At 72.5% G+C, this 113938-nt stretch carries 101 protein-coding genes and 3 pseudogenes (1 of these 104 cut by a window edge); 57 read left to right on the forward strand and 47 right to left on the reverse strand.

Annotated features, from left to right (window positions below):
- Both ACFYV5_RS01405 and ACFYV5_RS01410 read right to left on the reverse strand, forming a co-directional pair.
- Positions 1–231, reverse strand: partial view of an alpha/beta fold hydrolase gene (locus tag ACFYV5_RS01405; RefSeq protein ID WP_389162951.1) — the start only. The gene continues 600 nt to the left of window position 1, outside the view; 231 of the gene's 831 nt are visible here — the first part of the coding sequence; its start codon is at positions 229–231; its stop codon lies off the left edge, out of view.
- 51 nt (positions 232–282) lie between these two features.
- On the reverse strand, positions 283–1137 hold the full coding sequence (locus ACFYV5_RS01410; RefSeq protein WP_389165001.1) for a phosphotransferase enzyme family protein: 855 nt from the start codon (positions 1135–1137) through the stop codon (positions 283–285).
- 161 nt (positions 1138–1298) lie between these two features.
- Between ACFYV5_RS01410 and ACFYV5_RS01415 the strand changes: the two genes are divergently transcribed.
- The 8 genes from ACFYV5_RS01415 (at position 1299) to ACFYV5_RS01450 (ending at position 9959) form a co-directional block, all read left to right on the forward strand.
- Entirely contained in the window at positions 1299–2228 is a 930-nt protein-coding gene (locus ACFYV5_RS01415; RefSeq protein ID WP_389162954.1) for a carbohydrate ABC transporter permease, read from the forward strand.
- Positions 2225–3067: a carbohydrate ABC transporter permease gene (locus ACFYV5_RS01420; RefSeq protein ID WP_389162956.1), complete on the forward strand. Its 843-nt coding sequence runs from the start codon at positions 2225–2227 to the stop codon at positions 3065–3067. The genes ACFYV5_RS01415 and ACFYV5_RS01420 overlap by 4 nt, the downstream gene beginning before the upstream one ends.
- Before the next feature lie 11 nt (positions 3068–3078).
- Positions 3079–4407: an ABC transporter substrate-binding protein gene (locus ACFYV5_RS01425; RefSeq protein WP_389165004.1), complete on the forward strand. Its 1329-nt coding sequence runs from the start codon at positions 3079–3081 to the stop codon at positions 4405–4407.
- Positions 4408–4477: 70 nt separating this feature from the next.
- Entirely contained in the window at positions 4478–5674 is a 1197-nt protein-coding gene (gene mgt / locus ACFYV5_RS01430; RefSeq protein ID WP_389162959.1) for a macrolide-inactivating glycosyltransferase, read from the forward strand.
- A gap of 225 nt (positions 5675–5899) precedes the next feature.
- On the forward strand, positions 5900–7102 hold the full coding sequence (locus tag ACFYV5_RS01435) for a S8 family serine peptidase (RefSeq protein WP_389162962.1): 1203 nt from the start codon (positions 5900–5902) through the stop codon (positions 7100–7102).
- Between the two features lie 74 nt (positions 7103–7176).
- Complete coding sequence (locus tag ACFYV5_RS01440; protein ID WP_389162965.1) at positions 7177–7746, forward strand: DUF1697 domain-containing protein; 570 nt, start codon at positions 7177–7179, stop codon at positions 7744–7746.
- Between the two features lie 140 nt (positions 7747–7886).
- Positions 7887–9362 carry a DUF6882 domain-containing protein gene (locus tag ACFYV5_RS01445; protein ID WP_389162968.1) on the forward strand — a complete coding sequence of 492 codons (1476 nt, stop codon included), beginning with the start codon at positions 7887–7889 and terminating at the stop codon, positions 9360–9362.
- Between the two features lie 48 nt (positions 9363–9410).
- A complete protein-coding gene (locus tag ACFYV5_RS01450; RefSeq protein ID WP_389162971.1) occupies positions 9411–9959 on the forward strand; it encodes a GNAT family N-acetyltransferase in 549 nt (182 codons plus the stop codon).
- Here the strand turns inward: ACFYV5_RS01450 and ACFYV5_RS01455 are convergent.
- From ACFYV5_RS01455 to ACFYV5_RS01475, 5 genes and pseudogenes are all read right to left on the reverse strand, one after another.
- On the reverse strand, positions 9956–10471 hold the full coding sequence (locus tag ACFYV5_RS01455) for an RICIN domain-containing protein (RefSeq protein ID WP_389162974.1): 516 nt from the start codon (positions 10469–10471) through the stop codon (positions 9956–9958). The two genes, ACFYV5_RS01450 and ACFYV5_RS01455, sit on opposite strands and share 4 nt — an antisense overlap.
- A gap of 79 nt (positions 10472–10550) precedes the next feature.
- Complete coding sequence (locus tag ACFYV5_RS01460; protein ID WP_389162977.1) at positions 10551–11006, reverse strand: hypothetical protein; 456 nt, start codon at positions 11004–11006, stop codon at positions 10551–10553.
- A 186-nt stretch (positions 11007–11192) separates the two neighbouring features.
- Positions 11193–11321, reverse strand: a complete 129-nt coding sequence (locus ACFYV5_RS01465; protein ID WP_389162979.1) for a hypothetical protein — start codon at positions 11319–11321, stop codon at positions 11193–11195.
- 158 nt (positions 11322–11479) lie between these two features.
- Positions 11480–11641 (reverse strand): annotated as a pseudogene (locus ACFYV5_RS01470) (mini-circle protein); the annotation flags it as partial.
- A 3-nt stretch (positions 11642–11644) separates the two neighbouring features.
- Positions 11645–12502, reverse strand: coding sequence for an aldo/keto reductase (locus tag ACFYV5_RS01475; RefSeq protein WP_389162981.1), 858 nt, complete (start codon positions 12500–12502; stop codon positions 11645–11647).
- 103 nt (positions 12503–12605) lie between these two features.
- On the opposite strand from ACFYV5_RS01475, the gene ACFYV5_RS01480 reads away from it, so the two are divergent.
- The gene (locus tag ACFYV5_RS01480; RefSeq protein ID WP_355106530.1) at positions 12606–13229 is read left to right on the forward strand and encodes a DsbA family protein; all 624 of its coding nucleotides are present in this window, start codon (positions 12606–12608) and stop codon (positions 13227–13229) included.
- A 75-nt stretch (positions 13230–13304) separates the two neighbouring features.
- The gene (locus tag ACFYV5_RS01485) at positions 13305–13889 is read left to right on the forward strand and encodes a TIGR03086 family metal-binding protein (protein WP_355106532.1); all 585 of its coding nucleotides are present in this window, start codon (positions 13305–13307) and stop codon (positions 13887–13889) included.
- Positions 13890–14062: 173 nt separating this feature from the next.
- Here the strand turns inward: ACFYV5_RS01485 and ACFYV5_RS01490 are convergent, their stop codons facing one another.
- The 16 genes from ACFYV5_RS01490 to ACFYV5_RS01565 all read right to left on the reverse strand — a co-directional run bounded on the left by ACFYV5_RS01490 (position 14063) and on the right by ACFYV5_RS01565 (position 28475).
- Positions 14063–14950: a sirohydrochlorin chelatase gene (locus ACFYV5_RS01490; RefSeq protein WP_389162986.1), complete on the reverse strand. Its 888-nt coding sequence runs from the start codon at positions 14948–14950 to the stop codon at positions 14063–14065.
- Between the two features lie 4 nt (positions 14951–14954).
- The gene (locus ACFYV5_RS01495; protein WP_355106536.1) at positions 14955–15833 is read right to left on the reverse strand and encodes an ABC transporter permease subunit; all 879 of its coding nucleotides are present in this window, start codon (positions 15831–15833) and stop codon (positions 14955–14957) included.
- Positions 15820–16617 (reverse strand): ABC transporter ATP-binding protein, encoded by a 798-nt coding sequence (locus ACFYV5_RS01500; RefSeq protein ID WP_389162990.1) that lies wholly within the window; start codon positions 16615–16617, stop codon positions 15820–15822. The genes ACFYV5_RS01495 and ACFYV5_RS01500 overlap by 14 nt, the downstream gene beginning before the upstream one ends.
- 35 nt (positions 16618–16652) lie before the next feature.
- Positions 16653–17759 (reverse strand): aliphatic sulfonate ABC transporter substrate-binding protein, encoded by a 1107-nt coding sequence (locus ACFYV5_RS01505; RefSeq protein ID WP_389162993.1) that lies wholly within the window; start codon positions 17757–17759, stop codon positions 16653–16655.
- Positions 17760–17947: 188 nt separating this feature from the next.
- The gene (locus ACFYV5_RS01510) at positions 17948–19306 is read right to left on the reverse strand and encodes a GTP-binding protein (RefSeq protein WP_355106541.1); all 1359 of its coding nucleotides are present in this window, start codon (positions 19304–19306) and stop codon (positions 17948–17950) included.
- Between the two features lie 2 nt (positions 19307–19308).
- Positions 19309–20244 carry a sulfate adenylyltransferase subunit CysD gene (cysD, locus tag ACFYV5_RS01515; protein WP_355106543.1) on the reverse strand — a complete coding sequence of 312 codons (936 nt, stop codon included), beginning with the start codon at positions 20242–20244 and terminating at the stop codon, positions 19309–19311.
- Positions 20241–20825, reverse strand: a complete 585-nt coding sequence (gene cysC / locus ACFYV5_RS01520) for an adenylyl-sulfate kinase (protein WP_389162998.1) — start codon at positions 20823–20825, stop codon at positions 20241–20243. The genes cysD and cysC overlap by 4 nt, the downstream gene beginning before the upstream one ends.
- Positions 20807–21514: a phosphoadenylyl-sulfate reductase gene (locus ACFYV5_RS01525; RefSeq protein ID WP_355106547.1), complete on the reverse strand. Its 708-nt coding sequence runs from the start codon at positions 21512–21514 to the stop codon at positions 20807–20809. Before ACFYV5_RS01525 ends, cysC begins: the two co-directional genes overlap by 19 nt.
- Positions 21511–21690, reverse strand: a complete 180-nt coding sequence (locus tag ACFYV5_RS01530) for a hypothetical protein (RefSeq protein WP_355106549.1) — start codon at positions 21688–21690, stop codon at positions 21511–21513. Before ACFYV5_RS01530 ends, ACFYV5_RS01525 begins: the two co-directional genes overlap by 4 nt.
- Positions 21687–23384 (reverse strand): nitrite/sulfite reductase, encoded by a 1698-nt coding sequence (locus ACFYV5_RS01535; RefSeq protein ID WP_389163002.1) that lies wholly within the window; start codon positions 23382–23384, stop codon positions 21687–21689. The genes ACFYV5_RS01530 and ACFYV5_RS01535 overlap by 4 nt, the downstream gene beginning before the upstream one ends.
- Positions 23385–23510: 126 nt before the next feature.
- A complete protein-coding gene (locus ACFYV5_RS01540; protein WP_310591794.1) occupies positions 23511–23594 on the reverse strand; it encodes a putative leader peptide in 84 nt (27 codons plus the stop codon).
- Positions 23595–23737: 143 nt separating this feature from the next.
- A complete protein-coding gene (locus ACFYV5_RS01545; protein WP_389163004.1) occupies positions 23738–24304 on the reverse strand; it encodes a GNAT family N-acetyltransferase in 567 nt (188 codons plus the stop codon).
- Positions 24305–24471: 167 nt separating this feature from the next.
- Positions 24472–25503: a LacI family DNA-binding transcriptional regulator gene (locus ACFYV5_RS01550; RefSeq protein ID WP_389163007.1), complete on the reverse strand. Its 1032-nt coding sequence runs from the start codon at positions 25501–25503 to the stop codon at positions 24472–24474.
- A 24-nt stretch (positions 25504–25527) separates the two neighbouring features.
- Complete coding sequence (locus ACFYV5_RS01555) at positions 25528–26331, reverse strand: ATP-binding cassette domain-containing protein (RefSeq protein ID WP_355106557.1); 804 nt, start codon at positions 26329–26331, stop codon at positions 25528–25530.
- Positions 26328–27341, reverse strand: a complete 1014-nt coding sequence (locus tag ACFYV5_RS01560) for an ABC transporter permease (RefSeq protein ID WP_389163011.1) — start codon at positions 27339–27341, stop codon at positions 26328–26330. The genes ACFYV5_RS01555 and ACFYV5_RS01560 overlap by 4 nt, the downstream gene beginning before the upstream one ends.
- A gap of 117 nt (positions 27342–27458) precedes the next feature.
- Positions 27459–28475 carry a sugar ABC transporter substrate-binding protein gene (locus tag ACFYV5_RS01565; RefSeq protein ID WP_389163013.1) on the reverse strand — a complete coding sequence of 339 codons (1017 nt, stop codon included), beginning with the start codon at positions 28473–28475 and terminating at the stop codon, positions 27459–27461.
- A gap of 139 nt (positions 28476–28614) precedes the next feature.
- Here ACFYV5_RS01565 and ACFYV5_RS01570 point away from each other — a divergent pair, with 139 nt between their 5' ends.
- Together ACFYV5_RS01570 and ACFYV5_RS01575 are read left to right on the forward strand one after the other, a co-directional pair.
- Positions 28615–30657 (forward strand): glycoside hydrolase family 32 protein, encoded by a 2043-nt coding sequence (locus tag ACFYV5_RS01570; protein WP_389163016.1) that lies wholly within the window; start codon positions 28615–28617, stop codon positions 30655–30657.
- 157 nt (positions 30658–30814) lie between these two features.
- Positions 30815–31789 carry a carbohydrate kinase gene (locus ACFYV5_RS01575; protein WP_389163019.1) on the forward strand — a complete coding sequence of 325 codons (975 nt, stop codon included), beginning with the start codon at positions 30815–30817 and terminating at the stop codon, positions 31787–31789.
- 6 nt (positions 31790–31795) lie between these two features.
- Here the strand turns inward: ACFYV5_RS01575 and ACFYV5_RS01580 are convergent, their stop codons facing one another.
- Both ACFYV5_RS01580 and ACFYV5_RS01585 read right to left on the reverse strand, forming a co-directional pair.
- The gene (locus ACFYV5_RS01580; RefSeq protein ID WP_389163022.1) at positions 31796–33109 is read right to left on the reverse strand and encodes a GAF domain-containing protein; all 1314 of its coding nucleotides are present in this window, start codon (positions 33107–33109) and stop codon (positions 31796–31798) included.
- Between the two features lie 252 nt (positions 33110–33361).
- Positions 33362–34999: an acyl-CoA dehydrogenase family protein gene (locus ACFYV5_RS01585; protein WP_389163025.1), complete on the reverse strand. Its 1638-nt coding sequence runs from the start codon at positions 34997–34999 to the stop codon at positions 33362–33364.
- A 17-nt stretch (positions 35000–35016) separates the two neighbouring features.
- On the opposite strand from ACFYV5_RS01585, the gene ACFYV5_RS01590 reads away from it, so the two are divergent.
- Together ACFYV5_RS01590 and ACFYV5_RS01595 are read left to right on the forward strand one after the other, a co-directional pair.
- Complete coding sequence (locus tag ACFYV5_RS01590; protein WP_355106571.1) at positions 35017–36132, forward strand: YihY/virulence factor BrkB family protein; 1116 nt, start codon at positions 35017–35019, stop codon at positions 36130–36132.
- Positions 36133–36164: 32 nt separating this feature from the next.
- The gene (locus ACFYV5_RS01595; protein ID WP_389163030.1) at positions 36165–36905 is read left to right on the forward strand and encodes a helix-turn-helix domain-containing protein; all 741 of its coding nucleotides are present in this window, start codon (positions 36165–36167) and stop codon (positions 36903–36905) included.
- On the opposite strand, the gene ACFYV5_RS01600 is transcribed toward ACFYV5_RS01595, so the two are convergent.
- A complete protein-coding gene (locus ACFYV5_RS01600; RefSeq protein WP_389163033.1) occupies positions 36842–37243 on the reverse strand; it encodes a VOC family protein in 402 nt (133 codons plus the stop codon). The genes ACFYV5_RS01595 and ACFYV5_RS01600 overlap by 64 nt on opposite strands.
- A gap of 197 nt (positions 37244–37440) precedes the next feature.
- Between ACFYV5_RS01600 and ACFYV5_RS01605 the strand changes: the two genes are divergently transcribed.
- Positions 37441–38556: a sulfite oxidase gene (locus ACFYV5_RS01605; RefSeq protein WP_389163036.1), complete on the forward strand. Its 1116-nt coding sequence runs from the start codon at positions 37441–37443 to the stop codon at positions 38554–38556.
- A 99-nt stretch (positions 38557–38655) separates the two neighbouring features.
- Here the strand turns inward: ACFYV5_RS01605 and argG are convergent, their stop codons facing one another.
- The gene (gene argG / locus ACFYV5_RS01610) at positions 38656–40101 is read right to left on the reverse strand and encodes an argininosuccinate synthase (RefSeq protein ID WP_355106579.1); all 1446 of its coding nucleotides are present in this window, start codon (positions 40099–40101) and stop codon (positions 38656–38658) included.
- 344 nt (positions 40102–40445) lie between these two features.
- Here argG and rsgA point away from each other — a divergent pair, with 344 nt between their 5' ends.
- From rsgA to ACFYV5_RS01625, 3 genes are all read left to right on the forward strand, one after another.
- A complete protein-coding gene (gene rsgA / locus ACFYV5_RS01615; protein WP_389163040.1) occupies positions 40446–41552 on the forward strand; it encodes a ribosome small subunit-dependent GTPase A in 1107 nt (368 codons plus the stop codon).
- A 158-nt stretch (positions 41553–41710) separates the two neighbouring features.
- Complete coding sequence (locus ACFYV5_RS01620; protein WP_389163043.1) at positions 41711–43090, forward strand: bifunctional transcriptional activator/DNA repair enzyme AdaA; 1380 nt, start codon at positions 41711–41713, stop codon at positions 43088–43090.
- 4 nt (positions 43091–43094) lie between these two features.
- On the forward strand, positions 43095–43535 hold the full coding sequence (locus tag ACFYV5_RS01625; protein ID WP_389163046.1) for a GNAT family N-acetyltransferase: 441 nt from the start codon (positions 43095–43097) through the stop codon (positions 43533–43535).
- 25 nt (positions 43536–43560) lie between these two features.
- On the opposite strand, the gene ACFYV5_RS01630 is transcribed toward ACFYV5_RS01625, so the two are convergent.
- Positions 43561–44043 carry a DUF456 domain-containing protein gene (locus ACFYV5_RS01630; RefSeq protein ID WP_355106587.1) on the reverse strand — a complete coding sequence of 161 codons (483 nt, stop codon included), beginning with the start codon at positions 44041–44043 and terminating at the stop codon, positions 43561–43563.
- 260 nt (positions 44044–44303) lie between these two features.
- Positions 44304–45287 (reverse strand): helix-turn-helix domain-containing protein, encoded by a 984-nt coding sequence (locus ACFYV5_RS01635; RefSeq protein WP_389163051.1) that lies wholly within the window; start codon positions 45285–45287, stop codon positions 44304–44306.
- A gap of 233 nt (positions 45288–45520) precedes the next feature.
- On the opposite strand from ACFYV5_RS01635, the gene ACFYV5_RS01640 reads away from it, so the two are divergent.
- The 4 genes from ACFYV5_RS01640 (at position 45521) to ACFYV5_RS01655 (ending at position 53531) form a co-directional block, all read left to right on the forward strand.
- Positions 45521–49291, forward strand: coding sequence for a S8 family serine peptidase (locus ACFYV5_RS01640; RefSeq protein ID WP_389163053.1), 3771 nt, complete (start codon positions 45521–45523; stop codon positions 49289–49291).
- Positions 49292–49398: 107 nt separating this feature from the next.
- Positions 49399–51234, forward strand: coding sequence for a protein phosphatase 2C domain-containing protein (locus tag ACFYV5_RS01645; RefSeq protein ID WP_389163056.1), 1836 nt, complete (start codon positions 49399–49401; stop codon positions 51232–51234).
- 27 nt (positions 51235–51261) lie between these two features.
- Positions 51262–53004: a pyruvate dehydrogenase gene (locus ACFYV5_RS01650; protein WP_355106595.1), complete on the forward strand. Its 1743-nt coding sequence runs from the start codon at positions 51262–51264 to the stop codon at positions 53002–53004.
- 107 nt (positions 53005–53111) lie between these two features.
- The gene (locus ACFYV5_RS01655) at positions 53112–53531 is read left to right on the forward strand and encodes an ATP-binding protein (RefSeq protein WP_355107208.1); all 420 of its coding nucleotides are present in this window, start codon (positions 53112–53114) and stop codon (positions 53529–53531) included.
- A 30-nt stretch (positions 53532–53561) separates the two neighbouring features.
- Here the strand turns inward: ACFYV5_RS01655 and ACFYV5_RS01660 are convergent, their stop codons facing one another.
- Together ACFYV5_RS01660 and ACFYV5_RS01665 are read right to left on the reverse strand one after the other, a co-directional pair.
- Positions 53562–54650 carry a DUF2637 domain-containing protein gene (locus tag ACFYV5_RS01660; RefSeq protein ID WP_389163061.1) on the reverse strand — a complete coding sequence of 363 codons (1089 nt, stop codon included), beginning with the start codon at positions 54648–54650 and terminating at the stop codon, positions 53562–53564.
- Between the two features lie 205 nt (positions 54651–54855).
- Complete coding sequence (locus tag ACFYV5_RS01665) at positions 54856–55713, reverse strand: (2Fe-2S)-binding protein (protein WP_389163064.1); 858 nt, start codon at positions 55711–55713, stop codon at positions 54856–54858.
- A gap of 182 nt (positions 55714–55895) precedes the next feature.
- On the opposite strand from ACFYV5_RS01665, the gene ACFYV5_RS01670 reads away from it, so the two are divergent.
- The gene (locus ACFYV5_RS01670) at positions 55896–56732 is read left to right on the forward strand and encodes a GntR family transcriptional regulator (protein ID WP_389163066.1); all 837 of its coding nucleotides are present in this window, start codon (positions 55896–55898) and stop codon (positions 56730–56732) included.
- 96 nt (positions 56733–56828) lie between these two features.
- Positions 56829–58484: a WD40 repeat domain-containing protein gene (locus tag ACFYV5_RS01675; protein WP_389163069.1), complete on the forward strand. Its 1656-nt coding sequence runs from the start codon at positions 56829–56831 to the stop codon at positions 58482–58484.
- A 42-nt stretch (positions 58485–58526) separates the two neighbouring features.
- Here the strand turns inward: ACFYV5_RS01675 and ACFYV5_RS01680 are convergent, their stop codons facing one another.
- A complete protein-coding gene (locus tag ACFYV5_RS01680; protein ID WP_355106605.1) occupies positions 58527–59315 on the reverse strand; it encodes a hypothetical protein in 789 nt (262 codons plus the stop codon).
- A 158-nt stretch (positions 59316–59473) separates the two neighbouring features.
- A complete protein-coding gene (locus tag ACFYV5_RS01685; RefSeq protein WP_389163073.1) occupies positions 59474–60916 on the reverse strand; it encodes a hypothetical protein in 1443 nt (480 codons plus the stop codon).
- A gap of 84 nt (positions 60917–61000) precedes the next feature.
- Between ACFYV5_RS01685 and ACFYV5_RS01690 the strand changes: the two genes are divergently transcribed.
- From ACFYV5_RS01690 to ACFYV5_RS01740, 11 genes and pseudogenes are all read left to right on the forward strand, one after another.
- Positions 61001–61993: an ABC transporter substrate-binding protein gene (locus tag ACFYV5_RS01690; RefSeq protein ID WP_389163076.1), complete on the forward strand. Its 993-nt coding sequence runs from the start codon at positions 61001–61003 to the stop codon at positions 61991–61993.
- Positions 61990–62949 carry a FecCD family ABC transporter permease gene (locus tag ACFYV5_RS01695; protein WP_389163079.1) on the forward strand — a complete coding sequence of 320 codons (960 nt, stop codon included), beginning with the start codon at positions 61990–61992 and terminating at the stop codon, positions 62947–62949. Before ACFYV5_RS01690 ends, ACFYV5_RS01695 begins: the two co-directional genes overlap by 4 nt.
- 572 nt (positions 62950–63521) lie before the next feature.
- Positions 63522–64526 (forward strand): FecCD family ABC transporter permease, encoded by a 1005-nt coding sequence (locus ACFYV5_RS01700; protein ID WP_389165007.1) that lies wholly within the window; start codon positions 63522–63524, stop codon positions 64524–64526.
- Positions 64523–65441 (forward strand): annotated as a pseudogene (locus ACFYV5_RS01705) (ABC transporter ATP-binding protein). Before ACFYV5_RS01700 ends, ACFYV5_RS01705 begins: the two are co-directional and overlap by 4 nt.
- A gap of 59 nt (positions 65442–65500) precedes the next feature.
- Positions 65501–65635, forward strand: coding sequence for a streptamidine family RiPP (amiA, locus tag ACFYV5_RS01710; protein ID WP_355107214.1), 135 nt, complete (start codon positions 65501–65503; stop codon positions 65633–65635).
- 117 nt (positions 65636–65752) lie between these two features.
- A complete protein-coding gene (locus ACFYV5_RS01715; protein WP_389163082.1) occupies positions 65753–66667 on the forward strand; it encodes a hypothetical protein in 915 nt (304 codons plus the stop codon).
- Complete coding sequence (locus tag ACFYV5_RS01720) at positions 66664–68166, forward strand: CocE/NonD family hydrolase (protein WP_389163084.1); 1503 nt, start codon at positions 66664–66666, stop codon at positions 68164–68166. Before ACFYV5_RS01715 ends, ACFYV5_RS01720 begins: the two co-directional genes overlap by 4 nt.
- Positions 68163–69536: a YcaO-like family protein gene (locus ACFYV5_RS01725; protein WP_389163087.1), complete on the forward strand. Its 1374-nt coding sequence runs from the start codon at positions 68163–68165 to the stop codon at positions 69534–69536. The genes ACFYV5_RS01720 and ACFYV5_RS01725 overlap by 4 nt, the downstream gene beginning before the upstream one ends.
- Before the next feature lie 11 nt (positions 69537–69547).
- Entirely contained in the window at positions 69548–70924 is a 1377-nt protein-coding gene (locus ACFYV5_RS01730) for a hypothetical protein (RefSeq protein ID WP_389163090.1), read from the forward strand.
- The gene (locus tag ACFYV5_RS01735; protein ID WP_389163093.1) at positions 70921–72657 is read left to right on the forward strand and encodes an ABC transporter ATP-binding protein/permease; all 1737 of its coding nucleotides are present in this window, start codon (positions 70921–70923) and stop codon (positions 72655–72657) included. Before ACFYV5_RS01730 ends, ACFYV5_RS01735 begins: the two co-directional genes overlap by 4 nt.
- A gap of 539 nt (positions 72658–73196) precedes the next feature.
- Positions 73197–74840, forward strand: a complete 1644-nt coding sequence (locus ACFYV5_RS01740; protein WP_389165011.1) for an ABC transporter ATP-binding protein — start codon at positions 73197–73199, stop codon at positions 74838–74840.
- 113 nt (positions 74841–74953) lie between these two features.
- Here the strand turns inward: ACFYV5_RS01740 and ACFYV5_RS01745 are convergent, their stop codons facing one another.
- Positions 74954–76645 (reverse strand): PucR family transcriptional regulator ligand-binding domain-containing protein, encoded by a 1692-nt coding sequence (locus ACFYV5_RS01745; RefSeq protein WP_355106621.1) that lies wholly within the window; start codon positions 76643–76645, stop codon positions 74954–74956.
- 312 nt (positions 76646–76957) lie between these two features.
- Between ACFYV5_RS01745 and ACFYV5_RS01750 the strand changes: the two genes are divergently transcribed.
- The 6 genes from ACFYV5_RS01750 (at position 76958) to ACFYV5_RS01775 (ending at position 85177) form a co-directional block, all read left to right on the forward strand.
- On the forward strand, positions 76958–77851 hold the full coding sequence (locus ACFYV5_RS01750) for a xanthine dehydrogenase family protein subunit M (RefSeq protein WP_355106623.1): 894 nt from the start codon (positions 76958–76960) through the stop codon (positions 77849–77851).
- 2 nt (positions 77852–77853) lie between these two features.
- Positions 77854–78462 (forward strand): (2Fe-2S)-binding protein, encoded by a 609-nt coding sequence (locus tag ACFYV5_RS01755; RefSeq protein WP_355106625.1) that lies wholly within the window; start codon positions 77854–77856, stop codon positions 78460–78462.
- 1 nt (position 78463) lies between these two features.
- On the forward strand, positions 78464–80863 hold the full coding sequence (locus tag ACFYV5_RS01760) for a molybdopterin cofactor-binding domain-containing protein (RefSeq protein WP_355106627.1): 2400 nt from the start codon (positions 78464–78466) through the stop codon (positions 80861–80863).
- 248 nt (positions 80864–81111) lie between these two features.
- Positions 81112–82587 carry an NCS2 family permease gene (locus ACFYV5_RS01765; RefSeq protein ID WP_389163098.1) on the forward strand — a complete coding sequence of 492 codons (1476 nt, stop codon included), beginning with the start codon at positions 81112–81114 and terminating at the stop codon, positions 82585–82587.
- Positions 82588–82629: 42 nt separating this feature from the next.
- Positions 82630–83778, forward strand: coding sequence for an XdhC/CoxI family protein (locus ACFYV5_RS01770; protein WP_355106630.1), 1149 nt, complete (start codon positions 82630–82632; stop codon positions 83776–83778).
- Between the two features lie 175 nt (positions 83779–83953).
- Positions 83954–85177, forward strand: coding sequence for a GNAT family N-acetyltransferase (locus tag ACFYV5_RS01775; protein ID WP_389165013.1), 1224 nt, complete (start codon positions 83954–83956; stop codon positions 85175–85177).
- Here ACFYV5_RS01775 and ACFYV5_RS01780 read toward each other — a convergent pair.
- Both ACFYV5_RS01780 and ACFYV5_RS01785 read right to left on the reverse strand, forming a co-directional pair.
- Positions 85174–85410 carry a hypothetical protein gene (locus tag ACFYV5_RS01780; protein WP_389163101.1) on the reverse strand — a complete coding sequence of 79 codons (237 nt, stop codon included), beginning with the start codon at positions 85408–85410 and terminating at the stop codon, positions 85174–85176. The genes ACFYV5_RS01775 and ACFYV5_RS01780 overlap by 4 nt on opposite strands.
- Before the next feature lie 117 nt (positions 85411–85527).
- A complete protein-coding gene (locus tag ACFYV5_RS01785; RefSeq protein ID WP_389163104.1) occupies positions 85528–86133 on the reverse strand; it encodes a TetR/AcrR family transcriptional regulator in 606 nt (201 codons plus the stop codon).
- A gap of 122 nt (positions 86134–86255) precedes the next feature.
- On the opposite strand from ACFYV5_RS01785, the gene ACFYV5_RS01790 reads away from it, so the two are divergent.
- The 4 genes from ACFYV5_RS01790 to ACFYV5_RS01805 all read left to right on the forward strand — a co-directional run bounded on the left by ACFYV5_RS01790 (position 86256) and on the right by ACFYV5_RS01805 (position 89571).
- Positions 86256–87410 carry an acyl-CoA dehydrogenase family protein gene (locus tag ACFYV5_RS01790; protein ID WP_389163106.1) on the forward strand — a complete coding sequence of 385 codons (1155 nt, stop codon included), beginning with the start codon at positions 86256–86258 and terminating at the stop codon, positions 87408–87410.
- 43 nt (positions 87411–87453) lie between these two features.
- Positions 87454–88215 carry an SDR family NAD(P)-dependent oxidoreductase gene (locus ACFYV5_RS01795; protein ID WP_389163109.1) on the forward strand — a complete coding sequence of 254 codons (762 nt, stop codon included), beginning with the start codon at positions 87454–87456 and terminating at the stop codon, positions 88213–88215.
- 106 nt (positions 88216–88321) lie between these two features.
- Positions 88322–89062 (forward strand): TetR/AcrR family transcriptional regulator, encoded by a 741-nt coding sequence (locus tag ACFYV5_RS01800; RefSeq protein WP_389163111.1) that lies wholly within the window; start codon positions 88322–88324, stop codon positions 89060–89062.
- A gap of 110 nt (positions 89063–89172) precedes the next feature.
- Entirely contained in the window at positions 89173–89571 is a 399-nt protein-coding gene (locus ACFYV5_RS01805) for a Zn-ribbon domain-containing OB-fold protein (RefSeq protein ID WP_389163114.1), read from the forward strand.
- Between the two features lie 87 nt (positions 89572–89658).
- On the opposite strand, the gene ACFYV5_RS01810 is transcribed toward ACFYV5_RS01805, so the two are convergent.
- From ACFYV5_RS01810 to ACFYV5_RS01820, 3 genes are read right to left on the reverse strand one after another with little or no spacing between them, the layout of a single operon-like run.
- On the reverse strand, positions 89659–90615 hold the full coding sequence (locus tag ACFYV5_RS01810; RefSeq protein ID WP_389163117.1) for an electron transfer flavoprotein subunit alpha/FixB family protein: 957 nt from the start codon (positions 90613–90615) through the stop codon (positions 89659–89661).
- A gap of 33 nt (positions 90616–90648) precedes the next feature.
- Positions 90649–91434 carry an electron transfer flavoprotein subunit beta/FixA family protein gene (locus tag ACFYV5_RS01815; RefSeq protein ID WP_355106646.1) on the reverse strand — a complete coding sequence of 262 codons (786 nt, stop codon included), beginning with the start codon at positions 91432–91434 and terminating at the stop codon, positions 90649–90651.
- Positions 91435–91462: 28 nt separating this feature from the next.
- Positions 91463–92614 (reverse strand): acyl-CoA dehydrogenase family protein, encoded by a 1152-nt coding sequence (locus tag ACFYV5_RS01820; RefSeq protein ID WP_389163120.1) that lies wholly within the window; start codon positions 92612–92614, stop codon positions 91463–91465.
- Positions 92615–92701: 87 nt separating this feature from the next.
- Between ACFYV5_RS01820 and ACFYV5_RS01825 the strand changes: the two genes are divergently transcribed.
- Both ACFYV5_RS01825 and ACFYV5_RS01830 read left to right on the forward strand, forming a co-directional pair.
- The gene (locus ACFYV5_RS01825; RefSeq protein WP_389163123.1) at positions 92702–93364 is read left to right on the forward strand and encodes a hypothetical protein; all 663 of its coding nucleotides are present in this window, start codon (positions 92702–92704) and stop codon (positions 93362–93364) included.
- Between the two features lie 86 nt (positions 93365–93450).
- The gene (locus tag ACFYV5_RS01830) at positions 93451–94317 is read left to right on the forward strand and encodes a GyrI-like domain-containing protein (RefSeq protein ID WP_389163126.1); all 867 of its coding nucleotides are present in this window, start codon (positions 93451–93453) and stop codon (positions 94315–94317) included.
- Between the two features lie 99 nt (positions 94318–94416).
- On the opposite strand, the gene ACFYV5_RS01835 is transcribed toward ACFYV5_RS01830, so the two are convergent.
- Positions 94417–95388, reverse strand: coding sequence for a helix-turn-helix domain-containing protein (locus ACFYV5_RS01835; protein ID WP_389163129.1), 972 nt, complete (start codon positions 95386–95388; stop codon positions 94417–94419).
- Positions 95389–95551: 163 nt separating this feature from the next.
- On the opposite strand from ACFYV5_RS01835, the gene ACFYV5_RS01840 reads away from it, so the two are divergent.
- The gene (locus ACFYV5_RS01840; RefSeq protein WP_389163131.1) at positions 95552–96583 is read left to right on the forward strand and encodes a saccharopine dehydrogenase family protein; all 1032 of its coding nucleotides are present in this window, start codon (positions 95552–95554) and stop codon (positions 96581–96583) included.
- Between the two features lie 61 nt (positions 96584–96644).
- On the opposite strand, the gene ACFYV5_RS01845 is transcribed toward ACFYV5_RS01840, so the two are convergent.
- From ACFYV5_RS01845 to ACFYV5_RS01855, 3 genes are all read right to left on the reverse strand, one after another.
- A complete protein-coding gene (locus ACFYV5_RS01845; RefSeq protein ID WP_389163133.1) occupies positions 96645–97133 on the reverse strand; it encodes a GNAT family N-acetyltransferase in 489 nt (162 codons plus the stop codon).
- A complete protein-coding gene (locus tag ACFYV5_RS01850) occupies positions 97130–97450 on the reverse strand; it encodes an ArsR/SmtB family transcription factor (RefSeq protein WP_389163136.1) in 321 nt (106 codons plus the stop codon). Before ACFYV5_RS01850 ends, ACFYV5_RS01845 begins: the two co-directional genes overlap by 4 nt.
- A gap of 153 nt (positions 97451–97603) precedes the next feature.
- A complete protein-coding gene (locus ACFYV5_RS01855; protein ID WP_389163140.1) occupies positions 97604–97990 on the reverse strand; it encodes a DoxX family protein in 387 nt (128 codons plus the stop codon).
- 221 nt (positions 97991–98211) lie between these two features.
- Here ACFYV5_RS01855 and sigJ point away from each other — a divergent pair, with 221 nt between their 5' ends.
- Positions 98212–99144 (forward strand): RNA polymerase sigma factor SigJ, encoded by a 933-nt coding sequence (sigJ, locus tag ACFYV5_RS01860; RefSeq protein ID WP_389163143.1) that lies wholly within the window; start codon positions 98212–98214, stop codon positions 99142–99144.
- 113 nt (positions 99145–99257) lie between these two features.
- Here sigJ and ACFYV5_RS01865 read toward each other — a convergent pair whose 3' ends face one another.
- A complete protein-coding gene (locus ACFYV5_RS01865) occupies positions 99258–99911 on the reverse strand; it encodes a hypothetical protein (RefSeq protein WP_389163145.1) in 654 nt (217 codons plus the stop codon).
- Between the two features lie 180 nt (positions 99912–100091).
- On the opposite strand from ACFYV5_RS01865, the gene ACFYV5_RS01870 reads away from it, so the two are divergent.
- Complete coding sequence (locus ACFYV5_RS01870; RefSeq protein WP_389163147.1) at positions 100092–100892, forward strand: hypothetical protein; 801 nt, start codon at positions 100092–100094, stop codon at positions 100890–100892.
- Between the two features lie 18 nt (positions 100893–100910).
- Here ACFYV5_RS01870 and ACFYV5_RS01875 read toward each other — a convergent pair whose 3' ends face one another.
- On the reverse strand, positions 100911–102299 hold the full coding sequence (locus tag ACFYV5_RS01875; protein ID WP_389163150.1) for a GH1 family beta-glucosidase: 1389 nt from the start codon (positions 102297–102299) through the stop codon (positions 100911–100913).
- A gap of 202 nt (positions 102300–102501) precedes the next feature.
- Between ACFYV5_RS01875 and ACFYV5_RS01880 the strand changes: the two genes are divergently transcribed.
- From ACFYV5_RS01880 to ACFYV5_RS01895, 4 genes and pseudogenes are all read left to right on the forward strand, one after another.
- Positions 102502–103551: an ROK family protein gene (locus ACFYV5_RS01880; protein WP_389163153.1), complete on the forward strand. Its 1050-nt coding sequence runs from the start codon at positions 102502–102504 to the stop codon at positions 103549–103551.
- 120 nt (positions 103552–103671) lie between these two features.
- Positions 103672–104910, forward strand: coding sequence for a mannose-6-phosphate isomerase, class I (gene manA, locus ACFYV5_RS01885; RefSeq protein ID WP_389163155.1), 1239 nt, complete (start codon positions 103672–103674; stop codon positions 104908–104910).
- Between the two features lie 318 nt (positions 104911–105228).
- Positions 105229–106251, forward strand: a complete 1023-nt coding sequence (locus ACFYV5_RS01890; RefSeq protein WP_389163158.1) for a glycoside hydrolase family 5 protein — start codon at positions 105229–105231, stop codon at positions 106249–106251.
- A gap of 13 nt (positions 106252–106264) precedes the next feature.
- Positions 106265–106636, forward strand: a pseudogene (locus tag ACFYV5_RS01895) (acetylxylan esterase); the annotation flags it as partial.
- A gap of 173 nt (positions 106637–106809) precedes the next feature.
- On the opposite strand, the gene ACFYV5_RS01900 reads toward ACFYV5_RS01895, so the two are convergent.
- Together ACFYV5_RS01900 and ACFYV5_RS01905 are read right to left on the reverse strand one after the other, a co-directional pair.
- The gene (locus ACFYV5_RS01900) at positions 106810–107877 is read right to left on the reverse strand and encodes a LacI family DNA-binding transcriptional regulator (protein ID WP_389163160.1); all 1068 of its coding nucleotides are present in this window, start codon (positions 107875–107877) and stop codon (positions 106810–106812) included.
- Entirely contained in the window at positions 107874–110309 is a 2436-nt protein-coding gene (locus tag ACFYV5_RS01905) for a glycoside hydrolase family 2 protein (protein WP_389163163.1), read from the reverse strand. The genes ACFYV5_RS01900 and ACFYV5_RS01905 overlap by 4 nt, the downstream gene beginning before the upstream one ends.
- A gap of 280 nt (positions 110310–110589) precedes the next feature.
- On the opposite strand from ACFYV5_RS01905, the gene ACFYV5_RS01910 reads away from it, so the two are divergent.
- From ACFYV5_RS01910 to ACFYV5_RS01920, 3 genes are all read left to right on the forward strand, one after another.
- Positions 110590–111912 carry an ABC transporter substrate-binding protein gene (locus tag ACFYV5_RS01910; RefSeq protein ID WP_389163164.1) on the forward strand — a complete coding sequence of 441 codons (1323 nt, stop codon included), beginning with the start codon at positions 110590–110592 and terminating at the stop codon, positions 111910–111912.
- Positions 111913–112031: 119 nt separating this feature from the next.
- The gene (locus ACFYV5_RS01915; RefSeq protein ID WP_389163166.1) at positions 112032–113015 is read left to right on the forward strand and encodes a carbohydrate ABC transporter permease; all 984 of its coding nucleotides are present in this window, start codon (positions 112032–112034) and stop codon (positions 113013–113015) included.
- Positions 113012–113902, forward strand: coding sequence for a carbohydrate ABC transporter permease (locus ACFYV5_RS01920; RefSeq protein WP_389163169.1), 891 nt, complete (start codon positions 113012–113014; stop codon positions 113900–113902). Before ACFYV5_RS01915 ends, ACFYV5_RS01920 begins: the two co-directional genes overlap by 4 nt.
- Positions 113903–113938 lie beyond the last annotated feature (36 nt).

Genomic DNA, 113938 nt, shown 5'->3' on the forward strand with positions numbered 1-113938 from the left:
GTCGCCCGCGTGCTTGGCCGGGTGGTACGCCTCCGCGCCGCCCTCGGGCCGGTCCGAGGCGCCGAAGCCGCGCAGGGTCGGAGCGACGCACGTGTACCCGGCGGCGGTCAGGGCCGGCACCTGGTGGCGCCACAGATGGTGGCTGTCGGGAAAGCCGTGCACCAGCAGGACGGCCGGACCCTCGCCGCCGACCTCGACGTCGAGCGTCACCTCGGACAGTTCCACACGCATCACAACACCCCGTTCTTGAGTGGGAAGGCGCGGCCCGCCCCCGACACGGTGTCAGAAGGGATACCACCGCACCTCGGGATCACCCTCCCGCAGCGATACCACCCGCCGTTCGAATTCGGCCAGCGCCTGGGGGTTCGTCGGCGCGTGCTGGGCCACCCACGCGCAGCTCGCGGTCTCCCGGGCCCCGCGCAACACCGCGCACCCGTCCCACTCCCGTACGTCCCAGCCGTACGCCTCGGTGAACGCGTCGTACGCCGCCGGGTCAAGGCCGTACCGGTCCCGGGAGAGGGCGAGCACCACCAGGTCGTGCTCGCGCAGATCGGAGGAGAAGGTCTCCAGGTCCACCAGGACCGGCCCGTCGGGGCCGACATGGACGTTACGGGGCAACGCGTCTCCGTGGATCGGCCCCGGGGGCAGGTGCGGGGTGAGCGCGGCCGCCGCCGGGGCGAAGGAGTCGCGCCGCTCACGCAGGAATGCCGCGTCGGCCGGGTCGATCGCGTCACCGGCGAGACGCAGCCACCGCTCGACCCCGCCGAGCAGATCACGGCGGGGAAGCGTGAAGCCCTCCGGCTCGGGCAGCGCATGGACGCGCCGGAGCAGCGGGGCGAGATCCCGCGGCTCGGCGGGACGGACGGCGGGGAGCCGGTGCCAGAGGGTGACCGGGTGGCCGTCGGCCAGGAGGGGCTTCGGTTCCGCCGCCCGTACGGCGGGGACTCCGCTCTCCTCCAGCCACCCGGCGAGCGCGAGCTCCCGCTCGGCGCGGGGGAGCAGCTCGGCGTCCCGGCCGACCTTCACCACCAGCTCGCCGAGCGCGAAGACCGCGTTCTCGCCCAGCGCGAGGAGCCTCGCGTCCGCCGCCGGCAGCCCCACGGCAGCCAGGATCTCCCGTGCCCGCGCCTCGTCCAGCGCCTCGTTCATCCGAATCTCCGTGTCTCACCGGTGCCTGTGCGAATCAGCCAAAGTCTCGCATCGACGCAGGTTGCCTTGACGAACCGACGGCCCGTCAGGACCATGACGGAGGCCGAGGCGGCGTGGCAAAAGGCGCATAAGGGGTCGAATCTGTGAGTGTGGCGACCGCAACGAAGCGGTCCGGCGGACCGAGGACCGCCGGCGGAAGACCTGGCCCGGGGCGGGACCACAGCGCCTGGTTCCTGGTGCTGCCCGCGCTGATCCCCATCCTGATCCTCAGCGTCGGCCCGCTGCTCTACGGCATCGCGCTCGCCTTCACCGACGCCCAGTCGGGCCGCACCCAGGCCACCCAGTGGGTCGGCACGCTCAACTTCCAGGACCTGCTGCACGACTCGCTGTTCTGGGACTCGTTCCGGATCGGCCTGCTCTGGGCCGTCGGGGTCACCGTCCCGCAGTTCCTGCTCGCCCTCGGCCTCGCGCTCCTGCTCAACCAGAATCTGCGCTTCCGCTGGCTGGCCCGGGCGCTCGCGATCATCCCCTGGGCCATGCCCGAGGTCGTCGTCGGCATCATGTGGCGGCTCGTCTACAACCCCGACGCGGGCATCCTCAACGAGACGATCCGCGATCTCGGTCTCGGCGACGGACGGGACTGGCTCACCGGGCTCGCCACCGCCCTGCCGGCCGTGATCCTCGTCGGCGTCTGGGCCGGGATGCCGCAGACCACGGTCGCCCTGCTCGCCGGTCTGCAGAACACCCCGCACGAACTCCACGAGGCCGCCGCCCTCGACGGCGCGGGCGCCTGGCGCCGCTTCCGCACCGTCACCTGGCCCGCCCTCAAACCGGTCGCCCTCGCCATCACCGCGCTCAACTTCATCTGGAACTTCAACTCCTTCGCCCTGGTCTACGTCCTGACCAACGGCGGACCGGGCGGCCGCACCCGGCTCCCCATGCTCTTCGCCTACGAAGAGGCGTTCCGCTACGGGCAGTTCGGCTACGCCGCCGCGATGGGCTGTGTCATGGTCGCCGTCATCTCCGTGCTCCTCGCCCTCTATCTCGTCGGACGGCTGAAGGGGGACCAGGACCGGTGAGCACCCTCCGTACCAGCAGACCCGCGCGGCTCGGTCAGTACCTCGCGCTCCTCGCGTATCTGCTATTCCTCAGCCTCCCGTTCCTCTGGCTGATCTCGACCGCCTTCAAGCCGGCGACCGAACTGGGCTCGCTCCACCCGACCTGGATCCCGAAGGACCCGACCCTCGCCAACTTCCGGCAGGCGTTCGACGAACAGCCGCTGCTGCAGGCCGCCGGCAACAGTCTGATCGCCGCCCTCGCGGCGGCCCTGATCGCCGTCGTCATCGCCACGCCCATGGCCTATGTGATGGCCCGCCACCGCAGCCGGCTCTCCACGGCCGCCACCGGCTGGGTGGTGATCAGCCAGGCCTTCCCGTTCGTGCTGGTGATCATCCCGCTCTTCCTCGTCCTGAAGAACCTGCACCTGATCAACAGCCTGTTCGGTCTGGTCATGGTGTACGTCGTCTGGTCGCTGCCGTTCGCGCTGTGGATGCTGGTGGGGTACGTACGGGCCGTCCCGGCCGAGCTGGAGGAGGCCGCGGCCGTCGACGGCGCCGGGAAGCTCCGTACGCTCGTCTCGGTCACCGCCCCGCTGCTCGCCCCCGGCATCGTGGCCACCGCGCTCTTCGCCTTCATCACCGCATGGAACGAGTTCTTCTTCGCGCTCGTCCTGCTCAAGACCCCGGAGAAGCAGACCTTGCCGGTCGTCCTCACCCACTTCCTCGGCGCGGAGGGCGTCGCCGATCTCGGCCCGCTCGCCGCGGCCGCGTTCCTCGCCACGATCCCCTCGCTCGTCATCTTCGCGATCATCCAGAAGCGCATCACGGGCGGGATGCTGACCGGGGCGGTGAAGTCCTGATGGACGTACGGATGTGGTGCGTACGGAGGTTCCGCGTACGGACGTTTCGCGTACGAGCGCTCACGGCGGCCACCGCCGCGCTCGCGCTGCTCCTCGGCGGATGCGCCGCGGGGGACGACGCGGACGGCGGCCCGATCCGGCTCCGCTTCCAGTCGCTGGCCTGGCAGAAGGAGTCCGTCGACGCCAACAAGGAGCTCGTGGAGGAGTGGAACGCCGCCCATCCCGACATCCAGGTCGAGTACGTCCAGGGCAGCTGGGACTCCGTCCACGACCAGCTCCTCACCTCCTTCGAGGGCGGTGAGGCGCCCGACATCATCCACGACGCCTCCGACGACCTGGCCGACTTCGCCTACGGCGGCTACCTCGCCGATCTGACGGACCTCCTCCCCGCACGTGTGAAGTCCGACATCCCGGCGCGGAGTTGGGAGACGACGACCTTCGGCGACGGGATCTACGGCGTTCCCTTCCTCCAGGAACCGCGCGTGGTCATGGCCAACAAGCGGATCCTGGAGTCCTCCGACGTCCGGATGCCGACCCCCGAGAAGCCCTGGAGCTGGGAGGAGTTCCGGCGGATCACGAAGGATCTGACGGCCACCATGGGCAAGGGCAGGTACGCGGTCGCCTGGCCGCTCAAGGAGCCGGTCTCGGTCAGCCTCAACCTGGGGCTCTCGGCCGGCGGGCAGCTCTTCCACCGGGAACCCGACGGAAGGGTGACCCTCCGCTTCACCGAGGCGGACGGGGTCGTGCCCGGCACGATCCACGACCAGGTGAACACCGACCTCAGCGCCTCGCGCTCGACCCTGGGCACCGGCGGCTCCGACGCCCTGCCCGGCTTCTTCGGCGGCAAGTACGCGATGGTGCCGCTCGGCTTCTCCTACCGCCAGCAGATCACCCAGCAGGCACCCCAGGGCTTCGAGTGGATCGTGCTGCCGGCGCCCGCGGGGAAGGACGGTCTCGCGCAGGGCGTCAGCCCGCAGACGCTCTCGATCGCCGAGGAGAGCCCGTACAAGAAGGAGGCGGCGCGGTTCCTCGACTTCTTCCTGCAGCCGGAGAACATGGTCCGTCTCGCGCGCGGCGACTGGATGCTGCCGACCGGTACCGCCGCGCTCGCGGACCCGTCCCTGCACACCGCGAAGGACGGCTGGGCGACCGGAGCCGCCGTGGCCGAGCATCTGCGCTCGGCGCCGGCCCAGTCGGTCCGTGGCTATCCGGAGTGGAAGGACAAGGTGGCCACTCCGGCGTACCAGGAGTTCTACAGCGGGGCGATCGACAGGGAGGAGCTGCGCGAACGGCTGGTGAAGGACGGCAACCTGGTCCTCGCCCGCTACCAACGGCGCTGAGGCGCGCCGGGCCCGGCCCCGGCCACCGAAACAACTGGACGAGACGTCTCGTCTCGCTTACTGTGGGCGCATGACCACCGCCGCGCGCCGCGCCCATATCGCCATGTTCTCCATCGCCGCCCACGGCCATGTGAACCCGAGCCTCGAAGTGATCCGCGAGCTCGTCGCCCGTGGACATCGCGTCAGTTACGCGATTCCCGCCTCCTTCGCCGACAAGGTCGCCGCGACCGGCGCCACCCCGGTCCTCTACAGGTCCAGCCTCCCTACCGACGACGACCCGGACGCCTGGGGCACCGAGCTGATCGACAACCTCGAACCGTTCCTCCGCGACGCCGAACAGGTCCTGCCGCAGCTGGCCGAGGCGTTCGAGGCCGACCGGCCCGACCTCGTCCTCCACGACATCACCGCCTACCCGGCTCCGGTCCTCGCACACCGGTGGGATGTCCCCGCCGTGGCACTCTGGCCGAATCTCGTTCCCTGGGAGGGATACGAGGAGGAGGTCGCCGAGCCCATGCTCGCCGAACTCAAGGCCTCCGAGCGGGGCAAGGCGTACTACGCCCGCTTCGAGAACTGGCTGGCCGAGCACGGCGTCGACACCCACCCCGACCGGCTCGTCGCCCGCCCGCGCCGGGCGATCGTGCTCATCCCCGAGGCGCTCCAGCCGCACGCCGACCGGGTCGACACGTCCGTCTTCACCTTCGTCGGCGCCTGCCAGGGGCAGCGGGCGGACCAGGGGGGCTGGCAGCGGCCGGCGGGCGCGGAGAAGGTGCTTCTGGTCTCCCTGGGCTCGGCCTTCACCAAGCAGCCGGACTTCTACAAGGCGTGCATCGGGGCCTTCGGTGATCTCCCGGGCTGGCACGTCGTGCTCCAGATCGGCGCGTTCGTCGACCCGTCGGAGCTCGGCGAGATCCCGTCCAACGTCGAAGTGCACTCCTGGGTGCCGCAGTTGGCGATCCTGAAGCAGGCGGACGCGTTCATCACCCATGCCGGGGCCGGCGGCAGCCAGGAGGGACTCGCCACCGCCACCCCGATGGTCGCGGTCCCGCAGGCCGTCGACCAGTTCGGCAACGCGGACATGCTCCAGTCCCTGGGCGTGGCCCGGCACCTGCCGATGGAGGATGCGACCGCCGAGAGCCTGCGCGAAGCCGTGTTCGCTCTCGTCGACGACCCCCAGGTGGCCCTGCGCGCCAAGGAGATCCGGGAGCGCATGGCGAACGAGGGCGGGGCGCGCCGGGCGGCGGATCTGATCGAGGCCGAACTGCCGTAGCGGCAGGCGCAGTCGAGGGCCCCCGGGGCAACCGGGGGCCTTGTGCGTGCGCCGAGTTGGGGCGAGATGACCGCTTTATTATTACGAAACCTCGTTGAATAAATCACAGGTGCATGAAGGTCTTGATTTGCACTCGTCAATGAGCAAGGGTTTCGAGGCAGCTACCGGAGAGTTTCCTTCCAGTGGCGCATCCCCCCACAAATCCTGACGAGGAGACCCCTCTTCATGGCAATACACAAGCGTGTTCGCCGGACCAAGCTCATCGCCGTCTCGACCGCGATCGCGGCCGCGGCCGGAGTGACCGTCCTCAGCAGCCCGTTCGCCGGCGCGGCCCCCACGCCCGCCCTCGGAACGGTCCACGGACTCGGCGCGGAAGGCGCCGTCGCAGGCAGCTACGTCGTCCTGCTGGACGAGAAGGCCGACAAGGGCGAGCTGGCGAAGGAGTACGGCGGCACCCTGCGCCGCAGCTACGACTCCGCCGTCAACGGCTTCTCGGTCAACGGTCTTTCGGAGACCGAGGCCAAGCGCCTCGCCGCCGACCCGGCCGTCGCCAAGGTCGTCCAGAACAAGAAGTTCTCCATCAATGCCACCCAGACCGACCCGCCGTCCTGGGGTCTGGACCGGGTCGACCAGGCCGAGACCGCCGGGGACAAGAAGTTCACCTACCCCGACAGCGCCGGCGAGGGCGTCACCGCGTACGTCATCGACACCGGAGTCCGCGTCAGCCACAAGGACTTCGGCGGCCGCGCCGCCGACGGCTTCGACGCCATCGACAACGACAACACGGCCCAGGACGGCAACGGCCACGGCACCCATGTCGCCGGCACCATCGCCGGCGAGGCCCACGGTGTCGCCAAGAAGGCCAAGATCGTCGGCGTCCGCGTCCTCGACGACAGCGGCTCCGGCACCACCGAGCAGGTCGTCGCCGGCATCGACTGGGTCACCAAGAACCACCAGGGCCCGTCCGTCGCCAACATGAGCCTCGGCGGAGGCGCCGACCCCGCCCTCGACGAGGCCGTCAAGAAGGCCATCGCCGCCGGCGTCACCTTCGGTGTCGCCGCCGGCAACGAGTCCTCCGACGCGGGCCAGGGCTCCCCCTCCCGCGTCCAGGAGGCGATCACCGTCGCCTCCTCCACCGAGGACGACCAGCAGTCGAGCTTCTCCAACTTCGGTTCGGTGGTGGACCTCTACGCCCCCGGCTCGGAGATCACCTCGGCCTGGAACGACAGCGACACCGGGACCAAGACCATCTCCGGTACGTCCATGGCGACCCCGCACGTCGTCGGCGCCGCCGCCGTGTACCTCGCGGCACACCCCGGCGCCACCCCGGACCAGATCGCCCAGGCCCTGGTCGCCGGAGCGAACACCGACAAGATCTCCAACCCCTCCGCGGGCACCGCCAACAAGCTGCTCAAGATCGTCGAGTAGCGGCTCCGCCCCAGTGACCGGCGGCCGCCGTGCCCTCCCCCACGGGGCGCGGCGGCCGCCTTATCGTGTGCGCCATGACGACGACGTACGCCGCTCTGCTGCGCGGCATCAATGTGGGCGGACACCGCAAGGTGCCGATGGCGGAGCTCCGTTCCGTCCTGGAGGACCTCGGTCTCCGGAACGTCCGGACCCATCTGCAGAGCGGGAACGCCGTCTTCACCACGGACGACGACGCGCCGGCCGAGGAGGAACTCACCACCGCCGTCGAGGACGCCATCGAGAAGCGCTTCGGCTTCCGCGTCGACTGCCTCGTCCGCGACGCGGAGTACCTCGCCGCCGTCGTCGACGCCTGCCCCTTCCCCGCCGCCGAGCTGGAGGGCAAGCAGCTCCACGTCATGTACTTCTCCGAGCCGGTCGGCCCGGAGCGGTTCGCCGCCCTCGACCAAGCCGCGTTCCTGCCCGAGGAGTTCCGGCTCGGCGACCGCGTGCTCTACCTCTACGCCCCCGAGGGCCTGGGCAGGTCCAAGCTCGGCGAGGCGCTCAACCGGCCCGCCCTCTTCAAGGGGATCGTGGTCACCTCGCGGAACTGGAACACGGTCGTCAAGCTCGCCGAGATGACCCGGGACCAGCCGGGACCGAACTAGGTCGGTCCGGTGCCGGGCGGGAACCGCGGGACGTCGCGCGGGAGTCATCAGGGCGTATGCGCCCCGGCCGCGCCGTCACAGACCGCCCCGACCCCGGGGCCGCCTCGACCACCGGCCACCCCGATCAGCGGAAAGCCTTCATGACAGCCTCCTTCAGTGACCAGCTCCTCGCCCTCGCCCGGCCGAACCTCGCCTGGGTGTGCGAACAGCTCGACCTCTTCGACGCCCTTGTGCCTGCCGGGGTGGTGTCCTTCGACCGGGACGAGCCGTCCGTCACCCGCTCGGGCATCACCCTGCGCGCGCACGTCGTCGGCACGTACGCCCTGGACGGCACCTGGATGTGGGCGTGGGCCAACGAGTCCTACCGGGACAGCGCCTTCGCGGTCCGTTCCCGGGAGCTGCGCGAGCTGGGCGAGCGTGCCGGGGTCCCGGAGCTGACCGCGCCCATGCCGGACCTCAACCACTTTCCCGACCCGCGACTGGCCGCCGACCACCTGCTGTTGATGTGCATGGGGCTCCTCGACGTCCGGGGCGGGGTGATCTGCGCCGTGAACGAACGCAGCCGGCTGTTCATGGTCGTCGACGACCCCGCCGTACCCCGGGCCGAGCCGCGCGCGGCCCGGCTCACCCGGGCGCTGCGCAACGGCGCGGGGCTGCTTCCCGGTCCCGCGCTGAAGCCGGTGAAGGGGTGGTTCGCCCGGCACGGGATCGATCCGGTGTACGGGCCCGGACGGGTGGAGGGGGTGCTCGACGGAGGCGATCGTGTCGTGGTGGCCCTGGAGGGCGAGGAGGTCACCGGTGTCGAGATCGCCGGCCCCGACGGGAGCACGCCCGGCTGCGGCACGGCCGGTGAACAGGAGCTGGAGGGGGCGCGCCTGTCCCCGGAGGCGCCGCACCGGACGTTCCCGCGGCCGCTGCTCGCCGTGGCGGCCCGGGAGATGGCCTTCTCGATTCTGCGGACGCGGGCGATGGTCCGGTACGCGGACGACCACCTCGCATTCGCCGGCCGCCCTCCGCTGTGGGACGAACAGGCCGGGGAGCTGCGGTTCCCCGGCGGGGGGCTCAAGGCACGCCGCCTCGGCTCCTACGACTCCGAGGAAGGCTGGTTCCGGTGGGCGCCGGGCACGGAGGACATCCGCGACCGGTTCCGGGAGGCGGCCGGGCTCGGCCCCGCGGACGCCGAGGACCTGCCCGAGCTGTCCGGCGAGCGGCTCGACCTGACCGCGTACGGGCCGCGGGAGGCCGTCGCGGTGGCCCTGGCCCGCACCGCGGCGAACGTGGTGGGCCAGACCTTCACCTCGCTCGGGAACCACTTCTTCACCGTCACCGACGAACGTCTCTCCGGCGCCGGGGAGATCGACCTCGACGCGGCCGTGGCGGACATCCGTAACGGCGCGAGCTGGCTCCAAGGCCTGGTGGAGCAGGAGACCCGCGACGAGACCATGCGGTCACTGGCCCAGTCGTACTTCGAGCGGCTCGGGCTGCAGGTGTGGCACTACGGGCGACCGGACTTCATCAGCGGCGTGACGGGCCTGTACGAGGTGCGGGTGTACTTCTCTCCGGACGGCACCATCACCCAGGTCACGCCCGGGATGGTGATGGGCGCGTCCATGTGACCGACGGCGGCGTGATCTTCTGTTCGGGAGAGGTCATAACATCGGGCCATGACCGATGTGCCGTCACGGGTCGAACTGTGCCCGCTCACCATCGCCGACCAGGACGAGTTCTGCGCGCTCGTGAGGGCCAGCACCGAACTCCATACGCCGTGGATGCAACTGCCCGCGACCCCGGAGGAGTTCCAGGGCTGGATGAGCCGCTTCGCCGATGGCACCAACCTCGGTTTTCTCATCCGTGTCCAGAAGACCGCGACAGCCGCCGGCATGGTCAACATCAACTCGATCATCCGGGGCCGTTACCAGGGCGCGTCCCTCGGTTATGCGGCTTTCGCCCCGTCCGCGGGGCGGGGTTACATGGCCGAGGGACTCACCCTTGCCCTGCGGTACGCCTTCGACGACCTGCGGCTCCACCGGCTGGAGGCGAACGTTCAGCCGGCGAACAAGGCGTCTTTGGCCCTGGTCCAGCGCCTGGGCTTCCGTTACGAAGGTCTGTCGCCCGCCTATCTCTATATCGACGGGGCCTGGCGCGACCACGAACGGTGGGCCATCACCGCACCACCTTCCTGGACGCCCGATCCTTCCCTTCCCGAGATCTAGGGGCGGTCCGTGATGTACCAGAGGCGGTCGACAGTCCACCACGGTTCGAGCAGGCCGATGTGGCTGTCGTCCGCGTTGCGGTCCTTGAGACCCATGGACCAGGTCTCGCCCTTCAGCCGGATCTGGTAGAGATCACCCCTGCGCTCGATGGACCATTCGCGCTTGGCGCCCGTCAGGTCGCCGCTTTCGAGGTACACGTCGCTCTTCCAGCCCAGGGTGTAGCCGCCCTGGGTCTCGTTGTTCCGCTTCGGTTCGAGGTAGCGGCCGCTGTCGGAGTTCTTGATGGTGTACACACCCTCGCTGACGCGGGTGAACTCCCAGGTGTAGTAACCACCGACCTTGTTGTAGTCCTGGCGCCATGCCTGGGCGATGTGGCGGCTTCCGTTGGCGTCGTTCGGGGTGAGCAGGCCCCCGTACAGGGCGCTGGCGATCACCTTCTTGCCGTTGGTGAGGTGACTGAGATCGCCCGGCTGGTTGGGCTGCTGCGGCTGGTCGGGGCGGGGGTTGGGCATGATCGCGCTCCTGTCGTGTCGAGATGTGTTCGGACGGAGTCGGAGCCTGTCCGGCTCCGGGACGTGCCGGCGGGGCGGGTCAGTGCACCGATGCCAGGTGGACCACGGCGCCGTAGCCGGCGCCCAGGCGCAGGGACCTCTTCGTGCCGTTGTCCGCCAAGGCCCGGTAGTCGTAGTGGCGGATGCGTCCGCCGTCGCCGGAGGTGGTGATGGCCACGTCGACTCGCTCCAGGTGCCACACGTCGTCCTTGTCCTTGTGGCCGAAGCGGATGTAGGTCGGGAAGCGGTCGAGGTCGGAGGCGTGCAGCTGCGGGTTGCGCGGGTCGTTGTCGCCGGGGTTCGAGACGTTGGCACCCTCGCCCAGGACGAAGGTCTCCGTCGTGCCCTCCGACGAGGACGGGAAGTTGTCGGCCGGCGTATCGAGGAGGAACTCCCGGCCCCCGACGCCGAGGTACACCCAGCCGTCGGTCCCCGAGTCACTTCCGGCAGCCGTCCGGACGGACGCCTCGATCGTGGTGATGTTTTCTTCGGCCATGCGCTTTTCTCCCTTCCGTTTTCCTGGTTGCCGCTTGCGCGGACATGCCTGAGTTCCACAAGAGACGAATCGGTGAACGATGGCTTACGTATGGTTCTGGGGCCGGCCGTCGAGCTTCCCGGTCCATTGCGGTCCCGGGTTTCCACCTCAGCGGTGTTGCCCTGGTCGCGTGATGACGCGGGGTTCTCAGGTGACCGGCAGGCAGCGGACGGAGACGACGCCGGGTGCCGTGGCCTGGGCGGCCCCCACGGAAGTGCCGGCAAAGACCGCTCCCAGGGCGGCGACTGTGAGCCGGCGGGTGGTGAGGAGCTGCATGGGTTTTCCCTTTCCCTTGCCTGCTGCACAGGCTTGATTCCCTCTGCGAGCAGGGGCGAAAGTGGAAAGGCGTCAACTCGCCATGTCGTCGATTTCTGGCACCCGGAGTCAGCAACCCCGGCTAGTGGCTGAGGAGTTGGCGAAACGATTCCATCGGCGTGCAGGAGGATCCAGCGCAGGTCGACGTGGAGGCCGTTGCGGAGGGTTCCCTCGGCCCGCTCGTCCAGGCCGTTCCCGGCGACCAGTTCGCGGTAGCGGGCGCTCTGTTCCGCGTATTCGTCGAGCAACCGCGTGAGCGGGAAGTCGACGGCGATTTCCAGGCCCTAGGGGACGTCGGCCAGTGCGTCCAGCAGGGCCAGGTCCGTCGCGTCCAGCCGGAGCGCGGACGCGTCCAGGTTCTCCTCCAGGTGCGCGAGCGAACCGGTGCCGGGCGTCGGCAGCAGTACGGGGGAGTGGTGCAGCAGCCACGCCAGCGCGATCTGGCCCCGGCTCGCTCCGAGCCGCCCCGCCATCTCGCCCAGCGCGGTCGCCGCCCCGCCGGTCAGCGCGCCGTCGGCCAGCGGGAACCACGGCAGGAACGCCAGACCGTGCGCCTCGCAGACCCGCAGCACCGCCGCCGACTCCCGGTCGAGGAGGTTGAAGCGGTTCTGCACCGAGACGATCGAGGACGTCAGCGCCGTCGCCCGCGTCAGCTGCTCCGCGGTCACCGAATCCAGGCCGATGTGCCGGATCTTTCCTTCGGCGCGCAGCTCGTCCAGCGCGCCGAGCTGCTCCGCCATCGGGACCCGCGGGTCGAGCCGGTGCAGCTGGTAGAGGTCGATCCGGTCCGTCCGCAGCCGCCGCAGGCTCGCCTCGCACATCGCGCGCAGCCGCTCCGGCCTGCCCTCGATGTGCCAGGCGCTGTCGCTCGTCCGCACGACCCCGCCCTTGGTCGCGATCACCAGCCCGTCCCGGTAGGGGTGCAGCGCCTCCGCGACCAGCTCCTCGGCGATGCCCGGACCGTAGTTGTCGGCGGTGTCGATCAGCGTGACGCCCCGCTCCACGGCCCGCCGCAGGACGGCGACCGCGTCCGCCCGCTCGCCGCGAGGTCCCCAGTAGCCGCGTCCGGTGAGCTGGGCCGTTCCGTAACCGAGCCGCCGTACGGGAAGGTCGCCGCCGAGCGGATACGTCTCCGAGATCATGAATGGACGCTACAACAATCGCCTCGACCGCTGAGAAGTGGCCCAGTTGACGGAGTCGTGAATGGACCGCCACCCGTCGCCGGCGGCTGGCTAGTCTCCTGCCATGACCACCGAGACGCAGCCCAGGACCGTCGTCGATTTCTACTTCGACCCCGCCTGCCCCTTCGCCTGGATCACCTCCCGCTGGATGCTGGAGGTCGAACGGCACCGCGACATCGAGCTGCGCTTCCGCGTGATGAGCCTGTACTTCCACAACGTCGGCAACGACCTGCCCGACTGGTACCGGGAACTCGTCGACAAGTCGATCGGCCCGGTGCGGGTGGCGGCCGCGGCCGCCGAGAAGCACGGCGACGCGATCCTGCGCGACCTGTACACCGCCTACGGCACCCGCATCCACCAGGAGAAGAACAAGGACTTCGACGCGGTGGTCGCCGAGTCCCTGGCCGAGCTGGGCCTCCCGGCCGAACTCGCCGAGGCCGCGCACGACGCCACGTACGACGAAGCGGTCCGCCGCAGCCACGACGCAGGCAAGGACCCCGAGGCGGACGGCTATGTCGGTACGCCGACCCTCCACATCGACGGCACGGTCTGGTTCGGACCCGTCCTGCGGGCCGTCCCGCGCGGCCCCGAGGCGGCCGAGCTCTTCGACAGCTTCCGGGTGCTCGCCGGCCACTCCGACCTGTTCGAACTCAAGCGGACCCGGACGGGCGGGCTCGACTTCGGCTGAGCCTCGCCGGGCGGTGCGCGCCGCTGTCGCGATTCTTCAAGACCGGCCGTGTCCGCGCTTCGTAGCCTCGGCGGCATGAACGCCATCCACACCCACCTCACCGTCTGTGCCGCCGAGGCCGCCCGCGTCGCCCGGGGCGTCACCGCCGACCAGCTGGCCGGTGCGTCCGTCTGCACCGGCTGGACCGTCCGCGAGCTCGTCAACCACCTCGTCCTCTACTCCTCCCACGGCCTGGAGCACCGCGCCCTGCGCACACAGCTCCCCGAGGAGACGGTCCAGCGCGACTTCACGGCCGACACCGACTGGGCGGAGCGGTACGCGGCCCAGCTCGACCGGGCGCTCGCGGCCTGGGAGAAGCCGGACGCGTGGGAGGGCGACGTGGACCTCGGCTTCGCCACCATGCCCGCGACGGCCGTCGCCTCGATGCTCCTGGAGGAACTCGCCCTGCACGGCTGGGACCTGGCCCGCTCCACCGGCCAGGACTTCACCCTGCCGGACGTGACCACGCGGTTCCTGCTCACGGTCGTCGAGGAGTCCGCGGAGATGTACCGCCAGTACGACGGCTTCGCCGACCCGGTCGACGTGCCGGAGACCGCCTCCGACCTCGAACGCGCCCTCGCCACCAGCGGCCGCGCCCCGGCCGGACGGCCACGGCCCTAGGGCGTGTTTCGAAAGTCCCGCCTGGCCCGCGGCGTCTGGCACGCCCACTCGCTGCGTTGTCGGAGTCATCCAAGTACGTCCAGTACGAGGATGATCCTCCGCCTTGCGATTGCACGCACCAGACGCCGCAGGCCCCGCCCTGCGGGCGGACGGCGCTACTTTCGAAACACGCCCTAGCCTGCCACCGCCACCCGCTGCTCGACGCGCGCCTCGTCGTACCGCTCGATCAGCAGCCGGGCCAGCTCCGGCGACGGGCCGAGGACGTCCGCGAGGACATCGGCGCCGCCCTCCGCCGCGCCCGCCGCGATGCGGTCCGGCAGCCGGCCGGGGGCGATCACGTACGGGGCCACCGCCACCCGGCGGACCCCGTCGGCGCGCAGGGCGCGGACCGCGTCCTCGGTCCGGGGAAGAGATGCGGAGGCGAACGCAGGCCGCACGGAGCACCAACCGGTGCGCCGCAGCTCCCGCGCCGTTTCTGCGATCACTGCGATCGCCTCCGGGTCCGTGGAGCCCGCCGAGGCCAGGACGACCCCGGTCGAGCGCTTCATCTCTTCGACCGCCCGGCGCCACGTGGTGGTCGCTGCTGGGGGTCCGGGGGTCGCCCCCCGGGAAGACACAGCTGCGATCACTGCGATCGCCTCCGGGTCCGTGGAGCCCGCCGAGGCCAGGACGACCCCGGTCGCGCTCTTGTCGCCGGGCCTCAGCCCGGCCTCGTACAGCCGTCGCTCCACCGCCGCGACCAGCAGCGGCGACGGACCGAGCACCTCCGCCTGGCGCACGCGCAGCGACGAAGGGGCCTGCCGCAGCACGGCCGGGATGTCGGACTTCGCGTGGAAGGCCCGGGTCAGCAGCAGCGGCAGCGCCACCACGTCCCGTACCCCCTCGGCCGCGAGCCGGCCGAGCGCCCCGGGCACCGACGGCAGGTTGAAGTCCAGGAACGCCGTCTCCACGCGCAGCCCCGGCCGCAGCGAGCGGGCACGGCGCACCAGAGCGTGCACGGTCGCCGCGTGCCGCGGATCGCGGCTGCCGTGGGCGATGACGAGGAGGACGCTGTCGTTCATGAGGTCAGCTCTTCACCAGCAGGCCGCGGCTGCGCAGCACCGCGCGCTCCAGCGGGCTGAAGATCAGCAGGTCGATGGCGATGCCGACGAGCAGGATCAGAATGATCGCCAGGAAGATCCCCGGCATGTCGATGTTGTTCCGGCCGTTCTCGAGGAGCTGGCCGAGACCCAGGCCCAGTTCGGGGGAGGACGCGATGATCTCCGCGGCCATCAGCGAACGCCACGAGAAGGCCCAGCCCTGCTTCAGGCCCGCCAGATAACCCGGCAGCGCGGCCGGCATCACGATGTGCCAGGCGCCCCTGAGACCCGTCGCGCCCAGTGTCCGGCCGGCGCGCAGGAAGAGCGGCGGGACCTGGTCGACACCGGCCACCAGACCGTTGGCGATCGAGGGGACCGCGCCCAGCAGGATCACCGTGTACATCATCTGGTCGTTGAGGCCGATCCAGAGGACGGCGGGGGCGACCCACGCCACCGACGGCAGTGACTGCAGACCGGACAGGATCGGACCGATCGCCGCGCGGACGAACTTCACCCGCGCCACCAGCAGACCCAGCGGCGTACCGATGGCGAGGGCCATCAGGAAGCCCAGCAGGGCCCGCGACACGCTCGTCCACAGGACGTCGAGGAGCGTGCCCTCCAGCCACATCGTGGACACGCTGTCCCAGACCGCGGACGGCGGCGGCAGCTTGAACTCGTCGGTGACCTGGGCCGTCACCAGCAGCTGCCAGACCACCAGCACCAGCAGCACGGCCGTGACCGGCGGCAGCACCTTCTTCAGCAGAACCTCGCGGACGGGCGTGCGGTTCACCTGCACCGCGTCGAGCGCGTCGAGACCCGCCTCCAGACCGGCCAGATCGTCGGTCTTCGTCTCAGTGCTGGCCATGACGGCGGATCTCCCCACGCAGTTCTTCGGTGATCTCGACGGACAGCTCCGCCACGGCGGCGTCCTCGATGCGGCGCGGCTGCGGGATGTCGATGGTCCACTCCCGGGCGATCCGCCCCGGCCGGGACGACAGCAGCACCACACGCTCGGCCAGCCGCACGGCCTCGCGCACGTTGTGGGTGACGAAGAGCACCGACAGCTTCGTCTCCCGCCAGATCCGGGTCAGCTCGTCGTGCAGCACGTCCCGGGTGATGGCGTCGAGCGCCGCGAACGGCTCGTCCATCAGCAGCAGATCGCTGTCCTGGGCGAGCGCCCGGGCCAGCGCCACGCGCTGGCGCATACCGCCGGACAGCTCGTGGACCCGCTTGCGGTACGAGCCGGAGAGCCGGACCAGTTCGAGGAGGCGCTCCGCCTCCGGGCGCCGCTCGGCCTTCGGCACCCCGCGCAGCCGCAGGGCCAGTTCGATGTTCTTGCCCGCGGTGAGCCACGGGAAGAGAGCGTGCTCCTGGAACATCAGGGCCGGCCGGCCGCCGGGGGTCTCGATGGACCCCGCGGACGGTCGGTCGAGCCCGGCGACCAGGTTGAGCAGGGTGGACTTGCCGCACCCGGAGGCGCCCAGGAGGGTCACGAACTCGCCCGGGGCGACATCGAGCGTGATGTCGTCGAGAACGAGCTGCTGACCGGCGGGTCCGCCGAAGGACTTCGAGACGTGCTCGATCCGGGCGGCGTGCGTCACCGCCGCGCGGTCCTCCTCGGCCTTGGCGAGCGTCGCGGTCGTGGCCATGGTCGTCACCTCCTGGGGCTGAGCTGCGGACTTGGTTACTTGGCGCCGAGACCGGCGTCGGCGACCTCGGGCCGCCCCGCGGCCTTGAGGACCTTGTTGAGCGGCTTCAGGTCGTAGATCCCGCTCAGGTCGGGCTGCTTCAGCAGGCCGGCCTTCACGGCGTGGTCCGCCTGCGCCTGGAGCGTGGCGGCCAGCGGGTCGTCGGTGAACCGGATCGACGGCCAGGCGGCGTCGATGACCTTGTCGCCGAGCGGCTTCCCGGACAGCTCCTTCAGCTGGCGGTTGGCCGAGGCCTTCGCCTTGTCCGGGTGGGCGTTGATCCACGCGTTGGTCTTCACGGAACCGCGCAGCACCGCTTCGACGACGTCCGGGTGCTCGGCGAGGAACTTCTGCGACACGATGATGTTCGTGATCACGAACTTCTTGTCGGGCCACAGGTCCGACTCGTCGAGCAGCACCTTCGCGCCCTCGGTGACCAGCTTCGAGGCGGTCGGCTCCGGCACCCAGGCACCGTCGATGGAGCCGGACGTGTAGGCGTTCGGGGTCACCTTGTTGTCCGTACGGACCACGGAGACGTCGCCCTTGCCGCTCTCGGCGTCGACCTTCCAGCCCTGCTCCGAGATCCAGTTGAGGAACGCCACGTCCTGCGTGTTGCCCAGCTGCGGGGTGGCGATCTTCTTGCCCTTGACGTCGGCCAGGCTCTTGATCTTGTCCGGGTTCACCACCAGCTTCACACCACCGGAGGCCGAACCGCCGATGATCCGCAGGTTCTTGCCCTTGGACTTGACGTACCCGTTGATCGCGGGCGAGGGGCCGATGAAGCCGATGTCGATCGAGTCGGCGTTGAGCGCCTCGATCTCGGAGGGGCCGGCGTTGAAGGTGGCGACCTCCAGCTTCGTGCCGCCCAGCTCCTTCTGGATGATGCCCTGCTCGTCGCCGACCAGGGCGGTGGCGTGCGTCAGGTTCGGGAAGTACCCGAGCCGGACCGTGTCGGCCGAGAGCTTCTCGCCCACGGCGGCCACCTTCTTCTCGTCCTTCTTGGCCTGGGAGCCGTAGCCGCAGGAGGCGAGCGCGCCGATCAGCAGCGGCAGGGCCGCGGCGGCGGCGAGGGAGCGGCGCAGGGTGGTACGGGAGGCAGGCACGGAGGTGTTCCCCTCAGGGTCTTCGAAGTCTTCTTCGTCTATGTCGTTCGTGGAGCGGGAGGGCGCCGCGTACACGGCGCACCGGCGTCAGCACGCACATCGCGCGACACCTCCGCGGCCCGCACCGAGGGCGCCGGAACCCACCCGGCCGCCCTCCTTGGCGAAGGTGGCGTAGACGTTCTGCACCATCAGAAGTCCCAGCCCTCGTCGTCGGCGGTGTCCGCGACGGCCGCCGCCTTGGCACCGGCGAAGGCCTCGCCCGCCATGCCGGCCGCGAGTGTGGTGCCGTCGGCGGGGTCGATCAGCAGGAACGAGCCGGTACGGCGGGAGTCCGCGTACGCGTCGAGCGCGAGCGGCTCGGCCGTACGGATCCTCACCCGGCCGATGTCGTTGGCGACCAGCTGCCCCGGCTCGGGGTGCTGGGAGAGGTCGTCCAGGGTCAGCCGGGACGGGATCTCCTTGACGATCGCCTTGACCGTGCGAGTGGTGTGCTTGAGCAGCACCCGCTGCCCGACGGCCAGCGGCTGGTCCGCCACGTGGCAGACCGTCGCCTCGACGTCCTGGCTGGTGGCCGGGGCGTCGCCGCTCGGGGCGAGGAGGTCGCCGCGCGAGATGTCGATGTCGTCGGCCAGCCGGATCGTCACCGACTGGGGGGCCCAGGCGATGTCGACCGACTCGCCCAGCGCGTCGATCGCCGTGATCGTGGACGTCCGGCCCGAGGGCAGGACGGTGATCTGCTCGCCGACCCGGAAGGCACCGGCCGCGATCTGACCGGCGTAACCCCGGTAGTCGGGGTGCTCGGCGGTCTGCGGACGGATCACGTACTGCACCGGGAAGCGCGCGTGGCAGGCCGTCAGGTCGTGGCTGACCGGGACGGTCTCCAGGTGCTCCAGGACGGTCGGGCCGCCGTACCAGTCCATGTTGGCGGAGGGCTCCACCACGTTGTCGCCGGCGAGCGCCGAGATCGGGATCGCGGTGATCTCCGGGACGCCGAGCTCGGACGCGTACCTCGTGAACTCCTCGGCGATCGCCGCGAAGACGGGCTCCGCGTAGTCGACGAGGTCCATCTTGTTCACGGCCAGGACCACGTGCGGCACACGCAGCAGCGCGGCGACGGCCGCGTGGCGGCGGGTCTGCTCGACCACGCCGTTACGGGCGTCGACCAGGACCACAGCCAGCTCGGCGGTCGAGGCGCCGGTCACCATGTTCCGGGTGTACTGCACGTGCCCGGGGGTGTCGGCGAGGATGAACCGGCGGCGCGGGGTCGCGAAGTAGCGGTAGGCCACGTCGATGGTGATGCCCTGCTCGCGTTCGGCGCGCAGGCCGTCGGTGAGCAGCGCCAGGTCGGGCGCCTCCTGGCCGCGCTTGAGGGACGCGGCCTCCACGGCCTCCAGCTGGTCGGTGAGAATCGACTTGGAGTCGTGCAGGAGACGGCCCACGAGGGTGGACTTGCCGTCGTCGACGGAGCCGGCCGTGGCGAAGCGCAGCAGGGTGGTCGCCGACACGTCGGCGAACTGCTCGGTCGTGCTCGTACTCGTGCTCGTCATGGCTAGAAGTACCCTTCGCGCTTGCGGTCTTCCATCGCGGCCTCGGACATCTTGTCGTCGGCGCGGGTCGCGCCCCGCTCGGTGAGGCGGGAGGCGGCGATCTCGGCGATGACGGCGTCCAGCGTGGTGGCGTCGGAGTCGACGGCGCCCGTGCAGGACATGTCACCGACGGTGCGGTAGCGGATCAGCCGCGTCTCGACCGTCTCGGTCTCCTTGGGGCCGCCCCACTCGCCGGCCGTCAGCCACATGCCGTTGCGGGCGAACACCTCGCGCTCGTGGGCGAAGTAGATCTCGGGGAGCTCGATCTTCTCCCGCTGGATGTACTGCCACACGTCCAGCTCGGTCCAGTTGGACAGCGGGAAGACGCGGACGTGCTCGCCGGGGGCGTGGCGGCCGTTGTAGAGCTGCCACAGCTCCGGGCGCTGCCGGCGCGGGTCCCACTGCGAGAACTCGTCGCGGAGCGAGAACACCCGCTCCTTGGCGCGGGCCTTCTCCTCGTCGCGCCGGCCGCCGCCGAAGACGGCGTCGAAACGGTGCTGCTGGATCGCCTCGGTCAGCGGCACCGTCTGGAGCGGGTTGCGCGTCCCGTCGGGACGCTCGCGCAGCTTCCCGGCGTCGATGTACTCCTGCACGGAGGCGACGTGCAGCCGCAGCCCGTGCTGGGCCACGACGCGGTCGCGGTACTCGAGGACCTCGGGGAAGTTGTGCCCGGTGTCGACGTGCAGCAGCGTGAACGGCACCGGCGCGGGCGCGAAAGCCTTGAGCGCCAGGTGGAGCATGACGATGGAGTCCTTGCCGCCGGAGAAGAGGATCACCGGCCGCTCGAACTCACCCGCCACCTCACGGAAGATGTGGACGGCCTCGGACTCCAGCGAGTCCAGGTGCGACAGCGCGAACGGGCTGTCCGTCGCCTCGTCGATGGTCACGGCGGTCGTCATGCGAGACCCCTCTCGGTGAGCAGCGCGTAGAGCTGGGCTGCCGACTCCTGCACGGTCTGGTTCTGGGACTCGATCCGCAGATCCGGGTTCCGCGGCTCGTCGTACGGGTCGTCGACCCCGGTGAGACCACTGATCTCGCCCGCGGCCTGCTGGGCGTACAGCCCCTTCACATCGCGCACGGAGCACACGTCCACCGGAGTGGCGACATGCACCTCGACATAGGCGGTGCCCTCGGACTGGTGGCGCTTGCGGACGGCCTCGCGGCTGTCCTCGTACGGAGCGATGACCGGGACCAGGACCTTCACGCCGTTCGAGGCGAGCAGCTCGGCGACGAAGCCGATCCGCTGCACGTTGGTGTGGCGGTCCTCGCGGGTGAAGCCGAGGCCCGCGGAGAGGAACTCGCGGATCTCGTCGCCGTCGAGCACCTCGACCCGGTGGCCCTCGCCGCGCAGCCGGCCGGCGAGTTCGTACGCGATGGTGGTCTTGCCGGCGCTCGGCAGGCCCGTGAGCCAGATGGTGGCACCGGTCACGTGATTCTCCTGGGAAGTCTCTGTGGTGGTCATCAGCCGTGCAGCCCGCATTCGGTCTTGGCCCGGCCGGCCCAGCGGCCGGCCCGGGCGTCCTCGCCGTCCGCGACGCGGCGGGTGCAGGGCGCGCAGCCGACGGAGGCGTAACCGTCCATGAGGAGCGGGTTGGTGAGGACACCGTGCTCGGCGACGTACGCGTCGACGTCGTCCTGCGTCCAGCGGGCGATCGGGGAGATCTTGACCTTCTGCCGCTTCTCGTCCCAGCCGACGACCGGGGTGTTCGCCCGGGTCGGGGACTCGTCGCGGCGCAGGCCGGTCGCCCACGCGCTGTACGCGGTCAGGCCCTCTTCGAGCGGCTTGATCTTGCGCAGCGCGCAGCACAGGTCCGGGTCGCGGTCGTGCAGCTTCGGGCCGTACTCGGCGTCCTGCTCGGCGACCGACTGGCGCGGGGTCAGGGTGATGACGTTGACGTCCATCACCGCGTCGACCGCGTCCCGGGTGCCGATCGTCTCGGGGAAGTGGTAGCCGGTGTCGAGGAAGACGACGTCGACTCCGGGCATGGCGCGCGAGGCGAGGTGGGCGACCACGGCGTCCTCCATGGAGGAGGTGACGCAGAACCGCTTGCCGAAGGTGTCGGCCGCCCACCGGAGGATCTCCAGCGCGGAGGCGTCCTCCAGGTCGCGTCCGGCCTGCTCGGCGAGCGCCTTCAGGTCGGTGGCCTCGGTGGCCTGAGTTGTCGTCATGTCTTTTCCCCTCCAGCGGAGTTGCTCGAAGTACCCGGGGCCAGGAGCCCCAGGAACTTCAACTGGAAGGCTCGACTGCATGCCCGGCATTCCCAGGCGCCGTGACCCTGCTCGTGCGGGAACAGGTCCTCGTCGCCGCAGTACGGGCAGAAGAAGGGCGCGGCACGCTCACTCATGAGAGTGCGTCCTCGGAAGCGCGCGACGCCCAGGTGGCGAAGCGCTCGCCGTCCTCGCGCTCCGCCTGGAAGCGCGTGAGGACCCGCTCGACGTAGTCCGGCAGCTCGGCCGCGGTGACCTTCAGGCCACGGACCTTGCGGCCGAAGCCCGCCTCCAGACCGAGCGCGCCGCCCAGGTGCACCTGGTAGCCCTCGACCCGGTTGCCGTCGTCGTCCAGGACCAGCTGGCCCTTGAGACCGATGTCCGCCACCTGGATACGGGCGCAGGCGTTCGGGCAGCCGTTGATGTTGATGGTGATCGGCTCGTCGAACGCGGGGATGCGGCGCTCCAGCTCGTCGATGAGCGAGGCGCCCCGCGCCTTGGTCTCGACGATCGCCAGCTTGCAGAACTCGATACCGGTGCAGGCCATCGTGCCGCGCCGGAACGGCGAGGGGTTGACCCGCAGGTCCATCGACTCGAGGGCGGAGACGAGCGACTCGACCTGCGCCTCCTCGACGTCCAGGACGATCATCTTCTGCTCGGCGGTGGTACGGACCCGGCCGGAACCGTGCGCCTCGGCGATCTCCGCGATCTTGGTGAGCGCGGTGCCGTCGACGCGGCCGACGCGCGGCGCGAAGCCGACGTAGAAGCGGCCGTCCTTCTGCTTGTGGACGCCGACGTGGTCGCGCCACTGCCCGGCGGGCTGCTCCGGGGCCGGACCGTCCGTCAGCTTGCGCTTCAGGTACTCGTCCTCCAGGACCTGGCGGAACTTCTCCGGGCCCCAGTCGGCGACGAGGAACTTCAGACGGGCGCGGGTGCGCAGCCGGCGGTAGCCGTAGTCGCGGAAGATCGAGATGACGCCCTCGTAGACGTCCGGGACCTCGTCGAGCGAGACCCAGGTGCCCAGGCGCACACCGAGCTTGGGGTTGGTGGAGAGACCGCCGCCGACCCAGACGTCAAAACCGGGCCCGTGCTCCGGGTGGTTCACGCCGACGAAGGCGATGTCGTTGATCTCGTGCGCCACGTCGAGCAGCGGCGAGCCGGAGACCGCCGACTTGAACTTACGGGGCAGGTTGGAGAAGTCCTTGTTGCCCACGATCCGGCGCTGGATCTCGTCGATGGCGGGCGTGCCGTCGATGATCTCGTCCTCGGCGATCCCGGCGACCGGTGAGCCGAGGATGACACGCGGGGTGTCACCGCAGGCCTCGGTCGTCGACAGGCCGACCGCCTCCAGGCGGTTCCAGATCTCCGGGACGTCCTCGATGCGGATCCAGTGGTACTGGACGTTCTGCCGGTCGGTGATGTCGGCGGTGCCGCGCGCGAACTCCTGCGAGATCTCGCCGATGACCCGCAGCTGCTCGGTCGTCAGCCGGCCGCCGTCGATGCGGACCCGGAGCATGAAGAACTCCGCGTCCAGCTCCTCCGGCTCCAGGACACCGGTCTTGGTCCCGTCGAGACCTTCCTTGCGCTGGGTGTAGAGCCCCCACCACCGCATACGACCACGCAGGTCGTTGGGGTCGATGGAGTCGAACCCGCGCTTGGAGTAGATCGTCTCAATGCGTGTCCGCACATTGAGACCGTCGTCATCCTTCTTGAACTGCTCATTGCCGTTCAGCGGGGTGAAGTGCCCCACGGCCCACTGACCCTCGCCACGGTGACGGCTCACCTTGCGGCGGGGCGTAGCGGGTGCGGGGTTATCCGGGGTGGCGGCCATGGCGTTTTGTCCTTCGGGACTGCGGGAGGGCGGCTCTGACCAGCACACTCGTGCGGGGGTCAGGGGATGGCGCGACGGTGCGCAGCAGGGTCGGGCAGAAGTGGGATCGCGGCGGTGCTGGTTCTCTCAGCGCGCCGGACAGATGGCGCTGGACATGCGGCCGAGGTCGACGTGCCGCCGACTCACCAAGGCAATTCCAGTTCCAGACATGACGGAAGCCTGTCACGGGACTTTGGACCCAGTCCAGCTTCGTCCGAAATGTGGACACGACCGTCCCGCATCGCGAGACGGTGTGTCGTGGGTCACGTCAAGGGGCCGAGTTCAGGGGGAGCTTCGGAGCGCCTGCGCAGGTGTCAGTGGGCGCCGGGCCACGGGCCGGGCGCCTCGGACTCCTCGACCTCCTCCACCTTGGTGTCGAAGAGCTTGAACCCGCGCCGCAGATAGTTGTCCATCGCGTGCGGCCCGTCCAGCGAACAGGTGTGGAGCCACACCCGGCGCGTCTCCTCGCGCCCGGGCCAGCGCTCGGCCAGGTCCCAGGCGCGCTGCACGCCGTACGAGAGCAGATGGCCGCCGATCCGGCGCCCCTGGAAGGCCGGGATCAGCCCGAAGTAGACGATCTCCACGACCCCGTCGTCCTGCGGGTCCAGCTCCACGTACCCGGCCGGCGTCCCCCTGTCGTACGCCACCCAGATCTCGGCCCCCGGCTTCTCGACGATCTCCTGCCACTGCTTGTACGTCAGCCCCAGCCGGTCGTTCCAGCTGATGTCGCCACCGACCGCCGTATAGAGGAAGCGGCTGAACTCGGGCGAGGGCACCTCCGCCCGCCGGATGGTGATGTCGTCGCTCTCGGGAGCGGCGGAGGGGCGGAGGTCGGAGGGTGAGGTCTGTTCGAGGGACCAGGTGGTGAGAGTGATGCGCATGCCTTCATCGCACCATGTCTCCGCACCGGACGCGGACGCGGGTTCCGGTTCGGCGCCGGGGCGCGGGGCCGCCCGGCCGGTCAGGAGCGAGGGCGGTCGGCTCGGTGAGCGGCGCCGTGGGCCGGTTGTCCGAATGGTGGACACACGGCGGTCGGCGCGCCTCCAGGTCAGTGAGAGCCGCCGCGGGCAGGCGGGAGCTCCCCGCTGCCGCGCTCGATCAGGCGCACCGGGACCGTGCGCGTCGTCGCGCGGGAGCGGTCCCCGCCGAGGCGGGCCAGGATCTGCTCCGCCGCCGCCCGGCCGACCGCCGCCGGGTCCTGGGCCACGACCGTCAGGCCGGGCTCCAGGACCGCCGCGAGCGGGAGATCGTCGAAACCGACCAGGGCCACGTCCCGGCGGCCCGCCTCCGCCAGCGCGGGCACGACCCCGAGCGAGGCGAAGTTGTTCGCCGCGAACACGGCCGTCGGCGGGTCGGCCAGGGCCAGCAGCCGCCGCACGGCGACCCCGGCGGCGTACGGGTCGTGGGCCGTGACGACCAGCGCCGGGTCGTGACCGATCCCCGCCTCCTCCAGCGCCGACCGGTAGCCGCGCTGCCGGGTCTTGCGGGTGTAGAGCGTGGCCGGCCGGTCACCGATGAAGGCGATCCGGCGGTGCCCGTGCGCGATCAGATGCGCCACACCCGCCCGCGCGCCCTCCTCGTTCGCGCTGACCACCGCGTCCGCCGCGAGCCCCGCCCCCGGCCGGTCCACGAAGACCACCGGAAGGCCGCTCTCCCGCTCACGGCGCAGAAAGCGGTGGTCGCTGCCGGCCGCCGGGACGACCAGCAGACCACTGATCCGCCGGGCCAGGAAGGTGGTGATCAGCGCGTGCTCCAGCGGCTCGCGCTCGCCCGACGACCCCATCAGGAGCGTCAGCCCCCGGTCCCGTACGACGTCCTCGACGCCGCCCGCGACCGTACCGAAGAAGGGGTTGCCCATGTCCGGCACGACCAGGCCGACCGTCGAGTCCCGGGCGCCCACCCGCATGTTGCGCGCCATGAGATTGGGACGGAAGCCCAGCTCCTCGACGACCGCGAGCACCTTCGCCCGGGTCGCCTCGGACACCGGCCCGTCCTCGTTGAGCACCCGCGACACCGTCTTCGGGGTCACACCGACCCGCGCCGCCACATCGGCCAGGGTCGGCCGTCGGGTGCTCCCCATGGTCACCGCATCTCCGTCGTCGATTCAGCGTTGCTCGGCTCCGACCGTACCGCCGTCCGTGCCCTCCACGGTCAGGGCCCCGGTCATGATCGCCACCACCTCCGCCATCGAGTGGTCCCCGGGCCGGATCTGCGCCACCCGCCGGCCCAGCCGCTGGACGTGGACGCGGTCCGCGATCTCGAAGACGTGAGGCATGTTGTGGCTGATGAGGACGACCGGCAGGCCCCGGTCCCGGACCCGCCGGATCATGTCGAGCACCTGGCCCGACTCCTTCACCCCGAGCGCGGCCGTCGGCTCGTCCATCACCACCACGTGCCGGGCCCAGGCGACCGCGCGCGCCACCGCCACCCCCTGCCGCTGGCCGCCGGAGAGCGTCTCCACGGCCTGGGTGAGGGACCGGAGCCCGATCTTCAGATCGGCCATGTGGGCGGCGGACTCCTCGCGCATCCTCTTGTTGTCGAGCATCCGGAACACCGAGCCGAGCGGCCCGCGCCGCCGGACCTCGCGGCCCAGGAACATGTTGCTCGCGATGTCGAGCGAGGCCGCGACCGCCAGATCCTGGTAGACGGTCTCGATGCCGTGCCCGCGCGCGTCCACCGGATCGCGGAACCGGACGGGCGCCCCGTCGAGCTCGATGGTGCCCTCGTCGGGCTGGAGCGCCCCGGTGAGGGCCTTGATCAGACTCGACTTGCCGGCGCCGTTGTCCCCGATGACCGCCAGCACCTCGCCGGGCATCAGATCGAAGTCGGCGCCGTCGAGCGCGGTGACCTGGCCGTACCGCTTCACCAGGCCACGGGCTTTCAGCACAGGGGTGGGCGTCGTCGTCATCGGCGGACCTTCCTGCGGGAGAACTGGTCGACGGTCACGGCGAGGATGACGAGGCCACCGGTGATCAGGGTCTGGTAGATCGAGCCGACCCCCATCAGCTGGAGCCCGTTGCGGAACACCCCGACGATCAGCGCCCCGACCAGCGTGCCGAGGATCGCGCCGCGCCCGCCGAAGAGGCTCGTGCCGCCGAGGACCACGGCCGTGATCGCGTCCAGGTTGTCGGTCTGGCCCGCCTTCGGGTCGCCGACGCCGGTCCGGGAGATCAGCAGCAGCGCGGCGATGCCGTAGATCACCCCGGCCAGGGTGTAGATGCCGAGCTGGAGGCGGGTGGTGCGGATACCGGTGAGCCGGGCGACCTCGGGGCTGTTGCCGAGTGCGTACGTGTGCTTGCCCCAGGCCGTCTGGCCGAGGAGGTACGCGAAGCAGAGGAAGGGGGCGATCGTCAGCACGGAGCCGTACGTGATGTCGGTACGGCCCAACGGGAAGGTCTCGCCCAAGCCCGTGAGGACGGCCGGAAGTTCGGTGACCGTCTGCTCCTCGGAGTAGATGTGGGTGAGCGCGAAGGCGATGTTGAGCATCCCGAGCGTCACGATGAACGGGGGCAGCTTGACAAAGGTCACGAGCGCGCCGTTCGCGAGCCCGAAGAGCGCGCAGACACCGATGCCGGCGGCGATCGCGACGAGGGGCGGGAGGGCTCCCTCGGCGGCCAGCTTGGCCATCACGATCGAGCCGAAGGCCATGACGGCGCCGCAGGACAGGTCGATGCCGGCGGTGAGGATGATCAGGGTCTGGCCGAGGGCGAGGGTGCCGACGACCATCACCTGCTGGACGACGAGGGAGAGGTTGCCGCCGGAGAGGAACTGCTCGCTCTGGAAGGTGAAGAACGCGCAGGCGACGAGCAGGGCGACGAGCGGGCCCGCGGTGGGATGGGTGAGCAGCCGGCCCGCCGTGCGGCGGGCCGCGGGCGTGCCCGGCGGCGCGGTGGTGGGCGGTGCGGTGGTGGTGGTCAACGGGACTCCTTGTGCGGGAGGACGGGGAGGGGTGGAGGGCGTCGAGGCCCGGCCCGGCGGGGGCTCGGCCCGTGGGTGGCCGGCCCGGTGTGCGAGGGGCCGGCCCCGGGGCGTGGCTCAGCCCCAGCAGTTCTCCAGGCCGTACGCCGTGTCCTTGGCCGGGACCGCCGCGGCCGGCGCGTCCGTGATGAGGGTGACGCCGGTGTCGACGTAACCGGACGCCTTCGTGCCGTCCTTGGCGTACGCGACGACCGCGTCGACGCCCTTGGCGGCCATGAGGAGCGGGTACTGCTGCGAAGTGGCCGCGATCTTCCCGGACTTGACCGCCTCGGTGCCGGTGCAGCCGCCGTCCACCGAGACGATCAGGACGTCCTTCTCGCGGCCCTTCGCCTTCAGTGCCGTGTACGCGCCCAGCGCGGCGGGCTCGTTGATCGTGTAGACGACGTTGATGTCCGGGGCCTTCTGCAGGCAGTTCTCCATGGCCGTCTGACCCTTGGCCTGGTCGCCGCCGGTGTCCTGGGAGCAGACGACGGCCGGGTCGCCCTCCTCGATCCCGTACCCCTTGAGGAAGCCGTCGTGCCGGAGCTGTCCGACGGCGACGCCGGGCGCGAGGTCGAGCGTGGCGATCCTGGCCGGCTTCCCCGCCATGGCGGCCTTGGCGTACCGGCCGATCAGCTCCCCGGCCTTGAGGTTGTCGGTGGCGAACAGCGCGTCGGCGGCGTCCTGCGGATCGGTCGGGCTGTCGAGCGCGATGACGAGGACCCCCTTCTTCCGGGCCTGCTCGATCGCGGGGACGATCGCCTTGGAGTCGTTCGGGGTGATCAGAATGCCCTTGACGCCGGACGCGACCATGTTCTCGATCGCGGTGACCTGACCCTCGTTGTCACCGTCGAACTTCCCTGCCGCTGTGGTGAGTTCGGCTCCGGCCTGCTGCGCCGCGCCCTCCGCGCCCTCCTTCATCTTCACGAAGAACGGGTTGGTGTCGGTCTTGGTGATCAGCCCGACCTTGACACGGCCGCCGCTGCCCCCGGACCCGCCGGAGCCCTGGGCTCCCTCGCCGCAGGCGGTGAGCAACAGGGACCCGGCGGCCAGGCCGGCCACGAGGGGGAGTGCGGTGCGGAAAGTGTGCTTCATGGCGCGGCTCCTCAAGGGACGCAGGGGTGTCATCGTTGACTTATGTCAACGTTGACATCGACTCGCCAGGATGATGGACTCCGCCGCGAGCAACGTCAATGCCCCTCACCCGTAACGAGTTGGCAACGGAGGCTTCCGGATGAGCCGCTGGAAAGCACCGCACCTCACCGTCATCGCGGCCCTGCTCGTCGCCGCGTCCACCCCCATCAGCGCGAACGCCGCACCACCCGCGACCCCCCGCCCCCTCGCGTCGGGACCGGTCAACCCCGGTTTCGACACCGGGGATCTCACCGGCTGGACGGTCACCGAGGGCACCGCCTTCGGCCCGGCCGCCGTCACCGCCATCGACAGCTACTGGGGAGGCCCCTTCCACCACCGGGGCAGCCACCACCTCTGGGGCCATGCCGCCGCCGGCGACGACGCCACCGGCACCCTCCGCTCCTCCTCCTTCGCCGCCCCCGCCCGGATGAGCTTCCTGGTCGGCGGCGGCTGGGACCCCGAGCGCCTCTACGTCGCCCTGGTCAGGGACAGTGACGGCCGTGTGCTCCGCAAGCAGACCGGCCCCCAGGACGAGGCGTACGTCCGGATCGTCTGGGACACCTCGGCCTGGCGGGGGCAGGGCGTCCACCTCGAGGTCGTCGACCGCAAGGCCGGCGGCTGGGGCCACCTCAACCTCGACGACGTACGCACCGGAGAGGCCGCCGTCCGGGACGACAACGGCCTCACCTTCCGTACCCTCGGCCAGGCCGGCCAGCCCACCGCCCCCACCGCTCCACGGGACTTCACCGCCGACCCGCTGCGTCCGCAGTTCCACTACACGCCCTACCAGGGCTGGATCAACGACCCCAACGGCGTGATCCAGTGGCGCGGCCGCCACCACCTCTTCAGCCAGTTCTACCCCGACGCCCCGCTGTGGGGGCCCATGCACTGGGCCCACGCCGAGGGTCCCGACGCCGTCCACTGGCGCGACCTCCCGGTCGCCCTCACCCCTCCGCCGCGCGCGACCCCCACCGACAACAGCGGCATCTTCAGCGGCAGCGCCGTCGACGACGACGGCACCCTGACCGTCGCGTACACGAAGTTCACCGACACCGCCGCCCACCCGGGCGCGGCCCCCGAGACCGTCGCGATCGCCACCAGCACCGACGGCGTGAACTTCACCCCCGGGACCGAGGTCATCACCCAGGCGCCGCCCGGCTCGTCCGCCGGGTTCCGCGACCCCAAGGTCTTCCGCGACCCGGTCGACGGCCGCTGGAAGATGGTCGTCGGATCGGGCGACGGCGGACGCGGGAAGGTGCAGCTGTACGCCTCCGACGACCTGCGCACCTGGACGTACACCGGCGTCCTCGCCGAGGGCGACGGCACGACCGGCGCGATGTGGGAGTGCCCCGACCTCTTCCCGCTCGGCGGGAAGTGGGTCCTGCTCTACTCCACCAACGAGGGCGGTCAGTCGCTCCAGCGGTACGCCGTCGGTGACTACGACGGCAGCGGCTTCCGCGCGGAGCGGCACGGCATCCTCGACGGCGGCGGCGACACCTACGCGGCGCAGAGCTACCGCGACGACGCCGGGCGACGGCTCATGACCGCCTGGATGAGCGACTGGAACGTCAAGGAGCCGACGCGGGTGAACGGTTGGGCCGGCGCGCAGTCCCTCCACCGCGAGCTGTTCCTCGCGCCCGACGGACGCCTCGGCCAACGCCCGGTCGCGGCGGCCGACTCACTGGCCGAGGGGGCGCCGGTCACGGTCACCGACAAGACGGTGACCGGCACGTGGCGACTCGGCCGCGGGGAGACGGCACGGGTCAAGGCCGTCCTCGACCTGGGGAGGACCACCGCCGACACGGTCACCCTGCGCCTCAAGGCCTCCGTCGCGGAGGCGACCGTCCTGCGCTACGAGAAGGCCGACGGCACGCTCTCGCTCGACACGACCGGCGCCGGTTACGGCACGCGCGCGACGTACCGGACCCAGGTGAAGCCGAGCCCGGACGGCACGCTGGCCCTCGACATCTTCGTCGACCGCTCGTCGGTGGAGGTGTTCACCGGGGACGGCGCGGCGCTCACCGCCCGCGTGTACCCGCGCTACCGCGAGTCCCAGGCGGTCGAATTCGCGGCGGAGGGTGGCCGGTTGCACCTCAGGAGCGCCTCGCTGACCCGGCTGGGATCCGCCGTCCTGCCCGACTGACCGCCGCCGTCGGCCGACGGGCCTGCCCGGCCGTCCCCGGCGGCCGGGCAGGCGCCACCGGCCGACCGGCCACGGGTCGACAGCCGTCGGCCGAAGGCCGCTCATGGGTCGACAGGCCCTCCGGCCCCACGGCCACCCTCACCGAAAGGTTCCCCGCATGACCGTGACCCGCCGCCCCGTGGCCGTACTCGGCGAATGCGTCGCCGACGCCTTCGTCGCCCCCGACGCCGCCGGCACCCCCGATGGCGCCGTGGGACCGGGCCTCCGGCTCGACGTGCTGCCCGGCGGCGGGCCGGCGAACACCGCCGTCGCGCTCGCCCGCCTCGGCACCCCCACCCACTTCCTGACCCGGCTCTCCGGCGACGTCTTCGGCGGCCTCTTCCGCCGCCGTCTCAGCGAGTCCGGTGTCCGCATCGACCTCTGTCCCGACGCCGCCGAGCCCAGCACCCTCGCCGTCGCCGGCCTCGGCCCCGACGGCGCGGCCGAGTACACCTTCCACGCCGAGGCCACCGCCGACTGGCAGTGGACGCGTCAGGAACTCGCGCCGGTGCGCGGGCTGGACCCCGACTGCCTGCACACCGGTTCCCTCGCGCTGGTACGGGAACCGGGCGCGGCGGCCGTGGAAGACCTGCTGGCCGAGCTGCGCCCCACGACCACGATCTCCCTCGACCCCAACGTCCGTCCCCTGCTCGTCGCCCCCGAGCGCTATCGCGCGCGGCTGCCGCGCTGGTGCGCCCTGGCCGACATCCTCCGGCTCAGCGAGGACGACCTGGCCCACCTCCACCCGGGCACGGCGCCCGAGGCGGCCTGCGACACCTGGCACCGGGCGGGCGTCCCGCTCGTGGTCGTCACCCTCGGCGCGGCCGGCGCCCTCGTCTCGTACGACGGTGTCCGCAGCGTCCTTCCCGCCCCGCACGTCGATGTCGTCGACACCGTCGGCGCGGGCGACGCCTTCACCGCAGGGCTCCTGCACGGCCTGCACGGGGCCGGTGTGCTCGGCGGCCGGCTCGACGCCCTGGACCGTCGGACCCTGGACGAGGCCGTCGCCTTCGGCACTCGGGTCGCGGCGGCCACCTGCGCGGTCCGCGGCGCCAACCCGCCGTGGGCGGAGGACCTGACGGCACGGGCGTGAGGGACGCTACTCCGTCTCCCCGCGGCCCCGTCGCGCTGCGTGGACCGCCGGGGCCGTCGAGTGGGGGAGGAGGTCGGACGGGTGGGCCGGGGCGACGACCTCGACCTCGACCTCCTCGCTGAAGCGGTACGGGCGGTGGGCGAGCACGCTCGCCAGGTTCCGGCGGATCCGGGACATCTCCGCCCGTACCGTCACCGTCCTCGTCCGGTCGCCGAACACGTCCTCCGCCAGCTCCGCCGCCGTCCTGCCGTCACGGTGCAGAGCCAGGACGTACAGCAGTTCGGCGTGGCGCGGGCTCAGCTCCAGCGTCCAGCTGCCCGCCGCCCCCGACACCGCCACGGACCAGCGGCGCGGCCGGCTCAGATCGAGGACGACCCGGCTCGCCGCGCCCGCGTCCGCGTCCGTGGCCGTCCCCCGGGTCTCCTCCCCGACCCGCAGCAGCCAGCCACCGGGCAGGGGCTCCACCGCGCACATCCCCAGCGACGGCAGCCAGACGCGCCCGGCCCGGAAGGACTTCGGCAGCGCGATCCGGTCCACCGGGGCCATCCCGGTCACCGCCGCCGTCCAGCCGTGCGTGTCCACCGCGACCGCCCGGCCGCCCACCCGGCACAGGATCGGCGCGGCCACCGAGCGCAGCCGCTCGACGGACCGCAGATGGCGCTCCCGCATCTCCGCCTCGGCGAGCTGAGCCACCGAGCGGACCAGCGCCAGGGTCGCCGGATGGAAGCTGGAGGCCGGACCGCTCACGTCCACGATCCCCAACAGCCGCTGGTCACGCGGATCGTGGACGGGAGCCGCGGCGCAGGTCCAGTTGTGGAGCGTATGGACGTAGTGCTCGGCCGAGTGGACCTGGACGGCCCGTCGCATCGCGAGCGCCGTGCCCACCGCGTTCGTACCGGTGGTGTGCTCGGTCCAGGCCGCGCCCTCCTCCAGGCAGATGCCGTTGGCCTGGCGCATCACCGCGAGGTTGCCCTGGCGCCACAGCACCCTGCCGTGCTCGTCGGTGACCACCATGATCTGCATGGAGGCGTCCGCGATCCCGGCGAGTCCGCCGCTCAGCGTGCGCATCACCTCGCCCAGCACCGTCGTGCGCCGCCGTTCCTCCAGCTCGTCCCGGCGGAGGAGCGCGCTGCTGGTGCCCTGGTCCGGGTCCAGACCGAGCCGGAACATCCGTCGCCAGGAGGCGTCGATGACCGGGCGGGGCGCGATCGGCGGCGTGCGGCCGGCCAGCATCTCCTCCCGTACCCGGTGCAGCAGCCGGGTCGCCTGGGCGGCGTCCATGGCAGCGAGCCGGTTCATGTCCAGCTGAGTGTTCTTCATCGGTCTCTCCCAGCCACCTGCGGTGCTGTATCGGTTCTGCGCTGTGCTGCGTCGATGCTGACGGTGGTGGTGCCCATCGTGCCGCCCAGGGCTCCCCGGTGAAGGGCGGTTCGGGTAATCCTGCAACCCTTTGCAACCCTGGCAGTCATCCGCCCGGTGCAGGAGGCTGGGTCACAGCGGAGGGTGGTGCCGTGTCGGCGCAGCACCACCCTCGGCTTTTCCTTGAGACCTCGGCGTTCAGCACCGCGCCCTTCAGGCCTCCACCCGCGCCCGCTCCACCACCGCCCGCAGATCCAGCGTGGTCGGCAGCGTCCCGAACACCGAGCCGCCGTCGCCGCCCAGCCGCGAGGCGCAGAACGCGTCCGCCACCTCCGCCGGCGCCCACCGCACGAGCAGTGACCCCTGCAGCACCAGCGCCATCCGCTCCACGACCCGCCGGGCCCGCCCCTCGATCCCCTCCAGATCGGCCAGCTCGGTCAGCACCCCCCGGATCGCCCTGTCGAGCCGGTGATCCGCGCCCCGTGCCGTGCCCACCTCCGTCAGGAACGCGTTCAGCGCCATCGGCTCCCTCCGCAATGCCCGCAGCACGTCCAGGGCCTGGACATTGCCGGAGCCCTCCCAGATCGAGTTGAGCGGCGACTCGCGCAGCAGCCGCGGCATCCCCGACTCCTCCACGTAGCCGTTGCCGCCCAGGCACTCCAGCGCCTCCGCCACCATCGGCGTACACCGCTTCGTCACCCAGAACTTCGCCGTCGGCACCGCGATCCGCGCGAAAGCCCGTTCCGCCTCCGTACCGGCGTCGTACGCCGCCGCCAGCCGGATCCCGAGCACCGTCGCCGCCTCCGACTCCAGCGCCAGATCGGCCAGCACATTGCGCATCAGCGGCTTGTCGATCAGCGGACCGCCGAACGCGCGACGGTGCGCGGTGTGGTGCAGGGCCTGCACCAGCGCCTGCCGCATCAGCGCCGCCGAGCCCAGCACGCAGTCCAGCCGGGTCGCCGCGACCATCTCGATGATCGTGCGGACCCCCTGGCCCTCGTCCCCCACCCGGCGCGCCCATGTCGTCCCGTCGAACTCGACCTCGGCGGAGGCGTTCGACCGGTTCCCGAGCTTGTCCTTGAGCCGCTGGATCGCGAACGCGTTGCGCGTCCCGTCCTCCAGGACCCGAGGCACCAGGAAGCAGGTCAGGCCGTCAGGCGCCTGCGCGAGGACCAGGAAGCCGTCCGACATCGGCGCCGAGCAGAACCACTTGTGCCCGGTCAGCACGTACTCGCCGGTCCCGGACACCGGGCGCGCCTCGGTCGTGTTCGTCCGTACGTCGCTGCCGCCCTGCTTCTCCGTCATCCCCATCCCGAGGAGCACGCCGGTCTTCTCGGTGGGCGGCCGCAGCCCCTCCTCGTAGATGCGCGAGGTGAGCAGCGGCTCCCAGACGGCGGCGAGCGCGGGGTCCGTCCGCAGCGCGGGCACCGCGGCATGGGTCATCGAGAGCGGGCAGCCGTGCCCGGCCTCGGTCTGCGTCGCCAGGGCGAACCCGGCCGCGCGCCGCACATGTCCACCCGGACGGCCCCACGCGTTGGTGAGCCCGCCCCCCACCGCGCGCCCCAGGAGGCGGTGCCACGCGGGATGGAACTCGACCTCGTCGATCCGGTTCCCGTACCGGTCGTGCGTCCGCAGCACGGGCGGATTCTCGTTGACGAGCCGCCCCCACCCCTGCGCCTGGGCGGAGCCGACGGACTGGCCCTGGGCCACGAGTTCCTCGCGCGCCTCCTCGTAGACCTCCGGATCCAGATGACGCTCGACGGCCTCCGCCAGGGCGCGGTCGGACGTGAAGGCGTCGTATCCGACCAGGGGCGGAGCCTGATTGGTCACTGTGTGGGTGGTGGCTGCCATGCCGATACGGTAAGGAGGTGCAGGCAGCAAACGAAACACCCGAGCGGCGGCCCGGGGGCAGACTCCACCGTGCGCGAGTCCTCTACCGCAACGTCTCCAAGCGGAAGATGGTCTGGCTGCTCCTGAAGGACACCGTCAACTCGTGCATCGAGTACCGCATCCTCGGCCTCGCCGCCGAGGCGGCGTTCTTCACCCTTCTGTCCCTGCCCCCGCTGCTGCTCGGACTGATCGCCCTCCTCGGCTACGCCGACGACTGGACCAACACCGACACCGTCGCGAGCATCCAGGAGAACATCCTCCGCGCCGCCGGAACGGTCCTCTCCGACCGCGGCGTCCGCGACATCGCCAAGCCCCTCCTCGAAGACGTCACCCAGGGCAAACGCCCCGAACTGATCTCCCTCGGCTTCGCCATCGCCCTCTGGTCGGGCTCGCGCGCCGTGAACGTCTTCATCGACACCATCACGGTGATGTACGGACTCGACGGGCACCGCGGCATCGTCAAGACCCGGCTCCTGGCCTTTCTGCTCTACCTCGTGGCGCTGGTCATCGGCGCGGTCGTCCTGCCGCTCGCCGTGGTCGGCCCGGACCGGGTGGTGGAGCTGATCCCCTGGGGCACGGAAGTCGTCGCCGTCCTCTACTGGCCGGTCGTCATCCTGCTCTCCATCGCCTTCCTGACCACGCTGTACCACGTGTCCGTCCCCGTCCGCTCCCCATGGATCGAGGACATCCCGGGCTCCCTGGTGGCCCTCGGGATGTGGGTGTTCGGCAGCTTCCTACTGCGGATCTACCTGACGAGCCAGGTCGAGGGCCCCACGATCTACGGCTCTCTCGCCGCGCCCATCGCCGTTCTGCTCTGGATCGGCATCTCGGCCTTCGCGGTGCTCGTCGGCGCGGCGGTGAACGCGGCGATCGACCGTGTCTGGCCCTCCGTCGCCACCGCCGCCGCCCGCGAGGCCTCCGACCGTGCCCGCGCCGCGCAGGCCGCCGACCTCGTCGCCCGGCTGCGCGCGGAGGCGGACGACGTGGACGAGGACGACCCGGACATGCCGTCGGAGTTCCCCGAACGCTGGTCGCGCTTCCTGCCTCCTGACGACGTCAAGTCGCGCCTGCACTCGGGCTGGGAGAAGGACTGACGACTACGCTCGACGGCGTACAGGAGGAACGCGTGTACGAGGAACATCCGGCGCGCCTGGACGGCGCCGTCGTCTGGACCCTCACGCCCGGGGCCGGGAGCGAACCGGTGCCCGTGCTGCCCGACGGCTGCATGGACCTGCTGTGGCGCGGGTGCGACGGCCGGCTGCTCGTCGCGGGCCCCGACACCGTCGCGTACGTCCCCGAGGGCGGCCCGGGCCGCTACGCCGGGATCCGCTTCGCCCCTGGTGACGCCCCCGCGCTGCTCGGCGTACCGGCGAGCGAGCTGCGCGACCGGCGGGTCGAGCTCGGGGCGCTGTGGGGCGAGGCCCGGGCGCGGCGGCTCGGCGAACGCGTCGCCGAGGCCCCCGATCCCGCCGCCGCCCTTGAGGACCTCGCCGTGCGCCGGGCCGCGGACGTCCCGCCCCCCGACCCACTGCTGCGGGCCGTCGTCCGGCGGCTTCACGCGGGCCGGCCGGTTGCCGAGACGGCCGAGCTCGCCGGGCTCGGGGCCCGGCAGCTGCACCGCCGGTCGCTGGACGCGTTCGGCTACGGGCCCAAGACCCTGGCCCGGATCCTCCGCCTCCAGCGGGCGCTCGCCCTGGTCAGGGCCGGGCTCCCGTACGCCGAGGCGGCGATCGGCGCGGGCTGCGCCGACCAGGCCCATCTGTCGCGCGAGACCCGGGCGCTGGCCGGCACGACGCTGTCCGCCTACGCCTCGGCCTGGGCGAAGAGGGAGACCCCGCAGCCGTCCGGGTCGAGCACGACGGCATAACGCTGCCCCCACACGGCGTCCCACGGCTTGAGGTGCCCGCGGTGGCCGGCCGCGACCAGCGACTCGTACGTGGCGTCCACCTCCCGCGGCGAGGCACAGCGGAACGCGAGCCCGATCCGGTCGCCGCCCTCGGGACGCGCCCAGCCGGGATCGAAGGAGCGGATGACCTCCTCGGTGTCCCACGCGATCCGCATCCCCCCGGGCAAGGCGGCTTCCACGTGCGCCGCGGTGTCGGACTCGACGGGGATCTCCAGGCCGAGCCGACGGTAGAAGGCGAGGGAGGCGGCCATGTCGGAGACGACGAGGCCGATGACGTCGAGACGTGGTGATGTGTTCATGGGGGCACGGTAGGCGGGCGGGGAAGCGCCGGTCTTGTACGAATCGGACGCGGCGCGCGGGAGAGGCCGGCGCGCGGGAGGGACCGGCGGGTGGCCGGAGTGGCCCGGACGTACGCTGGAACAGGACCGCGCCGGACGGAGGTCCGACGGCGGTCGCGATCATGCTGTCCCGACGGCTGTCCGGACGGAGGTGCGTCATGACCGCATCGGCCGTTCCTCCGGGGCCCGGTGCCACCGCCTGGGCGCCCGAGACGGTGACCACCGACCCGTACAACGCCCAGACGCCGAGGGCCGCGCTGGCCGAGCGCCTCACTCCCGCCGACGCCCTGTTCGTACGGGACCACTTCGGGGTGCCGCCGACGGCCACCGACCGCTGGCGCCTGCGCGTCGGCGGGGCGGTGGCCACGCCGCTCACTCTCGACTACGCGACGCTGCTCGCCCTGGGACACGAGGGACGCCGCGAGTTCGACGTCGTCCTGGAGTGCGCGGGCAACGGCCGCGCCCTGATGACGCCCCGCCCGCCGGGACTCCCCTGGGGCGAACGCGCGGTCGGGTGCGCCCGGTTCGCGGGCGTTCCCTTCCACCTCGTCGCCGAGCGCGCCGGAGTCGCACCGGAGACCGTCGAGTTCGTCTTCGCCGGGGCCGACACCGGCAGCGTGCACGGCCACCGGGCCGCCTTCGAACGCAGTCTCCCGCTCGCCGAGGCCCTCCACCCGGACACCCTCCTCGCCACGCATCTGAACGGCGAGCCGCTCCCGCCCGAGCACGGCGCCCCGGTGCGCCTCGTCGTCCCCGGCCGCTACGCCGTCGCCGACGTGAAGTGGCTGGTCGAGGCGAGGGCCATCACGGAGCCCTTCACGGGCGTCTTCCAGGCGGAGGAGTACGTGTACGTCGCGTCGCGGGGCATCCCCGACGGACCCGTCTCGGCGATCCGGGTCAAGTCCCTCATCACCGCCCCCGAGCCGGACGACGACCTCCGGCGCGGCACGCAGACCGTCGTCCGCGGCCGCGCGTGGTCGGGCGCCGGGCTGGCCGTGGGGCGGGTCCAGGTGCGGGCCGAGCACGAGGACGAGGAGGGGCATGACACGGCGGGGGACGGCGCGGCGTGGCACGACGCCGACCTCGAGCCGCCGACCGGACCGTACGCCTGGACCGGCTGGTCGTACCGGTGGACACCCCGGACGCCCGGCCGGTACCGGCTGCTGGCCCGGGCGACCGACGCGCGCGGCGAGACCCAGCCCCCGCGCGCGCCGTGGAACGCCCAGGGCTACGGCTGCAACCCGGTGGCGGCGGTCGACGTGGTCGTCGTCTGAGACCTCCGTGCCGACCCCACGGAAAAGGCCGGCCCGGCGCCGTGGGCGCCGAGCCGGCCTTTCCGGTGGTCCGTCCCCTCAGGGGTGCATCCGGCGACGTCAGTCCGTACCGAACTCCATCGCGGCGCGGTCCAGCAGCTCGTCGTCCTCGGCGACCTCGCCGCGGGAGGCGATGGCCTCGGCGCCGCCCTCCGGCATGCTGCCGATCAGGCCGGTCGCGGCCGCCTGGGCGGCACCGATGGAGGGGCTGCCGGTGCCGATCAGGCCCAGGCCGGCGTACTGCTCCAGCTTGGCGCGGGAGTCGGCGATGTCGAGGTTGCGCATGGTGAGCTGACCGATCCGGTCCACCGGACCGAACGCGGAGTCCTCGGTGCGCTCCATGGACAGCTTGTCCGGGTGGTAGCTGAACGCGGGGCCGGTGGTGTCGAGGATCGAGTAGTCCTCACCGCGCCGCAGCCGCAGCGTCACCTCGCCGGTGACGGCCGAGCCGACCCAGCGCTGCAGCGACTCGCGCACCATCAGCGCCTGCGGGTCCAGCCAGCGGCCCTCGTACATCAGCCGCCCGAGGCGCCGTCCCTCGTTGTGGTACTGCGCGAGGGTGTCCTCGTTGTGGATCGCGTTGACCAGACGCTCGTACGCGGCGTGCAGCAGGGCCATGCCCGGCGCCTCGTAGATGCCCCGGCTCTTGGCCTCGATGATCCGGTTCTCGATCTGGTCCGACATGCCCATGCCGTGCCGGCCGCCGATGGCGTTGGCCTCCATCACGAGGTCGACGGGCGAGGCGAACTGCTTGCCGTCGATCGTCACGGGACGGCCCTGGTCAAAGCCGATCGTCACGTCCTCGGTGGCGATCTCGACCGACGGGTCCCAGAACCGCACGCCCATGATCGGCTGCACGGTCTCCACGCCGGTGTCCAGGTGCTCCAGGGTCTTGGCCTCGTGGGTGGCGCCCCAGATGTTGGCGTCGGTGGAGTACGCCTTCTCCGTGCTGTCGCGGTAGGGCAGGTCGTGGGCGAGGAGCCACTCCGACATTTCCTTGCGGCCGCCGAGCTCGGTCACGAAGTCCGCGTCCAGCCAGGGCTTGTAGATCCGCAGGTGCGGGTTGGCGAGCAGGCCGTAGCGGTAGAACCGCTCGATGTCGTTGCCCTTGAACGTCGAGCCGTCGCCCCAGATCTGGACGTCGTCCTCGAGCATCGCCCGCACGAGGAGCGTGCCCGTGACGGCGCGGCCGAGCGGCGTGGTGTTGAAGTAGGCACGTCCGCCGGAGCGGATGTGGAACGCCCCGCAGGTGAGCGCGGCCAGGCCCTCCTCGACGAGCGCCGCGCGGCAGTCGACCAGGCGCGCGATCTCGGCGCCGTAGGTCTTCGCACGGCCGGGCACCGAGGCGATGTCGGGCTCGTCGTACTGGCCGATGTCGGCGGTGTAGGTGCACGGGACGGCACCCTTGTCGCGCATCCACGCGACCGCGACCGAGGTGTCGAGGCCGCCCGAGAAGGCGATGCCGACGCGCTCGCCGGCGGGGAGGGAGGTGAGGACCTTGGACATAGGAAGAGTATGCAGGATCGCGCATGGTCATGCAAAGTCCGGGCGGAAATTCCTTCCGGGGTGCCGCCCCACCCGGGGGCCCGCCGACACCCGCCCGGCGGCACCGTGCCACCGAGCCGGCCTTCTCCGTAAAAGAGTTGGCGTGCCGCGGGGGCCTCCCACTAATGTTGCCGCCGTTGCCGATTCGTGTGTGATCAGGAGGTGTGACCGATGGCTGTCATGACGACGGGCGCTGCCCTCATCCCGAAGTTCATCAACTCCACCTCCGTGGTCTCCGGCTGACCTTCCTTCCTTCTGCGCGCCCGTGTGCGCGTGCCGGGGCCACCCTTGTGAAGGGTCACCCCTTGTCTTTCTCCTCTCTTCAGGCTTCGGCTTCGCACGCTCTCGCTCCGTACGGCTGGGACGAGGGCTGGGAAGCCGCGTTCGCCCCGTACGCCGAGCAGGGACTGCTGCCCGGCCGTGTCCTGCGGGTCGACCGCGGTCAGTGCGATGTGGTCACCCCCGTCGGGACCGTCCGCGGTGACACCGAGTTCGTCGTTCCCCGCGACCCGCTGAAGGTCGTCTGCACGGGGGACTGGGTCGCCGTCGACGCGGCCGGAGACCCCCAGTACGTACGGACCCTGCTGCCGCGCCGCACGGCGTTCGCGCGGTCCACCTCGTCCAAGCGGTCCGAGGGGCAGATCCTCGCCGCCAACGTCGACCACGCGATCATCACCGTCTCGCTCGCCGTCGAGCTGGACCTCGGTCGGGTGGAACGCTTCCTCGCCCTCGCCTGGGAGTCCGGCGCGCAGCCGCTCGTCGTGCTCAGCAAGGCCGATCTCGTCCCCGATCCGGTCGGGCTCTCCTATCTCGTGGAGGACGTGGAGTCCGTGGCTCCCGGAGTGCAGGTGCTGCCTGTCAGTTCCCAGACCGGTGAGGGGCTCGACGTGCTCGGCGCGGTCGTGGGCGGCGGGACGAGCGTGCTGCTCGGCACCTCCGGCGCCGGGAAGTCCACGCTCGCCAACACCCTCCTCGGGGAAGAGGCGATGACGGTCCGAGCCGCTCGTGACGTGGACGGCAAGGGCCGCCACACCACGACCACGCGCAATCTGCTCGTGCTGCCCGGGGGAGGCGTCCTCATCGACACCCCCGGTCTGCGCGGCGTCGGGCTCTGGGACGCCGAGACCGGCGTCGGCCAGGTCTTCGCCGAGATCGAGCAGCTGTCCGAGGACTGCCGCTTCCAGGACTGCGCCCACGAGTCCGAACCGGGCTGTGCGGTGGCGGCGGCGGTCGAGGACGGTTCGCTGTCGGTCCGCCGGCTGGAGAGCTACCGCAAGCTCCTGCGCGAGAACCAGCGCATCGTCGCCAAGACCGACGCCCGGCTCCGCGCCGAGATCCTCAAGGACTGGAAGCGGAAGGGCGCGGAGGGCCGGGCGGCGCTGGAGGCCAAGCGCGGCGCCCGTGGGCGGTAGTCGCCGGGGGCGGAAGGCGTCGGGGCGGTAGCCAGGGCGGCCGGTCGTGAAGGCCGGTCGCCAGGGCCGGTCGTCCCGTGGCCTCGGAGGGAGCCCCGGGTCAGCGCGGCGTCCGAAAACCGCCAGCCGGGCACATGGGGCTCCCGCACACTGGATCCGTGAGCGACCAGAAGACCAGCGAGGACACCCGGTACGAGGCGGTCAGCAGCCGGGACGCCCGGTTCGACGGAGCGTTCTTCTTCGCCGTCGAGACGACCGGCATCTACTGCCGCCCCAGCTGCCCCGCCGTCACGCCCAAACGGAAGAACGTCACCTTCTTCCCCACCGCGGCCGCCGCCCAGGGCCACGGCTTCCGGGCCTGCCGCCGCTGCCGGCCCGACGCCGTGCCCGGGTCCGCCGAGTGGAACGTCCGCGCCGACATCGTCGGGCGCGCCATGCGGATGATCGGGGACGGCGTCGTCGACCGCGAGGGCGTGCCCGGGCTCGCCGGCAGGCTCGGGTACAGCGCCCGGCAGGTGCAGCGGCAGCTCACCGCCGAACTCGGCGCGGGCCCCGTCGCGCTCGCCCGCGCCCAGCGCGCCCACACCGCCCGACTGCTCCTGCAGACCACCGCGCTCCCGATCACGGAGATCGCCTTCGCCTCCGGGTTCGCCAGCGTGCGCCAGTTCAACGACACCATCCGCCGCATCTACGCCCGCACCCCCTCCGAGCTGCGCACCGAGTCCGGCACCGGTACCGGCACCGGTACCGGCTCCCGCACCGCCCTCGCCGCCGGGGTGCCGCTGCGGCTCGCCCACCGCGGCCCGTACGCCGCCCGCGAGGTCTTCCAGCTGCTCGCCGCCGAGGCCCTGCCGCATGTCGAGGAGGTACTCGGCGCACCCGGCGCCCGCACCTACCGCCGTACGCTCCGCCTCCCGTACGGCACCGGCATCGTCTCCGTCGACGAGCGCTCCGCAGGGCCCTGGCTGGAGGCCCGGATCCACCTCACCGACCTGCGCGACCTGACCACCGCCGTCCAGCGCCTGCGCCGGCTGCTCGACCTGGACGCCGATCCCTACGCGGTCGGCGAGCGCCTCGCCGCCGACCCGGAACTCGCCGCGCGGGTCGCGGCCCGCCCCGGTCTGCGGTCGCCGGGCGCCGCCGACCCCGAGGAGTTCGCGGTACGGACGCTGATCGGCGCCGAGGAGGCGGCCCGGCTGGTCACCGCCCACGGCACGCCTCTGGACAGCGCCTGCGGCACCCTCACCCACCTCTTCCCCGAGCCCGCCGCGCTCACCGCCCACCCGGTGGCCGGCCCGCTCGCGGAGGCGCTCGCCACCGGGGCCGTACGCCTCGATCCGGGCGCGGACCGCGACGAGGCGGAACGGGCCCTGCGCGCCGTCCCCGGCGTCACCGCCGCCCAGGCCGCCCTCGTCCGGATGCGCGCTCTCGGCGACCCCGACGTGGCCCCCGAGGGCGGTCCGGACGCCGAGGCATGGCGGCCCTGGCGGTCCTACGCCCTCCGGTACCTGGAGCTCGCACCCGTACCGGCAGAATGAGCCCATGATCAGCACTGACCTGCTCGGACCCGGGGACCGCGACGCCTGGGAGCGGCTCTTCCGCGCGTACATCGACTTCTACGGCCGCAGCGAGCCCGACGCGATGTACGAAAGGGCCTGGTCGGCGTTCCAGGACGGCACGCGGCTGCACGCCCGGGCCGCCCGGCTCGACGGCCGGGTCGTCGGGTTCACCCACTTCTTCGTCCACCCCAGCACCTCGGGACCGGACGTCTGCTACCTCCAGGACCTCTTCACCGACCCCGAGGCGCGTGGCAAGGGCATCGCCCGCGCCCTGATCGCCGCCGTGACGGAGTGGGCGAAGGAGCAGGGCTGCGACCGGGTCTACTGGAACACCCAGGAGTCCAACACCACCGCGCGCCGGCTCTACGACCAGGTGGCCCGCAACACCGGCTTCATCAGGTACCAGATCGACCTTCCGAGGTAGCCGCGAGCGCGGTGGTCCTCGGACGTCAGCCCCCGATCACGGCGCCGAACCACGCGCCGACGATCAGCAGGCAGGCGAAGAGCTCCACCAGGATGCTGGTGCCCGCCGCGCGCATCACCGTCCTGGTGGAGGCCCTGGCCTGGCCGTGGCCGCCCAGGCGGAGCCGCTCGGAGAGGTAGATCCCGCCGATGAAACCGGGGATCGCGCCGAGCACCGGGACCAGGAAGAAGCCCAGGAACGCGCCGACGCCGGCGTAGGTCACCATCCGCCGGGTGATGCCGACCCCACGGATCCGGCGCTGCGGCAGGTGCCACACGACCACCTGGGTGAGCAGGAGCAGCGCGGTCGAGGAGACGAGCAGGATCCAGGCGAGCCCGCTCTGCTCGTTCAGGGACCACCAGAGCATGGCGGCCCACACCAGCCACGGCCCCGGCACGCCGGGGGCCAGCACCCCGAACAGGCCGAGCAGCATCACCATCGCGACGAGCAACAGCTGCCACACACCCATCTGCCCAGCGTGCAGGACGGATGATCTCCTCGCAGGTCGCGGGGTACGGACGGGGGGCGGGCGGCGTCGTGGCGCGGGCCGCGCGGCGGCCTGGGCGGGACGCCGTATGCGGTCCGGGCCCCGGGGTCGGGGCGATGCCGTACAGGGTCCGAGCAGGGCTCGTACGCGGCGGGCATCGTCACGCGGCTCAGATTGGGCTCCTGCGCGGGCGTCGTCGCGCGGTCAGGGCGGCTGTCGTCACGCGGTACGCCCCGGGCCCGTCATCCGCGGGCGACCCACCCCTTCTCGTACGCGTGCCAGCCCAGCTGGAGCCGTGTCGTCACGCCCGTCAGCTCCATCAGGCCCTTCACCCGGCGCTGCACCGTCCGCAGGCCCAGGTCGAGCTGCTTCGCCACGCTCGCGTCCGTCATGCCCGCCAGCAGGAGCGAGAGGATCTCCAGGTCCGTCGCGTCGGGGCCCGGCACCTCCGTCTCGGTGACCTGCGCGCCCGCCCCGAGCCGCAGCGGCAGCGCGTCGCGCCAGACCGCCTCGAAGAGGCCCATCAAGGACTCCAGGAGCCCGCTCGCGTGCACCACGAGGGCCGCCGGCTCCGCGCCGCGGCCCGTCAGCGGAACCATCGCCAGGGACCGGTCCGCCACCACCAGCTTCGTGGGCACCCGGTCCACCACCCGGATCTGCTCGTCGCGGCCGAGAGCCGCCGACAGTTCGACGATGCCCGAGGGCTGCGTCATGACCTCCCGCTCCACGACCACCCGATAGCGCACGCCCCGCCCGGCCGCCAGCTCCTCCGCGTCGTTCTCCAGGCCGGTCACCGCGATCGGCTTGCCCGTCACCAGGGCGCAGACCTCCTCCGTCGCGCCCAGCTGGAGCTGGAGGAACCGGTGGGTGACGGCGCTCGCGCCGGTCACCACCTCGACGAGGTCGTGGACGGCCGGTTCCGCCGCCTCCGTGCGGTACTCCTCCGCGAGGAGCGCCGCCGCCAGCTCGGCCTGCTCCAGCTCGTGGCGCTGCTGCGTCAGCAGCGCGCCCAGGGCCACCCCCGGCGGCGCCGCGACCCACCGCCCGGTCCGCGCCGAGGACTGCGCGGCGAGCCCTTGCGACTCCAGGCGCCGCAGCGCCCGCTCGGTGTCCGTCTCGGGCAGCGCGAGCCGGTGCGCCAGGTCCGTCACCTCGGCCGCGCCCATGGCGACGAGCGCGCGATACGCGGACTCCTGCCGCTCGTCGAGACCTATCGCTCCCAGCATCGCTGCCCCACCCCTCGCCGGACGTCCCAGGACGTCCCGGACAACCCGGGACGTTCACCGGACGCATTCGTTCCGTCGGTGCCCTGGCGGGAATCGGCCACGGCGCATTCCCGCCGCGCACATCATCCCTGCACCACCCTCACCTCTGCCAATGTGGCGCCACCGCAGCACCGACAGTCTCCGGACACGGGCGCTTTCGCCTGCCCTTGCACCGGAATCAGAGGGGGAGAGCGATGCGCCCGATGTCGCGTACGGCCCTGGGAGCGGCGACCGCCGCCGTCCTGGCCGTCACCGCGGTCGCGCCGTCCACGGCCGCCGCGCCGCAGGACGACTCGACCGGCAAGCGGCCGCTGGTCGGCGGCGAGGCCCACGCCCGCGCCGGGGAACGGACCGCCACCGTCACCCTGGTCACGGGCGACCGGGTGCTGGTCACCCACGACGCGGCCGGGAACCCGGCCGCCGCCGCCCTGCCCCGCCGGGACGGGACCGTGCCCTTCGTCCAGACCCGCCGCTCGGGCCAGGACCTGTACGTCTACCCCGAGGCCGCCACCGCCGCCCTCGCCGCGGGCCGCGTCGACGAGGAACTCTTCAACGTCACCGGCCTGATCCGGCAGGGCTACGACGACGCCGCCACCACCACGCTCCCGCTCATCGCCGTCTACGGCGCCGACCTCGCCCGCTCGGCGCCGCCCGCCACCCCGCGCGGAGCCCGGCGCGGCCAGGTCCTCAAGGCCGTCGACGGCGTCGCCCTCAAGGCCGACAAGCAGCAGGCCGCCACCTTCTGGGCCGACGTCGACACCCCCGCCGCCCGGTCCGCGTCCGGCCTGAAGAAGCTCTGGCTCGACCGCAAGGTCCAGGCCACCCTGGAACGCTCGACCCGCCAGGTCCACGCCCCCGAGGCCTGGGCCGCCGGCTTCGACGGCAAGGGGACCAAGGTCGCCGTCCTCGACACCGGCGCCGACGCCGAACACCCCGACCTCACGGGCCGGATCGTCGCCGCCGAGAACTTCACCGACTCCGCGACGGCCGGGGACCGCCAGGGCCACGGCACGCACACCCTCTCCACCGTCGGCGGCTCCGGCGCGGCGAGCGACGGCAGGAAGAAGGGCGTCGCGCCCGGCGCGGACCTCCTCAACGGCAAGGTGCTGGGCGACTCCGGTTCCGGCGCCGCCTCCTGGATCATCGCCGGCATGGAATGGGCCGTCGCCCAGGGCGCCGACGTGGTCTCCATGAGCCTCGGAAGCCCCGTACCCACCGACTGCACCGACCCGATGAGCGCCGCCGCCCAGGAACTCGCCCAGAACAAGGGCACGCTGTTCGTCGTCGCCGCCGGCAACTCCGGCCCGGCGCTCGGCACCGTCTCCTCGCCCGGCTGCGCCCCCGACGTCCTGACCGTCGGCGCCACCGACCGCGACGACTCCACCGCGTACTTCTCCAGCCGCGGCCCGACGATCGTCCACCACACCCTCAAGCCGGAGATCGCCGCCCCCGGCGTCGCCATCTCCGCCGCCGCGGCGGGCGGCCGGGGCGTGTACGCCTACCAGGCCATGTCCGGTACGTCGATGGCCACCCCGCACGTCGCGGGCGCCGCCGCCATCGTCAAGCAGCGCCACCCCGACTGGACGGCCCGGCAGATCAAGGCCGCGCTCGTCTCCTCCGCCATGAGCGCCGTCCCCGGCGACGTACGCGAGGTAGGCGGCGGCCGCCTCGACGTCAAGGCCGCGATCGACCAGACGGTCCTCGGCGCCGACGCCGTCCAGGGCGGCACCTTCAACTGGCCCCAGCAGAGCGCCGATCGCACCACGGTCGCCGTGCCGTACACCAACACCTCCGACCGGGCCGTCACCCTGACGCTCGCCGTCGAGAAGGTCACCGGCAACGACGGCTCGCGTGTCCGGTCCTCCGTCGCCCGCCTCGGCAAGCGCACCGTCACCGTCCCGGCCGGCGCGACCGTCGAGGTCCCGCTGCACCTGGACCCGGCCGCCCACCTGGAGCGCGCCCAGTACGGCGACGTCACCGGCCGGGTCGTGGCCACCGGCAGTGGCGGCGCCGGTATTCACGTATCGACGCCGTTCTCCCTGCACGTCCAGCCCGAGACGGTCACTCTGCGCGTCAAGCTGATCGACCGTCAGGGCAGGCCCGCCGACGGCGCGTCGTCCCTCGACCTGATCGGCACCGACGACGCGAGCGGTGAGCGCCGCTTCAACGAGGGCGCCACCGACCAGATATTCCGCGTACGGCCCGGCAGTTACTTCCTCACCTCGTTCGTCACCACCCCCGACGCGGGCGAGGGCGCCACGCTGAACGACTCGCTCAGCTACCTGGCCCGCCCGCAGGTCGAGGTGAAGAAGGACACCACGCTCGTCCTGGACTCCCGCACGGCACACCGGCTGTCGGTGCGGACCGACCGGCCCGGTGAGCAGCGCGGCACCACCCTGGCGTTCTCCCGTTCCTGGGACGACACCTGGCTGCACGCCGGTACGGCGGCGGGGACCCGCACCCTCCGCGGTTACTACGCCTCGGTCGAAGGCTGCGCCGCCGAGGGCGACTTCGAGTTCGGCAGCTACTGGCGCACCGCCGCTCCGCAGATCGAGCGGCTGACGACGGACGACGGCACCGTCCTGCATCCGGTCACCGCCTCGCTCGGCTCCGACAACCTCGACGGCACCGGTTCCGCCCGGCTCGTCGACGCGGGCGCCGGAACCCCGGAGGAGCTGCGGGCCGCCGGTGTCCAGGGACGCGTGGCCCTGGTCCGCGTCCCGGACACCTCCACCGCGGTGAGCACGGTGGCGCGCGACGCCAAGGCAGCCGGCGCGGTCGCGGTGCTCGCGTACCGCACCTCGCCCGCCCGCTGGTACCCGTCCGCCGGCTTCACCGGCGCCGGGTTCCCGGTCCTCGCCGTGAACTCCGCCGAAGGTGCGGCGCTGCTCGCCGAGCTCTCCGGCGGCGAGGTTATCCTCTCCTGGAAGGCCACCGCGAAGAGCCCCTACCTCTACAACCTGGCGTTCCCGGAGGCCGGCGCGATCCGCGACGACAAGGTCTACCGGGTCCGCGACGGGCAGCTGGGCCGCACCGAGTCCACCTACGGCTCGATGGGCGTCGCCACCGACTTCATCGACAACGCGGTGGCGTACCGGCCGAACGGCACGGCCGTCTCCTTCGGCGCCGTCGAGACGGTCCCCGCGCCCGGCAGCCGGATCGAGCTCTCCACGCCCGGGGACACCCGCTGGGGCCACGTCCTGTCCTCCAGCTTCCCGTTCGGCGAGTACATGACCGGCGCGCAGCACGCGTACACGGCGGGCGAGAGGCGTACGGAGCGCTGGTACGACGGCGTCGTCGCCCCGACCGCCCCACGCGACGCGGCCGGAAAGCCCCTCCTCGTCGCCGAGCGCCAGGGCAACCTCATCGGCTTCGCCGACGCCCTGTGGGGCGACAACACCCACCACGCCGACGCCGGTTCCTTCGGTGACATCGGCAACGTCCGGCTGAGCAGGGACGGCGAGCTGCTCGGCGAGACCGGATGGCCGTTCGGCGTCTTCGACGTACCGTCCGAGAGCGGCACGTACACGCTCGAACAGAACGTCATGAAGGTGGGCAGCAAGGTGTGGGCGCGCTCCACGTCCGTCAACTCGGTATGGGAATTCACCTCCAAGCTTGACGAGAGCGTCTACTCTCAAGGCATCCCGATTCTCTTCCCCCGGTACAACCTGCCGGAGGACGGACTCAAGACCCTCGCCGCGACCGACGGCCAGAAGATCGGCCTCACCGCGACGGGTCACGCGGGCTACACGCCCGCCGCGCTCACCTCGGCGACGCTCTCGTACTCGTACGACGGGGGCTCGACCTGGACGGAGGCGCAGGTCTCGCAGCAGGGCGGTGCGTGGACCGCGACCGTGAACCACACGGGCGCGGCGGGCAAGCCGGTCACCCTGAAGACCCGACTGACGGACGCCCACGGCAACTCCGTCACCCAGACCGTGGTCCGCGCTTACGACGTGCGCTGATCACGCCGGTCCGCCGGGCGTCCTTCCCGTGGGGGGTGGGGTCGCCCGGCGGACCCTTTTTCGTCATGTCCCGTTTTCGGGCGGCCTGTGCGGTGGACAATATGGGCATGACTCAGCAGGGGGACAATTGGTGGGACAAGCTCTACGACGACACGGCGCCGGACACGGCGCCGACGGCGACGGGTGACACGCTCGACGACCGCTTCGACTCGGCGTCGCGGGCGACGGGCGGGACGGCGTACCCGACGGCGGGGCCGCCCCGGGCCCCCTGGGAGCCGCTCGACGACACGGCCTCAGGACCGCGCTCCTTCCCGGCACCCCCACCCCGGCCGCCGGCACCGGCCTCCGACGCCCTTCCGCCGGGCCCGCCGACGGCTTCACCGCCCGCGCAGCCTCCGCCTCCGCCTCCGCCTCCGCCTCCGCCGAAGGGGGCGGCGCCCCTACCGTCGGCACCGCCCCAGCCGCCTCCGCCGGTCAGAGGGCCTCTGCCGTCCGTCGCAGCGGCTCCCTCACCCATACCGCTCCACCCGGCAGGCACGCCCCGCCCGGAGGCCGAGGCCGAGCCTGCCCCGCCCGGCGTCCCGCCGGCCGGGACAGTGGGGCCGGACAGGCCCGCCGCCCCTGCCCGGCCGGAGGCCGGAGCGAGGCAGTCGCCCGCCGGTGCCGCACCGCCGCCGCCTCCCCCGCCTTCGACCACGGCATCCGCGGCTCCGGAGTCCGCACCCGCTCCCGAGGCCGCACCCGCTCCGGGCGGTGCGCCTGCGCCGGGCGCTGTACCCGCTCCGGGCGGTGCACCCGCACCCGTGCCGGAGGTTGCGCCCGCGGCTCCGGAGGCCGTACGCGCACCGGGCGCCGCGCCGCCGCCGGGTGCCGCACCCGCGCCCGGGGTGCCCCCCACGCCCGCCCGGCCGGAGGCCGAGGCCGCTCCGGAAGCCGGTCCCTCGGCCGTGCCCCGGCCTCGTGCCGAGCACATCGGCAGCCGGCCACCCACCTACGAGCCCGAGCCCACCGCTCTGCCGGGTGCCCGGCCCGACGAGCTCGTCGACCTGGTCGCCGACACCGTGCTCGACGGCGCCCGGTACGGCACCTACACCCTGCGCGCCGCCTCCCTGCGCGGCGACTCCGCCCGCTACCGCGGCGACCCCCGCAGGGACGCCCTGCTCACCGCCCGCTTCGGCCACGACGAGGCCGCGCTCGTCCTCGTCGCCGTGGCCACCGGCGCCCGGGCCGCCGAGTCGGCCCATCTCGCCGCCGCCGACGCCTGCCGCTGGATCGGGGAGGCCGTCGGCCGCAGCCACGCCCGGCTGTCCGAGGACATCCGGGCCGGCCGCCGCGGCGACCTGAAGTCGGGGCTCCACCGTCTCACCGACCGCACCTTCGGCAGGCTCCGCGCCCGCGCCGCCGAACGGGGCGTGGAGCCCGAGGAGTACACCGCGAGCCTGCGCTGTCTGCTTCTCTCCGCCGACCCCCACTGCCGCACCCGCGTCTTCTTCGGCATCGGCCGCGGCGGGCTGTTCCGGCTCCGTGACGGCGCCTGGCAGGACATAGAACCGCTGGTCCCCGAACCGGCCGCGCTCACCGGCGCACCCGTCGTCGGCTTCGGCTCCCCACCTCCGCCGAGCGAGCAGACCGAGGAGGGGGACAGGCTCACCATGGACCTCGGCATCACCACGGCCCCCGGCCCCTTCGTCGAGCCGCCCCCGCCGCCGCCCACCGAACCGTTCCGCTTCCGCGCCTCCGTCGCCCGCCCCGGTGACACCCTGCTGCTCGCCTCCGAAGGACTCGCCGAGCCGATGCGCGGCGAGCCCGCCCTGCCCAAGGAGCTCGCCGGGCGCTGGGCCGGCGCCGAGCCGCCCGGACTCGCCGCCTTCCTCGCCGACGTGCAGCTGCGGGTGAAGGGGTACGCCGATGACCGTACGGGGGTGGCCGTCTGGGAGGCGTAACGCTTCGGCCCATGTGTTGATGGACCCATGGCCAAACAGAATGTCGCAGAACAGTTCGTCGACATCCTTGTCCGCGCGGGCGTGCAGCGCCTGTACGGAGTCGTCGGCGACAGCCTGAACCCCGTCGTCGACGCCGTCCGCCGCACCCCCGGCATCGACTGGGTCCACGTCAGACACGAGGAGGCCGCCGCCTTCGCCGCCGGGGCCGAGGCGCAGATCACCGGCCGTCTCGCCGCCTGCGCGGGCTCCTGCGGTCCGGGCAATCTGCACCTGATCAACGGCCTGTACGACGCCCACCGCTCGATGGCCCCGGTCCTCGCCCTCGCCTCGCACATCCCGTCGAGCGAGATCGGCCTCGGTTTCTTCCAGGAGACCCACCCCGACCGGCTCTTCACCGAGTGCAGCCACTACAGCGAGCTGATCTCCAGCCCGAAGCAGATGCCCCGGCTGCTGCGGACGGCCATTCAGCGCGCCGTCGGCCGGGGCGGTGTCAGCGTCGTCGCGCTGCCCGGCGACATCGCCTCCGAGCCCGCCCCGAAGGAGGCGGTGGAGCACGACCTCGTCACCACCCGGCCCACCGCCCGTCCGGGGGACGCCGAGATCGACGCCCTGGTACGGATGATCGACGCGGCCAAGCGGGTGACGCTGTTCTGCGGCAGCGGCACGGCCGGCGCGCACGCCGAGGTCATGCAGTTCGCCGAACGGCTGAAGGCGCCCGTCGGCCACGCGCTGCGCGGCAAGGAATGGATTCAGTACGACAACCCGTTCGACGTCGGCATGAGCGGACTGCTCGGCTACGGCGCCGCGTACGAGGCCACCCACGAGTGCGATCTGCTGCTCCTGCTCGGCACCGACTTCCCGTACAACGCCTTCCTGCCCGACGATGTCACGATCGCCCAGGTGGACATCAGGCCCGAGCACCTCGGCCGGCGTTCCAAGCTCGACCTCGCCGTCTGGGGTGACGTCCGCGAGACCCTGCGCTGCGTCATCCCGCGTGTGCGCGCCAAGACCGACCGCCGCTTCCTCGACAAGATGCTGAAGAAGCACGCCGATGCTCTGGAGGGAGTCGTCAAGGCGTACACCCGCAAGGTCGAGAAGCACACGCCGATCCATCCGGAGTACGTGGCCTCGGTCCTCGACGAGCTCGCCGACGACGACGCCGTGTTCACCGTCGACACCGGCATGTGCAACGTCTGGGCCGCCCGCTACATCTCGCCCAACGGCCGCCGCCGGATCATCGGCTCCTTCTCGCACGGCTCCATGGCCAACGCCCTGCCCCAGGCCATCGGCGCCCAGTTCGTGGACCGTGGCCGCCAGGTGATCTCGATGTCGGGCGACGGCGGATTCTCGATGCTGATGGGTGACTTCCTCACCCTCGTCCAGCACGACCTGCCCGTGAAGATCGTGCTCTTCAACAACTCCTCCCTCGGAATGGTCGAGTTGGAGATGCTGGTCGCCGGACTCCCTTCGTACGGAACGACGAACCACAACCCCGACTTCGCGGCCATCGCCCGCGCGGCCGGCGCCTACGGCGTCCGCGTCGAGAAGCCCAAGCAGCTCGCGGGCGCCCTCAAGGACGCCTTCAAGCACAAGGGCCCGGCACTCGTCGACGTCGTCACCGACCCCAACGCCCTCTCCATCCCCCCGAAGATCAGCCGCGAGATGGTCTCCGGCTTCGCCCTCTCGGCCGGCAAGATCGTGCTGGACGGCGGAGTCGGCCGGATGCTCCAGATGGCCCGCTCCAACCTGCGCAACGTGCCCCGCCCCTGAGTGGCCGGTCCGCACCCCCGAGTCACGCGGCGACCGCATCGGATGAATGCGGGCGATGTGGTGGGGCATGCATCCCCGTGAGCCTGTTCGAGGTGAGTTGTTCCGACATGTGGGTGGGGGTTATGGCCGGGGAGTCGAGACAGCCGACTCAACTGCTCAGGAAGGTGGGATGCGCGGATCTCACCGCGGTGCCGGAGGTGCGCCATGCGTTGCGCGCCCTGTTGCGGAGATGGGGCGAGCCGGGAGCCTCCGACGTGGCGGAGCTGCTCACGAGCGAGCTGGTGACCAACGCGCTGATCCACACGGATCACGGCGCGGTCGTCACCGCGACGGTCGTGCCCGACAGTCTCCGCGTCGAAGTGCGCGACTTCGTCTCCGGTCTCTCCGAGCCGCACGCACCGATCGCCGACGACGGTACGCACGGCAGAGGCCTCGTCCTGGTCCAGGAGCTGGCCGACTCCTGGGGAGTGGAGGACCACGGGGTGGGCAAGGTGGTGTGGTTCGAACTCAACGGCGGGGCCGCCTGAGAGGCGGCCCCGCCGTTCTGTGTCCCGATCTCAGCCGAACTGCTGCTCGAGGTCCTTGAGCTTGCGCTCCAGGGAGTCGAGCCGGGGCAGGGTCTGGGTGTCGTCCTCGGCGGTGAGATCCACCGTCCGCGGCTCAGTACCCTGCACGGCCTGGAGGGAGGGCCGGTGTCGAAGCGGCAGTTGTCCGGGGTCCGGTATGGCGGGCTCCGCGACGGCCGCCCCCATGGACGTCGTCGCGGAGCCCACCGAGCCCGCCGACCCTGCGGAGTTGGCGCCGGGGTTCAGGGCCGCCACCTCGACCTGACGGCCGCCGCCGCGGCCCAGTCCGAAGGCCCGGTGCTGCCGGTTGATCGCCTTCAGCCGGGCTCGGTCGAGCTTCTCCTGATCGCGCCTGCGCAGCCGGTTCTGCTGCTTCTCCCGACGGTCCTCGCGGACCTCGTCGACCGCCTCGTCCAGGGTCCGTACGCCCTCCAGGAGCATCAGCGACCATGCGGCGAAGGTCTCCCTGGGCGCCCTCAGCCACCGGACGATCCGGATCTGCGGCAGCGGACGGGGCACCAGGCCCTGCTCGCGCAGCGCCGCCCGGCGGGTCTGCTTGAGGGCCCGGTCGAAGAGGACCGCCGCCGAGAGGGACATGCCGGCGAAGAACTGCGGGGCGCCCGCGTGGCCCAGGCCCCGCGGCGCGTGCACCCAGTTGAACCAGGCCGCCGCGCCCGCGAACGTCCATACGAGGAGACGCGAGCCGAGGGCCGCGTCGCCGTGGCTCGCCTCGCGGACCGCGAGGACCGAGCAGAACATCGCCGCGCCGTCGAGGCCGAAGGGGACGAGGTACTCCCAGCCCCCGGTGAGGTTGAGGTTCTGCCGGCCGAAGCCGACGAGCCCGTGGAAGGAGAGTGCGGCGGCGACGGCCGCACAGCAGAAGAGCAGGACGTAGGAGGCGGTTCCGTAGATCGCTTCCTTGCGTCTGCGGCGTTCCTCGCTGCGCTCCCAGGAGTCCTCGGCCGCGGCCTGGTCACCGGCGCGCTTGCCGCGCGCGAGCACCGCCACCGCCGTCAGGACTCCGGCCACCATGACGCCGCCAGGAAGCAGCCAGTCCAGCGATATGTCGGTCAGTCTCATGCGGTGTCCCTTGCATCGCAGTAGGGCCTTTCGGGCGCCCATACTGGCCGACCCCGAAGAGCCCACAAGGGGTTTCGCGGCAAGAGCACGCCATTGAGGTCGCACGGCATACGAATAGGTGCGATCTGGTCGAACGGCCGGACGGAGCAAGGGAGTCACGTTCGATTTACGCCACCCGCGCGGGTGGCGTAATCCCTCGGGAGGGTCAGGCGGTCGCCGCCAGTCGGCGGACCCGCTCGGCGTCGCAGGTGCGCGGACACGTCAGGCAGGTGTCCTCGGGGCGCAGCGTGTAGAAGAAACAGCACGTCGCCCGGTCCCGGGTGGAACGGGTCGTTCCGTCGGCGTCCACGGAGCCGGCCAGCTCGCGGAAGCCGGCGGCGCCCGCGAACGGCTTGGCCGTGCCGGGCATCAGCAGCTCCAGCTCGCGCATCGCCCGCTCCTCCTCGCCGAGCAGCGCCCCGATGTACCAGAGGCCCTCGACGATCTCGTCCGTCGCCATGCCCCACAGGGCCCGCCTGCCGCGCCGCATCCGCGGCTCGAAGCCGGCCAGGACGCCCTCGAAGTGCTCGGCGAGCGAGGCGAGGACCTCGGCGCGTAGAGCCTCCTCGTCCGGGACGACCCGGGCGCCCGGCAGCGCGGCGGCGGGGTCGCCGGGCAGACAGGCGAACTCCTCGACGCGGACGGTCATCCGGCCCAGGGCCCGCTGGAAGGCGACGTTCCGGGCGGGCACGCGGGGGACCCTGCGGTGCAGGAACCAGGGGACCGTGACCAGGAGGCAGGCCGGCCAGGCGTACCGGTGCAGTCCGAAGCTGGCGACCACGTCGGGGCGGGCCTGCTGTCCGTAGTCACGCAGCACCTGGGCGTTGTCCCAGGCGAGGAAGGCGTCGAGCGCGGCGCCCCCCGCCGCCAGCTGGTCGGCGCCGACCCAGCCCCCGCCGCGGGGCGCGCTCTCGCCATCGCCCAGCTCCTCTATCCGCAGGCCGGAGAACACCTCGCCGAGACGGGCGTACGAGGCCGCGACGGGCGAGGTGAAGGGGGCGGGGAGCAGGGCGGGGACGGCCATACGGGACCACCGAATCGCGATCGTTAACAGGTAAGCCTTACCTTACCCGATGCGATCGATGTTTGCTCCTCGTCTCGAGCGGGCACGCCCTCCGGGCCCTCTGTCCCTCCGTCTCGCATATGGTGCACGGGGGGCCTCGCCATTGCGAGCCGGCCCCGGCACGACCCCGCAGGAGGACCCGGGTGGAGCAGGGCAGAGCGCGCGAGCGGGCGCAACAGGAGCCGTACCCGCCGTTCGGCAAGGCCGTACGGGTTCCGGGGCAGGCCCGCTGCGGTGCCTCCGGGCCCGGGTCCGCACCGTGCGAACCCGCTTCCGCGCCCGCCTCCGCCCCGCCCGCGTCGGCACGCGGGGAGCACACCCACAGTGAGCCGCCCGCGCCCGGGCTCGCCCCGCGTCCCGTACGGCGCCACTCCGTGCGGGGTCAGATCCTCCAGGCGCTGCGCACCGCCCTCGTCGGCGGCGAGCTGGTCCCCGGCGAGGTGTACTCCGCCCCCGTCCTCGCCGAACGCTTCGGCGTCTCGGCGACCCCTGTGCGCGAGGCCATGCAACAGCTGGCGACCGAAGGCGCCGTCGAGGTGGTCCCGAACCGCGGCTTCCGCGTCACCGAACGCACCCCGCGCGAGCTCGCCGAGCTCGCCGAGGTCCGCGCGCTCATCGAGATCCCGGTCATGCTGCGCCTGGCCCGGACGATCCCGGCCGCCCGCTGGGCCGAGCTCCGCCCCCTCGCCGAGGCCACCTCGGCCGCCGCCGCCCGCGGCGACCGCGCCCACTACGCCGAGGCCGACCGCGCCTTCCACCGCGCGGTCCTCTCCCTCGCCGGCAACGAACAGCTCCTCGCCGTCGCCGACGACCTCCACCGCCGCTCCCAGTGGCCCCTGATGAGCGCCCCGGCGACCCGCCATGGCGACCTGGTCGCGGACGCGGCGGAGCACACCGCTCTCCTCGACGCGCTCGTCGCCCAGGATCTGCCCGTCGTGCAGTCACTCGTACGGGAGCACTTCACCGGATCGGCGGGCTGACGACTAAGGTCGTTGCCGTCAGTCCGCTCGCACGACGCCGTCCGTGAGGTGTGCCATGCCGTCCGCGACTCCGCCTGCGGCATGGGGACGGTGCCCGTGACCGGATCCGCCCGCGGGGAGCGCCCCGCCGCCGGTACGGAAGCCCAGGCGGCGGCCCTGCTCGGCTGGCTCACCGACCCGGACGCGCCCCGTCTCTGCCTGGTCACCGGTGGCCCCCGCCGGGGCAAGTCCGCGCTGCTCTCCTGGCTCGCCGCCCACGGCGCTCGTTCGGGCGCCCGTTCCGGTGCGCGCCGCAGGCGTTCGGCGCGCGAGCTGGTCCCGCTCGCCGGGCAGAGCGCGCTCGGTACGGCCTGGACCCTCGCCAACCGCCTCGGCGTCGTGGCAAGGACACCCGGCGAACTGGTCCACGTCCTCGCCACCACCGAGGCCCGCCGCGCGGTCCTCGTCCTGACGGACCTGCACGCCGCCGCGGAACCGGACGCGATCTCCGAACTTCTGGCGGAACTGGTCGGGTTGGGCCGGATCCGGCTCGCCGTCGAGGTCCGCACGGGCGTCCTCGCGCACGCCCTTCTCGCCGACCACCGTGCCACGGTGGTGGACGTGACGGAGCCGGACGGGACGGAGCCGGACAGGGCGGCCGTCGGTCCGACGGAGGCGCGGACAGAGGCGCGGACAGAGGCGCGGACGGAGGCGCGGACGGAGGGTGGTGCCCGCGCGGCCGTCGAACTGACCGATCCCGTCGCCGTGTGCGAGGCCGACCCCCTGCTCGTCACCGCCGGTTACGCGAGCGGGTCAGGTGACGACCACGGCGGCCTGCGCTCTGCCTGGCTGAGAGCCGGACAGTCCCTCTGCCGGGATCAGGACCCCGCCGACCGCGCCCTGGTCCTGCTCGGCGCCCTGGGGGACGGTGCCGACCCCCGGCTCCGGCCCGCCCTGCGGGAACTCGCCATCGGCGCCGCCTGGAGCGTGCGATGGACCCGGGTGCCGGGCGACCTGACCCCGCCCTGGCCAGGCCCCGTCACCGCGTTCGGGACCCTCGGCGACCGTCTGCTCGTCGCGGGCCCCACCGATGCCGTACAGCTGCTGGACGCGGCCGACGCGGCCCCCGCGGACGAGCCGTTCACCAGTCCCGCCCGGCGGATCAAGGCGCTCGCGCCCGCGCCGGACGGCACCGTCCTGCTCCTGGACGAACGGGGCCGGCTGCACACCGTGCGCGGGCCGCAGCCGCGCCCGCCGTACCTGGAGCGGCTGACCGCGGCCGTCGCGGCGACGCTCACCCGGCACCCCGGCACGGCGCTCGCGGCGATCAGCGGGTCCGTCGTGGTGGGCGACCGGCTCGGATCCGTGCACGCCTTCGGACTGACGGGTATTCACCAGGCCGCCCTGCACAGTGGTCGGGTCACGGCTGTCACCGCCGTCGAGGCGCCGCCCAGGCCCTTCCTCTGCAGCGGCGGCCTCGACGGCACGGTCCGGCTCTGGACCCCAGGCCAGGACCCGCATCCCGAGTCCCTCGCCGAACGGCCTTGTCCCGTCCTGGCGTTGCACGCCACCGCCACCCCTGAGGGCCCGTCCCTCGCGATCGCCTGGGCCGACGGGCTCGTGGAGCTCCACCACCTCGACACGAAGGAGCGCCTTTCCTTCCGCCCGGGACCACCGGTGCGTGCGGTGGCACTCACCCCGGACGGGGGAGTGGTCGTGGGGATGGACGAGGCGCTCCTCCGCCTGGACGAGGCGCGGTGTCGGACGACGTGACGCCTCGTCACAAGAGGTCTGTTCAATCGAGCTGACGCACGGTCATGTCGCCGGGTGGGGTGTCAGTTGGGCGGCGAGCCAGGTCGGGACCCCGCCCAGCAGGCGGAACAGCCGTGCCGCCTCGGCCCGCAGGCGGCCCGCCTCCGGCTCCGTCTCCGTGTCCGCCAGGGCGGTCAGGGCCGGAGCCGTACCCACCAGGAAGCCGAGCTCCTCACGGATCCGCAGCGACTCGGCGAAGCCGTGCCGCGCCTCCGCCAACTCACCCTCCCGCAGGGCGATTCCGGCCAGATGGCGCCAAGTGGAGGAGAGGAGCAGGGTGTCGCCCCGGTCCGTCGCACCGGCGTGGGCGCGACGGAAGGCGGCGCGGGCCGCCTGGGGCGAGTCACCGAGGTTCTGGGCGATCAGCCCGCGCCGGAAGTCGAGCAGCGGGCGCCCCTCGGCCGATGGCCCGATCAGCGCCGCCGCGCGTCCGAGCGCCGCCGTGGCCTCGTCCGCCCGGTCCCGTACCCCGAGCAGCGTCGACGCGTAGGCGAGATAGCCGCGTTCGCACGCCGCCGCCCCGCGCTCCTCGTCGGTCTGTGCGACCGCCTCGGCCGCCCGGAGCGCCTCCTCCGCCTCCGCCCAGCCCTTCTCGGTGTAGAGGCAGCGCTCGATCAGCAGGGCCGCCCTCTCCAGCGCCGCGGCCGGTTCGGCCGCGCGCGGGGTGAGCAGCGCGGCCGCGTCCGTCCAACAGCCGCGTGAACGGAGGCGCCATATGGCCGTCTCCATGGGGGTCCTCCCGCCGTAGGCAGGGGACGGATCGTCGCCACCCGTTGTTTCGGAACCAGACATGGCGGTGTCCGCCACATTGCCCTCCCCGAGCGCGCCATTGAGCTGTTGAGTAGGCCCGCATCTCAACACGAACGGGCGCGCCGGGCCAAGGGGTCAGGTGAATTTTTTCACAAGAGTCTGGGCGTCACCGGTATGCGGACGCGGCTGCCCGGTCGCGCTCAACGGCCGATCCGATCGGCCTGTGCCCCGTCTCCCGGCGCGATCAGGGCGAGATGCCCGCCGTCGTGCAGGGGTGTCGGCACCTTGATCACGGTCAGTTCGCGGGTTCCCTCGAAGAGATGAACCTCGCCGTGACCCCCTCGGGTGACGGCCGTGTACTCCGCGCCCGGCGAGGCCGCGATCGCGCGCCGCTGCACGCCGTCCCACGGGGTGCCGCCGGGGCGCGGAGCTCCGTCCATCGCGGGCAGCGGCAGCCGCGCGGCGATCCGGGGGAGAGGGGTCGAGGGGTCGAGCAGGACCAGCTCGTCGCCGTCGGGGTGGACGCGTGCGTACGCGATGTGGGTGGCGGTGACGGCGAGCCGGAAGACCAGGCCGGGGCCGAGCGGGACCCGTCCCGTACGGCCGGACGCGAGGTGGTGGAACCAGGCGTCGTTGCTCCACTCCGGCCACCGACCGGGGTCGGCGGGCCCGCCCCGCACGCAGGACCAGAGGGTGCGCCGGACCGGGTCGAGCCGCAGGTAGTAGCCCCGGCCGGGGCCCGCCCAGCCGAGCGGTTCCTCGGCGACGAGCCGATCGCCCTCGCGCCGGGCGCGGTGGACGCCGGAGCCGGCCGCCGCGAACAGCCGTCCGCTGTACGGGTCGAGGGCGTCACCGTGGCCGTCGTGGTCGGGCAGGGGCAGCTCGTGGCCGGGGTCGGCGGGCGGGCAGGCGGGCGGAGAGCCGAGCAGGGAACGCCAGGTGTACGCGGTGAGGGTGCCGGGTTCCCGGTGGCGCAGGACGACCAGGGGGTCCTTGTCGCCGTCGGCCGCGGCCCTCGGCTCGCGGTCGGGTGCGGCCCTCGGCTCGCGGTCGGGCGCGGCCCGCGGCTCGCCCGCCGGTGCGGCACCCCGCTCGCCGTCCGGCGTGGCGCCCGGATCGCCACCTGCCGTGTCACCCGGCTCGCAGCCCTCCGCGCCATCCGCCCGGTCGAGGAGTACGACACCCGGCTCGCCGACCCGCGTGCGGACCCGCACGGACCTGGGGCGTTCGGCGCGCAGGTCGACGACGGTGAGGAGGTCGCTCCAGGGCTCCTCGTTCCGGCCGAGACCGGTGGTCACCGCCAGGAGGCGGCCGGTGGCGTCCGCCGCGAGGTGTTCGGCGGGCGTGGCCACGGGGACGGTCGCCTCGACGAACGGCCGGCCGGCCTCGGGGCCGTACGGGTCGAGCACCACCAGCTCGCCCGCCAGGTCGTCGACGAAGGCGCTGCGACCCCCGGGCAGGGCGAGGAACCCGGCGTGCTCGGCGAGGTGGCGGCCGTCGAGGACCGCTCTCTCCTCGCCGCTCGGCACATCCAACATCCGTACGCATCCGTCGACTTGGTCGGCGACGAGGAGGCGGGGCGGCAGCGGCACGGCGGGCTCCAGGGGGTGGGCGACAAAGGGCTTATTGGTAATGATTATCATGTGGCACGCTGTGGGGTGCGGGTGAACCCGGGTGCCCGCCGCACTCCGTCACCATCCCGGGGACGAAACAGAACTGAGGGACATATGTCGCGCAGAATGCTGCGAAAGGCGCGCCGCCTCGCGGCCGCGGCGGTCATGGGGGCGCTGCTGGCCGGCTGCGGAACGGCCGGCGGGAACGCCGAGGGCGCGGGGAAGGGCGGTGGAGCGGGTGCGACGACCGACGTGAACGTCCGGCCCATCACCGCCGCACGGACCGTCACCGACGCCAAGGGTGTCACCGTCACGACCACCGCCCCGCCGAAGCGGATCGTCTGTCTCGTCGCCCTCTGCGACGACATGCTGGCCGAACTCGGCATGGTCCCGGCCGCCACCAACTCCGCGCTCCTCGCCCACGAGAAGTTCCTCGGCAAGGAGAAGGCGGCGAAGGTGCCCGTGGTCCCGGGCGGCTTCCTCAGCCCCGAGACCGAGGCGATCCTCTCGTACAAGCCCGACCTGGTGATCGGCCTGGGCGACACCCACGGCAAGCTCGCCCCGGCCCTCAAGGGCGCCACCGTCTTCTGGCCTCTCCAGCCCGGCACCTGGCAGGACAGCGTGGGCTATCTGCGCGATCTCGCCGCCCTCACCGGCCGTACGCAGCAGGGCGAGGCGGCCGAGAAGGCCTTCCGTGTCAAGCTCGCCGCCGCCGAGAAGACGCGCAGCGACAGGACGGCGCTGATCATCTTCGGCAGCGACGAGAACTTCGGCGTCGCCACCCCCGGCCGCGACGTCACCGCCGGACTCATGCCCAAGGTCGCCGACTACCCGTGGAAGAGCCGGGGCGTCGACGGCACGTACAGCATGGAGGAGATCCTCGCCCGCGACGTCGACGTCCTCTTCGTCGAGACCCTCTCCTTCGGCGGCCCCGCCGCGCCCGGACAGCGGCTCTCCGACAAGCTCGCCGCGAACCCGCTCTGGTCGAAGATCCCGGCGGTGAAGAACGGCCGTGTCCACGAGGTCGACGCCGAGGTCTGGGCCAAGGGTCGTGGCACCCGCTCGCTCGGCATCGTCCTCGACGAGGCGACGGCCGCGCTGCGGTGAGTTCCCTTCCGGTACGTCAACTCTGCGGCGCCGCCTCGGTGCTGGCGGCGGCCGTGGCCTGCGCGCTACTCCTCCCGCACCTCGGGAACCTCGGCGACGACACCGGGGCGTCCAGGGTGATCCTCACCGAACTGCGCCTGCCCCGACTGGTCCTGGCCCTCGTCGCAGGGGCCTGCCTCGGCGCCGCCGGGCTCGTCCTCCAGGAGGCGCTGCGCAACCCGCTCGCCGTACCGGAGATGCTCGGCGTCTCCGGCGGCGCCGCGCTCGGCGTCGCCGCGCCGCTCGTCCTCGCCCTGCCCGTCCCGCTCGCCGTGCAGCCGCTGCTCGCCCTCGCCGGCGCCGCGTTCGGGGGCCTTCTCACGCTGCTCGCCGCGGGGTTCGGCCGCAGCCCCAGCGCCGTCCTGCTGACCGGCGCCGCCGTCGCGGCGGCGCTCCAGGCGGCGCTGCTCGTCCTGATGGTCCTCGCCGACCAGCTCGACCTGCAGATCGTCTACCGCTATCTGCTCGGCAGCCTGTCCGCGCGGACCTGGGACGACGTCACCGGCCTGTGGCCCTGGCTGGCGGTGGCGCTGCCGGCGCTGGTGCTGTGCGCGCCGGTCCTGGGGGTGCTGCGCCTCGGCGACGACGACGCCCGGGCCCTCGGCGTACGGGTACGGCGTGCCCGGCTCGCGGCGCTGGGCCTCGCCGTCCTCCTGATCGCCCCGGTCGTCGCGGTCTGCGGGCCGGTGGCCTGGGTCGGCTTCCTCGCCCCGCACCTCGCCCGCCGCCTGCGGCCGGAGGCGGGGGCGGTGACCTGGCTGCCGTGGTCGGCCGCGCTCGGCGCCCTGATCGTGCTCTGCGCCGACCAGCCCGCTCGCCTCGCCCTGGCCCCGATCGAGACCCCGGTCGGCGCCTGGACGGCCCTTCTGGGCGTACCGGCGGGCGTCGTACTCCTGAGAAAGGCGGCGAAGCGATGACGGACATCGAGGCCGGAGGTGAGGACGGCGGCTCCGGGACGGCCGGGAGCGCGTCCGGGTCCCTGGCCGGGAACGCGTCCGGCGACGCGCCCCGCCCCCGGACGGGCGCTGCCGCGCCGACGAGCGGGGAGCGCACGGGCGTTGCGCCGCCGCGGGCACGTGCCGACGCCGGCACACCGCCCGCGTCGGTACGTGGCCTCGCCGGGCCGGCGCCGGGCGGGGCGGCGCCGGGCGGGGCGGCGCCGGGCGGGGCGGCGCCGGGCCTGGCCATGACGAACCCTGCGCAGGCCGGGACGGATTCGGCGTCGGGCGGGACGGACTCTGCGTGGGCGGTGACGGATCCGGCGTCAGGCGGGACGGGTCCTGCTCCGGGCGGGGCGGCGCCGGGCCTGGCCATGACGAACCCTGCGCAGGCCGGGACGGATTCGGCGTCGGCCGGACCGGCGTCCGGCCGGGCCGGGGCGGGCCCTGCGTCGGCCCTGGCGGATTCGGCGCCGGCCGCCACGGATTCGGCGTCGGTCCCGGCGGGCTCGGCGGCGCGCCGAGCCTCGCGCGGTGGCCCTCGTGTGCCCGTGTGGGTGGTGTTCGCGGGGCTCGTCGTCGTCCTCGGTGTCGTCGTGGTCGGTGGGCTGGTGGCCGGGCGGGCCGTCGGGGGTGCCGCGGTGGTCGATGTGCTGCGGGGTGACGGTGACCCCCTCACCCGCCACGTCGTCCTGCGACTCCGGCTGCCCCGGACCCTGGTGGCCCTGACGGCGGGTGCCTGTCTGGGGCTCGCGGGGCTCGTCCTGCAGTCCGCGCTGCGCAATCCGCTGGCCGGACCGGAGGTCACCGGTGTGACGCCGGGCGCCGTGCTCGGCGCGGTGGCCGCGACCGGGCTCGGTCTCGCGGGCTGGGAGTCCCCGATGGCCGTGGTCGTGGCCGCCTGTGCGGGCGGCTTCACCGGCGCCGGACTGCTCTGGCTGCTCGCGGGCCGGGACCGGGGCGACCCGGCGCAGACGGCCGTCCACGGTGTGCTGGTGTCGGCGGTCCTCGCCGGGCTCACCGCGATGGTCCTGCTCGTCGCGCCCGGCGAACTGGGCAGCATCGTGCAGTGGCTCGTCGGCTCCACCGAGGGCCGTGTCATGGAGCACTGGCGGCTGCTCTGGCCCTGGGCCGCGGTCTGGTCCGCGGCCGCCTGCCTGCTCGCCGCCCCGCTGACCCTGCTGCGCTGCGGCGACGAACAGGCCGCGGCGGCCGGACTGCGCACCGGCCGCGCCCGGCTCACCGCGCTGGCCTGCGCGGTGGCCCTGACCGCCGGCGCCGTCGCGGTGGTCGGCGCCCTCGGCTTCGTGGGTCTCCTCGTCCCGCACCTGGCCCTCGCCGTGTTCGGGGCGGACCTGCGCCGGGCGCTGCCCGGCTCGGCCCTGCTGGGAGCGGTGGTCGTGGGCGGCGCGGACGCCGGGGCCCAGTGGCTCTCGCCCGTCCTCGCCGACGCCCTGGAGATGGACCGGCTGAGCATCCCGACGGGCGCCCTGACGACCTGTGTGGGCGCGGCGCTTCTGCTGATCGTGGCCCGACGCGGAACGGAGAAGACATGAGAAGGACCACGGAATCGCTCGGGACGCGGGCGGTGGAGGCGGGCAGCGAGGTGGCCCCGCGTCAGCCCCCGGTGGGGGAGACCTCCGGTGCTCCCGGCACGATCCGTACCGAGGGCCTGCGGTTCGGCTACCCCGGCCGGGACGTGCTGTCCGGGATCGATCTGACCGTGGACGCCGGGGAGTCGGTCGCCCTCGTCGGGCTCAACGGCTGCGGCAAGTCCACCCTGCTGCGCCTCTGCGCGGGGCTGCTGCGGCCCGGCGAGGGGCGCGTCCTGCTCGACGGCGAGGACCTGTCGCGGCTCTCCCGGCGCGCGGCCGCCCGCCGGGTGGCGATCCTGCACCAGTCCGCGCCGCCCGTGCCGGGCATGACGGTCCGTCGGCTGGTGCAGCAAGGGCGGTACGCCGCCCGGGGCCCGCTCGGGATGCTTCGCGACGGGGACGACGCCGTCTGCGCGCGGGCGATGGCCGACGTGGGAGTCGACGCGTGGGCCGACCGGCCGGTGGACGACCTCTCCGGCGGTGAGCGGCAGCGCGTACGGCTGGCGATGGCGCTGGCCCAGGACACCCGCGTCCTGCTGCTCGACGAGCCCACCACCTACCTGGACCTGCGCCACCAGCTGGAGGTCATGCGGACGGTGGTGCGGCTGCGGGAGGAGCGGAGGCTGACGGTGGTGATGGTGCTTCACGACCTCGGCCACGCGGCGCGATTCGCCGACCGGATCGTCGCCCTGCGGCAGGGGCGGGTCGCCGCCGACGGCCGGCCGGAGGACGTCGTCACCCCACGCCTCCTCGCCGACGTGCTCGGAGTGGCGGGCCGGGTGGGTCGCGATCCGGAGGGCGGCTGGCCGGTGTGTTACCCGGATCACCCTCTGGATGTTCCCGAGACTATTGCGAAATGAAAATCATATTCATTAGTGTCAGGGGTGCGTCGCCGAACCGGGCGGCGTGACCATCCACGAATGGAGAGTCAACTCATGGAGCAGCACAAGGTGTTCAGCCCGATCGCGGAGCAGGGCCAGCTCGCCCACCTGTCCGCCACCCACTCCAACGCCCTGGTGGAGAACCCCTTCCAGGACGCCGTCGAGGCGGACACCGACTCGGACAACTGAGTCCGGCGTCCGGCCTCGCGCCGGACGCCCGCGGGCCCGCCCGGATCGCCTTCCCGGGCGGGCCCCACCCGTCTTCAGCGCTTCCCGCCCGCTTCACCCGCTTCAGGAGGAACTCCCGTGACCACCGCGCGACTCGCCCCCGGCGTCGCCCTCGTCACCGTCCCCGGCCAGGGGCTCGCGGTGCGCACGGCCGACGGGGAGTTCCTCCGCGTCGACACCGGGACCGCTGCCGCCGAGGACGTGGTGGCCCGGCTGACGGAGGGTCGCGGCGGGGCCGAACTCGACACCCTGGCCGAAGCCTTCGAGGAGGCCGGGTACGCGCGGGACCCCGCAACGCCGGCGGAGCCTCCGCTCACCGGGCGGACCGTCCTCCTCCTCGGCGATCCCCTGCTCACCGGTCCGCTCGCCCGGTGTGCACGGGACGCCGGCGCCGAGGTCCGCACCGGTACGCCGCAGGACCTCGCGGATGTCGCCGGGGACCCGGCGACGGCGGTCGTCTGGTGCCTGGACGGCCCCGTCCCCGCCGGCCTGTGGGACGAGGCCGACCGCCTGCCGGCCGGGGGGACGGCCTGGCTGCGCTGCCACCGCGAGGGGGCCCAGCTGTGGCTGGAGCCGCCGGCCTGCCGGCCCGGAGACGTCACCGCCGCGGACGTACGGCTCCGCCGCCTCGCCGCGACCCCGGCGCACCGCGAACTCGCCGCCTACTGGCAGGGGCGGTACGCGGGTGACACCGGACCCGGCCACCGGACCGCCTCCGCCGCCCTCGCCGCGGCCCTGCTGACCGCCGACCTCCTCGCCTGGGCGACGGACCCCGACGGCCCCCGGCTCAGGGCGGCGCGCCGCACTCTGCGCCGTATCGACCTGCGCAGCCTCGCGGTCACCGACCATCCCGTGCTGCCGGTCCCGCCGGTGGCGCCGATCCCGTCGGCGGCGGGCGCGCCGGGTGTCGCGGGCGCGGGAATCGCCGTGCCGGGGCGGGCGCCGGCGGGACCGGACGCGTCGGGCGTCGCGGACCCCCAGGGCGCCCGATGAGGACCGTGCGGGTCGACGGGCTCGCCACCGACCTCTGTCTGCCGGACGGCCCCGGCCCCCATCCCGCCGTCCTCCTCCGCACCCCGTACGACCGGCGCCGCCACCGGGCCGAGCTGCGCGCCTGGGCGGCGCACGGGTTCGCCGCCGTCGGGCAGGACGTCCGGGGGCGGCACGCCTCCGACGGGGCCTGGCACCCCTACCGCTCCGAAGCGGCGGACGGCACCACGGCGCTGGCCTGGATCCGCGGCCAGGCGTGGAGCGACGGGCGCGTGGTGGCCGTCGGGGCGTCGTACGCGGCCCACTGCGCCCTCGCGCCGCTGCTGGGCGCGGACGATGACGGGGACGCGCACGGGTACGGCCCGCGGCCGGGTCCCGACGCCGTCATCGCCGCCGTACCCGCCCTCGGCGGCGGCGAAGTGGCGCGCGAGGCGAGCGGGGTCGAAAGGCTGTCGGCGCGGGCCGGATGGTGGCTGGCCCACGGCGACCGCCCCGACTCCGACGACCAGGCCCTCGAACACGCCCTCGGGGACACCCCCGACCTGCTCGACCGGCTCCCCGTGACGCGGATCCTCCCGCTCGCCTCCTGGCCCGGAGTGTGGTCCGCCCCGCGCGACGAGGACCTGTGGAAGCGGGCCGCCTCCGCCCGCGTACCGCTCCTCGCCGTCGGCGGCAGCCGCGACCCCTTCGCCGACGACACGGTCCGCCTGTGGCGGTCGTGGGGCGCCCCCGCACGGCTCCTCCTCGGCCCGTGGGGCCACGGCCTGACCGCCACGCCCGCGCCCGAGGCCCGACCCGAACACCACCTGGCCCTCGGCGCGTTGTACACGCGCTGGGCCAGGAAGGCGCTGGCCGGCACCCTCGACGGCAGGCACGGCGCGATCGCGCTCGGCGGCAGCGCCCACTGGTGCGCCGCCGCCGACGCGGAGGCCGCGCGGCCCGTCCCGTACCGCTTCGGGGACAGCGCGGGCCTGCGGCTCGTGCACGGAGCCGAGTTCGTCGCCGATCCGCTGCGGCCCGTGCGCTCCGACCGCCTCGACATCGACGAGCACGGCGCGCCCGACCGCTGTCTGCTCGTCACTCCACCGCTTCCCCGCCCCCTCGATCTGCTGGGGGACGCCGGTGTACGTCTCGTCGCCGCGGCGGAGGGACGGAGCGCCGACTGGGCGGTGCGGCTCGTGGCTCTCCGCCCCGACGGGCGCGCCGAACCGCTCGCCACCGGCATCGCCCGCGTCGCCCACGAGGGCTCCTGTACACGGGAGCTGGTCGTCCCGCTCGGGCCCGTCGCGCGCCGGATGGCCGCCGGGGTCCGGCTTCGCGTGGAGGTCGCCGGACACCACTTCCCGGCCCACGCCCGCAACCCGCACACCGGCGAGAACCCCGTGACCGCGACCCGGCTCCTGCCGTCCCGACGGTCCGTGCGGATGACCGGCAGCGCCCTGCTGCTGCCCATCGTCCACCGCCCCGCCGCCACCGATCCCGTACAGGAGATACTCCGTTGACCCTCACCGGCGTACCGTCGCTCGACGCGCTCGTGGACCCCGTCTGCGGGCTCATACGGGGAGTCGAAGCCGTTCCGCACCCCACCGGCGCCCCGCCCCGCTACACCGCGATGACCGCCGAGGTCTCCGACGCGCGGCGCTTCGGCGCCTGGCCCGCCGACCGGGTCTCGCTGGGCACCACCTTCGGCGACGCGCCGGGCGCGCGGCTCGCCGCGGTCGCCGAGGCCGTCGAGCGCTACTGCGGCAACCGGCTCCCGCCGCCCGGCCACCCGGACGCGCCACGTCTGGCGACCGCCACCGAACTCCAGGCGGAGGGACGGCTGTTGTATGGCCCCGGTGACCTTCCCTCGTACGCCTCCTGGCAGTACGACCGCCCCCGCTTCCCCTACCGGCCGCTCGGCCCCGACACCCCCGCCCTCTGGGCTCGGGGGGAGGAGGACGGACGGGAGTGCTGGGTGCCCGTTGCGCTCAGCCACCTGAACTGGCGTCAGGGACAGCTCCGTTCGCTGCCCCGCACCCATCACCTCAACTACGCGGGCATCGCCACCGGCCAGGGCTTCGACGACGCCGTCGAACGCGGGCTCCTCGAAGTCGTCGAGCGGGACGCGCTGGAGCTGTGGTGGCACCTCGACGGCCCCACCCGCGGCATCGACCCGCGCTCGGTGCCCGGACTCGACCGCGACCTCGAAGGCTGCGGCCTCGACGTCCGGATCGTCGAGATGCCCTCCGAGTTCGCGCCCTGCGTCGCCGCCTGGGTGTACGACCCCGAACGCGGCATCCACGCCTCGGGGTTCGCCTGCCGCTACGACCCCGCCGAGGCCGCGCGCAAGGCGGTCCTGGAGGCGGTCCACACCTGGGTCTTCACCCAGGGCGCGGTGGAGGCGGACGGCTGGGTCTTCCGGGCGATCGAGGCGGGCATGTTCGCCCGGGGCCTGTACCTCGACCACCGGCCTGACCGGCGCTACCTGGACGCCGTCGGCGAGGACTTCGGCGCGGTACGGGACCTGGGCGCGCACGTCCAGGTCTGGCTGGACCCGCGCATGGCGCCGTACGCCCGCCGCTTCACCCACCCGGCGCTCGGCGTCGTGCCCGTCGACGAGGTCCCGGCGGGGAGCCGGGCCGCGCTCGACGCCCGCCTGGCGGCCGGCGGCCACCGCCTGATCACCGTCGACCTGACGACCGAGGACATCGCCGAGACGCCGTTGCGAGTGGCCCGGGTCCTCGTCTCGGGGCTCGTCCCCAACGCTCCGGCCGCCTTCGGCTACTTCGGCTGCGAGCGCTTCGGCCGGGCGGCGGTCGAGCGGGGCTGGCGGCCCACGGCACCGGTGGGCCCGGGCGACTTCACCCTCGCGCCGCCCCCGCACATGTGAGGACACGGACGATGACCGATGTGTACGCGGACCCGACGGCCGGGGTCTCCGGGGCCGCCCTGCGGCTCGCGCGGTCGGGGCGGGTGCCCGGGCCGGACTTCGCGGCGGGGAGCGCCGTCACCGCCTGGCCCGGGCAGGCCGTGCCGGTGCCGGGCGCATTGGACCGGCTGCTCCGGGCGTCGCTCGCGGGCGGACGGTTGCGCCCCGCCGCGTCGGCCGGGGCGCTGCACCCGGTGAACGTCCACCTGTTGGTGGGCCCCGGCGGCGTGCCGGAGCCCGGGCGGTACGCGTACGACCCCGCCGCCCACCGGCTCCACCCGCGTGGGGGCGCGCCCGCCGACGCCCCGGACGGCGTGGTCCTCGTGCTGACGGTGACCGCGCGCCGTACCGTCTCCCACTACGCCCACCGCGCCTGGCCGCTCCTCCTCCTCGACACCGGTCACGCGCTCGCCGCCCTCGCCCTGGCCGGCGCGCACGCCGTCTGCGCGGACGCGGACGGCACGCTCCTGGCCGCCGCCGCGGGCCTGACGGCCGGCGCGGGGGAGCCCGAACACGCGGTGGCGGCGGCCTGGTGGGGCCGCGCCCCGGGCGAGCGGCCCGCCCACGACGTGCTCGCGCGCTGGGCCACCCACGGCCCGGGGGACGCGCCGCTGGGCGTCCGCAGGCCGGCGCCCGCGGTGCTCCGCGCCGCCTGGGACACGCTCGCGGAGGTCACGGCCGGCGCGGGGGAGGGGAGGTGGTGCGGCTTTCCCGGGCTGCCGTCCTCACCGCCCCGTACGCGTCGACGCAGCGCGCCCCCCGGCTTCGGTGGAGTCCCCGAACGCGCGGAACTGGCCCGCCTCCTGCACGCGGCCGAGGCGGCCGGACCCGAGGGCGTGCGCTGGTGCGTGGCCGTCGGCGGCCCCGAACCGGCCGTCCTCGGCGGGCCCGGCCTGCGCACGCCGGCCACGGGGGACGCCCGCCCCACGCTCGCGCGGTGGGCCGCCGGCCAGGGGTGGCTCGCCGAGGCCGGAGCCGTACTCCTGGCGTACGGCTGCCCGGACGACGCCCCGCCCGCCGAGATCCGCCGGACGCACCTGGGCGCCGGCTACGCCGTCGGAATCGCCCAAGCCCTCGCCTGTGAGGCCCGGTTGGCCTCCCGCCCCGTCGGCTCCTGGCAGTCGGCCGACCTCGGCGCCGCGCTCGGCGAGCCGCCGGGACGCTCCGCGGTCCTCCACGCCCTCGCCCTCGGCCGCAGAGCCGAGGAACGCCCCGAGGAACGTCCCGAGGGGCGTCCCGAGGGGCGTATCGAGGAACGCGCCGAGGGGCGCGCCGAGGCCGTGCCCCCGGGACCGCCCACCCCGGCCCTTCCACCGTCCCACTCCGCCCAAGGAGCCCCGCCGTCATGATGCTCCACCCGGAGCTGGTCCGCGCCGCACGTCCCGCGCGCGGGCCCCTCACCGTCGCCACCGCGCTGCTCGTCGCCGTCACGGTCACGCATCTCGCGCAGGCGGCCCTGCTCGCCCTCGCTCTCGCCCGGATCGCCCGCGGCACCGCCGACGGCCTCGGACCGCTCCTCGCCGGTGTGCTCGGCACCGTCGCCGTACGGGCCTGGCTCACGCGTCGGCAGCGTCAGGTCGCGGTGCGCGCCGGGGCCGCCGTACGGACCGGGCTGCGCGACACGCTCCTCCAGCGGCTCGGGACGGTCGGAGCCCCGCGGGAGGCGGACGCGCGCGCCGGGGCCGTACGGGCCACGCTCGTCGACGGGGTCGAGGGAGTCGACGCGTACGTGTCCCGCTACCTCCCCCAACTCCTCCTCACCGTCGCCGTACCCCCCGTCCTGCTCCTCGCCGTGGCCCTCGTCGAGCCGTACGCGGCGCTCGTCCTCGCCCCCGCGCTGCTCCTCGCGCTCTTCGCCCCCCGGTGGTGGGACCGGCTGCTCGCACGGCGCGGGCAGGAGCACTGGGGCGCCTACGAGGCGCTGTCCGCCGACTATCTGGAGGCGCTCCAGGGGATGCCGGCCCTGCGCGCGGCCGGGGCCGTCGCCCGTACCCGCGCGCGGCTGGAGGCGCGGTCCGCGGAGCTGCACCGGGCGACGGTGGCCAAGCTTCGCATCTCACTGGTCGACACCGGGATCACCGACCTCGCCGTGCAGGGCGGCACGGTCGCCGCCGCGCTCGTCGCCTGCGCCTCGGCCGTGTCGGGGCGGACGGCGGCGACCGGCACGTACCTCGTCCTGATGCTCGCGTCCGAGTGCTTCCGGCCCGTACGCGACCTGTCGCGGGAGTGGCACTCCGGCTACCTCGGCATCTCGGCCGCGGACGGGATCGCCGCGCTGCGGACCGCGACGGGTGCCGTGCCGGACACCGGAAGCACCTTGGCCGCCTGGGAGCGGGCGCCCGAGATCCGCTTCGAGGACGTCCACCACACGCACCCCGGCGCGTCCGAACCGGCTTTGCGGGGGGTGACGTTCACCGCGGAGGCGGGCCGGACGACGGCGATCGTCGGACCGTCCGGCGCGGGCAAGTCCACGCTCCTCGGGCTGCTCCTGCGGCAGGACGGGGACCCGGAGGGCGGACGGATCACGGTCGGGGGCGCCGACCACACGACGTACACGCTGGCCTCGCTGCGGCGCGGGATCGCGGTCGTCTCCCAGGAGACGTACCTCTTCCACGCCACCGTCGCCGAGAACCTGCGGCTGGCGCGGCCGGGTGCCACGGACGGGGAACTGCGGGCGGCGGCGCGGGCTGCCGGGATCCACGAGGAGGTGCTGGCGCTTCCCGAGGGTTACGGGACGGTCGTCGGCGAGCGCGGCGCGACGCTCTCGGGCGGTCAGCGCCAACGGCTGGCGCTGGCCCGCGCGTTGCTGGCCGACGCGCCGGTCCTCGTCCTCGACGAGGCGACCAGCGCCGTCGACGAACGCCGCGAGGCGCGCATCGGCCGCGCCCTGCGCGAGGCGGCGCGGGGCCGTACGTGTCTGGTGGTCGCCCACCGCCTGGCGTCGGTCCGCGACGCGGACCGGATCGTCGTCCTGGACGGCGGCCGCGTCGAAGCGATCGGCACGGACGCGGACCTGCGCCGACGGGACGGCCTGTACGCGCGGCTGCTGGCCGCGGCGAGCACGAAGGAGAAGGCGGCATGAGGCACAGGCCCGACGCGCACGACCCCACGACGACCGAACCCGAGCGCCCACGACACCAGTCACCGGTGCGGCCCCCCACGGCGGGAAGGCCCCTCCCGGCCGCCCCAGAGCCGGCGCAAGGGCTCGACGCCCCGCCCGGGTCCGGGCCGCCGGCCTCAGGCGCCGCAGGCCCGTCCCCGGACGGTGGCGCGCAGGCGTCGTGCGGCGAGGCGGTGCCCGACGCCGGGGCACGTCCGGAGCCGGTGCGAGGGCTCCACGTCCCGTCCGGGGGCCGACCTCTGGCGTGCGGGAACGACGGTCCATCAGCGGCCGCGGTCGCCGGCGCTCCGGCGTCCGGGTCGGACGGCCCGTCCGCGGCCGCGGACGGTGGCGCGCGGGCGTTCGGCGCCGAGGCAGGTCCCGAGCCGCGCCGGGGGGCGGAGCGGGAGCTCGACGCCTCGCCCGGGTCCGGGCCGCCGGCCTCCGGAGTCGACGGCGCACCCCCCGCGCGGGCCCTGTGGGCCCTGTTGCCCGTGTTGGGGGCGCATCGGGGGATGACCCTGCGGACCTTCGGCGCCGCGCTCGTCGATCAGGCCGCGCTCGTCGCGCTGGTCACGCTCGCCGCGCACACCGTCGGTGCCGCCGTCGTGGACGGGGCGGCGCCCGCCGTCGGGACCGTGGGCGCTCTGGTCGGGCTCGTGCTGCTGCGGTCGCTCGCCACCTGGCGGGAGATGGACCTGTCGCACGATCTCGCCTACCGCGTGCTCGCCGCGCTGCGCGTCCGCGTCTTCGACGGGCTCGCCCGCAGCGCGCCCGCGCGGATCGCCGGGCGGCGCAGTGGCGATCTGGCGTCGGCCGCCCTCGGGGACGTGGAGGCGCTGGAGTTCTTCTACGCCCACGCCGTCGCCCAGCTCCTCGCCTCCGCGACCGTGTTCGGCACCGGCGCGGTCGTGCTCGGGTTCGTCGACCCGTGGCTCCTCGCCCCCGTCCTGCCGGCCGCCGGGCTCCTCGTCCTCGGGCCGCTCCTCGACGGTCGCGGCCGGGCGGCACGCGGGGCGCGCACCCGTGAGGCCGCCGCAGCGCTCTCCGCCGAGACCGTGGAGACCGTCGACGGGCTGCGCGAGCTCCTCGCCTTCGGCGCGCTGGACCGGCGCCGGGCGCGGCTGCGCGCGTACGGCCGGCGGCTCGGGGACGCCCAGCGTGCCGAGCACACCTGGGAGGCGGGCGCGGCCGCCGTACGCGACCTGCTCGTGGTCGCGGCGGTCGTCGGGGTCGTCGCCGCGGCCGCGCACACCCTGAGCGGTCCCTGGGCGCCGGCCGCCATGGCCCTCGCCCTGGGCTGTCTGGCGCCGGTCGCGGACTCGGCGGCGGCGCTGGGCCAAGCGGGTGGTCTTCGGGCGCCCGCCGCCCGCGTCGGCGCGGCGATCGGGGCCCGGGCGGGCGCGCCGGCCGCCGAGCGGCCCGTGCCGCTGCCGGACGGACCGCTGGGGGTACGGCTGCGGGGCGTCCGCTTCGACTACGGCGGTACGGACGTGCTCGCCGGGGTCGACCTGGCAATCCGTCCGGGGGAGACCGTGGCGCTGGTCGGGGCCTCGGGGGCCGGGAAGTCGACGGTGGCCCATCTGCTGGCACGGTTCTGGGACCCGCGGGAAGGCACCGTGGAGATCGTCGGAGGCGACCGCGCCGTCGACGTACGCGACCTCGCCGACGCCGACCTGCGGGGCGCCGTGGCCGTGGTCGGACAGGACGCGCCGCTCTTCCACGGCACCCTCGCGGAGAACCTGCGGCTCGCCGCTCCGGACGCCCCCGACGAGCGGGTCCGGGAGGTGGCGGAGCTGTGCGGCATCGGCCATCTGGTCTCCGGCCTCGCGGTCGGCGAGCGCGGCGCCACGCTCTCGGGCGGCCAACGGGCCCGCGTCGCCCTGGGCCGGGCCCTGCTCGCCGCGCCCCGCGTCCTGGTCCTCGACGAGACGACGGCGAACCTGGACGCCGCCGGGGAGGCGGACCTCGCCGAGGCGCTCGCCGCGGCGACGGGCGCGGCCGACCGCACCACGGTCCTCATCGCCCACCGGCCGTCCACCATCCGCCGCGCCGACCGGATCGCGGTCCTGGACGGCGGCCGGGTGGTGCAGACCGGAACCTGGGAGGCCCTGACGGCCCAGGAGGGGCCCTTCAGGACCCTCCTGACCCGCACCGGCCCCTGACCGGGCCCGCACGGGCCCGTGGGCGGGTCCTGACCGACGGGCCCGCCCTGGCCGGCCAGGGCGGGCCTCGCGCGTCAGACCCTCGCCCGTCACGCCCTGGCCAGCACAGGCAGTCACGACATGCGCAGCGCCAGGAAGAAGTCCAGCTTGTCCTCCAGACGCGACAGGTCCCTCCCCGTCAGTTGCTCGATCCGGCCCACCCGGTAGCGCAGGGTGTTCACATGCAGGTGCAGTCGGGTCGCACAACGGGTCCAGGAGCCGTCGCAGTCGAGGAAGGCCTCCAGCGTGGGGATGAGCTCGGCACGGTGGCGGCGGTCGTAGTCGCGCAGCGGGTCCAGCAGCCGGGCCGTGAAGGCCCGGCGGACGTCGTCCGGGACGAACGGGAGGAGCAGCACGTGCGAGGCGAGCTCGTGGTGGCCCGCGGCGCACACGCGGCCCGGGCGGGCGGCCGCGACGCGGCGGGCATGGCGGGCCTCCTCCAGGGCGCCGCGCAGGCCCTCCGCCGAATGGACGGCCGCGCTGACGCCCAGGGTGAGGCGGCCGTCGCCGTCGAGACCGGCCGACAGGGGCTCTCGTACCGTCGCGAGCAGCACGTCGGCGTGCAGCCCGACGGTGCCGTTGCCCTCGTCCTCGCTGTCCGGCAGCGGTCCCGCGGGCAGCGGCACCAGCGCGATGGCCTCGTCGCCGTGGTGGGCGACGGCGATGCGGTCGGCGGAGTCGGCGCCCACGGTCGCCGGGTCCACCAGGATCTCCTCCAGGAGGGCCTGGGCCACCGGACCGGTCTCCACGGCGCCCGCGCCGGCCTCCGCGTCCCACTCGACCCGGGCGACCACGACCTGCCAGTGCGGCGCCGTCCCGAGGCCCGGCAGCAGCACGGGCGCGGCCACCCGCAGACGTGCGGCGATCTCGGCCGGGGCGGCGCCCGTCTGGACCAGTTCGAGGACCTCCTGCGCGAGCCGACGCCGTACGGTACGCGCCGCGTCCCGCCGGTCCCGCTCCACGGCGATGAGCTGGGTGACGCCCTGGAGCAGGTCGAGCCGGGCCGCCGGCCAGTCGCCCGCGTCGGCCTCGACGGCGAGCAGCCAGTCGGACAGGACGGTCTCCCGCACGTCCCGCGAGGCGGGCGCGGGCCCGCGCCCGGTGTTGCGGATCGGGAAGAGGGAGTACGTCGTTCCGGCGGCGTTCAGGCGGTGCGGGCCGCGCCGTCCGGTCCGGGTGGCGGCCAGGTGCTCGCCGGCCAGCTTCGCCGCGAGCCCGGCGTCCAGCGGCTCTCCGGCGCCCGCGATCTGGCGGCCGGTGGGGGACAGGACCCAGGCCCGCAGGTCCAGGTCGGAGCCGAGGAGGTCGAGGACGACCTCGGGGCCGCCGCCCGCCGGCCCGGAGGTCATGAGGCGCCTGTGGCGGTCGACGACGGCCGCCAGGTCGCCCGCCCGCTCGCCGGAGACCTGTCGAACAACATGCTCGGTGATCGTCGCGAACGCAACGGACTCGTTCACAGCGAACAGCGGCAGCCGATGGCGCGAACACGCCTGTACGAGATCGTCGGGGATGTCCCCGAGCTCGGCCTCACCGGCCGCGAGCCCCGCGACCCCGGCGGAGGCCAGGATCCGGGCGAACGGCTCCGCGTCCTCCGGCACGCGGTACCAGGCGAGCCCGGTGAGGACGAGCTCACCTCCCGAGAGATACCTGCTGGGGTCTTTCAGGTCCGTCGTCATCACGCCCCGTACGGAGCGGTCCAGCTCGTCCTCACCGCCGAGCAGGCGCAGCCCCAGCGCGTCGGTTTCCAGCAGTGCGCGCAGCCGCATCTCGTCGCCGCCGTTCCTTCTCGTCGTTCGCGAAAACTGTCGCGTTGTCGTCGGTGGCCCGGTGCCACCGTTTCCAGGGGGAAACGGCGAGGTTACTGAGCCCCGCCTTTCGTTCGAATCTACAAGACGAACAAGGTCACCAGCCAACTCCTTCATGTTTTCGGTGACTGCACCGGGGAGAGCCGGGCTTGTGTACTAGGCCACACGTCGCGTTAACAGCGGATGAACACGAATTCGAAGTCGAGGGCCGGCCGTCCCCCCGGGCCCGTACGACCGACCCCCGATCACTAGAAGCACAAGAAGAGAGCCACCATGGACTTCCTTCGCCCCGCCAGCTGGGAGGAGGCGCTCGCCGCCAAGGCCGAGCACCCCACGGCCGTGCCCATCGCCGGTGGCACCGACATCATGGTCGAGATCAACTTCGACCACCGGCGTCCCGAGTACCTCCTGGACCTCAACCGCATCGAGCTCCTGCGCGAGTGGGAGGTCGGCGAGGAGAACGTCCGCCTCGGTGCCTCCGTTCCGTACACCCAGATCATGGAGAACCTGCGGGCCGAGCTGCCGGGCCTGGCGCTCGCCTCGCACACCGTGGCCTCCCCGCAGATCCGCAACCGCGGTGGTGTCGGCGGCAACCTGGGCACGGCGTCGCCCGCAGGTGACGCGCATCCCGCGCTGCTCGCGGCCGGGGCCGAGGTCGAGGTCGAGTCGCAGGCGCGTGGCAGCCGCCTCATCCCGATCGACGAGTTCTACACGGGCGTGAAGCGCAACGCGCTGCAGCCCGACGAGCTCATCAAGACCGTCCACGTCAAGAAGGCGGACGGCCCGCAGCAGTACTCCAAGGTCGGTACGCGGAACGCGATGGTCATCGCGGTCTGTGCCTTCGGCCTGGCCCTCCACCCGGAGACCCGGACCGTGCGTACCGGTATCGGCTCCGCGGCCCCGACTCCGATCCGTGCCAAGGCTGCCGAGGAGTTCCTGAACGCGGCTCTGGAGGAGGGCGGTTTCTGGGACAACGGCAAGATCATCACTCCGTCGATCGCCAAGCAGTTCGCCGACCTCTGCTCGGCGGCCGCCAACCCCATCGACGACGTCCGAGGCACCGCCAAGTACCGCCGTCACGCCGTCGGAATCATGGCTCGCCGCCAGCTCGGCTGGACCTGGGAGCAGTACCGCGGCGCCGGCCGCACGCTTGAGGGAGCTGCATAACCATGCGCGTCAACTTCACCGTCAACGGTCGCCGGCAGGAAGCCGACGATGTCTGGGAGGGCGAGTCCCTCCTCTACGTCCTGCGTGAGCGCCTGGGTCTGCCCGGCTCCAAGAACGCCTGTGAGCAGGGTGAGTGCGGTTCCTGCACGGTCCGTCTCGACGGCGTGCCGGTCTGTTCCTGTCTCGTCGCGGCCGGTCAGGTCGAGGGCCGCGAGGTCGTCACCGTCGAGGGCCTGGCGGAGTACGCCACGCAGCGCGAGGAAGCCCGTCGGGACGGAGGGGCCTGTGCGTCGGGCGCCTGCGGCACCTCGCTCGACGCGGCCAAGCAGTGGGAGGCGAAGCCCGGTCAGGACTCGCAGACCGGCGAGGGCGTCGAACTGTCTCCGATCCAGCAGGCGTTCATCGACGCCGGTGCCGTGCAGTGCGGTTTCTGCACGCCGGGTCTGCTGGTCGCGGCCGACGAGATGCTGGAGCGCAACCCGTCGCCGACGGACGCGGACATCCGCGAGGCGCTCTCCGGCAACCTCTGCCGCTGCACGGGTTACGAGAAGATCCTCGACGCGGTCCGCCTCGCGGCCGCTCGCCAGGAGCGCCAGGGAGAGGCGGTCTGACATGGCTCAGAACACACGCACCGTACCGGTGGGCACGCCCACCGAGGTCACCCAGAACCACACCAAGGGTGGTGTCGGCGAGTCCACGCTCCGTCCGGACGGCACTCTGAAGGTCACCGGTGAGTTCGCGTACTCCTCGGACATGTGGCACGAGGACATGCTGTGGGGCCAGGTCCTGCGCTCCACCGTCGCCCACGCGGAGATCGTGTCGATCGACACCGCCGAGGCGCTGGCGATGGACGGCGTGTACGCCGTCATGACGCACGAGGACCTGCCGGCCGCGAAGAACTACGGCCTGGAGTTCCGGGACACCCCGGTGCTCGCCTACGGCAAGGTCCGTCACCACGGTGAGCCGGTGGCCCTCGTGGCCGCCGACCACCCGGAGACCGCCCGCCGCGCGGCGGCGAAGATCGTGGTCGAGTACCGGGAGCTCCCGGTCATCACGGACGAGGCCTCGGCCACCGCCCCGGACGCGATCCTGGTGCACGAGAACCGCGACGACCACCACGCCGGCCATGTCCCGCACCCCAACATCGTGCACCGCCAGCCGATCATCCGCGGCAACGCCGCCGAGGCCGCCAAGCGCGCCGACGTCATCGTCAAGGGCGAGTACACCTTCGGCATGCAGGACCAGGCCTTCCTCGGCCCCGAGTCGGGTCTCGCCGTACCGGCCGAGGACGGCGGCGTCGACCTGTACGTCGCCACCCAGTGGCTGCACGCGGACCGCGAGCAGATCGCGCCCTGCCTCGGCCTGCCCGAGGACAAGGTCCGGATGACCATGGCCGGCATCGGCGGCGCCTTCGGCGGCCGCGAGGACATCTCCATGCAGATCCTCGCCTCGCTGCTCGCGCTGCGCACCGGCAAGCCGGTCAAGATGGTCTACAACCGGTACGAGTCCTTCTTCGGGCACGTCCACCGGCACCCGGCGAAGCTCTACTACGAGCACGGCGCCACCAAGGACGGCAAGATCACGCACATGAAGTGCAAGATCGTCCTGGACGGCGGCGCCTACGCCTCGTCCACGGTCTCGGTCGTCGGCAACGCCTCCTCCCTCTCGGTCGGCCCGTACGTCATCGACGACGTCGAGATCGAGGCGATCGGCCTCTACACCAACAACCCGCCGTGCGGCGCGATGCGTGGTTTCGGCGCGGTCCAGGCGTGCTTCGCGTACGAGGCGCAGATGGACAAGCTGGCCGCGAAGCTGGGGATGGACCCGGTGGAGCTGCGGCAGCTGAACGCGATGGAGCAGGGCACGATCATGCCGACCGGGCAGCCGGTCGACTCCCCGGCCCCGGTCGCCGAACTCCTGCGCCGGGTGAAGGCGCGTCCGATGCCGCCGGAGCGTCAGTGGGAGGCCGCGGGCGAGGGCGCGGATGTCCGTGCGCTGCCCGGTGGTCTGTCCAACACCACCCACGGTGAAGGCGTCGTCCGTGGTGTCGGCTATGCGGTCGGTATCAAGAACGTCGGTTTCTCCGAGGGCTTCGACGACTACTCGACCGCCAGGATCCGTATGGAGGTCATCAACGGCGAGCCGGTCGCCACGGTCCACACCGCGGCGGCGGAGGTCGGCCAGGGTGGTGTCACCATCCACGCCCAGATCGCCCGCACGGAGCTGGGCGTCCAGCAGGTGACCATCGTCCCGGCCGACACGCAGGTCGGCTCGGCCGGTTCGACCTCCGCGGGCCGCCAGACGTACATGACCGGCGGGGCGATCAAGAACTCCTGCGGGATCGTGCGGGAGAAGGTCCTGGAGATCGGCCGGCGCAAGTTCGGCTCCTACCACCCGGCCTGGGCCACGGCCGAACTCCTCCTGGAGGGCGGCAAGGTCGTCACCGACGGCGGCGAGGCCCTCGCCTCCATCGCGGACGTCCTCGAGGACCAGGCCGTGGAGGTCGAGGAGGAGTGGCGCCACCGCCCCACCGAGGCCTTCGACCGGGTCACCGGCCAGGGCAACGGCCACGTCCAGTACGCCTTCGCGGCGCACCGCGCCGTGGTCGAGGTCGACACCGAACTCGGCCTCGTCAAGGTCATCGAACTGGCCTGCGCCCAGGACGTCGGCAAGGCGGTCAACCCTCTGTCGGTCATCGGCCAGATCCAGGGCGGCACCACCCAGGGCCTCGGCGTCGCGGTGATGGAAGAGATCATCGTCGACCCCAAGACCGCGAAGGTGCGCAACCCGTCCTTCACGGACTACCTGATCCCCACCATCCTCGACACGCCGACCATCCCGGTCGACTACCTCGAGCTGGCGGACCCGAACGCCCCGTACGGAGTACGTGGCATCGGCGAGGCCCCGACCCTGTCGTCCACCCCGGCCGTCCTCGCGGCGATCCGGAACGCGACCGGCCTCGAACTCAACAAGACACCGGTCCGCCCCGAGGCGCTCACCGGCACCTTGTAGGACTCTCCGGGCGGTGCGTGCCTCCCCGGAACGTCACACTTCCCCCGCCCGCACCGCCCGGAGCAACCCAGCAGTACCCGCACCACCCCAGCAGTACCGCAGTACCGCAGTACCAGCGTCACTGATCCACCCCGTTCGTCTCGGGCCGTCCCCCGGGTCGTGCAGCCCACGCAGCATCCCAAATCCCGCAGCTTCTCTGACTTCCCAGTCTTAAGCGGGTGCCCCTTTGAACCTTGGGAGTAGGCCCCATGACCCAGTCGTCAGTGGAGCCCAAGACCGCCTCGGAGGACGCGGGCTCCGGCTCGAACGTCCCCGCCGGCCGCTCTTGGCTCGACCGGTACTTTCACATCTCGGAGAGAGGATCCTCCGTCGCGACGGAGATCCGCGGCGGCGTCACCACCTTCATGGCGATGGCGTACATTCTCCTGCTCAACCCCCTGATCCTCGGCGGCAAGGACGTTGAAGGCAACGTCCTCAGCCAGCCCGCACTCATCACGGCGACTGCTCTGGCCGCCGCTGTGACCACTCTGCTCATGGGCTTCTGGGGCAAGGTCCCGCTCGCCCTGGCAGCCGGTCTCAGCGTCTCCGGCGTGCTCTCCTCGCAGGTCATCTCCGTCATGACCTGGCCGCAGGCCATGGCCATGTGTGTGGCCTACGGTGTGATCATCTGTCTCCTGGTCGTCACCGGCCTCCGCGAGATGATCATGAACGCGATCCCGCTGGCGATCAAGCACGCGATCACCATAGGCATCGGCCTCTTCATCGCGATCATCGGCTTCGTCAAGGCCGGCTTCGTCCACGAGAACCCCTCGCCCGGCGGCGGCCCGGTCACCCTCGGCCCCCTCGGTGAACTCCAGGGCTGGCCCGTACTGATCTTCGCGGTCACCCTGCTGCTGATCTTCGCCCTCCAGGCCCGCAACATCCCCGGCGCCATCCTCATCGGCATCGTCGCGGGCACCGTCATCGCCATGATCGTCAACGCCGTCGCCGACATCCCGGCCAAGGGCGCGGGCGCCTGGTTCTCCGGCGCGCCGGAGCTCAAGGGCAGCGCCGTCTCCGCACCGGACTTCTCACTCATCGGAGAAGTGTCCTTCAGCGGCTGGGGCGACGTCGGCTACATCACGATCACCATGATCGTCTTCACCCTGGTGCTGGCCGGCTTCTTCGACGCCATGGCCACCATCATCGGTGTCGGCTCCGAGGCCAACCTGGCCGACAAGCAGGGCCGTATGCCCGGTCTGTCGAAGGCTCTGTTCATCGACGGCGCCGGCGGTGTCATCGGTGGCGGTGTCGGCGGCTCCGGCCAGACCGTCTTCGTCGAATCGGCGACCGGCGTCGGTGAGGGTGCCCGTACGGGTCTGTCCTCCGTCGTCACCGGCGCGTTCTTCGCCCTCTGTCTCTTCTTCACCCCGCTCACCGCGATCGTGCCGGCCGAGGTCGCCTCCGCCGCCCTGGTCGTCATCGGCGCGATGATGATGCAGAACGCCAAGCACGTCGACTGGAGCGACCGCGCCGTCGCGATCCCGGTGTTCCTCACCGTGGTCCTGATGCCGTTCACGTACACCATCACCACGGGTGTCGCGGCCGGTGTCATCTCCTACGCCGTCATCAAGGTGGCGCAGGGCAAGGCACGCGAGGTGGGCGCCTTCATGTGGGGCCTGACGGCGATCTTCGTCGTGTACTTCGCGATCCACCCGATCGAGAGCTGGCTGGGCGTCGGCTGACGCCCCTGACCGCCGCCCTCCACACATACCGAGGAGTTCGAGATGCTGGACATCGCCGAAGAGCTGCACCGGTGGGTCGAGCAGGGACGCGAGTTCGCCGTCGCCACCGTCGTGGCGGTCGGCGGGAGCGCGCCCCGGCAGCCCGGCGCCGCCCTCGCCGTCGACAGCGACGGCACGGCGATCGGATCGGTCTCCGGCGGATGTGTGGAGGGCGCGGTCTACGACCTGTGCCAACAGGCGCTCGAAGACGGCGAAACCGTCCTCGAGCGCTTCGGCTACAGCGACGAGGACGCCTTCGCCGTGGGCCTGACCTGCGGCGGAATCATCGACATCCTCGTCACGCCGGTACGCGGCGGGGTCTTCCCCGCTGCCCTGGCCGCCGCCGTCTCGGGGGAGGCGGCGGCCCTCGCCAGGATCGTCGAAGGACCCGCCGAACTGATGGGCCGGGCGCTCCTCGTCCGCCCCGACGGAACGTACGAAGGCGGCCTCGGCGGCCACCCCGAACTGGACCGCACGGCGGCCGGCGAGGCGGTCGCCATGCTGGACGCGGGCCGCACCGGAACCGTCGAGATCGGCGAGGACGGCAGCCGCTGCGGACAGCCGCTCAGCCTGCTCGTCGAGTCCTCCGTCCCGGCCCCTCGCATGATCGTCTTCGGCGCCATCGACTTCGCCTCCGCCCTCGTGCGGGTCGGCAAGTTCCTCGGCTACCACGTCACCGTGTGCGACGCCCGGCCGGTCTTCGCGACCGCCGCCCGTTTCCCCGAGGCCGACGAGATCGTCGTCGAATGGCCCCACCGCTACCTGGAGGCGGCCGCTGCCTCCGGCGACGTCGACGCGCGGACGGTCCTGTGCGTCCTGACCCACGACGCCAAGTTCGACGTCCCGCTCCTCGAAGCCGCCCTGAAGCTTCCCGTCGCCTACGTCGGCGCGATGGGCTCCCGCCGCACCCACGAGGACCGCAACAAGCGCCTGCGCGAGGTCGGCGTCACCGAACTCGAACTCGCCCGCCTGCGCTCCCCGATCGGTCTCGACCTGGGGGCCCGGACCCCGGAGGAGACGGCCCTGTCCATCGGCGCCGAGATCGTCGCCAACCGGCGCGGCGGCTCCGGCGTCTCCCTGACCGGCGCCCACACCCCCATTCACCACGACGGCCCGCGCACAGCCGACGGCCGGATAGGTTCCGTCGCCTGACCGGTGACGGTGACCGGTGGCCGGTGATCGGCGAATGCGCCGGCGGACCCGGAGCGGGGGACGGTCGACCCCAAGGCGGGCGACTGGTTCCCGGCCCAGGCGCTGGAACTCGTACGGCTCGCCGATCCACCGATCCTCCCGGCGGCGGCCGACCGTTAGGGTCCGGAGCATGGAGATGCGAGACGCAGACATCCGCGACGTACCGGAAGCCCATATCGACCGCGCCCTCGACCTCGTGTACCTCGTCTTCCACGAGCGCCCCGAGGAGGAGCAGCGCAAGCACCACCGCGAACTGCTGCTCCCCTGTGAGCGGATCGGCGCCTACGACGGCGACACCCTGGTCGGCTTCGTCGCCGCCCACCGCTTCACCCTCTCCGTGCCCGGCGGCGAACTGCCCTGCCCCGGCCTGACGTTCGTCTCCGTCGCCCCCACCCACCGGCGCCGCGGCGTGCTCTCCGCCCTGCTCGCCGAACTCTTCCGCCGGTCCGCCGAGCGCGCCGAGCCGATCGCCGCGCTCTGGGCCTCCGAGGACGCCATCTACGGCCGGTTCGGCTTCGGCCCCGCCACCCAGGGCATCATCGTCGAGATCGACTCACGGCGCCCGCTCGCCCTGCGCATCGACCCCGACGAGCGCCCGCTGCGCCTGATCGACCCGGCCGACGTGCCCGCGGCCGTCGGTCCCTATTTCGACGCCACCCGCGCCCTGCGGGCCGGCCGGGTCGCGCGGGACGAGGAACGCTGGAGCGGGGAGTGGCTCCCCGACCAGGCCGAGGACGACGACGAGCTCTCCCCGCCCCGGATCGTCGCCCTCGGCGAGCCCCTGGCCGGATACGCCGTCTACCGCACCAAGGCGGAGAACGAGGAGACCCACGCCGCCGGCCTGGTGCGGGTCGACGAGCTGGAGGCCGACACCCCGGCCGTCGCCGCCGCGCTCTGGCGCTACCTCGCGTCGATCGACCTGACCGGCACCGTGCGGGCCTGGGGCCGACCGCTCGACGACCCCTTGCTCCTCTTCGCCGCGGACCGCGACCAGGTGCGCGTGACGGGGCAGTTCCCCGCGCTGTGGATGCGGCTCGTCGACGTCCGCGCGGCGCTGACGGCCCGCGGCTGGGCCGCCGTGGCGGATCTCGTCCTGGAGGTCCACGACAGCCGCCTCCCCGCCAACTCCGGCCGCTTCCGCCTCACGACCGGCCAGGGCGGAGCCCGCTACGAGCCGACCGGCGACCCGGTCGACCTCTCCTTCGACGTACGGGATCTGGCCGCCTGCTACCTCGGCGGCACACGGGTCACGGACCTGGTCGCCGCGGGCCTGGTGGAGGAACACACACCGGGCGCCGCCGCCACCCTCGACGCGGCGCTCCGGACGGAGCGACTGCCGCACACGGACGACGAGTTCTAGATCAGCGTACGGAAGCCTTCACAGGCATCCGCCTCGGTGGCGTGCGTGGCCACCGGCTCGTACACGCCCCGCTCGTACACCCCCGTCTCCCAGCCGTCGCCGTCCTTCAGCGACCGCAGACAGACGAAGTCCGGCGGGGTGGGCGCCGGTTCGTGGATGCCCTCGATCCAGTAGTGGTCCCCGGGCACTCCGGCCTCGCGGAGTGCCCGGGCCAGGGCGGCTCTGCGCTCCACGCGGAGATCTCCCTGGGTCGTGGGCATGTCGATGCGCGGCACACAGTAATGGATCACCTGCGCACAGTGAGTGACCGAGGTGCGGCCGGTATCGGCCGGGCAGTCCGGCCGCGGGGCTCAGCCCTTGCGCAGGCCGTTCAGGAGCAGCTCGGCCAGCTGGCCGTACGCCTCCGCGTCCGCGAGTCCGGTCGCCGCCGCGACCTTCCGCTGCTGGATGCGGACCATGACCGAGGCGATGACATCGGCCGCGAACGACACGTGCACCTCGCGGAAGACGCCCGCGCGCACACCCTCCTCGATCAGCTGCTGCACCCGGCCCGCCGCCGCGCGGGTGTTGCGCTCGTAGACCTCGGCGGCCGGCTCGAAGGCGGCCACGTCGTCGAAGAACTGCGGGGAGACCGGAGCCAGTTCCGCCGCGACCGCCCGCAGGTACGCGGCCAGCCGCTCCGCGGGCTCCCCTTCCGCCGCCAGGACGGCCTCGACCCGGCTGGTCGCGCGCCGGAAGAAGTGGACCACGGCCGCCCGGACAAGCTGCTCCTTGCTGTCCGCCAGGCCGTAGAGCGTGCGCTTGGAGCAGCGCAGTCGGGCCGCGAGGTCGTCAAGCGTCAGCCGGGCGAAGCCCTCGCCGACCAGGAGGGCCACCAGCTCCTCGAACAGGGCGGACCGGCGGGCCGCGCCGCGGCCCGTCGGCCTGGGGACGCCGGCGGCTGAGGTCTCGATCACCCGATCAGTATGCCGGGCGGCCCTTCGGGGGTTGCGGCCGAACCCTTCTGCGCTACTCTCAACGGTACTGCCGTACCGCCCCCAGTACCGTTACAGCGGTGCTGAGTGTCACTGGAGTCGCCATGGATGTCGACCGCCTGCTTCCCACCCCCGAGGCAGCGGACCTCATCGCCCTCACGCGGGAGATCGCCGACAAGGAGCTCTCCCCCCGCGTGGACGAGCACGAGGCCGCCGAGACGTACCCGGAAGGTCTGTTCACCACCCTGGGCGAGGCCGGGCTGCTCGGCCTCGCGTACCCCGAGGAGTTCGGCGGCGGAGGCCAGCCGTACGAGGTGTACCTCCAGGTCCTGGAGGAGCTCGCGGCCCGCTGGGCGGCCGTCGCCGTCGCCACCAGCGTCCACACGCTCGCCTGCCACCCCCTGCACTCCTTCGGCACCGCGGAGCAGAAGGAGCGCTGGCTGCCCGCGATGCTCGCCGGCGAGACCATCGGCGGCTACAGCCTCTCCGAGCCGCAGGCCGGCTCCGACGCGGCCGCCCTCTCCTGCAAGGCCGAGCGCACGGACGACGGCACCGGACGCACGGCGTACCGGGTCACCGGGAACAAGGCGTGGATCACCCACGGCGGCAAGGCCGGCTTCTACGCCCTCTTCGCCCGCACCGCGCCGGGCGGCCACGGCATCTCCTGCTTCCTCGCCCCCGGCGAGACCGAGGGCCTCACCTTCGGCAAGCCCGAGCGGAAGATGGGCCTCCAGGCCGTCCCCACCACCTCCGCCCACTGGGACGGCGCCCTCCTGGACGCCGACCGGCTCATCGGCGACGAGGGGCAGGGCCTGCAGATCGCCTTCAGCGCGCTCGACTGCGGCCGCCTCGGCATCGCCGCCTGCGCCACGGGCCTGGCCCAGGCCGCACTCGACGCCGCCGTCGACTACGCCAACGAGCGCACCACCTTCGGCCGGAAGATCGTCGACCACCAGGGCCTCGGCTTCCTCCTCGCCGACATGGCCGCGGCCGTGGACTCGGCCCGTGCCACCTACCTCGACGCGGCCCGCCGCCGGGACCTCGGCAGGCCCTTCAGCCGCCAGGCCAGCGCCGCCAAGCTGATCGCGACCGACGCCGCCATGAAGGTGACCACGGACGCCGTCCAGGTCCTCGGCGGGTATGGCTACACCCGCGACTTCCCGGTCGAGCGCTACATGCGCGAGGCCAAGATCATGCAGATCTTCGAAGGAACGAACCAGATCCAGCGGCTCGTCATCAGCCGCCAGCTCGCCCGCTGAGCCCCGTCCCCGCACCCGCTCTCGTACCCGTTCGAGGAGTTCCATGGACATCGCCGGCTCCGCCGCGCTCGTCACCGGCGCCGCATCCGGCCTGGGCGCCGCCACCGCAGCCGCCCTGGCCGCCCGCGGCGCGACCGTCTACGGTCTGGACCTGGACAAGGCCGTCGCCGCGGCAGGACCGCGGCCCGACGGCGTCACCCTGCTCGCCGCCGACGTCACCGAGGAGGGGCTCGTCCGTGAGGCCCTCGCCCGGATCGAGGCCGACGGCGCCGAGCTGCGGCTCGCCGTCAACTGCGCGGGCATCGCCCCCTCCGCCCGGATCCTGGGCCGCAAGGGCCCGCACGACCTCGACCTGTTCCGCACGGTCCTGAATGTCAACCTGCTGGGGACGTTCAACGTGATGCGGCTGGCCGCCGAGGTCATCGCGCGCCGGGAGCCGGACGAGAACGGCCAGCGTGGTCTGGTCGTCAACACCGCCTCGATCGCCGCCTTCGAGGGCCAGGTCGGCCAGATCGCGTACGCCGCCTCCAAGGCGGGCGTCGCCGGCATGACCGTCACCGCCGCCCGCGACCTCGCCCAGTTCGGCATCCGGGTCGTCACCATCGCCCCCGGGATCGTCGACACCCCGATGATGGCCGGATTCAGCGAGGAGATCCGGGCCGGGCTCGGCGCGAGCGTCACCTTCCCGCAGCGCCTGGCCCGCCCCGAGGAGTACGCCCGGCTCGTCACGATGGTCGCCGAGCACGACTACCTCAACGGCGAGACCATTCGGATGGACGGCGCCCTGCGCATGGCGGCCCGCTGACCGGTCGGCGCGTCCGGTGAGCACCGCGCGTCCGGAGAGCACTTGGTGCCAGCTTGAGCTGGCACCAAGTGCCGCGTTCCCGGGTGCCGGATGTTAGGTTCGGGCCATGGGAACTGCCTCGACGAACACCGCCAAGCCCGCGATGCGGGAGTCGCTCATCGCCGCGGCCTTCCAGCTCTTCCTGGAGCGCGGGTACGAGCAGACCACCGTCGACGACATCGTCACCCTCGCCGGGGTCGGCCGGCGGTCCTTCTTCCGGTACTTCCCGTCCAAGGAGGACGTGGTCTTCCCCGACCACGAGCAGAGCCTCGCCGACATGACCGCGTTCCTCGCCGCGAGCGAGGACGGCGACGACCCGCTGGACCGGGTCTGCGACGCCACCCGCCTCGTCATGCGGATGTACGCCGAGAACCCCACCTTCTCCGTCCAGCGCTACCGCCTCACCCGCGAGGTGACGGGCCTGCGGACGTACGAACTCTCGGTCGTCTGGCGGTACGAGAAGACGCTCGGCGACTATCTGCGCACCCGCTGGGCCGACCGCCGCGACGGCACCCTGCGCGCCAACGTCGTCGCCGCCTCCGTGGTCGCCGCCCACAACCACGCCCTGCGCCACTGGCTGCGCTCGGGTGGCGAGGGCGACCCGCTGGCGGAGGTGAACCGGGCCCTGGAGTTCGTCCGGGGCACGTGGGACGAGGGGCGTGGGGGCGGTGAGGGCGGCGGCGTCCAGGGCGAGGAGACCGAGGACGTCGTCGTGGTGATCACCAAGCGGTCCACGCCGATGTGGCGGGTGGTGCGCGAGGTGGAGTCGAGCCTCGGCGAGGATGGAGAGGCTCCTCGGCGATCTTGAGGGATCTCAGTATCTTCAATTGAGGGAACTGAGGTCTTTATTTGATGGCACTCAGTGCCATATCTTTGCTCCATGCACGGTTGAGCCGCCGAGTGCAAGGAGAACGCATCGTGTTCCACACCGGATCCACGGGACTGAGGACCGGGAGCGCCGCCGTCCGGACCGAGGAATCGGCCGCTGACGCCGAGCTCTACTACCAGATCTGCCGCTGGTGCCAGACCACCACCTTCCAGCGCCTGCTCTGTCCGACCTGCGGGTCGACCGACCTCGCGCCCGAGCGCAGCGAGGGTGAGGGGGTGATCACCGTGCGCCGCGGGGTGACCGCCGCCGACGCCGACCTGTGGCCGGTGCACATGGCCGAGGGCTTCGTCGTCCGCTGCCGGGTCGACGGGCCGCCGCACGCCGTGCGCCCCGGCGTCCGTGTCAGGCTCTCCGCCCGCTCGGCCGCGTCCGGGCAGCAGCCCGTCGTCCGGCTCTGCGAGGAGGTACCGCTCGACGGCTGGATCTAGCTCCACGGATGGATCGAGCGCACAAGGAAGCGGCCCGGTGGCACAGAGTGCCACCGGGCCGCTTCCTTGTGCTGGGGGCCGACCGGCCTACCGCGCGCCGATCTCGTCCGTCAGCTGCGGCAGAACGGCGAAGAGGTCGCCGACGACGCCGTAGTCGACGAGGTCGAAGATCGGGGCCTCGGCGTCCTTGTTGACCGCGACGATCGTCTTCGAGGTCTGCATGCCGGCCCGGTGCTGGATCGCGCCGGAGATGCCCGCCGCGATGTACAGCTGCGGCGAGACCTGCTTGCCCGTCTGGCCGACCTGGTTGGAGTGCGGGTACCAGCCGGCGTCGACGGCGGCACGCGAGGCGCCGACCGCCGCGCCGAGGGAGTCGGCGAGCTTCTCGACGACCTCGAAGCCCTCGGCCGCGCCGACGCCACGGCCGCCGGAGACCACGATCGCGGACTCGGTCAGCTCGGGGCGGCCGGTGGAGACGCGCGGGGTGCGCGAGACGACCTTGGCCGCGTTGCCGGTGAAGGCGACGGTGACGTTCTCGACCGTACCGGCGGCCGGGGCGGCCTCCGGCGCGGCGGAGTTGGGCTTGACGGTGATGACCGGGACGCCGTGCGACACGGTCGACTTCACCTGGTACGAGGCGGCGAAGACGGACTGGGTCGCGACGGGACCGTTCTCACCGGCCTCCAGCTCCACGGCGTCGGTGATGAGACCGGAGCCGAGGCGCAGCGCGACGCGCGCGGCGACCTCCTTGCCCTCGCCGGAGGAGGTCACGAGGACGGCGGCGACGCCCTTGTCCTTCGCGATCTGGGTGAGCGCGTCGACCTTCGGCACGACGAGCTGCTCGGCGAACTCGGGGCCGTCCGCGACGTACACCGTGGCCGCGCCGTACTCGCCGGCGGTGGCGGCGATCGACGCCGCGGCCTCGCCGGCGCCCAGTACGACGGCCGTCGGCTCGCCGAGCCGGCGGGCCAGGGTGAGCAGTTCGAGCGCCGGCTTGCGGACCGCACCGTCGGCGTGGTCCACGAGAACCAGGATCTCAGCCATGATTCCTTGCTCCTGAACGATAGTGGCGGTGGATCAGATGAACTTCTGGGCGGAGAGGAACGCGGCGAGCTGCTTGCCGCCGTCGCCCTCGTCCGTGACGATCGTGCCCGCGGTACGGGCCGGGCGCGCGGTGACCTCGCCGACCTGGGTCCAGGACCCGGCCAGACCGACCTCGTCGGCGTCGATGCCGAGGTCGTCCAGGTCCAGCTCCTCGACCGGCTTCTTCTTGGCGGCCATGATCCCCTTGAAGGAGGGGTAACGGGCCTCGCCGGACTGGTCGGTGACCGAGACGACGGCGGGCAGCGGGGACTCCAGCTGCTCGGTGGCGGCGTCGCCATCACGGCGGCCCTTCACCAGTCCGCCCTCCACCGAGACCTCGGAGAGCAGGGTGACCTGCGGCAGGTTCAGCCGCTCGGCCAGCAGCGCCGGCAGCACACCCATCGTGCCGTCGGTCGACGCCATGCCACAGATGACCAGGTCGAAACCGGTCTTCTCCAGCGCCTTGGCGACGATCGCCGAGGTGCCGATGACATCGCTGCCGTGGATGTCGTCGTCGTTCACGTGGACGGCCTTGTCGGCGCCCATGGACAGCGCCTTGCGCAGCGCGTCCTTGGCGTCGTCCGGACCGACGGTGATGACGGTGACCTCGGCATCGTCGGACTCCTCGGAGATGCGCAGCGCCTGCTCGACCGCGTACTCGTCGAGCTCCGAGAGGAGGCCGTCGACCTCGTCACGGTCGACGGTCAGGTCGTCCGCGAAGCCGCGGTCGCCGGTCGCGTCGGGTACGTACTTCACACAGACAGCGATCCTCAGGGTCACGGCCTGGCTCCTTTCAAGTGGCGGGCGGTTACGGGAGGTTGCGGGCCATGACGATGCGCTGGACCTGGTTGGTGCCCTCGTAGATCTGGGTGATCTTGGCGTCGCGCATCATGCGCTCGACGGGGTAGTCACGGGTGTAGCCGTAGCCTCCGAGGAGCTGGACGGCGTCGGTGGTGACCTCCATGGCGACGTCGGAGGCGAAGCACTTGGCCGCGGCGCCGAAGAACGTCAGGTCGCTGTCGACGCGCTCGGACTTGGCGGCGGCGGCGTAGGTGAGCTGACGGGCGGCCTCGAGCTTCATGGCCATGTCGGCGAGCATGAACTGCACGCCCTGGAAGTCGGCGATGGGCTTGCCGAACTGCTTGCGCTCCTGGACGTAGCCCTTGGCGTAGTCGAGGGCGCCCTGGGCGATGCCGATGGCCTGCGCGGCGATGGTGATCCGGGTGTGGTCCAGGGTCTTCATCGCGGTGGCGAAGCCGGTGCCCTCCGCGCCGATCATCCGGTCCGCGGGGATCCGTACGTTGTCGAGGTAGACCTCGCGGGTCGGGGAGCCCTTGATGCCGAGCTTCTTCTCCGGGGCGCCGAAGGACACGCCCTCGTCGTCCTTCTCCACGACGAACGCGGAGATGCCCTTGGAGCGCTTCTCCGCGTCGGTGACGGCCATCACCGTGTAGAACTGCGACTCGCCGGCGTTGGTGATCCACCGCTTGACGCCGTTGAGGACCCAGAAGTCGCCGTCACGGACCGCGCGGGTCTTCATCCCGGCGGCGTCGGATCCGGCGTCGGGCTCGGACAGGCAGTAGGAGAACATCGCCTCGCCCTTGGCCAGCGGGCCGAGGTACTTCTTCTTCAGCTCCTCCGAGCCGGACAGGATCACCGGCAGCGAGCCGAGCTTGTTGACCGCAGGGATCAGCGAGGACGAGCCGCAGACCCGGGCGACCTCCTCGATCACGATGACCGTGGCCAGCGCGTCCGCGCCGGCGCCGCCGTACGCCTCCGGCACGTGCACGGCCTGCAGGTCCGCCGCCACCAGCGCGTCCAGCGCCTCCCGCGGGAACCGCCCCTCCTCGTCGACCGCGGCGGCGAACGGCGAGATCTTCGCCTCCGCCAGCGCACGGACCGACTCCCGGAGCATGTCGTGCTCCTCGGACGGGCGATACAGGTCGAAGTCCTTGCCCATGATGGCGAGCTCCCCTAAGGCTTGTGGCACTGAGTACCCTCAGCAAAACACACTCAGTGCCATGATGCCAGTGGCTAGGGTGACGCCATGCTCCAGATCTTCGAAGTGGAGGCGAGCGGGCCGGAAACGACCGTCTGCGTCGTGCGCCGCGTCGGCGGCCGGGTCAGGACGGGGGACCGCTTCGAGGACGGCGCGCTCGTGCTCGACCGGATCGAGCTGTACGGGCGGGAGGTGCCGGAGCTCACACCACCCCTGTCGGCGAAGGCGCGCCTCTCCGGCGCGGGCGTCCGGGTGCTGCGGCCCCGGATCGTGATCGCCTCCGCCGGGCCGCGGCGGTACGGGTACGTCGGGCCGCCGGAGATCCGCGCCGCGGTCGCGGAGGGCAGCTCCGGCCGGGTGATGCGTACCCCTGAGGACTTCACGGCATGGGTCGCCGACCAGGCGGCCCGGGACCTCGACGAGCCGTTCACCTATGTCGTGGACGAGGACGGCTTCCTGCGGCTCGCACCCAGTCGACGGGCTACTGCCCCGACCCCGACTCCTGGCCCGCCGCGGCCGCCGCCCTCGAGCGCGTGGGGCTCGCCCACTCGGGACGGTTCAGCCACGAGATCGTGTTCCGGCGCTGCACGGCGGTGCGGGGAGCTGAATCTCGTACGCGAGGAGGAGTACGTCTGCGCGCCGTGCGGGCACCCCCTCCCACGCCCATGGCACCCCGTTCCGGGCCGGAGTTCCGGCGCGCCGTCCGTCTGAACGGACCCGACCGATGCGGGCACGGGATGTCGGGTCGGGCAGGGTGGTCCCTTCCTAGCGTGGTGGCGAAAGGGAAGGAGACCGGAGTGCTGGAGCGGCTGAACCGGGCGATGGACCACATCGAGTCGCATCTCGACGGCCCGATCGAGGTGACCGAGCTCGCGAGGATCACGCTGACGTCGGAGTACCACCTGCGACGGCTGTTCTCCGCGCTGGCCGGCATGCCGCTCTCGGAGTACGTCCGGCGCAGGCGGCTGACCGTCGCGGGGGCCGAGGTGCTCGCGGGCGAGCGGTCGCTGCTGGATGTCGCGACGCGGTACGGCTACGGCTCGGGGGAGGCGTTCGCCCGGGCGTTCCGCGCCCTCCACGGCGTGGGGCCGGGCGAGGCGCGGCGAACCGGTGCGGCGCTGCGCTCCCAGCCACGGATGTCCTTCCGGCTCGTCGTCGAAGGGAGCAGCACCATGCGATACAGGATCGCCGACAGGGAAGAGTTCCGTGTGGTCGGCAAGAAGGCCCGCGTTCCGCTCGTGCACGAGGGCATGAACCCGGCCATCGCGGAGTTCATCCGGGGCATCGGCCCCGAGACGCTGCGGCGCATCGCGGCCTTGTCCGACCAGGAGCCGGCGGGGATCGTCGGCGTGAGCGACCAGCTCGACCCGAGCCGGGCGGAGGGGACCGAACTCGACTACTACCACGGGGTGGTGACGGGCGCCGAGGCGCCCGAGGACATGGACGTCCTGCCGGTTCCGGCGGGGACGTGGGCCGTCTTCGAGAGCACCGGCCCGTTCCCGCAGGCGCTCCAGTACCTGTGGCGGGACGTGTTCACCCAGTGGTTCCCGTCGAACCCGTACCGGAGCAGGCCCGGCCCGGAGATCCTGCGCGTGCATGTGGCGGAGGACGGGGCGACGGCCGAGGCGGAGCTGTGGATCCCGGTGGAGCGTTCTCCCTCCTGAGGCGGGGGCTGCGTGGCGGGGGCTGCGTGGCGGGGGCTGCGTGGCGCGGGCGGCGTGGCGCGGGGCGGCGTGGCGCGGGGCGGCGTGGCGCGGGGCGGCTCAACTCCCGTGCCGCTGTTGGCGAGCGCCGGAGCGTGCGCTGCGGAAGGTGCGGCGGTAGGCGTCCGGGGGAACGCCGATCGTACGGTTGAAGTGGCGGCGCAGCGTCGTGGCGGTGCCCATGCCGGTCGCCGCCGCGATGGCGTCGATGCTGTCGCCGGTGCTTTCCAACAGCTCCTGGGCCCGCCGGATCCGCTGCGTCAGCAGCCATCGCAGCGGCGTGGTGCCGGTCGCCGACCTGAAGTGGCGGCCGAGATTGCGCGAGCTCATGTTCGCCCGGCGGGCCAGATCCTCCACGGTCAGCGCCTGGTCGAGCCGTTCGACCGCCCAGGGGAGCAGGTCACCGAGCGGGTGGTCGTCCCGGCTCGGCACCGGTGCGGTGACGAACTGGGCCTGGCCGCCCGCCCGGTGCGGGGGCACGACCAGGGTGCGGGCGACCCTGTTCGCGATCGCCGAGCCGTGGTCGAGGCGGACCAGGTGCAGACACAGATCCATCGCGGCGGCCTTGCCGGCGGAGGTGAGCACGCTGCCGTTGTCGACGTAGAGCACGTCGGGGTCCACCTCGACCCGGGGGTAGCGGGCGGCCAGGACCTCGGTGTGCGCCCAGTGCGTGGTCGCACGGCGGCCGTCCAGCAGCCCGGCGGCGGCGAGTACGAACGCGCCCGTGCACAGGGAGGCCACCCGCGCGCCCGCCTCGTGGGCCGCGCGCACGGCGTCGACCAGACCGGCGGGCGGGTCCACGTCGACATCCGCCCAGCCGGGCACGATCACCGTGTCGGCGTACGGGAGTCGGTCGAGCCCGCCGTCCGGCTCCAGCCGGAACCTGCCGAACCGCACGGGGCCGGGGCCGCAGACGGCGACCCGGTACAAGGGATCGGTCGCGTCGGACTGCTCGGCGCCGAACACCTCGTACGCCACGGAGAGTTCGAAGTGCAGCATCCCGTCCGTGACGGCCAGTGCGACAGTATCCATGTCCGGAAGTGTACGGGTGATGGCGTTCCAGACACTCGTGCCGGACAGTCGCTCCAGCCAGACTGTTCATCGTTGAACCAGTTGAACCAGTTGAACCAGTTGAACCAGTTGAACCAGTTGAACCACGCGAACAGTCGAGCGGGAACAGCGGCGGGAGAATGCGATGAATTCGGGTCACACGGTGACGGTGTTCGGTGCCTACGGGCACACCGGGCGTTTTGTGGTGGCGGAGTTGCTGAACCGGGGGTTCGTCCCGATCCTGTCCGGACGCGACGCGGACAAGCTGCGGGACCTCGCGGCATCCCGCCCCGGCCTCGACGTCCGGCCGGCCGCGGTCGACGACCCGGCCGCACTGGACCGCGCGCTGAGCGGCGCGGACGCCGTGATCAACTGCGCGGGCCCCTTCGCCGCGACCGCCGCCCCGGTGATCGAGGCGGCGCTGCGGGCCGGGATCCCGTACGTGGACGTGGCCGCCGAGATCGAGGCCAACGTCGACACGTTCGCGCACTTCGCGGAGCGCGCGACCGCCGCCGGCACCGTGGTGATCCCCGCGATGGCCTTCTTCGGCGGCCTCGGCGACCTGCTGGTCACCGCGGCGATGGACGACTGGACGACGGCCGACGAGGCGCATGTCGCGTACGGGCTGAGCGGCTGGCACCCCACCGCCGGGACCCGCACCGCGGGCGCGGTCTCCCGGGAGCGCAGGGACGGCCGGCGCGTCGTGTACAGCAACGGGCGGCTGGAGTACCGCGATGACGCCCCGCCGACCCTGAAGTGGGACTTCCCCGCGCCGATGGGGGTCCGGCCCGTGATCGGCGAGTTCACCATGGCCGACGTCGTCACCGTCCCCAGCCATCTGTCCATCCCTGAGGTGCGCACGTACATGACGGTCGAGGCGGCCGGCGATCTGGCGGCCGCGGACACGCCGAAGCCGGCCGCGGTCGACGAGCACGGGCGGTCCGCGCAGACCTTCCTCGTCGACGTCGTCGTGCGCTCCGGTGGTGGGGAACGGCGCGCGGTGGCGCGAGGCCAGGACATCTACGCCGTCAGCGCGCCGCTCGCGGTGGAGGCGCTGCACCGTGTCCTCACGGGACGGACCAGGGTGGTCGGCGTCGCCTCCGCCGGGGCGATCTTCGACGCGCCCGACTTCCTCCGCGCGCTGTCCCCGCACATCTCGCTCGAACTGTTCCGGTAGGGGCTGTTCTTGGGTGCGGTGAGGGGGCGCGCATGCGCCGCACCGGTCGTCGTCGTCCGGTTCAGCCGATGTGCGGACTGCGGCGCTCGACGAGAACGACGTCGCGCCAGCGGCCGTGGTGGCAGCCGATGCGCTCGCGCGTGCCGATGACCCGGAAGCCGGCGCGCGCGTGGACGGCGAGGCTGGCGGTGTTCTCGGGGAAGATGCCGGACTGGATGGTCCAGATCCCGGCCGCCTCGGTGGACCCGATCAGCGCCTGGAGGAGCGCGGAGGCGACGCCGCGGCCACGCGCGCGGGGATGTACGTACACCGAGTGCTCGACCACCCCGGCGTACGCGCACCGGTCGGAGACTCGACCGGCGGCCACCCAGCCGAGGGCCCGGCCGCTCTCGTCGAGGGCCACGAAGCGGTGCCCGGGCAGCTTGGCCGCGTCGAACTGCTCCCAGGTGGGTGCGGTGGTCTCGAACGTGGCGTCGCCCTCCTCGATGCCCGCTCGGTAGATGGCGAGGACGTCGTCGGCGTGGGCGGCGGTGAGCGGCGTGATGTTCACGGTTGTCCCAGGATCGCGCGTACGGCTGCGGGGAAGCACGCGAGGCAGTTGGCGTTGACCTCGTACGAGGTCGAGGTGCCGGACCGCTCGCGAAGGACGAAGCGGACGTCGGCCAGGACCTTCAGGTGGTGGGACACGGTCGACTGGCCGATCGGGAGGCGGTCGACGATCTCACCCACGGACATGGGGCGCCGCTCGGTCGCCAGGAGGTTCAGCAGGCGGATGCGCATGGGGTCGGCGAGCGCTTTGAACCATCCCGCGTACAGGACGAAGTCCTCGGGGTTCAGGGGCGCGGCGCTCTCGTCGTGTCGGTTCATCGATGATCGACGATAATCGATGAAAGGCGGATCCGCATCACGGCGCTGCGCCACCAGCTACGGCGGCCTCTTCCTGGTCCTGACTGGAGGGTCCCTCGTGGCCGCCGGTGTGGCGACGGCGACGGGAGTACGTACGCTGAGTGGCCGCCCCGGTCAGCCGACGAAGGACTCGGGGCCGAAGCGGCCCCACGCCACGAAACCGGCCAGGACGACGTAGACCAGGTCCACCATCATGAGCTTGATCTCGTGACGCCGGAACCGGACGATCGCCGCACCGATCATGATGAGCACCAGTCCGACGGCCGCCAGCGGCACGAGAATCGGCGCGATGTCGAGCACGGCGGGCAGGACCAGACCCACCGCGGCGAGGACCTCGAGAGCGCCGATGGCCTTGACGCCGCCGGCGCTGAACTCCTCGACCCATCCCGCGCTGGGGCCGAAGGAGGCGATCTTCTCCTTCGACATGATCAGCTTGCCGGCGCCGCTCAACAGGTAGGCGGTGGCCAGCAGTCCGGTGACGATCCACAGAGCGATGTTCATGATGCTCCTCCTTGCGAGGGGTGTGAGTGTCCGTTCCGCGTTGCTCGGTCCGGCCGTTGCTCGTTGACACCCCTCTAGGACAGAGCCGCCCGGCGACGTGTGACGGCGGCGCGTGTGACGTGCGTCTCCCTGTCCGGGCCGCATCGGGCTACGGCATGATCAACGGGCCGGGCGCTCGGATACGCTCCGGGAGAGCGTGTGGGAGTTGGGGGAGGGGTTTCGTGCCGGGAGCAACAGGTGGGACGGACGCGGCCGGCTACCGACCGCTGTTGTTCTCCATCGCGTATGGGATGACCGGGTCCGTGGGCGACGCCGAGGACATCGTGCAGGACGCGTTCCTCGGTCTGACCCGGGCGCACCAGGCCGGGACGACGATCGCCGCTCCGAAGGCGTACCTGACGACGGCGGTGACGCGGCTGGGCATCAACTACCTGGGCTCGGCGCGCGTGCGGCGGGAGACGTACGTGGGGGACTGGCTGCCCGAGCCGGTCGTCGTCACCGCCGAGAAGCCGGGACCGGCCGAGCACGCCGAACTGGCCGACTCCCTGTCGATGGCCTTCCTCGTGCTCCTGGAGTCCCTCTCGCCGGTGGAGCGGGCGGTGTTCATGCTGCGCGAGGTGTTCGGGTACGGCTACCCGGACGTGGCGAGGATGACCGGCAAGACCGAGGTGAACTGCCGGCAGATCTTCGCCCGCGCCCGGCAGCGCATCGCGGCCGGGGGGCGGACGGCCGACAGCGCCCCGCCCCGCGAACGGCGGGCGGAGGGCGAGGAACTCGCCCGCAGGTTCTTCGACGCCGCGGCGGGCGGCGACCTGGACGCCCTGCTCGGCATGCTCGCGCCCGACGTGGTGCTCCACGGCGACGGCGGCGGCAAGGCCCGCGCGATCGGCCAGGCACTGTCCGGCAGCCTGCCCGTCGGACGCCTCCTCGCCACCGGCCTCCGCCGCGTCCTCCTCCTCGGCGCCTCCCTCCACCCGGCCCGCGTCAACGGCGGCCCGGGAGCTGTGTTGTACGACGCCGAGGGCCGAGTGGCCAGCGTGGTGGAACTCGACATCGCGGACGGCGTGATCCAGGGAATCCACTCGGTGGTGAACCCGGACAAGCTCGGCCACCTCGGACCGGTGTCCGACATCGCGCTCCTGCGGCGGGAATGACCGCCGTCACCTGACCATCTGCGGGCGCCGTGGCGGGCGTGGGCGCTGTGCCTCATCGTCGAGGTCCCCAGCGGGCCGACTCCCAGGGGACGCCCGAGTCATCGGCGGGGAGGTCACCGGTCGGCCTCCTCGGCGGCCTCCCGCGCGTTGAGGGCGTGCAGGGTGTGCGGCGTCGGCGCGGTGACGTCGGTGACCGGACCGCCCTCGACGAAGTACGACCAGAAGGCGACGGTCGCCCTCGCTGGAGCGCTGCTCGCCCGGCCGGTGAACTCGTACCGGACGTAGTCGGCGAGGTCGTTCCCGTAGAAGATGATGTCGGTCTGGTGGACGGACAGCACCGGGTGGCCCCACTCGCCCGCGATCCCGGGCAGGTATCGGTGACCGTAGACGGGGACCAGTTGCGGAACGCCCGCGAGCTCGGACCGCGCGATCCGCAGCGCGTCGGACGCCTCCGCGGGCCTCGGCCTCCAGGCGGGGTGCCAGAAGCCGTTGTGCTCGACATCGAAGAGCACCCCTTCGACGGGCCGGGAGAGCCGCCCGGCCAGGTCCTCGGGATCGCCGTGCCGCCAGTCGGGCCAGCTTCGCGACCCGCGCGGCAGCCCGGCGGAGAGGAAGACCCGATGATCCGCGGCGAACGCGAAGCCGAACCGGGCCTCGACCGCGTCGAGTTCCCGCTCGCTGAGGCCCGGCCCGATCTCCGTGCCGAGCGTCTTCTGCAGATCTCGCGCGGCTTCGAGGGTCAGGGGCGGGGGCGACGGGGCGGTCATTCCCGGCAGCATAGTGAAGCGTCGAAGCACACCGTACGACGCGAGTCCCGGGGGCCTCCTCCTCACCGTGGTCGGTGCGCTCTCGTCTCGCCGTACTTTCCCGGTACTTGGGCGACTCCCGGTGAACGTGAGCACCCGTACTCATGTGCGCGGTGATCAGCGTCCCGCATGGTTGCCCACATGCGATCGATATCCCTCCCGAAGCCCGTGCTGCTGGCCCTGCTCGGCTGCCTGGTTCTCTCCGCTTGCGGCACCCAGGGTGCCGGTTCTCAGCGGGCATCCGTGGGCAGCGCCGGCTCGGCGGCGGCGACGACGCCGGAGACTTCGCCGAACGACACCGATCCGGAGCTGCGGTTCCTCGAGTTGCTGAACCGCGTCGCCGCGCCCTGCGCTCCGGACGGCCCCGCCGGCAAGGGCGACGCCACCGGCAAGGGCGACGCACCCAGGCCCGAGGACCTGTCGGGTGGGGAGGCCGCACCCACGCCGAGGTACGGGCCGGGGGAGACCCCGCCCGGGGTTCCGAACGCCGACGGCGACATACCGGTTCCGCTTCCCTCGGACGCTCCCGCACCGCCGAAGTCGGCCCCTGACTCCACCCGGCCCGAGCCGCTCGACGAGATGCCGCTCACCGGATTCGAGACGTGCAACGGCAGCGCGCACGCGCAGCGCATCGGCGCGGCCTTCGAGAACACGAAGACGACCACCTACCAGGCGCTGCACAAGAAGCTGACGGGCCTGGCCTACCCGGCGGCGCGGATCCACCGGATGCTGGACCAGGCAGGCGCGCCGCGGGTGCGGATCGACCTGCGCATGATGGGCAGCCGCCTGGCGTTGGAGGTCACCGGCGCCGGCAGCGGGGTGGTCGTCGAAGCGTTCGGGGCCATGGAGACGGAGGACGTGAACGTGGCCGATGTGAAGCGGAAGTCCACGCCGAAGCCGAAGCCGAAGCCGAAGACGGAGCCGGACGCACCCACGTCCTGACCGGACCGCACGGGCCACTCAGCCCGCGCGGTTTCTGGAGGCGGCGATCGCCGCCTTGTACCAGTGGTACGAGTCCTTCGGAGTCCGCGCCTCCGTCTCGTAGTCGACATGTACGAGTCCGAAGCGCTTCGTGTAACCGTGGGCCCACTCGAAGTTGTCCAGGAGCGACCAGGCGGTGTAGCCGCGCAGATCGACGCCTTCCGCCAGTGCCTTCGAGGCCGCTCGGAGGTGGCTCTCCAGGTAGGCGATCCGCTCGGCGTCGTGCACGGTGCCGTCGGCGGCCGGGGCGTCGTGTTCGGCGGAGCCGTTCTCCGTGATGTGGAGCGGCGGAAGAAGGGCGCCGTAGCGGTCGCCGAGCGAGGTGAGGAGCCGCCGCAGGGCGTCGGGGACGACGGGCCAGCCCATCGCGGTGTGGCGGACGCCGGGGCGCGCCACCCCTTCGAAACGGTTGTCCATCGCGGTACGACGAGCCGGGTCGGGCTCCCGCCAGGGAGCCGCGCGCACGGTCGACGGCGTGTAGTAGTTGAGGCCCAGGAAGTCCATGGGGGCCGATGCGAGGGCGAGGTCCCCGTCACGGCGGAAGTCCTGACGCTCGATCAGCTCGCCCCAGGTGTCCGCCTCGGCCGCGGCGTAACACCCCTTGAGCAGCGGGTCCGTCCACATGAGGTTGCGCTGGGTCTCCGCGCGCAGTGCGGCCGCGACATCGGCCGGGTCCGGTGTGGCCGGGTCGACCTGGTCGAGATTGAGGGCGATGCCGGCCTCCTGGACCCCGGCGGCGCGCAGGGCGCCCATCGCGAGGCCGTGGCCGACCAGCAGATGATGGGCCGCGGCGAGCGCGGGCGTTCCCTCGGACGCTCCCGGCGCGTGCTCACCGTTGCCGTACCCCAGGAAGGCGCTGCACCAGGGTTCGTTCAGGGTGATCCACCGGGGCACGCGGTCCCCGAGCCGCGCCGCGACCAGCGCCGTGTACTCCGCGAACCGCTCGGCCGTGTCCCGGGAGCGCCAGCCGCCCGCGTCCTCCAAGGGCTGCGGAAGGTCCCAGTGGTAGAGCGTCAGGACCGGCTTGACGCCGGCCTCCAGCAGGTCGTCGACCAGGCGGGCGTAGAAGTCCAGCCCCCGGGTGTTGACGGGGCCCGAGCCCGACGGCTGGATCCGCGGCCAGGCGACGGAGAAACGGTAGTGGGAGACCCCGAGTTCCGCGAGCAGCGCCACGTCCTCCCGGTGCCGGTGGTAGTGGCCGCAGGCCGTCTCGCCGCTGCTGCCGTCCGAGACCGCGCCGCTGCGCCGGGAGAAGGTGTCCCAGATCGACGGCCCGCGCCCGTCCTCCTTCGTGGCGCCCTCGATCTGGTACGCCGAGGTGGCGGCGCCGAACTCGAAGCCGGACGGAAAGACCGGGAAGTCGCTCACGGAAAGGGCCCTTCGTGCAAGGTCGGTAAACAGGTCCGAGCATGAAGCGATTCAGCTCGTCCGTCCAGGCTGGGTGACCCTATGAGCCAGGCTTTTGCTAAACCCGGGCTTTACTGAACCAGTTTACTGGACAACGTTGTCAAAGGACGGGCACAGTGGCCCGACGATTTCCCGGGCGTGACGGAAAGGTTGGTTGGACGCGATGGTGTACGGAGCACTCGACATCGGGGGCACGAAGATCGCCGGAGCTCTCGTCGACGCCGACGGGCACCTGCTGGCCCGGGCCCAGCGGCCCACCCCGGCGCGCGGTCCCGCGGAGGAGCTCATGGCCGCCGTCTCGGCGGTCGTCGACGACCTGGTGGCGCATCCCGGGTGGGCGACCCTGTCCTGCCTGGGCATCGGCAGCGCGGGACCCGTCGACACCGTCGCGGGCACGGTCAGCCCCGTCAACATCCCCGCCTGGCGGTCCTTCCCCCTCGTGGACCGGGTACGGGCGCACCCGGCGATGCCGGCGGGGATACGGCCCGTCCTCGTCGGTGACGCGGTGGCGATGACCGCGGCCGAGCACTGGAGGGGTGCGGCCAGAGGCGTCGACAACGCGCTGTGCATGGTGGTCTCCACCGGCGTGGGCGGTGGACTGATCCTCGGCGGCGCGCTCCACGCCGGGACGTCCGGGAACGCCGGCCACATCGGACACATCACCGTCGACCAGAACGGGCCGGTCTGTCCCTGCGGCGCACGCGGGTGTGTGGAGCGCTTCGCCAGCGGTACGGCCATCGCCGCCCACGCGCTCGAGTCCGGCTGGACGCCGCCCGCCGGAGTCGCCGCGACGGCCCGGGAGGTCGAGGTCGCCGCGCGCGCGGGCGACCCGCGGGCGCTCGCCGCCTTCGACCGCGCAGGGCGCGCCCTGGCGGCGGCCATCGCGGCGACGACGGCTCTGGTCGAGCTGGACCTCGTCGTCGTCGGCGGCGGTGTCGCCCAGTCCGGCGAGGTCCTCTTCGGTCCGCTCCGCCACCACCTGGCCTCGTACGCCGTCCTGGAGTTCACCCGCGACGTGCCGGTGGTGCCGGCGGGCCTCGCGCTCGACGCGGGCCTGATCGGCGCCGCCGCCGCGGGTGCCGCCGCCGTCGGCATGCCGCAGGCCGGGCGGTCGCAGGCCGGGAGGTCGTCGGCAGGCCCGGCGCGTGCCGACCTGTCGCGTGCGGGCTTTTCGCAGGCGGGCGCCGGTGCCACCGGCCGGCCTCTGAGCTGAGCGGCGCTCCACCGCGGAGGCCGGCGCCGGTGCCACCGGCGGCCTCTGAGCTGAGCGGCGCTCCACCGCGCCCCGCCGCCGCCCCCTCTCCCTCTTCTCTCCCACTCCCAGGACGAACCCGTGGATCTCCTCCTCACCACCATCCAGCCCTACGACTGGGGCTCCGTCACCGCGCTGCCCCGCCTCATGGGAACCCCGCCCACCGGCACGCCCCAGGCCGAGCTGTGGATGGGAGCGCACCCCGCGGCGCCCTCCCGCGTCCGGCGCGGCCGAGACACGCTCCCGCTGGACCGGGTCATCGCCGCGGACCCGGCCGCCGAACTCGGTACCGCCACGCTGCGCCGGTTCGGAGCCCGACTGCCGTTCCTGCTCAAGCTGCTCGCGGCCGACGCGCCCCTCTCCGTCCAGGTCCACCCCGACCTCGCGCAGGCTCGGACCGGCTTCGCGCTTGAGGACGCCCTGGGGGTGCCGCTGGACGCACCCCACCGCAACTACCGGGATCCGCACCACAAACCGGAGATGATCGTCGCCCTCACTCCCTTCCGGGGCCTGTGCGGCTTCCGGTCACCCCGGCAGTGCGCCGACCTGCTCGACGCGCTCCGCGTGCCCGCGCTGCGTCCCTATGCGGCGACGCTGCGCGCGCTCCCCGAGGCGCAGGCCCTCATGGAGGTCTTCACCGCCTTCCTCCGTCCCCCGGCCGGCCTCGTCGACGCCGTGACGCAGGCCGTCGAGGAGGCGGCTGTCGAGGCGGCGGCCGCCCGGCCGGGCCCGTACCGAGGGGACTTCTCCGCCTACGCCGAGGTCATCCGCGCGCATCCGGGGGACCCGGGGCTCCTGCCCGCCCTGATGCTGCGCCATGTCGAGCTGGAGCCGGGAGAGGCCCTCTTCCTGGGAGCGGGGATCCCGCATGCGTACCTCTCCGGCCTCGGGGTGGAGATCATGGCGAGCTCCGACAACGTCCTGCGGTGCGGGCTGACGTCCAAACACGTCGACGCCGGCGAGCTGATGAAGGTCGTCCGCTTCACGGCGATGCCGACCCGCGTCCTCAGCCCCCGAAGCAGTCAAAGCTCCCGCGCAGAGCACGGCGAGGAGGTCTATCCGGCCCCCGTCGACGACTTCCGCCTGTCGCGTTTCCCGTTGCGGCCGGACGAGCCGCCGAGGCGGCTCGCGGCCGGCGCTCCGCAGATCCTCCTGTGCGTCGACGGCGAGGCGGCCGTGACCTCGGCGGCCGAGACCCTGCGCATCGGGCCCGGGCGCTCCGTCTACGTCCCCGCCACCGCCGAGGCCGCGATCACGGGCGCCGGCACCGTCTTCCGGGCCACGGTGGACGTCTGCGCCGCCCCGATCGCTGCACGGTAATCACCGTACGTTCCGTCAAGAAGCAGGGCTGCCCCGGAACTTAACCGGTTCCTCTCCGACTATTGTTTCCGACGCCGCTCCGCTCTAGCCTCATGGTCGGCCCGCACGGCGAGGCGAGAATTCCTCACACCCGTGCGATACGAGGGACGACCGCATTCCGCATGTTTCCGTGGCCCTTTCTCCCTTTCGGCGTCACCCGGCAGGATCTCCTGCCCCCCGCGCTCGTGCGGGCCCGAAGCCACGCCACCCCCGTCAGCAATCGCCGCGCGCCCACGACCGAGCGTCGACAGGTGTGCGGAAGCGAGTTGGGAGCACCACATGACCAGGAAACTGCTCACCTCGGCGGCAGCGCTGCTCGCCGTCGCCGCCGCGGTCGTCGCCGTACCCGGCACGGCCCAGGCCAAGGACCGGCCCGCGGCGGGCTTCCACGTCGAGAACGGAAGGCTTCTCGACGCCAACGGCAAGGACTTCGTCCTCCGAGGCGTCAATCACGCGCACACCTGGTACCCCGCACGGACCGAGCAGGCGCTCGCCGACATCAAGGGACTCGGCGCGAACTCCGTGCGGGTCGTCCTCAGTACGGGAGCCCGCTGGACGAAGAACGACGTCGCGGACGTCGCGAACGTCGTCGCCCGGTGCAAGGCCCACCGGCTGGTCTGCGTCCTGGAGGCGCACGACACCACCGGTTACGGCGAGCAGGGCGGCGCGGCCTCGCTCTCCGAGGCGGTCGACTACTGGCTGGAGGTCGCCGACGCGGTCAAGGGTCAGGAGAAGTACGTCATCGTCAACCTCGGCAACGAGCCGTACGGCAACATCGGTCACGAGGCGTGGACGCAGGACACCAAGGACGCCGTCGCACGACTGCGCGCCGCCGGCTTCGACCACACCCTCATGGTGGACGCCCCCGCCTGGGGCCAGGACTGGACGCACACCATGCGGGAGAACGCGCCGGCCGTCTTCGCCGCGGACCCGCACCGCAACACCGTCTTCTCCGTCCACATGTACGGCGTCTACGACACCGCCACCGAGGTCCGGTCCTACCTGAGGAGCTTCGTCGACCGGGGCCTTCCCGTCCTCGTCGGCGAGTTCGGCCACGACCATTCGGACGGCAACCCCGACGAGGACGCCATCATGGCCACCGCCCGACAGCTGAAGCTGGGCTACCTGGGCTGGTCCTGGAGCGGCAACGGCGGCGGCGTCGAATACCTCGACCTGGCCACCGACTTCGACGCGAGCCGGCTCACGGCCTGGGGAGAGCGCCTCTTCCACGGCCCCGACGGCATCCGGCGGACCTCGCGAGAGGCGAGTGTCTTCCGCCGCGGGTGCCACCAGCACCAGTAGGAGAAGCCCTCCCATGCCGTACGCCGACCTGCCCCTCGACCATCCGTCCGCTCCTGCCGAACTACCCGTCGGAGCAGAGGAGTTCGACGCCTTCTGGACGGAGACCCTCCTGGTCACCCGGAAGGCCGGCGGGGCTCCCGACCTTCGCCCCGTACGGGATTCCCCCCTGACGACCCCGGACCCCTACGACGTACGGTTCCCAGGGCGGGCCGGCCACCCCGTCGCCGCCTGGTCGGCCACCCGCTGCCGGGGCGACAACCACACCATGGCGGCTGCGGCCCGCGCCCGGAACGGCCACATTGTCACCGCGGTGAACGCCTATCACTTCACCGGAGGCCCCTGCGCAGAGCTGGTACTCATCGGCGCTGCTGCCGCCCAGGGCGTCGACGCTGAGGAGAGCGCACCACTCGACACCACCTGACACCCCAGGCGGTTACAGGGCGAACGTTGCCTGATGCGGCACGAGATCCCCCACCTCACCTGGAGACACCCCCGGGACGAACGAGGAGAGGCGGTAGCCCCGCGGTGGGGGTGCGGCCTCTCCTCGGTTCCGGGTGCCTACGCGCGCCGGGGCGGGCCCGTGGAGCCGCGTGGTGTCAGGGAGGGCGTCGGAACCTGGAGCGCACCCTGGTGGGTGCCCTCGATCACCCCGAACAGGGCGCGCGCGACCTGTTCGCCGAACCGGTGCACATCGTGGCTCATGGCCGACATCGGCGGGTGGGTGAGCCTGCACAGCTGCGAGTCGTCCCAGGCCAGCAGCGATACGTCGTCCGGCACCACGAGCCCCATCTCCGAGGCCACCGCCGCCCCCGCCACGGCCATGATGTCGTTGTCGTACACGATCGCCGTCGGACGGTCCGGACCCAGGAGCAGGCTCCGGGTCGCCCTGGCCCCCTCCTCGCCGGCGAAGCCGGTCGACACCTGGCGGCAGCCGTTCAGGCCGAGTTCGGCCATGGTGGCCTCGAAGGCCGCGGCGCGGATCCCGCTGTGCCCGAGGCCGGCGGGGCCGCCCACCCGCGCGATCCGTCGGTGGCCGAGCGCCGCCAGGTACCGCACCGCCTCCGCCGCCGCCGAGGCGTCGTCCGTCCAGACCGAGGGGAACCCACCGGTCAGCGACGGGTGCCCCACGGCCACGGCGGGCATGCCCAGTGCGCGCAAGGGCGCGATCCGCGGGTCCTGCCGGTGGAAGTCCACCAAGATCGCCCCGCCGATCGTCCTGCTCCGCCACCACTCCTCGTAGAGCACGGTCTCCTCGTCCAGATCGCGCACCAGACGCAGCAGAAGGGAGCACGAGCGTTCCGCGAGGACGTCCTCGATGCCGGAGATGAACTCCATGTAGAAGGGCTCGAGTCCGAGCAGCCGGGCCGGACGGCAGATCGCCAGGCCCACGATGCCCACCCGCCGGCTGGACAGGCTCCGCGCGGTCTGGTGCGGCGTCCAGCCCAGCTCCCGGGCGGCCTCGAAGATCCGCTCCCGGGTCGTCCGGGAGACGCCGGGGCGGTTGTTGAACGCCATGGAGACGGCGCCCTTGGACACTCCGGCCCGCGCGGCGACATCGGTGATGGTGACGCGGGACCGCGGTGTCGGTGCCGCCGGCGCTGACGTCGGGGTCGGTGGGGCGCTCACGCCGGTCCCACGCTGAGCAGGGCGCCGCGTGCGGCGGCCACGTCGACCTCGGCCCAGCCCGTGACGGCGATCCGCGCCTCCTCGCCGGGGAGCAGCGTGATCAGACCACGGTCGGCGGTCGCCGCCGGTCCGAGCCGGTCGGCCCGGAGGAGGAGATCCCGTACGAGACTGTGCGCCGTGACGACCACGTCCACCGTGCCGCTCCCGGCCCGGGTCTCGAGACGGACGTCGTAGTGCGGGGCCGGGTACGCGAACTCCTTGTCGACGACCGGGACATGGACCGCGCGCAGCCCGTCCGCGTCGGCCACGAGCAACTCCTTGCCCGATCCCGGGGCGGGCACCACCTCGGCCGGGAGGACCGGCCTGGCGACCGAGCGAGGGGCGGCCTCGACCTCGACGACCGCTTCGCGCAGGACGGTGCCGTCCGCGCCGACCCGACGCAGGGTGACCGCCGTGCGCCACGGGGAACCCGACTGGTTGTCGACCGCGAGCACCGGTCCGTCCGCGCTAGGTACGAGCGCCAGCAGCCGATCCGCGTACACCCGGCGCAGCTCGTGGTAGAGCGGCTTGAGGCGGCCGTCGCCGTCGATCGCCGCCCAGGAGCTGACCGGCCAGCAGTCGTTCAGCTGCCAGACCACCGTGCCCGCGCACACCGGCCAGTTCGCCCGCCAGTGCTCGATGCCCGCCGCGACGGCGCGGGCCTGGACGACCTGGGCCAGGTAGTGCCAGCGGTCGAAGTCGCCTTCCGGCAGGGCGAAGTGGCGCTCGATGCCCCGGTTCAGCTTGCCGTTGCCGTCGTCGGCCTTCTGGTGGTGCAGCATGCCGGGGGAGTCGGGGGCGAGTTCCTCGCCGGGGAGGGCGCGCCGCAGCGTCGCGAGGGCGGGCGGGGCCTGCCAGCCGAACTCGGCGACGAAGCGCGGCACGCTCGCCCGGTACTCGGCGTAGTCCTGACGGTTCCACACCTCCCATGAGTGGTGGGTGCCGTGGCGGGGGTCGTTGGGGTGGTGGTCCCAGGAGCCGGACCACGGGCTGCCCGCCGTGTACGGACGGGTCGGGTCCAGTTCGGCGACGATCCGCGGCAGGATGCCGAGGTAGTACCCCTCGCCCCAGGAATCGCCGGCGAGCGGCGCCTCCCAGTCCCAGTCGCGGAAGCCCCAGAGGTTCTCGTTGTTGCCGTTCCACAGGACCAGACTGGGGTGCGCCATGAGGCGGACAACGTTGTCACGCGCCTCAGCCTCGACCTCTCCGCGCAACGGCTGCTCCTCCGGGTAGGCGGCGCAGGCGAAGAGGAAGTCCTGCCAGACCATGAGGCCGAGTTCGTCGCACACGTCGTAGAAGGCGTCGTCCTCGTAGATGCCGCCGCCCCAGACGCGGACCAGGTCGATGTTGGCCTCGGCGGCCTGGGTCAGCCGGGTGCGGTAGCGCTCGGGCGTGACCCGCGAGGGGAGGACGTCGTCGGGGATCCAGTTCACCCCGCGCGCGAAGATCCGGACGCCGTTGACGACGAAGGTGAAGCCGGTCCCGTGCTCGTCGCCGGAGCGGTCGATCTCGACGGTACGGAATCCGATCCGGCGCCGCCAGGTGTCGAGCGGTGCGCCGCCCTCGTCGAGCAGGGTCACATCGAGGTCGTACAGCGGCTGGTCCCCGTAGCCGCGCGGCCACCACAGCGCGGCCTCGGGCACCTCCAGGGTCACCACGGCCTCGTCGCCCTCGAAGGAAACCTCGCCTTCGAAGGAAACCTCGCCCTCGAACGAGGCCGCCGCCTCGGTTCCCGCGACCGTGGCGCGGAGGCTCAGCGTGCGGTCGACGGCGCTCTCGGTACGCGAGAGCCGGACACGCAGCTCGACCCGCCCGGTCGTCCCGTCGACCGTGACCAGGGGGCGTACCAGGTCGAACCGGGCGGTCGACCAGCGCTCCAGGCGGACCGGGCGCCACATGCCCGCCGTCACGACGGTGGGCCCCCAGTCCCAGCCGAAGGAGCAGGCCATCTTGCGGATGTACTGGAAGGGCTCGGGGTAGACGTTCGGCCGCTCCCCGGTGAGGGCGCGGACGCGGTCCGCCTCCTCGTACGCCGAGGAGAACCGGACCTCCAGCGGCCCCGTGCGGCCGGTGACGTCGAAGCGGTGGACGCGGTGCATGTTGCGCGTCCTGCCGAGACTCTCGCCGGCGAGGATCACCTCGGCGGCGGTGTCCAGGCCCTCGAAGACCAGCTCGGCGCGCTCATGGCGGCCGTGGTGCTCCAACTCCGTGACGTAGGACCACTCCTGACGGCCCACCCAGGCGATCTCCGCCTCGTTGCGGCCGATGAAGGGGTCGGGTATGACCTGCGCGGCGAGCAGATCGGTGTGGACGCAGCCGGGGACGACGGCCGGAAGCAGCGCGCCCTCGTGGCGCAGTCTCCAGCCTTCGGACAGCTGGGTGACGTCCTTCATGATGTGCGGCTCCAATCGCCTGGCAGGGGGCGGGGTGCGTGTACGGGGCGACAAACTAGCTGCACTTTTGCGCGGATGTCCATGAACCGGTCAAGTACCGGTTCGTCAGCCTCGGATCGTCGCCCCTGTGCGGAACACGTCTCGCACCAGGGCTTTCAAGCGGCCGCGGTAACGATTGGGTATCACGCAGGAAATCATCACTTTACCGGTTCACATCCGGCTGACATAGTGCCGACATCCCACCGCAAGACCTGAGCCGTGACCCTGAAGGAGTTGGGCAATGGGGAAGAAGCCGAAGGCGCTCACGGGCGCCCTGCTGGCCGCCGCGATGTTGACCGTGGCGGGCTGCAGCGGGGGAGGGGGCGGCGCCACCGGCGAGATCGCCGCCGCCCCGTCCGACCCGAAGGAGGTCTCGGGCGAGATCAAGGTCCTCACGCACCGGACCGATCTCGTGCAGAAGGGGACCATGAAGCAGTACGCCGCCGAGTTCAACAAGGTCTACCCCAAGGTGAAGGTGACGTTCGAGGGCGTGACCGACTACGAGGGGGAGGTGAAGATCCGTATGAACACCAAGGCGTACGGTGACGTGCTGGTGATCCCGGGGGCCGTGGCCAAGAACGACTACCCGAAGTTCTTCGCGCCCCTCGGCACGACCGCCGAGCTGTCGAAGTACCGCTTCGGCGACAAGACCGAGGTCGACGGCAAGGTCTACGGCATAGCGCAGTTCGGCACCGTCAACGGCTTCGTCTACAACAAGGCGCTGTGGAGGAGGGCCGGGATCACCGCGTGGCCGAAGACGCCGCAGGAGTTCCTCGCCGGCCTGAAGGCGATCGAGGAGAAGACGGACGCCACCCCGTACTACACGAACTTCAAGGACGGCTGGCCGCTCGTCCAGTGGAGCGCCAACCACGGATCGGTCAGCTGCGACGCGCAGGCGGGCAACAACCTGGCCGGCCCCGTCTCCCCGTGGAAGGCCGGCGGTGAGCTCCGTACGATCGACACGCTGCTCCACGACATCGTGCGGCAGGGGCTCTCGGAGAAGGACCCGACCACCACGAACTGGGAAGCCTCCAAGGACCTGCTCGCCAAGGGCAAGATCGGCGCGATGATGCTGGGCTCCTGGTCGATCACGCAGATGCGGGGCGCCGCCGAGGACGCGGGCGTGTCCCCCGCGGACATCGGCTTCATGCCCTTCCCGGTCCAGAAGGACGGCGCGTTCTGCGGAGCCGTCACCTCCGACTACCAGCAGGCGGTCAGCGTCTACTCCGAGAACAAGCCCGCGGCGCGCGCCTGGATCGACTGGTTCACCGAGAAGTCCGGCTTCGCGGAGAAGGAGGGCGTCGTCTCCGCCCTCAAGTCCGCTCCCTTGCCGACCACCCTCAAGGATTTTGTTGACAACGATGTCAAATTCATCGACCGCTCCGAGGCGAGGACGGCTGCGGTCAACGACATCGACGAGGCGGCCGAGATCGGCCTCACCAAGCCCGACTACCGGCAGAAGCTGATCGACACCGCGCGCGGCGCCCAGAAGGGCAGCCTCGAGGACTTCTTCGCCGACCTCGACAAGAGGTGGGACGAGGCGGCGAAGACCGCCGGTTCCTGACGACCGGCGGAGCGGGCCCCGGCCGTACGACACCGGCCGGGGCCCCTGACCTCCCGCAGCCGCGGACACGAAAGGCCGACATGACCGAGACAACCGACACCGTCCCCAAGGGGGCCGCCATGACGAGGCGATCCACCACGGACACGACAGACAGGGGAACCGGGCCCGGGCTCAGGGGAACGGGGCCCACAGGCCGCCGCGCCACCCCGGAAGGCGGCCGGCCCCGCCCCTGGCGGCGTTCCCCGCTCCGGCGGCTCACGCCCTGGCTCTTCCTGGCGGCGCCGCTCGCCCTGCTGATCACGTTGACCTACGTCCCCGTGGCGAGCATGATCTCGTACAGCTTCACCGACTGGGACGGGGTGAGCCCGGACCGGGAAGTCGTCGGCTTCGACAACTACGTACAGATCTTCACCCGCCCCGAGCTCTTCCGGGTCTTCTTCGTCAGCGGCTACTACCTCGCCGCCTCCGCGCTCCAGATCGTGGTCGCGCTCTACTTCGCCACCGTCCTGAGCTTCAGCCTCAAGTTCCGGAACTTCTTCAAGGGGATTCTCTTCTTCCCCTACCTCGTCAACGGCGTCGCGATCGGCTTCGTCTTCCTGTACTTCTTCCAGGACGGCGGCACCCTCGACTCGGTGCTGTCCTGGCTCGGCGTGACGACCGATCACCCGTGGCTCGCCGATCCCACCTCCGCCAACGTCTCCCTGGCGGGCGTGTCGGTCTGGCGCTTCACCGGACTGAACTTCGTCCTCTTCCTCGGCGCGATCCAGTCCATCCCCGGCGAGCTGTACGAGGCCGCGCAGCTGGATGGGGCCGGCAAGTGGAAGCAGTTCCGCCACATCATCGCCCCCAGCATCAAGCCCGTGCTGAGCCTCAGCATCATCCTGGCGATCTCCGGCTCCCTGTCGGTGTTCGAGATCCCCTACATCATGACCGGCGGAGCGACCGGCACCTCGACCTTCGTCATCCAGACGGTCAAGCTCGCCTTCCAGTTCAACAAGACCGGCCTGGCCTCGGCCGCGGCCGTGGTGCTGCTCCTGATCATCCTGCTCGTCACCTGGATCCAGCGCCGGCTCGTGCCCGACGACAAGGTGGACCTCGTATGACCTCCGACCTCCTCGCAGCCCCGCCCGCCTCCCGGACCACCGTGCGCCCGCGCCCGCGTCGCCGTCGCCCGCCGGTCGGGACGCTGCTGACCTATCTGTCGCTGCTGGCCGCGAGCGCGGTGGTGCTGCTCCCGCTCGCCGTCGTCTTCCTCACGTCGCTGAAGTCCTCGGAGGAGGTCAACGACGGCAACGCCCTTTCGCTGCCCGGGAACTGGCTGAACCTCGACAACTACGTCACGGCGTTCACCGACGGCAACATGCTCACGGCCTTCGGGAACACCGCGTTCATCCTGTTCTTCTCCATCGGCGGCACCGTGCTCATCGGCTCGATGACCGCCTACGCGGTGGACCGCTTCGACTTCCGGGCCAAGAAGCTCGTCATGGCGCTCTTCCTGGTCGCCACCCTCGTCCCCGGGGTGACCACGCAGGTGGCGACCTTCCAGGTCATCAACAGCTTCGGTCTCGTCGACACCCGCTGGGCCCCGATCCTGCTCTACATGGGCACGGACATCGTCTCCGTGTACATCTTCCTGCAGTTCATCCGGGGCATTCCCCGGTCACTGGACGAGGCGGCCCGGCTCGACGGGGCCAACGCCTTCACGATCTACCGGAGGATCATTTTCCCGCTGCTCAAGCCGGCGATCGCCACCGTCGTCATCATCAAGGGGATCACCACGTACAACGACTTCTACATCCCCTTCCTCTACATGCACTCCGAGGACCTGGGCACGATCTCCACCGCGCTGTTCCGGTTCAAGGGGCCCTTCGGAGCGCACTGGGAGGCCATCTCGGCCGGCGCCATCCTCGTCATCCTGCCCACGCTGATCATCTTCCTGCTGCTCCAGCGGTGGATCTACAACGGCTTCTCGCAGGGAGCCACCAAGTAGCGGGGCTCGCGCCGTCGGGGCGGGACGGGGCTGGGT

The sequence above is a fragment of the Streptomyces sp. NPDC003035 genome (genome assembly GCF_042888285.1).
Taxonomy (GTDB): Bacteria; Actinomycetota; Actinomycetes; order Streptomycetales; family Streptomycetaceae; genus Streptomyces.

Coding starts and splice junctions, on each gene's coding strand:
- ACFYV5_RS01425 (WP_389165004.1), top strand. CDS start 3,079: ATGTGGTGCGTACGGAGGTTCCGCGTACGGACGTTTCGCGTACGAGCG.
- mgt (WP_389162959.1), top strand. CDS start 4,478: ATGACCACCGCCGCGCGCCGCGCCCATATCGCCATGTTCTCCATCGCC.
- ACFYV5_RS01435 (WP_389162962.1), top strand. CDS start 5,900: ATGGCAATACACAAGCGTGTTCGCCGGACCAAGCTCATCGCCGTCTCG.
- ACFYV5_RS01440 (WP_389162965.1), top strand. CDS start 7,177: ATGACGACGACGTACGCCGCTCTGCTGCGCGGCATCAATGTGGGCGGA.
- ACFYV5_RS01445 (WP_389162968.1), top strand. CDS start 7,887: ATGACAGCCTCCTTCAGTGACCAGCTCCTCGCCCTCGCCCGGCCGAAC.
- ACFYV5_RS01450 (WP_389162971.1), top strand. CDS start 9,411: ATGACCGATGTGCCGTCACGGGTCGAACTGTGCCCGCTCACCATCGCC.
- ACFYV5_RS01455 (WP_389162974.1), bottom strand. CDS start 10,471: ATGCCCAACCCCCGCCCCGACCAGCCGCAGCAGCCCAACCAGCCGGGC.
- ACFYV5_RS01460 (WP_389162977.1), bottom strand. CDS start 11,006: ATGGCCGAAGAAAACATCACCACGATCGAGGCGTCCGTCCGGACGGCT.
- ACFYV5_RS01465 (WP_389162979.1), bottom strand. CDS start 11,321: ATGCAGCTCCTCACCACCCGCCGGCTCACAGTCGCCGCCCTGGGAGCG.
- ACFYV5_RS01475 (WP_389162981.1), bottom strand. CDS start 12,502: ATGATCTCGGAGACGTATCCGCTCGGCGGCGACCTTCCCGTACGGCGG.
- ACFYV5_RS01480 (WP_355106530.1), top strand. CDS start 12,606: ATGACCACCGAGACGCAGCCCAGGACCGTCGTCGATTTCTACTTCGAC.
- ACFYV5_RS01485 (WP_355106532.1), top strand. CDS start 13,305: ATGAACGCCATCCACACCCACCTCACCGTCTGTGCCGCCGAGGCCGCC.
- ACFYV5_RS01490 (WP_389162986.1), bottom strand. CDS start 14,950: ATGAACGACAGCGTCCTCCTCGTCATCGCCCACGGCAGCCGCGATCCG.
- ACFYV5_RS01495 (WP_355106536.1), bottom strand. CDS start 15,833: ATGGCCAGCACTGAGACGAAGACCGACGATCTGGCCGGTCTGGAGGCG.
- ACFYV5_RS01500 (WP_389162990.1), bottom strand. CDS start 16,617: ATGGCCACGACCGCGACGCTCGCCAAGGCCGAGGAGGACCGCGCGGCG.
- ACFYV5_RS01510 (WP_355106541.1), bottom strand. CDS start 19,306: ATGACGAGCACGAGTACGAGCACGACCGAGCAGTTCGCCGACGTGTCG.
- cysD (WP_355106543.1), bottom strand. CDS start 20,244: ATGACGACCGCCGTGACCATCGACGAGGCGACGGACAGCCCGTTCGCG.
- cysC (WP_389162998.1), bottom strand. CDS start 20,825: ATGCGGGCTGCACGGCTGATGACCACCACAGAGACTTCCCAGGAGAAT.
- ACFYV5_RS01525 (WP_355106547.1), bottom strand. CDS start 21,514: ATGACGACAACTCAGGCCACCGAGGCCACCGACCTGAAGGCGCTCGCC.
- ACFYV5_RS01530 (WP_355106549.1), bottom strand. CDS start 21,690: ATGAGTGAGCGTGCCGCGCCCTTCTTCTGCCCGTACTGCGGCGACGAG.
- ACFYV5_RS01535 (WP_389163002.1), bottom strand. CDS start 23,384: ATGGCCGCCACCCCGGATAACCCCGCACCCGCTACGCCCCGCCGCAAG.
- ACFYV5_RS01540 (WP_310591794.1), bottom strand. CDS start 23,594: ATGTCTGGAACTGGAATTGCCTTGGTGAGTCGGCGGCACGTCGACCTC.
- ACFYV5_RS01545 (WP_389163004.1), bottom strand. CDS start 24,304: ATGCGCATCACTCTCACCACCTGGTCCCTCGAACAGACCTCACCCTCC.
- ACFYV5_RS01550 (WP_389163007.1), bottom strand. CDS start 25,503: ATGGGGAGCACCCGACGGCCGACCCTGGCCGATGTGGCGGCGCGGGTC.
- ACFYV5_RS01555 (WP_355106557.1), bottom strand. CDS start 26,331: ATGACGACGACGCCCACCCCTGTGCTGAAAGCCCGTGGCCTGGTGAAG.
- ACFYV5_RS01565 (WP_389163013.1), bottom strand. CDS start 28,475: ATGAAGCACACTTTCCGCACCGCACTCCCCCTCGTGGCCGGCCTGGCC.
- ACFYV5_RS01570 (WP_389163016.1), top strand. CDS start 28,615: ATGAGCCGCTGGAAAGCACCGCACCTCACCGTCATCGCGGCCCTGCTC.
- ACFYV5_RS01575 (WP_389163019.1), top strand. CDS start 30,815: ATGACCGTGACCCGCCGCCCCGTGGCCGTACTCGGCGAATGCGTCGCC.
- ACFYV5_RS01580 (WP_389163022.1), bottom strand. CDS start 33,109: ATGAAGAACACTCAGCTGGACATGAACCGGCTCGCTGCCATGGACGCC.
- ACFYV5_RS01585 (WP_389163025.1), bottom strand. CDS start 34,999: ATGGCAGCCACCACCCACACAGTGACCAATCAGGCTCCGCCCCTGGTC.
- ACFYV5_RS01600 (WP_389163033.1), bottom strand. CDS start 37,243: ATGAACACATCACCACGTCTCGACGTCATCGGCCTCGTCGTCTCCGAC.
- ACFYV5_RS01605 (WP_389163036.1), top strand. CDS start 37,441: ATGACCGCATCGGCCGTTCCTCCGGGGCCCGGTGCCACCGCCTGGGCG.
- argG (WP_355106579.1), bottom strand. CDS start 40,101: ATGTCCAAGGTCCTCACCTCCCTCCCCGCCGGCGAGCGCGTCGGCATC.
- ACFYV5_RS01625 (WP_389163046.1), top strand. CDS start 43,095: ATGATCAGCACTGACCTGCTCGGACCCGGGGACCGCGACGCCTGGGAG.
- ACFYV5_RS01630 (WP_355106587.1), bottom strand. CDS start 44,043: ATGGGTGTGTGGCAGCTGTTGCTCGTCGCGATGGTGATGCTGCTCGGC.
- ACFYV5_RS01635 (WP_389163051.1), bottom strand. CDS start 45,287: ATGCTGGGAGCGATAGGTCTCGACGAGCGGCAGGAGTCCGCGTATCGC.
- ACFYV5_RS01640 (WP_389163053.1), top strand. CDS start 45,521: ATGCGCCCGATGTCGCGTACGGCCCTGGGAGCGGCGACCGCCGCCGTC.
- ACFYV5_RS01645 (WP_389163056.1), top strand. CDS start 49,399: ATGACTCAGCAGGGGGACAATTGGTGGGACAAGCTCTACGACGACACG.
- ACFYV5_RS01650 (WP_355106595.1), top strand. CDS start 51,262: ATGGCCAAACAGAATGTCGCAGAACAGTTCGTCGACATCCTTGTCCGC.
- ACFYV5_RS01655 (WP_355107208.1), top strand. CDS start 53,112: ATGTGGGTGGGGGTTATGGCCGGGGAGTCGAGACAGCCGACTCAACTG.
- ACFYV5_RS01660 (WP_389163061.1), bottom strand. CDS start 54,650: ATGAGACTGACCGACATATCGCTGGACTGGCTGCTTCCTGGCGGCGTC.
- ACFYV5_RS01665 (WP_389163064.1), bottom strand. CDS start 55,713: ATGGCCGTCCCCGCCCTGCTCCCCGCCCCCTTCACCTCGCCCGTCGCG.
- ACFYV5_RS01680 (WP_355106605.1), bottom strand. CDS start 59,315: ATGTCTGGTTCCGAAACAACGGGTGGCGACGATCCGTCCCCTGCCTAC.
- ACFYV5_RS01685 (WP_389163073.1), bottom strand. CDS start 60,916: ATGATAATCATTACCAATAAGCCCTTTGTCGCCCACCCCCTGGAGCCC.
- ACFYV5_RS01690 (WP_389163076.1), top strand. CDS start 61,001: ATGTCGCGCAGAATGCTGCGAAAGGCGCGCCGCCTCGCGGCCGCGGCG.
- amiA (WP_355107214.1), top strand. CDS start 65,501: ATGGAGCAGCACAAGGTGTTCAGCCCGATCGCGGAGCAGGGCCAGCTC.
- ACFYV5_RS01720 (WP_389163084.1), top strand. CDS start 66,664: ATGAGGACCGTGCGGGTCGACGGGCTCGCCACCGACCTCTGTCTGCCG.
- ACFYV5_RS01730 (WP_389163090.1), top strand. CDS start 69,548: ATGACCGATGTGTACGCGGACCCGACGGCCGGGGTCTCCGGGGCCGCC.
- ACFYV5_RS01735 (WP_389163093.1), top strand. CDS start 70,921: ATGATGCTCCACCCGGAGCTGGTCCGCGCCGCACGTCCCGCGCGCGGG.
- ACFYV5_RS01745 (WP_355106621.1), bottom strand. CDS start 76,645: ATGCGGCTGCGCGCACTGCTGGAAACCGACGCGCTGGGGCTGCGCCTG.
- ACFYV5_RS01750 (WP_355106623.1), top strand. CDS start 76,958: ATGGACTTCCTTCGCCCCGCCAGCTGGGAGGAGGCGCTCGCCGCCAAG.
- ACFYV5_RS01755 (WP_355106625.1), top strand. CDS start 77,854: ATGCGCGTCAACTTCACCGTCAACGGTCGCCGGCAGGAAGCCGACGAT.
- ACFYV5_RS01760 (WP_355106627.1), top strand. CDS start 78,464: ATGGCTCAGAACACACGCACCGTACCGGTGGGCACGCCCACCGAGGTC.
- ACFYV5_RS01765 (WP_389163098.1), top strand. CDS start 81,112: ATGACCCAGTCGTCAGTGGAGCCCAAGACCGCCTCGGAGGACGCGGGC.
- ACFYV5_RS01770 (WP_355106630.1), top strand. CDS start 82,630: ATGCTGGACATCGCCGAAGAGCTGCACCGGTGGGTCGAGCAGGGACGC.
- ACFYV5_RS01775 (WP_389165013.1), top strand. CDS start 83,954: ATGCGAGACGCAGACATCCGCGACGTACCGGAAGCCCATATCGACCGC.
- ACFYV5_RS01790 (WP_389163106.1), top strand. CDS start 86,256: ATGGATGTCGACCGCCTGCTTCCCACCCCCGAGGCAGCGGACCTCATC.
- ACFYV5_RS01795 (WP_389163109.1), top strand. CDS start 87,454: ATGGACATCGCCGGCTCCGCCGCGCTCGTCACCGGCGCCGCATCCGGC.
- ACFYV5_RS01800 (WP_389163111.1), top strand. CDS start 88,322: ATGGGAACTGCCTCGACGAACACCGCCAAGCCCGCGATGCGGGAGTCG.
- ACFYV5_RS01810 (WP_389163117.1), bottom strand. CDS start 90,615: ATGGCTGAGATCCTGGTTCTCGTGGACCACGCCGACGGTGCGGTCCGC.
- ACFYV5_RS01820 (WP_389163120.1), bottom strand. CDS start 92,614: ATGGGCAAGGACTTCGACCTGTATCGCCCGTCCGAGGAGCACGACATG.
- ACFYV5_RS01825 (WP_389163123.1), top strand. CDS start 92,702: ATGCTCCAGATCTTCGAAGTGGAGGCGAGCGGGCCGGAAACGACCGTC.
- ACFYV5_RS01835 (WP_389163129.1), bottom strand. CDS start 95,388: ATGGATACTGTCGCACTGGCCGTCACGGACGGGATGCTGCACTTCGAA.
- ACFYV5_RS01840 (WP_389163131.1), top strand. CDS start 95,552: ATGAATTCGGGTCACACGGTGACGGTGTTCGGTGCCTACGGGCACACC.
- ACFYV5_RS01850 (WP_389163136.1), bottom strand. CDS start 97,450: ATGAACCGACACGACGAGAGCGCCGCGCCCCTGAACCCCGAGGACTTC.
- ACFYV5_RS01855 (WP_389163140.1), bottom strand. CDS start 97,990: ATGAACATCGCTCTGTGGATCGTCACCGGACTGCTGGCCACCGCCTAC.
- ACFYV5_RS01865 (WP_389163145.1), bottom strand. CDS start 99,911: ATGACCGCCCCGTCGCCCCCGCCCCTGACCCTCGAAGCCGCGCGAGAT.
- ACFYV5_RS01870 (WP_389163147.1), top strand. CDS start 100,092: ATGCGATCGATATCCCTCCCGAAGCCCGTGCTGCTGGCCCTGCTCGGC.
- ACFYV5_RS01880 (WP_389163153.1), top strand. CDS start 102,502: ATGGTGTACGGAGCACTCGACATCGGGGGCACGAAGATCGCCGGAGCT.
- ACFYV5_RS01890 (WP_389163158.1), top strand. CDS start 105,229: ATGACCAGGAAACTGCTCACCTCGGCGGCAGCGCTGCTCGCCGTCGCC.
- ACFYV5_RS01905 (WP_389163163.1), bottom strand. CDS start 110,309: ATGAAGGACGTCACCCAGCTGTCCGAAGGCTGGAGACTGCGCCACGAG.
- ACFYV5_RS01910 (WP_389163164.1), top strand. CDS start 110,590: ATGGGGAAGAAGCCGAAGGCGCTCACGGGCGCCCTGCTGGCCGCCGCG.
- ACFYV5_RS01915 (WP_389163166.1), top strand. CDS start 112,032: ATGACGAGGCGATCCACCACGGACACGACAGACAGGGGAACCGGGCCC.
- ACFYV5_RS01920 (WP_389163169.1), top strand. CDS start 113,012: ATGACCTCCGACCTCCTCGCAGCCCCGCCCGCCTCCCGGACCACCGTG.